This window comes from Myxococcales bacterium, assembly GCA_012517325.1.
In the GTDB taxonomy this organism is placed as follows: Bacteria; Lernaellota; Lernaellaia; order Lernaellales; family Lernaellaceae; genus JAAYVF01.
This window is the reverse complement of record JAAYVF010000027.1, coordinates 1-82652: the sequence shown is the minus strand read 5'-3', so window position 1 is coordinate 82652 and position 82652 is coordinate 1. Positions and strand designations below refer to the sequence as shown.

Sequence of the window (82652 nt, the reverse complement as noted above, 5' to 3'; positions counted from 1 at the left end):
GAGGCGCGCCGCAGCCTTTTAAGCACCTCGAAGCCGTCGATGTCCGGCAGCATGACGTCGAGGATCACGGCCCGGAAATCGCCTTCCAGGGCGAGCCGCAAGCCTTCCTCGCCGGTGAACGCCGCCGTCACCTCGTAACCCATCGAGTCCAGGTACTCCTGCACCAGCCGGCAGAGCCGGCGGTCGTCATCGATGATCAGGAGCCTGGTTTTATCCATTGATTCCTCCGGGTTGCGCCTACCGCAACGCTCAGGTTTCAGAGTAATGGAGGATACGGATTGCGCAATCAGATTTACACAATCTTTACATTTTTCCGGGCTGGATGAAATCATACTTTTACACACCGGATTCAAATTGTCGGCGAGGGAAAGAATTGACTCGCAACGAAAGGAAAGAAAAAATGAATCGCAAATTGATCGGCATTCTCCTGGTGGCGGTAACGGTGTTCGCCTTGACCGGCCTGGCGCTGGCGCAAGGCGGCCGCGGCGGACGGGGCGGTTGTCCGATGGGCGGTTGCCCGATGGGCGGCATGCAGGGATTCGGCGGCCCGATGATGATGCCGCCGTTCTGGACCGATCCGGAAATCGCCCAGAAGATGGGCTTGAACGACGGCCAGAAAAAAGCGCTCGACGACCTGAGCTACGACTTCCGGCAAAAGATGATCGCCGCGCACGCGGAAATCGAAAACGCGCGCCTGGCGCTGGACCGGGCCTTCGCGGACGGCTCGGCAGATCAGGCCGTGAACGCCGCCGCCAAGCGGCTGTCGGATGCGCAGGACAAGATGTTCCAGCTCCATACCGACAACCAACTCAAGCTGCGGAAAATCCTGACCGCGGATCAATGGAAGATCCTGCAGACGCTGCATCCGCAACGCGGCTTCGGGCCGGGACCGGGACATGGCCGCGGGCCGGGGCGCGGCGGCGATAGCGACGATTAAACATCAGAAAAATAGCGAAAGCGCCGCGCCGCTCCGTCATTGGTCCGACGGAGTGGCGCGGCGCGTTTGTTACGGACCAAGCCGATCGGCCGGTTTCAGTCGCCTTCCACCCACTGCGCCGGAAAGGGATGAGCGGCGTAGATCCAGCAATCGGCATAATCGAAATCGGCCGTCCAGACCGCTTGACCCTCGTCGTTGACTTCGTAAAGCCGGTTTGCCTGGCCGGCGGAAATGAGGGTGTTGCCGTTCTCCAGCCGATGCACGGAACCGGTAAAAGGCGAGTACGGCGTGAGAAATTCCCAAACAGTCGTCACCCGGTGCGTTTCCTCGTCGATTTTCAATTCAAGCGCCCGCGAGTTATAGGTCGTGGGACCGTCGTTGTCGAAGAGCAGGATATGGCCGTCGGGCAGCGGTTGGGCGTCATGCTGGGCGCGGAACCAGGTATGGTCGGCCGCTGCCGGACCCGACCATTGAAAATCGAGCCCTTCGCCCAGTTGCCAGAGGATTTTTCCGGAGCCGCGTTCGACCTTGATCACCCGGCTCAGGTTTCGCATCGAAACGATGAAGGCCGCGCCGTCGTCCGTCGGATAGACGGAATTGGCGTGGGTCCAATCGACGGTATTAACCCCCCAAACGTTTTCCATGCAGAATTCGCCGGGCACGTCCAGCGGAATTTCGTCGGGATGATCGGCAACCGACCACCGCCAGACTTCATTGCCGTTTTGGTCGATTTCGGCCACGCCGTCGGTGATCACGTTGTCGGAAGGAGACTCCAGCGAACAATCCCACCCGGATTGCGGGCGGTTGAAGAGGATCAAACCCCAACTCAGGTCGTCGGCCAGGAAGGATTGGTGGTGCAGCGGAACGTAAAGCGGAGAATTCAATTGCGTGGCGAACGCTTCCTCGTTTCCTTCCCGGTCGATTAAAAGCAGCGTGTTCCGGTTCGTGATGACCAGGCGGTCGTCGGCGACGGACGAGAGCAGATTGGTGATGCTGATGACGGGATACGGCATCTGTATCGGGTGAAAGAAGCGAATCCGGCCTTCCCGATCCAGGATTTCCAAAGCCGCGTAACCATCATGGTAAGGCAAGGTGATCGCCACCCAGGTGTCGCTCGTCGCCTGGCGCGTCACCTTGACATTCGTCGGCCGAAGCACGGCTTCGGGCAAGGATGGAACGTTGAACCGACCGCGGGCCAACACGGTGTCCGGATCGGTGGGTGAAAAGAATTCGTACCAGTAAGTCGTCTTCTCGGCCAGACCAAAAAACCAGAAGGAGTGACTCGTGCCGGAATTTGAAACCGCCGGCGAACTCAGACCTTCGCCCGGCAATTCGTCGCTGACCACTCGGCCCGAAATTTCGCAATCGTTATCGGTAGCCACCAGCATCCGCCGCGCCAGCGGGTTTCCCTCGGGGATCGCCTGAATCGAAACGTTCTTGACGCGGCAATAGTTTGAGTGGTCGTTCCCCGGGTCATCGTCGTCATCCGCGCCGTTCCCGGAGTCGCCGGCATTCACCTCGTTCTGGTGATCGTCGGCATTGCCACCGGTCGCGGCGCCGCGGACAAGATCGGCATTTGAGCCACTCACCTCGCAACCGAAAAAAGCAAAACAGAGGAGCAACAGACTGAACAGGAGAAGAAAATCGAGCAGGCGGAAGAAGAAAATTTTTCTCATTGGGCGATTTCTCCATCGCCCTCCCCAAAAACGTTTAAATATATGACAACGATCAGAATAAAGTCAATAAACGACGGATAAATGCCGAAAAAAAATATCGAAAAAGGCCTAAAAAAAGGGCTTTACTCCTATCTATGCCATTGTTGGGCAATCCGGCGAATTAGGCCGCGGCGGCTTTGTTCTTGCTCCGCTCGCGCAGGTATTCGATCACCGCAGGCATGACCGAAATCAAGACGATGGTCACCAGCACCAATTCGAAGTGTTTTTGCACGAACGGCAAGCCGCCGAAAAAACGGCCGCCGGTCAAGCAGATGGTCACCCAGGCCACGCCGCCGATCACGTTGAAGGAGGCGAAACGGACGTAGGTCATCTTGCCGATGCCGGCGACGAACGGCGCGAAGGTGCGCACGATCGGCACGAACCGCGCCAGGATGATCGTCTTGCCGCCGTATTTCTCGTAAAACGACTGCGCCTGCAGCAAATGCTTTTTATTGAGCCAGAAGGAATCCTCGCGGGTGAACACCTTCGGGCCGATTCGGAAACCGGCCGCGAAATTGACCGCGTCGCCCAACACCGCCGCCGCCGAAAGCAACAGAATCAAGTAAAGCAGTTTCAACTCGGCCGGCTGTTCCAGCGTGCCGATCGTGAAGGTACCCGCCGCAAAAAGCAGCGAATCGCCCGGCAGAAACGGCGTCACGACCAAACCGGTTTCGCAGAATAGGATGACGAACAGAATCAGATAGACCCACGCGTGATAAAGATCCACCCAATGCTGAAGGGTTCCCTTCAGGTCGCGGAACAGGTCCAGAAACAAATTCAGGTATTCCATTCAATTTCCTTCGGTCGTCGGGATTGCCCTGCCGCGCCGGACCGTTATCGATGATCGGCGCCAGGCAAGTTCGATAAGATAGCGTTGCCAGTCGCGTGGAGCAATAGGGCTTACCGGATTATCGCCGCTCACCTTGGCGGTGAATCGACGGCCGGCGGGGCGGCTTTTTTCTTTTTTTCCCGGCCCAGCATCCACGGCGCCCAGCGGTTGATCGCGTAGATCATCGGCACCATCAGCAACGACGCGCCGACCATGAAATAAAAGGCCCAGCCGGTGGAATAGATTTTTTCCTTGACCATCATCCCGAAAACGAGGTGGTTGAACGTCATGAACAGCGACATGGCGGGAACCTGTACGCCGATGACGATCAACGAATGGCGGCCGAAATAATTGCACAGGGCGGGAATCGCGCCCAGGATTTTGTAAACGACGCGGCCCGGCGCGGTGCGCGCCGACTCCGGCGGTACGTGGAGCTTGGCGAGCAGTTGCGAAAACAACATGAAGGCGAGCACGCCGCTGAGCGCCCCGGCATGGTAGTAAAACAGGTTGCCCAGCCAATTGAACGAAGGATGCGCGTCGGGGTTGAGCCAGATGAAAAAGAAGCTGACGCCCAACAGCGCCAGGGCGATGAGCAGTTTGATCGGCCACGGCCAATGCCAACCTTCGCCATACCGCTGCCGGAAGATGTACCCCAGGCCGTAATAAACCGCGATCATCATCGCGGTATCGACGTTCCAGGGGAAAGGCAGGTGCGTCCGGCCGATCAAATACCCCAGCAGGGACAGGACGATCAGCCAGGTCAGCAGTTTCCGCTCGGTTTTGCACTTCCGGAACACGGAAGTGAAAATCCAGTCGACCATGAAAATTCCGGGCAGGAACCACAACGGCAGGTTGTACCACATGAACTTGGAATTGCCGTACAACGCCGGCAACAGAAACAACAGGAACAAGGCCAACGGCCCGGGCTTGGCCTGATGGCCGGGCGCGAGGGCCGCCTTGGGCATGTCCACCGAGCCGATCGCGTCCGGCATGGCCGCGCCGTCCCCCGAACCGACCAGCGAACTGATGCCGCCGAATAAAACCACCCAGAACACGAAGGTCAGGACGGTGAACCAGAAATAGGGAACGATCAGAATGCGAAAGCGTTTTTTCAGGTAAACGCCGGAGGTGGAAACATTTTTGGCGTTGAACAGAAAACCGGCGGCAAAAATAAACAAGGCCAGCATGATCGACTGCAAGTAGCTGAGCAAAAACGGATGGGGTTTCAGGTGTCCGAACAGAACCAGCAGCACGCCGAGGCCGCGCAGGGTTTCCATCCATTCGAAATATTGTTTCGGCGCGGTCAACTTCGTGCCGTCGCCGGTGCCCAAGTCTTTTGTCTCAATTGTTTGCATGGCCGACCTTGACTCGATTTTTTCTACTTCAATCCGTTATTTGGGCGCGGATTGCAAGGGCCGGGGGCGAAAGGCTTGTTTTTGTCCGAACGGCCGGTAAAGTAGAAAAGAAACCGGCTCCGCGCAAAGGATGCAACCATGAAAAAATTATTTCCGCTTTGGTTTTTGCTAGTTTCGGCCGTCTTGCTGGCCGCCGCCTGCGGTTCGTCCGGCGACGACGATGACAGCGGCGATGACGATTTGTCGCCGGTCGACGACGATGCCTCCGCCGATGACGACGACGACAACGACAACGACGACAACGACGACAACGACAACGACAACGACAACGACGACAACGATGACGACACTCCCGATCCGCTTTGCGCGGAACGGATCGCGCAATCCTTCGAATGCCTCTGGGTTCTCCCCGGAGCGGAAAATCCTCTGACGGAGGAGGAAGCGGTCGCCGATTGCCAGTCGCCGGCCATTTACACCGCCGTGGAATGGGACTGCCTGCTCGATTGCATGGGCCAGTTGGCCGACGATTGCAGCAACGCGGTCGAGGATTACGTGTGCATCCCCTTGTGCATCTTCCACGACGGCGAGGTTCCCGATCCCGACACCTGTGAACCCGCCTTCCCGGATTTCCGCGTCTGCGCGCACCGCGGTTCGCAGATGTTCGCGCCGGAAAACACGATTCCCGCCTTCGAATACGCGATCGGTTTCGGCGCGAACATCGTCGAGGTCGACGTGCGCAGCACCGCCGACGGCTACCTGGTTCTCATGCACGACGACACGGTGGACCGGACGACCAACGGCACCGGCCTGGTGGAAGAGATGACGCTGGAGGAAATCGAGGAACTGCTGATCGACGGCAGCGAGTTCGGCGACCTGTATCCCGATCTGCACGTGCCCACTTTCGCCGAAGCGCTGGCCACCATGAAGGGCCACGCCTGGGTCGACATCGACGTCAAAACCGACGATCTGCAGCAGATCGTCGACGAGGTGAACGACGCCGACATGCACGACGAGGTCATGGCCTTCTGTTCCGGCTTCACCGAGGTCGACGGGTTCCTGGCGATCGACCCGACCTTCCCCGTCATGCCGCGCGCCAGCACGCCCGAGGAAGTGCAAACCATCGTCGACACCTACGATCCGCCGTTTGTCGAAATCGACAACGGATGCAGCGACCCGACCAGCATCGCCCTGATTCACGGCGACGGCGCCGCCGCCTTCATCGACACCCTGGGCAACGAGGACGTCCGGGCGCTCTTCGGCGATTTGACCGGGTGGTACGATCTGATGGTGAGCGGCATCGACATTATTCAGACCGACATGACCCACATGCTCGTGCCGTTCGTCGCGACGCTCTGCGCGAATTGAACGGCGACCGGAGCCACCGCCCCGGCCGACCCTCTCCGGTTACGTATTGTAACGCGCCAGCAGCCAGTTACTGAGCGGCACGAAGGCCTGTTCCTGGGCGTAGCGGCTGATGTAGAGATCGGCATGCGCCATCGGAATTGAATTGGTGCCGGCGACGTGGGTGTCCTTGACCGCCGATGAAGCCAGGTCCAAGGCCGTCAGCGCGGTCGCCAGCGGCACGATGCCGTCGGCGTTGGTCGTCAGGCAAAGCAACGGATTGGTCACCTGGCGAAACGCTTCGCTGATGTTGACGCCGTCGATCGTCAAATCGCGGTCGCGGATCCATTCGGCGATTTCGCGGTTGAGTCGCGGATTGGGGTCCTCGACGGTTTGCACGAGCTTGCCGCTTTGCGACAGATCGACGATTTCCGGGTGCAGGTAGAGGTGCAGCAACTTCGGAATGCGCGCGGCGATCGGCAGTCCGAGGCGGCACAACTGGCGCGTGTAAAACAGCCGCAACTTGCCGATCAGCGCCGGCGAGGAAAACGCCACGCGCAAGGCCGGATGAATTTCCACCCAGCGCAACGGCGCCCCGAGGCCGACGATGCTGGCCAGCGGATTGCGCCGGTGCAGCGCGGCGTAGGCGTAAACGTAGGTGCCGCCGAGGCTGCAACCGATCACGTCGATCCGTTTGCGCCGCGACCGCGTCTTGGCGCGGACGATCTCGAACACCGCCGGCAGATCCTCGCGGACGATTTCGCGGAAGCCGTAATCGCGCGGGCCGCCGCGCTGGGTCGTCCCCTCCTGCGAGCGCAGGTTCATCGTCCAGACCTCGAAGCCGGCCCCGGTCAGGTATTCCACCATGGACAACCCGTTGGGATGGTAGCCGAGAATGAACGAATTCATCCCGTAGCCGGGCACGATCGCCAGCGGACGCAACCGGGCGTTGAAGGTGCCGGGATCGCGGCTGCGTTTGAGGTACAGTTGCCACCCGTCGCCGGTTTCCGGATAAAAAAGATTCGTTTCCAAGCCCGTCTCCCATTACTCCGCGTCGACGGCGGTATCGGCCGTCAACTGTAAAAGCAGTTCGTCCAGGCGGTAGCCGGCGGTGTCGGCCGCTTGAAGAGCACCGGCGGCGATCGCCGCCGGTTCCTGCCGCGGATCGACGAGCCGCGCCGCCCGGGCCAGCGTCGCGATCAGCAATTCGAAGCGTTCCCGGCTGAAATAGCGCACGCCTTCGTAGGTGTTGTAGCGAAGAAACTCGGCCGCCGCAGGATCGATCAGCAATTTCTGCCAGGCCAAGGCGCGCACCGCGTCGCCCGGCACCGCGTCGCCCGGCGCCGCCTCGCCGGCCAGCAGCGCCTCGTGCGCCGTCACCAGCTTGACCAACAGAACGCCGGCCCGCGCCCGCGCCGGATTCGCCGACAGATCCTGAAACGCCCAATAGATCGCCTTGTCCAGAAACCATTCATCGAGGCGACGCCGAGCCAGGTCGGCCGGTTGGAGATCGGCTTCGGCGCTCCAGAGGCCCAACCGGCGGACCAACAGCCAGACATACAAAACCGGCGCGGCAGCCGGATCCTCGGCCGACACCGCGATTCCGTCGGCCGGTTTCGCGGCGGCGGCCGGTTGGGTCGCGGGTCGCGCTTCGACCAGGAGCCGCAAGGTCCGTTCGATTTCCGCGCGGCCGGGCGCCCGTTCGGCCGCGACGTGCAGAAAGTCGGCCGCGGCGCGCAGGAACCGCTCGGCCGCCTCCGCCAGGCGCGCGGCGGCTTCGGCATCGCCGTCGAGCCAGACGCGCAGTTGGTCGGCGCGCAGGGCGGCGTGGAACGGCAGCAACAGCGGGTCGAGCAGCATTTCGCGGTAGGCCGCTTCCAGATCGGGCACACCCGCGCCGCGCAACCGCTCGTGCAAGCGGCCCCACGAACCGTCGTAATCGCGAATTTCCCGCCAATCGAGGAAGGCCAGATATTGATAGCCCGGCAGCGAGGCGAACCAGCCCCGTTCGGCGATCTCCTTCGCCGCGCGCAGATAGCGCAGGCCGGATTTGCTTTCGCGGACGGCGTAAAAGACATCGGCGTCGGTGCGCAACGCCAGCGCTTCGGCCAGCGGGCGCGTCACCAGTTCCTTGCTGTCGCCGGCGCCGACGTTGATCGGCGTCGAGGTATGCACCCAGCCGGCGGTGGTGCCGTAGGCGTTGTTGTAAAGAATCAGGGCACGCTCCTCGCCGTACCGGTTGGAATAGGCGAAAACGTTTTCGTCGATCCAGCCGCCCGGCGTATGGCAATCGTACAGGGCGAAATTTTCGGCGCCGCTGAACAGCCGGCGGCGGCGCAACAGCGGAAAGATTTCCTGTTCGTGGCGGCGGATCAGCCCATCGTCGGGCTGCTCGTCCCAATAAGCGCGGCGGTATTCCATGCCGTACTTCTCGGTGAAGCCTTCGACCTGGCCGTGGCCGATCATCGGCAGGCCGGGCATGGTGACCATCATCATCGCCACGCCGAAATACTTATCGTCGCGGCCGAACTGCGCGACCGCGGTGTCCTCGTCGGGGTTGTTCATGAAGTTGACGAAGCGCTTGAGCACCTCCGGACTGAATTCCAGCACGTTCTTCACCGACTGCCGGTACTTGGCGTTTTCCTCCAGTTTCAACATGTTCATGAACGCGCTGTTGTAAACGCGGTGCATGCCCAGCGTGCGGACGAAATAGCCCTCCATCAGCCAGAACGCCTCGGCCAGCAACAGCGTATCGGGCACTTCCGCCGTGACGCGGTCGACGACCTCGCGCCAGAATTCCTTGGGAAACGCCGCGTCGAACTGTTCCTTGGTCAGCCCGAAATCGGCCCGCGAGGGAATCGCGCCGCCTTCGCCCGGCGGCGGAAACCACAGCCGCTGATAATGGCGTTTGGCCAGGGTCATCGCCGCGTCGAAGCGGATGATCGGAAACTTGCGCGCCACGTGCAGCACCGTCTGAATCACCGCCTCGCGCACCGCCGGCAGCAGAAAATTGAGCTGGGCCGTATCGTTCCACGGCATGTTCGTGCCATCGTTGCCGTGATAGATGTAACGGGTTTCGCCCGTCCGGCCGTCGACCCGTTTGAAAACCACCGCCGCGTCGCGCCGGTCCCAGTAACCGTTTTCAAGGTAGAGCTGCAACCGTCCGTCTTCCGACAGGTTCGGACCGGTGAACTGGTAGACCGGAAACGGCGGAAAGGAGGTCTGGACGAACCAGTCGGGATGCTCGATCACCCATTGGGAAAACAAGCCGGTGTGATTGGGCACCATGTCGCTGGCCAGGCGGATGCCGCGCCGGCCGGCGCGTTCGCGCAGGTTCTGATACGCGGCCTCGCCGCCCAAGTCGTCGGCGATCGCGTAATCGAAGAGCGAATAGGCCGAGGAAACCGCCTCTGGATTGCCCATGATCTGCTTGATTTTTTGCGAGGCCGGCGACCGCTGCCACAAGCCGATCAGCCACAGGCCGGTCAAACCCCAGCGGGCCAGTTTGTCGAGTTCCTCGTCGGGGATGTCGCTCAGCAGGCGGATCGGCCGCCCGTACGTTTTCGTGAGCTGATCGAGCCAGACGTACACCGACTTGGCGAGCAGCACGACGTTGGACATCCAATCGGCGTCCTGGCTGAAGGCCTCGACTTCCGGGTAGCCCGGATCGGCGGCGATCAGGCTTTCCTGTTCGAACCGCAGCACCTGTGGCTGTCCCGGACCGAAATCGCGCAGGCGTTTTTCCTCCTCGAGGATGTCGGTCATCACCGCCAGCCGCCGCTGCAGGCCGAGCGGCAGCAATTTCGCCCAGTGCTGCTTGACGTATTCGAGCTGGCCCTCGAGCGAATCCGGGCTGGCGAGCATCGGGGCGCGCAAGGCCTGAAAAAGCGTCTGGCCGAGTTCGGCGAGCGGCGGCTGCCGGTCGAAATACCGTTCCAGGCTTTCGATGAAGGGCTGGTAGGGCGCGGCCTGCCGCAACTCGGCGTCGTCGAACAACTCGCGGAACGGCCGAAACGCCGGGTTGGCCGTCGCCAGCGACAAGAGAATCATCTCGCCGCTGACGACCTCGCGATTCGCCGCGGTCTTGCCGACCGCCAATTGGGACGCGCTTTGCAGAAATTCCGGCGCCGCCGCCTCGCCGGTCGCGACCGGCTTGGGCGGAAAGAGCGTCACGAAGGTCGGCGGCGGCTGTTCCACCGTTTTCGGGCCGCGTTCCCGGGCCGTCCAATCCAGCGCCGCCGGCAAAACGCCGAGGCGCTCTTCGTAGCAATAATACTCGACCAGGTACCGCAGGATGTCGTTGAGCACTCCGGCGGTCAGCAGTTGTCCCGCCTGCACCGGCGAATGCGCCAGCGAGGAACGATGGTGTTTTTCGTTCAAGCGCATCGCGAGCAGCCGGATGCTGTAAACGTCGACCGGCGCACCGATGGCCTCGGCGGCCTGCCGGAGCGAGGCGATGTCGTACCACTCCCACGCCTTTCGCGACACCTGAAAGCCGAACGGAAAATATTGGCGCAACGATTGTTCGATGTCCCATTCCGCGGACATGCGTCATCCTTTGGTTCGCGCGCGCGGCGCGGCGGTTAATGAAAGACTTCTCGAATCATAACGATTTCTTCGGCCGGCACAACACGCCGCAGGACAATTAGCGGTCGCGCAGATCGATGACCCGGCGCGAAATGCGGAATTTCTTGATATGCAACCGATGGTCGAAATCGGTGTAGGTGACCAGGCAGCGGCTGCGGCCGTCGCAGGCCAGCGATTCCCGATCGACCCGAAAGACGATCGGTTCGGTTTCGGGCCGGATGGTGAACCCGTGCCCCTCCAGGATCCGGCCGGTCGGCGAGACGCGCGCGGCGCGCATTTCCTTTTTTTCCGGCACGATGAACGGCGACGGCGGAAAAGGTTTGCTCGCGCTATCCGAGAACGGTTGCACCTCCCACCAGGCGATCAGGTAATTGGTGCCGTCGAAGGCGACGTCGGCCAGGGTTTTGAAGATCGAGCCGCCGGCGATCGACAGACTGTCCAATTCGGTGACGCGGCCGTCGACGCCGACTTTCGCGCCTTGTAGGCTGATGCCTTTCACGCCGTTTTCGGTCGATTCCCAGCCGTTTTCCCAGATGACCAGAAACCCCTTGGCGTCGGCCGCCAGCAAGGCATTCCGGCCGTGGCCCAATTTTTTCGCGAGTTGAATCGCCGGCACGTCGAGAACCGTTCCCGTCGTATCGACTCGCGCGGCGTAAAGGCCTTCCGTCTCGGCCGATCCGCTCCAGCGTTCCCAAACCACGAGAAAAACCCCGGCGGTATGGGCCACGTGCGGCGACATCGCGTTTTTGCCCTCGAAAACGATGATCTGCCGTTCGTCGAACGTGCCGGCGCGCGGATCGAGCCGCCGGGCGATGATTTGGTTGCCGCCTTGCCGCCAGACCAGCAGGCCGCCGTGGTCGCCGAACGCCAGATCGGGCAGGTCTTTCCGGATTCGCGAGCCGTCGAGGATCCGGCCACCCGGCTCGAGTACTCGCCCGTGCGGATCGACGCGGGCGCCGTAGATCACTCCGGGGTCGTCGGCGAGGTTTTCACGCGGGTATTCGATCCAGGCAAGATAATACTGTTCGCCGTCGAAAATCGGCCGCGCCATGGCGAAATAGCTCGGCCGGGCCGCTACCCGGAATCCGCCGGCATCCAGGTTTTGCCCGTCCGGTTTCAGGCGAGCCGCCCGGATTTCATTGATCGTCGTCGACCGCCGCGGCATCTCCTGCCAGACCGCCAGGTATTGTTCGGAGCCGTAAACCACTTGCGAATTCGTCTGCGAACCGTTTTCGCCTTCGGAATGGAGAAATTCGCCCTCGGATACGAACGGCTCGGTCATCCCGACCAGCGGCCAGGCCGGCGTCAGCAGCAGCAACATCAGGATGGCGATCGCGAAGCCGTGCTTGGGTTGCATCCGCCCTCTCGCTCACTGATCCGAACAAGCCAGTCGTTCGGGTCCGAGATCCCAGGTTTTGATCAAGGTGTCCATTGCCGGCCGAACGCCGCAGACCGCGGCCGCTTTCGCCGGCGCCGCAGCCCAATCGTCGACGTATTCGACGTGAAAAACCGCCTTGCCGGCGGCCAGCCAGTCGTCGTAGAGGCCGCATTCGTCATACGCGACGCATTCCTCGTTCAACGCCCAATCGAACCAATCCCGCAGGTTCTCCAGTTGGCACAAATCGTTTTTCAGCCCGACCGACAACCCGCGCTGATGCGCCTCGTCGGCCAGCCATCGGTTGTAGGCCAGTTGCGCTTCCGCCGTCAGACCCAGACCGTTGTCGTTGGCAAACCCGTCGACGTTGTCCGGCTCTACGCCGTCGCACTCCTTCTCGACCGCCAGGTCGAGCCGCTCGCCCATGATCCGGCGCACCTCTTGGTTGTTGATGTCGAGCCATCGCTCGTCGGGCCAGCCTTCCAGCGGGTTGCCCAACGCGGCCGCCGGGAACTCGCCGGCGTCGTCGCGCCATTCCTCCCAACTGCCCGCCGAAAAGTAGCAGATCACCACCCGCCCGGCGGCGTGCAAGGCATCGATCGTCGCCGCCGGCGCTTCGACCAGATCGATGTCGTACATCGTGACGTCATACGACGAATCGATCGCGCCGGTCAGTTGCCATTGCCAGGCCGTGCCGGGCGACGGCTCCCAGTCCTCGCCGTGCGGCGCCGGTTCGCCGGGATTCGCATCGTCGGGATTGCCGCACTCGTCGCCGGTGTCGTCGCCGCCGGTATCGTTGTCGTCATCGTCGCCGGAATCTTGATCGCAGCCGTGAAGCGGCGCCAGAACCAATGCGGAGAGCAGGATCGTCCACAAGCAGAGGCGGCGACTCATTTTCTCGGGGTCCCCCTGGAAGACGCTCGAAACCACTCCAAGTTTAACAGTAAAACCGGCCCATAACCAAGAGTAAAAATCCCATCCGGCGCTTTACCGCTTTAAAAAACACCGCTTTATTCGATTTTAATCCCGGTTATTTGTCGCAAATTCCAATTGACCCCCCCGGCTTGGCCCGATAAACTTACTAGGTCATTGGGGAGGTTCCGATAGAGTTTGCTTTTCGTGGGAACAGGCCCTCGAAAGGTCGGGTTTCGGCTGTCGAACGATCCGATCAACAGCAAGCGACCATGAACGGTTGCGCTAAAAACTTTTTGCCGGAATATCCGCATGACTTTGAATGACCTATCCGTAAAGAAAAAATTCTCCTGGCTGAGTTTCGAAGCCGTTCTTCTTTTCGGAATTTGCGTCTGCGCCTGCCTTCCCGGGCTGATTGAAGTGCTGGCCAACGGTTATCTGGACCAGGGACTGACCAACGCCGGTTTTCGTATTTTCACGGCCCGCTACTTTCATTATTTCGAACGGCTGTTGATCACCGGCCATCTTTTTTTCCTGCTCATTTTCATCAGCTACCTGCATTACCGGAAATTGGCGAAGAGCATCGTCTTCGCCACCGGCGGACTCGCTTTTGTTTTTCTGATTCCCTACCTTGCCTTCATCGTTTTCATCCGGGCGACGATGGATACCCAAATCGCCGAAGGCCTGGAACTGGCCAAATGTCCCGCCGTGCTGCGCGGGCAGGGCGACTTGTTCATCCGCAGCATGATCGCCAAAGCGGTCGACCCGGTCATCTGGCACCCGTTCGGGATCGGTTCCTACCTCGGGCTGAATTTGAAAGAAGTGGTGATCGTTTACGGCGTCCTCGCCGCGGTTTACGTCATGCTTTTCGAGATCGCCACCCGAATCCGGCGCCGTCTGTGGAAGCAGGATCCGTCGAACTTGTCGTCCTCACCGTCTCCCTTGCCTATCGTTTCGGCCCGTTTTCGCGGCCTGTTGCTGATTCTCGCGCTGCCGTTGCTGCTCGGCATCGCCGCCCGGGCGGAAAAACCCGCGGGGAACTATCCGAACATTTTACTGATCAGCATCGATACCTTGCGCGCGGATCACCTGGGTTGTTACGGGTATCGCCGGCCGACTACCCCCGAAATCGACGCGTTCGCGAAAGAAGGCGCGTTGTTCGAACGAGCCATCAGCCAGTCCAGTTGGACTCTTCCCTCCCATGCCACCATGCTCACCGGGCTTTATACGATCGAACACCAGTGCAACCTGGCCCAAGGGATGGTTCTCGCCTCGCGTTTCACGACCTTGGCCGAGACGTTGCTGCAACAAGGGTATCGCACCGCGGCTTTCGTCAACAACGAATTCGTCAGCCAGGCCTACGGCCTCAATCAGGGGTTCGAACGCTTCGAATACCGCGAGGACATTGTCGCCGATCAAAACGTCGACCGGGTGCTGGAATATCTGCAAAATCGGCCGGCCGGTCCGTTCTTTCTGTTCCTGCACCTGAACGACCCGCACGAACCCTATACCCCGCCAAAAACGTTTCGGGAACTGTTCGTCAAACCCGGAGAAGCCGACCAATTCGACGGGACCGTCGATCCCGATATCGTGATGACGCCCGACAAAAAGAATTTCGATCCCTGGGCGATGGACGTGCTGTCCCGCTTGTACGACGCCGAGATCCGTTTCGTCGACAGCCAGTTAGGCCGCCTTTTCGCCACTCTGAAATCGCTCGGGTTGGCCGAGAAAACGATCGTCGTCGTGACTTCCGATCATGGCGAAGCGTTCGGCGAAAACGAGGAAATCACCCACGGCGGCAATCTGTACAATCAATTGGTGCACGTGCCCCTGATCATCCGCTATCCTCGCGCCATTCCACCCAATACCCGAATCGACCGCACGGTCGAGGCGAACCGCGCCCTCTCGTTCACGCTGCTGGACCTGGCGGACATCACCGGGGAAGAAAAACAGGAATCCAGCCTGGTGCCGCTGATTCTCTCGCCGGAATCGAATTCCGTCGGCGGGTTTGCCTTTTCGGTGACCTTTCAAAGCATCTTCCCGAAGTGGAGCGTACAGGACGACAACGGCAAGATCATCGCCACCATGGTCGAAGGCAAGCTGTCGCTGGAAAATTCCGTCCTCTTCGATCTGAGCACCGATTGGAAGAATTCCCATCCGGTCGATTCAATTGCCGGCATCGATAAACAAATCTATTTCAAGTACCTCAATCAATACCTGAAACTGGGTGAAAAACCCTTCAAAATGAAGGGGTTCGAGCCTCGTTTGACGCCGCAGGAAAAAGAGAAACTGCGGTCGTTGGGCTATCTGCATTAATCCGGCCGGTTCAGAAGAAATCGGTTACGAAGCGATGCGGACCTGATTGCGGCCTTTTTGCTTGGCTTGATAGAGCAGGCGATCGGCCAGTTGCACCAGCTCGTCCGGCGTCGAATGGGCGTCGGGCACGCCGCCGGCCACGCCGATGCTGACGGTCACCACCGCCGCCGCGCTCGAGTGGCGGTGTTCGATGCCCAGCGCCTCGATCCGCGCCCGGATCGTCTCCGCCAGGTGCCCCCCGCCCGATTGCGGGGTGTCGCTCAAGACGACGATGAATTCCTCGCCGCCGTAGCGCGCCACCAGATCCGCCGGGCGCGCCACGGTGGCCCGCAGGGTATCGGCCACCCGCTGCAGGCAGTCGTCGCCGGCCTGGTGGCCGTAGTTGTCGTTGAAGGCCTTGAAGCAATCCACGTCGATCATCAGCACCGCCAACGGCTGCTTCTGCCGCAGGGCGTTTTTCCATTCGCGTTCGTACATGATCTGGAAGTGGCGCTTGTTGAGCAGGTTGGTCAGACCGTCGAGGTTGGCCAATTCCTCGAGCTTCCGGTTGGCTTCCAGCAGCCGGAGGTTGGCTTGCCGCAATTCGGTCGTGCGCTGGCGGACCAGCGTTTCCAGTTGTTGCTGGCGTTGCCGCCACTGGACCGTGCGCAGCCGATAGGCCGAATACGCGACCAGCAGGCCGGCAGCCGCCGCCAGGAATTTGAACCAGAACCGCCGCCACCACGGCGGTTCGATGCGGAAGGGGAAAACGCCGATCTTCGCGCTCGGACGGCCGGCGGCGGAGATGGCGCGCACACGAAGCTGGTAGGACCCGGCCGGCAAATTGGCGTAAACCCGCTCGCAGGATTTTTGCGGCATGGTCCAACTGTCCTCGTAGCCTTCGAGATAGCTTTGAAACTGGGTCAGATCCTCGGCGAAATAGGTCGGCGAGAGAAAGGTGAACGTAATCGTGTTGTCGGCGTGGGAAACCCGGTCGCCGGGGTGGACGCGCCGGCGCTGGCGGTCGCGCACCTGATCGATGACGATCGCCGGTTCGTCGACCGTTCGGACCAGCGTATGCAGATCCAGGCTGCTGAAGCCGTTGGTAAAACCGATCCAAAGCCGGCTCCGGCCGTCGAAGAACAGCCCGTTTTCCGCCGTCGTCATCTGGCCGCCCAGGCCGTACAGCTTGCCGACGGCCCGCGACAAGGCGCCGTCGTGGAAGCGGTAGACGTTATACGAGTCGGCGATCCAAACTTCCCCGTCCTCGCCTTCGGCCAGCGCGGCGATATAGGAATCCTCCAGTTGATCGTTGATCCGGGTCAGCGGCCGGACCTTGCCGTCGGCGTAGAGAAACAAGCCGAGATCCGTGCCGATCCAGACGCCCTCCGGCCGGGCCAGGACGGCGCGGCAGACCAGCGTCGGCAATCCGCTTTCCTTGCCGATGACGCTCAGCTTGCCGTCGCGCCAGCGGACCAGCCCGCCGCCGTCGGTGCCGAACCACAGCGTGCCGTCGGCGCTTTCACTGATCGCGCGGACCTCGTTGATCGGCAGGCCGTCGGGGATTTGATAAATCCGCACGTCGCGCGGCCGCCGTTGCGCTTCGTCCCAGGCGAACGATGCCAGGCCGTCCAGGGTCGTCGCCCAGATGCGCCCGGTCCGGTCGCGGTGCAGATCGTAGAGGTGCGCCTTGCCGAGCAGCGGCAGGTCGGCGTACCGCTCGGCGCGGCCGTTTTCCAACCGTACCAAGCCGGTTTCCGTGCCCGCCAACAACGAGCCGTCGCCCAGCGCCAGCAGCGACCAGACGCTTTCCTGATTGTAGACCGCGCGCGGTTCCTGTCCTTCCGCCAGGTAGGAAACGCCGCCGGCGTGGCCGATCCAGATGCCGCCCGCCGGAGCCGCGGCGAAGGAAAAAATGAAATTGCCGGCCTGGGTTCGATCCAGCCGGTAAGTCAGCAGGGAGAAATTGGTCAGCTTGATGAGCCCGTTTTCGGAGGCGAGCCAAAGCAGGCCATCGCGGTCGACCATGCCGCCGTTGAGGTCGTTGGTCGGAAATCCGTTTTCCAGCCAGAAATGCCGCGCCGGCTTGTCCCGCTCCATCAGGTAGATGCCGTTCGAATGGGTCAGCAGCACCAGCGCGTCGCGGTAGGGCAGAAAATCGATCGGCCGGGCCTCGGGCGGAAAATCCCACGGCGTCTCGCGCCGGAAATCGCGGCCGTCGTAGCGGTACAGACCGTCGCCGCGCAACAGATAGAAACCGTCCTTGGTCAATCGCAAAGCGACGTTTTCCTCGCCGTCGGCCGCCGCTTGATCGAGCCGCTGCCATTCGCCGTCGATCCAGGCCGCTGCGTGCCGGTTGGTCATCACCCAAGGCACGCCGTTCGGATCGAAAGCGAAGGAACGGATTTTTTCTTGATCCAGTTCGGGCACGACCGCCACGGTTTCCGGTTGCCAGTTGTGGACACGGACCAACTGGCGCTGGCAGACGAGCCACAAATCCTCGCCGTGCCGGGCCGCGAGCGGCGTCCCCTCCCGGCAGGACGCGGGCAAGGAAGCCGGCACGGGCTGCAACGCCTCCGCCGGATCGTCGAGCACCTGCGGATTGACCGTGATCATGCCGTCCTGGGTGATCGCCCAGATCAGGCCTTCGGCGTCCTCGATCACCTGGCGGACCGAGTCGTGCGGCAAGCCGGTGGCCTTGGTGAAGTTGATGAACTTCCGCCCGTCGTAGCGCCCAAGCCCGTAGGACGTGCCGACCCAGAGAAAACCGCGGCTGTCTTGATACACTGTAAATACCTGTGGGTATTTTAGGCCGTCCTCAATGGAATAAACGCGCAAGGCGGGCACCTGCGCGCCGGCGCTTGCCGGGCAGAGAAAGAGCGCCAGGACGATCCAGATCCAGGCCGATCGTTTCCAGCTAAAGGGCCGGATGGTGACGAATTTTCCGATCAATAACACTCTTTCTAGGCATCGCCGGATTTTGCGTCAGTATCGGCAATCTCCGGTGGAAAAAAAAGGGCCAAAATTCACGACGGCCTTTCGGCCGTTCAGAAACGAGGTCTTTCGGCCTGTTTCAATGGAAAAAGCATAGTATCTATGCTGCAATAAACTAAAATATTTTTACCCGGATGTGCGGTCATCATTCTAATTTGAAAAACGATCGATGCTTCATCCGTTTGGTCCTCGGCTCATAACTTTTTGTAATTGTTTTATTTCGAATGGGCATTCAACATTTTTAGGCTGGCAATAATATTTTTCTTGACTGTAGAATATTGACTCGATATATCCGTTGTAATTCGCAGGCAGGAAAAAAGGAGGACGCCATGACCATTTCGGGGATCCGCCAGCCTGGCCATACAGCCGAATGCCGCGTCATCGACCCGCCCCACACCGAGCCTCGTTTTGTCGTCGGTCTGCAACTCATGATGGGATTCAACGGCGAAAGCGGGCAAATCCGCTCGATTGCCAACGTGTTGGGTTGGCAAAAACCCGAATATCTAATGACCGCGATCCCTCGTCTCGACTCCACCACCGTGAAAATCGTCCCGTCGGCGGAAGTAGTGTTGCGGTATATCCTCGACGGCACCGTGTACGGTTTTTCAACCCGCCTGATCGGCGAATACCAATCGCCGGTGCCCATGTGGGTGCTGGAATACCCGAAGAGCGTGGAATTCAAGAATCTGCGTCGCAGCCCGCGGGTCAGCCTCGAATTGCCGGTCACCTGCGCCGACGGAATGCAAATGCGCACGGTGGACATTTCGGCCAACGGGGCTTTGCTGACGGGCAACGCCCCGCTATCGATCGGCGACATTCTGCGGATTTCCTTCAATCTGCCGGACGGCACCGCGATCGACAACCTGGAAGCCGACGTGGTGCGGGTGCAAAAGTCGCGCACCGAGTCGCTGTTCGGCATCAACTTTCACGAAACGTCGGATCAACTCGCCAAGATCGCCCGGTTCATCTACCAAACCGAGTAACGCCGCCCGACTCAGCCGCGGCCGAACAGCACCATCAACAGCCCCAACAGAGTGAAAACCAGTCCGCCGCCGATGGCCAACCACGGCCAGACCCGACGCCCCGCGAACAAGTAGGCTTCGGTCGGCTTTTGCGGATCGTACGACACGGGCGGCGCCTCGGGCAGCGCTTCGATTTCCCGTCGCGCTTCCTCGAGGCGATAGATTTGTTCATACGGTTGAAAGCGGGTTCCCGTATAGGAAATACCGTCCACTATATAGGTGTATTCTACATCGAGTTGCCAGCGCCGGCTCGGGTTGTCGGTCGCGGCTGCGATGCGTTTCGGGACGATTTCCCGGCGGCTGATTTTGCCCGGCGCTTTCGGCCAGCGGCTGACGTTGTCGATGCGGATATACAGGCGCAAGCCGGCCAGCAACGTGATGACGCCGATCGCCAGCATGAACCAGTAACCGATCACATCTTCCTCCCCGATGGATTCCCCGCCAGTTTAGCCGCCCCGGCCGCCAACGGCCAGCGCCGACTTGAACCCGGACGGCGAATCACCGAAAGTGGAGCCATGAAAGTCGTCTTCTGCGAACCGCCGGTCCTGGCTTCCTGGGAAGGGCAAAAACAGGTTCCCGAGCGTCTGTACGGCTGCTCGTACGAACTGTACCACTTTCCCGACCTGGCCAACCTGTATTGCGCCGCCGTCGCCGAGCAGGCGGGGCACGAGGTCCGCCTCATTGACGCGGTCGTCGAGCGCCTCGCCCCCGCGGCCTTCTTCGCCCGCCTCGCCGATTGGCGTCCGGACGCGGTGGTGTTGCATTCGGTGCTGTTGTCCAAGCCGACCGACCTGGAAGCCCTGCGTCGCCTGCGCGAAATTCTGCCCAAGGCGCAATTGATCGTTCACGGGCCCGAGCCGACGCGCGTTCCCGAAGCGTACCTGCTGGACGAAAACACCGTGGTGATCCGCGGCGAGCCCGAAAACTCCCTGCGCGAACTGCTGGCCGGCCGTGCGGCCGGCGGCCAGTCGCGGCGATTCGGCGACGACTGCGAGCACCTGCCGATCGACGGCGAGCTGGTCGACGTGGCCGCGTTGCCGTTTCCGGCCCGCGACCATCCGGACGTGGCGCCCTTCTACCGGACCTTGCGGAACCCCAAGTTCAGCCGCGGGCCGTTCGCGCCGCTGATGGCCAGCCGCGGTTGCGCGTTTCGCTGCCTGTTCTGCGTGCCCAACTCCATCAGCTTCGCCCGCGAAATGGAATACGCGCGGGTGTTCGGCAAAAAACCGCCGGTCGCCGTCGCGCCGGCCGCGCGGGTCGTTGCCGAATTCACCGCCCTGGCGGCGGCGGGTTACGGCGCGGTGGCGGTCGTCGACGATCAGTTTCTCTGGTCGAAGGAGCGGACGCTGGAGATCTGCCGCGGCATCAAGCCGCTCGGCCTGGAATGGGGCATGCTTTCGCGCGCCGATTTTCTCGACGATCCGGAAATCGTCACGGCGGTGCGCGAGGCCGGCTGCGTGTCGGTGGACATCGGGGTGGAAAGCCTGTCGCCGGCGACGCTGGAGTACGTCAACAAAAACCTGACGGTGCCGCAGGTGGAAAAAGCCCTCGCCGTCTGCCGGTCGTGCGGCCTCAAGCCCAAACTGAACATCATCATCGGCGCCAGCCCCGCCGAAACGCCGGACGACGTGCGCGGGACGGTGCGGCGCCTGCGCGACCTCGAGGTCGAAATGGCGATGTTCTCCATCGCCACGCCCTTCAAGGGCACCGGGTTTTACGATCTGGCCGTCAACCAGGGTTTTCTGGTGGACGCGTCCGACGCGGTCGATCCGGTGAAAAAAAGCGTCATCAGCTATCCCGCGCCCGGGATGGACCGGCGAACCCTCGAACGCGAAAACCGCCGCGCCTATTACGCCTTTTACCTGCACCCGAAAACGCTGTGGCGCCGCCTGCGGGCCGTGCGCGGCCCGCGCGAGCTGTGGCGCAACCTCAAAACCGCCCTGCGCCTCTTCGCCGATTTGAAGTGACCGCCGCTAATCGCGGCAGAGCGTCTTGCCGTGTTCGCTGATCAGCCGTTCGGCCGCCGCCGCGTCGATGCTCGGGATGACGAAATCGGTTTCGGGAAATTGAAACTTCACCCAGGCCGGCAGGATCGGCACGCAGCCGCGCGCTCGCGCCGCCGCGACCATCGCCGCTTTTTGCGGATAGTAAGCGGCCACCGGCAAACCGAAGCCGTCGGTCACCGAAAGGTGTTGTTCGACCGCCGCCTGCCGAAAAAAGGCGAATTGGACGGCGAAAATCACGACGCCGAGTGCCAGCAGCGCCTGTTGGCCACGCCCCGGTTTTTCCGGCGCCAGCAACGGAACGACGACGATCAGCGCGGCCAGCGCCGGCGCGAAATAACGAAACGCGAAACCGACGGTCGCCAGATTCGGCAAAAACCCCGCCAAGAGAAACACCGCGAAAAAAGTTCCGAACAGCGCCGCCGGCGTCCGCCGCCGCGCGGCGAACCACCCGCCGAGAACGGCCAGGAACAGCGGCGCCAGCAGCATCGACAGGCGCCTGAGTAAAACCCGCCCCGGATGAAGTCCGGACCAGGGAAGCTGATCGGCGTTTTGATAGAACGTCAGATGCCCGAGGTAATTGACCGGATCGAACCCGTAGCTGACCAGGTTGCCGCCGACGCAACCGGCGACGGCGACGAGCAGCAGCGCGGCCCGCGGCATTTTCGTCCGGAAGACGGCGAACCAGAAGAGCGCCGTCGCCGCCGCCGCGCCGAGCAGCGCCAGGCTCCATTCCTGTTTGCCCAGGCCGACGCCGAAAGCGGCCAGCCCGACCAGCAGCCGCCGCGCCCGCTCGCCGCCGCGCCCGCGGATTTCCAGGCCCACGGCCAGGGCAAACAACCCGGCCGCCAGGGCGCCGACGCTGCCGTCGAGGTACAGATTGATCGAGGAGGAAACCGCCAGCGGCGACAAACCCGCCGCCAATATCAGCGCCAGCAGCAAAGGCCGCTTTTCTTGTTGCGGCGCCGTCAGCACCGCCAGCCCGAGCAGGAAGAGGACGACGAACAGAAAACCGGCGAAGGCGAGGCGGGCGACGAAAATCCAGGTCCATTCCTGAAAGGATTGCAGCCCGAAAACGGCCCGGGCGACACCGCCGAGCGCCGACAGCAGCTCGTACGGCGGCGCCGGATGATTGAAGGGCTCGCGGATTTCCCGGCCGTCGATCCGGCCCAGCAACAGGTAGGCAGGGCCCGCGGGACGGCTGTAAAACAGGTCGGCGAAAATGCCTTCCTCGCCGATGGGCGGTTGCGCGAGAAAAGCGGCGCGGCCGCCGAAATAGCCGCCGGCGCAGATCGTCAGCCAGAGGAGAATCGTCGCGAGCCGCCGCACCGGGATCCCCGCCGCCGGCCGTCAGTAACGGCGCAGCATGATGACCAGCGAAGCCAGCATCACCTTGACCATGTAGTACGCCGACCCCAACACGGTGATCGACGATTTGCCCGCGATGCGCGGCCGCATCGTCACGGGCGTTTCGCGGATGCGCAGGCCGAGTTTTTTCGCCAGCACGATCGACTCGACCTCGGGGTATTCCTCGGGAAAATTTTTCGCGAAGGCCTCGATGGCCCGCCGCGAGAAGGCGCGGAAGCCCGAGGTCGGATCGCGGTAGAAGCGCCGGGTCAGCAGGACCAGCAGCGCCGCGAGGATTTTGCTGCCCAGGTGGCGCGCCAGGGTCGAAACCCGTTCGCCGCCCGAGCGGTAGCCGATCGCGATGTCGCAATCGCCCGCGGCGAGCGCCGCCAGCAGCTTGGCCGCTTCGCCCGGCACGTGCTGGCCGTCGCCGTCGAACTGCACCGCGGCGGTGAAGCCGTGGCGTAGCGCGTAGCGGAATCCGGCCTGCATCACGCTCGCCACGCCCAGGTTGAACGGAAATTCGAGCAGCGCCACGGGTTGCCGGCGGGTCAGGGCCGCCGTGTTGTCCGTGCTGCCGTCGCTGACCACGAGGATTTCCTCGGGCCGGGCCACTTCAGACAACTCTTGCAGCACGCGTTCGATGTTCGCGCTCTCGTTGTAAGCGGGAATGATGAACAGGGTTCGCGGCTCGGTCATCGGTTGCCGTCTTTCGCGTCGTTTCGGGTTGTGACGATTCGCTTCGTTTATAGCCCAGCCCTCGGGCGCGCGCAACAAACCGGCGGAATCGACTTCCTCCTTGGCGCAACGCCGGCCACCGCGCCGCAAACTTTCTCCGACCCGTCGTTCGGGTGACAATTACGGAAGCAGCCTGACGGCGTGTGGCGCTGAGATTAGACTTCGGTGTAACCCCCGGGCCGATCGGCCAAGGCGGTAAAGGCGGGCGCGTACTACGCTAGCTGCTGTACATCGCACACGAAATAATTTCGTGCGCCCGACCCTGCTGGTGCGGTTTCAGATCGGTGGGGATCCGGAAATTTTTCAGTTCATGGTACACCTGGTACCGAGCGCAATCTCCCGCATCCCCCGTGCAATACGTACTCACCAGAGTTTCCCAGGAGCCGAGCGGCAAAGCGATCGCATTGTTGTAGTACGGGCAAAAAGATTGGAATGGACACCGTTGCATGATCGACCCTGCTTTTCGGAGAGACCCCATCGGGACCCTTTCAATATACACCACATCCTATATGCACTCAATTAGTCGGCGTTCGGTGCATATTCCTTAAATTATTTATTCGGGATTTGTTACTTTTTCCATTCCCGGCGGTGTCACTTGATTAGGATTTGCGTTGCGCTGCGGTCGCGAAATGCTTACCTTGTCGACGAAAGAGGAGGTATTGACCTTGGATCCGACCACGACCGGCTTTCTGTTCTGGGACCCGACGATGATTTTGCTGATCCCGGCCCTCATCCTGGGCATCTGGGCACAGTCGAAAGTTCGTAGTGCTTTCAACAAGTTCAGCCAGATTCGGGCGGCCTCGGGCCTGACCGGCGCCCAGGCGGCGCGGGCGTTGCTCGATCGTTCGGGGCTGGCCGACGTGAAAGTCGAGCCGATCCCCGGCAATCTGACCGACCATTACGATCCGCGCGGTCGCGTGTTACGCCTTTCGCAAGGCGTATACGCCTCCAACAGCCTGGCGGCCCTGGGCATCGCGGCCCACGAAACCGGCCATGCCCTGCAGGATCAGGCGGGTTACTGGCCGATGCGGGTGCGCAGTTCCCTGGTGCCGGTCGCCAGCCTCGGTTCGACCATGCTCTGGCCGCTGCTGATCGGCGGCTTCCTCTTCGGCATCAAGCCGCTGGTGACCATCGGCATCCTGCTCTACAGCGTGGCGGTGCTGTTTCACCTCGTGACTCTGCCCGTCGAGTTCAACGCCTCGTCGCGGGCCCTGGCGATGCTGGAAACCACCGGCGCCCTGGCCCCGCAGGAAATCGGCGGCGCCCGGCAGGTGCTTTCGGCGGCGGCGATGACCTACGTGGCCGCCACCCTTGCCGCGGTTCTGACGCTCATCCGGCTGCTGATTTTGCGGAACCGGGATTAGAAAAAGCTGCTTAAAACAACGCCCCGCCGGTAGCGACGGGGCGTTGTTTTTTTATCCGAAATCTAGAACAGGTGCAGTATTTGCGAATAGCGGGGCAGACGCCACAATTCGGCGTCGACTTCCTGCTCGACGGTGTCGCAAACGGCGCGGAGCTTTTCCAGCGCCTTGTTGCCGTCCTCGCCCAGTTTGTTCGCGGCGGATTCGACCGAGCCGTTGGCTTGAATCGCGGCGGCGATCGCGCCGACCTGGTGGATGTTTTCCTCGAGCGCGCCGAGCAGATCCGACAGGTACTTCACCTTGCCGACCAACACCTCCTTGCCGCGGCCGGTCGTCAAAACGCGCTCGGCCTCGGCGTAACGGCGGATTTGCTCGACGAGGGCGGGCATTACGGTGATGCGGGCGATTTCTTGCAACAGGTTCAGTTCGAGCAGCTTGACCTTGATGTAGGCCTCGCGGCGCACCTCGACCTTCGCGTCGATTTCCTTGTGGGTCAGGATGCCGTACCTGGTGTAAAGCGACACCACCTCGGGATCGAGGTAGGTGTAAAGCGCCTCCGGGGTGTTCTTCGCCGCCGGCAAGCCGCGCACGGCCGCTTCCTGGTGCCAGTCGTCGGCGTAGTTGTTGCCGTCGAAGCGAACGCGCCGGGTTTCCTGCACCGCCTCGCGGATCGCCGCCAGCGCCGCGTCACGCACCTTGGGGTATTCGCCCTTCAGCTTGTCCATCTTGTCGAGCATTTCCTGAATGCCGTAGGCCATGATGAGGTTGAGGGCGGTGACGGCCTCGGAGATGTTCTGCGAGCTGCCGACGGCGCGGAACTCGAACTTGTTGCCGGTGAAGGCGACCGGCGAAGTGCGGTTGCGGTCGGTGCAATCCAACTGCACGCCCGGCATCTGCTTCACGTTGATGTCCAACGACGCCTCTTCCAGGTCGGCGATGTCCTCGCCCTTGGCGATCGCGTCGAGCACCTCGCCGATGTAGCCGCCGATGAACACCGACATGATGGCCGGCGGCGCCTCGTTCGCGCCCAACCGGTGGTCGTTGCCCGCGTCGGCCACCGCCGCGCGCAGCAGGCCGCTGTAACGGTCGACGCCCTTGAGCATCGCCGCCAGAAACACCAAAAACTGAATGTTGCGTTTCGGCGCCGCGCCGGGCTCGAACAGGTTGAGGCCGTCGCTGTCCATCAGCGACCAGTTGACGTGCTTGCCGCTGCCGTTGATGCCGACGAACGGCTTTTCGTGCAATAGCAGCGCGAAGCCGTGCCGCTCGGCCACCCGCCGCATGATTTCCATCGTCTGCAGGTTCTGATCGACGGCGAGGTTGGCCTCGACGAAGGTCGGCGCCAGTTCGTACTGGTGCGGGGCGACTTCGTTGTGGCGGGTCTTGTAAGCGATGCCGCGCCGGCTCAGTTCCTCGTCGAGCTCTTCCATGAACGCCAGGACGCGCGGGTCGATCGCGCCGAAATAATGGTCCTCGAACTGTTGGTGCTTGGCCGAGGGCGCCCCGAGCAAGGTGCGGCCGGTCAGCAGCAAGTCAAGCCGTTTTTCAAAGTAAGCCTGGCTGATCAGAAAGTATTCCTGCTCGGGCCCGAGGGTGACCATGACGCTTTTAGCCGTGCGGTTGCCGAACTTTTTCAGCATTTTCAGCGCGACCGATTCCACCACCTCGAGCGACCGCAGCACCTGGGTTTTCATGTCGAGGACTTCGCCGTTGTACGACATGTAAACCGAGGGAATGACCAGCGTGGAGTTTTTCGTGCCCTTCGCCAGAAACACCGGCGAGGTCGGATCCCACGCCGTGTAGCCGCGCGCCTCGAACGTGCTGCGCATGCCGCCGCTGGGGAAGGAAGACGCGTCCGGCTCGCTTTGAATGAGTTGCGATCCCGAAAAACGGTCGATCACGATGCCGTTGTCGATCGTCAGAAACGAATCGTGCTTCTCGGCGGTGACGCCGCGCATCGGCTGGAACCAGTGGGTGAAGTGCGTGGCGCCGTTGTCCAGCGCCCATTCTTTCATCGCGTGGGCGACCTGATCGGCCAATTGGCGGCTGAGCGGTCCGCCCTCGTCGATGATGGTGGTCATTTCCTTCAAGGCTTCCTTGCTGATGTACTGCGCCATCTTGTCGCGGGTGAAGACATCGCAAGCGAATTTCTGGTAGGAACGCACGCTCTCTTTCGACATAAGGCAATCTCCCGGTTAAAGAAGCGGTTTAAATGAAATTAAAAAAATGAGCCAAGCAAGTGCGGTTAGCGTGAACAGGCTCACTTTTTGCTTTTTTCTTGCTTCGTCACTGCAATAAATAGCAAATTATCCATTTTTTGCAATCAAAAAGTAGACGATATTGCATTTTTTTCGATTTTTGATTGCATTGATCGTTTTGCAATTTATCGCTAATAACTATATTACAATACGAAAATCCTGACCTATTATCGTTGCTTGGCAAGCTCGGGAGGTTGTTTTGCCTCGCCGCGACGAAAAAAAAACCTGCGCAACGCCCGGCCGGCGCGCCGATCCACGAATTTTCGAGGGTCCGTCTCGGCATTTCCGTGAGGTCGACGGGTTGCCGAAACGGTTCAATATTCGCAAATCCCGGATATCATGACCGTTTGTCAATCCTGCGTGTCATGGTATAATAATTGCATATTTACCAAAAGAATTAAAATGGAGAACTGCATGAGAACCGGCTGGCGAGCGGCAGTGGGGACCGGCGTTTTTCTTTTCCTGGTCATTTTTCTATCGCTCGCCGGCGGTTGCGGAACGCCGGACGATTCTTCCTCGTCCGCCGACAGCGAGGCCACCGTGGACGACGATCACGGATCGCCTCCGGGGTCGATTCAGGAGAATGACGACAACGAGGCCGACGATGATAGCGCGGATGACGACGATGACGCCGCGGACGACGACAGCGGCGACGACGATGTTGCCGCCTGCGGTTATGCGCCCTTGCCCACGAACGAGAATGGCGTCTTTGTCTCGGCCGACACGGGAAACGACGACAACCCGGGAACGATGCAGGCGCCGAAGAAAACCATCGCCGCCGCGATCCCCCTCGCCTACAACGCCGGCCAATCCGTCTTTGTCGCCGGCGGCCGCTATGAAGAATCGGTCCTAGCAAAGGTTTCCGTATTCGGTGGGTATCGTGCCGCCAATTGGACGCGCGACATTGAGGCGGTTCGGACGATCGTGGCTCCGCCCTTTCAACAAAAATTCGTCATCAACAACGACGAAAAAGGAAAAACCATCGTTCTGGAAGGAATGGAGATTCACGGCTCCGCCGACACCAACAACCAGCCGTACAATCATACCGCCACCTCGGCAGCCGTGACGGTGGACAGCGAGGCCGCCGTGCTTTCCTGCAATAAGCTGGTGGGCGGTTCGGTGGTGGATATCGGCGGCATGGCCGGCGCCATATCGGCGGCGGTGCAGGTGGTCGCGGCGCCCTCTCTGTTGCTGGTGGACAACCTGCTGCAAGGCGGCCCGGCTTTCGGGATAATCGGCGCCGAATCCATCGGCCTGTGGATCGACGCTCCCAGCCACCAGGTCGTCGCCAAGCGCAATGTCATCCGCTCCGGTTTGGCCGTTGGTCCGGTGATTGGCGGCGCAATTATCGGCGTCTCGGTCTCCAGTTTAACCTCGTCCGCCAAAACCGTGCTGATCGCCAACGAGATCCGGGCCGAGAGTCCGTCGGCTGGCGCGAAAGTCGATGAAGCCGTAGCGGTGGGGTCCTATGGTTTGGGTAAACTGGTGATGATCGCCAACTCCGTGTTGATGAAGGAAGCGGGCTATGATGCGGCGATCGTCGCTTACGGGCCGATCGTGCTGCTGCAAAATACGATCTTCAGCGAAAACGAATGGCCGGCGCGGTCGCTTTGGCTCGCCGACACCGCCACCCTGGTGGACAACGTGTTCGTGGCTTCCGGGGACGGCGCTTCGCGGTTCATTGAGGTGAATAACGATGCGCATCAGCTCCGTTTTTTCGCGAATGATTTTTACGATGACAGCCCCGGCTTTTCCTTCGTGTATCATGATACGTTCGCGATCACCGACCTGGCCGAGTTCAACGCCTGCCAGTGGGCCGGCTGCGCGGCGGCGGCGGGCAATATTTCCGTCGATCCGTTGCTGGCCGGCGCTAATGACGTTCATTTGCAGACCGGCAGCCCGTGCATCGATCAGGGGGTCGATCCCTCATCCTGGTATGACGGCGACGCGATTCATTTCGATCTCGACGGCGATCCGCGCCCGCAGGGTGCCGGCTGGGATATCGGCGCCGACGAGGCGGCGGCGAGGTAAAACGGCTACTCTTCCGCCACCAGCGGGTAAGCGTGCGCGCCGACGCTGACGCGCCAGACATGGGTGCCGCGCAGTTCGGTGACGTAGAGCGAGCACGGATCGAAATCCGGCCCGGCGCCGAAGGCCATGGAAGCCGGACCTTCCATCCCGGCGGCGAGCGCCGTGAAATCGCCGGTGGCGGGATCGACCCGCACGATTTTGCCCGACAGGTTTTCCGTCACGTACACCATCCCGTTTTCGTCGAGCGCCACGCCGTCCGGCCAGGAACCTTTGTCCAGTTCGGCCAGCACGGCGAAATCGAGCGGCAGTCCCGCCGCGTCGAGCGAAACCGCGAACAGCGGGCTGCCCGGAGCGATGGTGCCGGCGACGTACAGCGTTTGCCGGTCCGGCGAATAAACCATGCCGTCGGGCGAGACGAGGCCGTCGAGCCAGTGCGTCAGCTCGCCGCCCAAGGTCAGCTCATAAATCGTCGCGGTCTCGTTGTCCGATACCAAAAACGTCCCGCGCGGCGTGTAGGTGATGAAATTCGGATTCGCCACCCCCGTCGCGACCAGGGTCTTGGCGTAGCCGGGACCGATTTTGTAAATCGCCCCGTCGTTGGGCGCCGGCAGCGAACTGGCGCCGAAGTCGCAAACGTACAGATCGCCGTCCGGCGCGAAGGCGATGCCGATCGGGTAGACGAAATCGACGATCGGCGCCCACGTGCCGTCGGGCTGCACCAGCGAAACGGCGGTCCGGTTGGCGACGAACAACTCGCCCGCCGCCGAAAAAGCGATGCCTTCGCTCATGTCGAAGCCCTGGGCGAAGATCGCCTTCTCGCCGACCGGCAAATCGGCCCAGCAAGCAGTCGCCTCGTCGTCGTCGTTGTCGTCGTTGTCATCATTGTTGTCGTTATCGTCATTATCATCGTCATCATCGTCGTCGGTCTCAGCGGCGGTTGAATCATCATCGTCATCGCCCGACGAACAGCCGGCAAGCAGCGTCAGAGCCAAAAGCAGCGACAGGAAAAAGCGGCTGAAAATCATGAAACGGCTCCTTGTTTTCAGGTCCGGCGCGCTCACCGGGCGGCGGGCGCGACGATGATCGTGTGCGTCGGGGTGTTCGGGTCGGTCCAGACCGACAGCACCTGGGCGTCCTCGTCCCAATCCGACGACCAGGCGCCCGTCGGATCGCTGACCTCGAGCGTCCAACCCGCCGGATAATCGCGCGAGACCGCCAGGTAGATCTCGGTCGGTCCGGAGACGCCCGAACGCTCGTCGAAAACCAGCGTCAGCGCGCCCGCCGCGGGATCGTAACCGTAGGAAACCGGCGTTCCGGCGACGCGGCGCGGATACGAAGCAGCCACCATCGCTTGGAACGTCGCGTCGGCAGACTCCTGGAACGAACTGCAATCCCAGTACGACCAACCGCCGCTCACCCGCTCCAGCATCCGCAGGGCCTCGTTCACCCACAGCCGATGATTGTCGTCGTCGAAATAGGAGAGCATCGACCACTCGCCCGCCAACAACGGCGCGCTCTGCCGTTCGGCCGCCGCGGCGCCATGGCGCTCCCAGCTATCGAGGGTATGGTCGACTTCCGGCAGGTAACCGCCCGCGAGTTCGATCGGCAAGGGGTACAGATGCGGAAAATAAGCGAGCCGGTTCGGCCCGTCGCGCGGATCGTCGAGCACCCGCACGTACATCGGTCCGCCCTGGTTGGTCAAAAACGCGGTCGGCTCATAGAAAATCCAGCGGTCGGCGTCGACCTGGCGGATGGCGTCGATCAGCCGCTGGTTGTATGCGGAATACTCGTTTTGATCGAAGTCGCGGTACCGCAAAAGCCCCGAACCCTGCCACGCCTCGTTCATCAGATCGTAGCCGAGTACCGCCGGATGATCGCGGAACCGTTCGGCGACGTGCGCCCACATGGCGGCGTAATGGTCCTGCAATTCGGGATGACGGTCGTAGCTCCAGAAATTGTCGAAGGCGCGGATCACCGCCGGCGACAGGTAATCGAACGCCCAACCGCCAAGCATTTGGCTGAAAGGAATGTAGGGCCAGCCGTCGGTGATCGTCGCCCATTCCGGCGCGCCGTCGCTGCCGCCCCATTCCTCGGTGATGAAAGGTCCCCAGAGGTCCTGGTGCATGTCGAGCACGACGGTGATGCCGGCGTCGCCCAGCCAGTCGAGCCGTTCCGCGACGGCATCCAGGTAATCCTCGTCGTAGACGCCGGCCGTGGGTTCGATCCGCGCCCAGAAAATCAGGTAGCGCGCGAAATTGAAGCCCCAGACCTCGGCCAACTCGATTGCGTCCGCCTCGGTGCGCTGCGGCAGGCCCGAATCGCCCTTGGCGTTGCCGTCGAAATTGCAGCCGTGCAGGATCATCGCGCGACCCTGCTCATCGCGGATATAGGGATCGGCGGGCGCGGCGGTATCGTCGTTGTCGTTATCGTTGTCGTTGTCGTTGTCGTTGTCGTCGTCATTGTCATCATCGTCGTCATCTTGAGCCTGCCCCGGGCTTGATCCGGGGTCGCCGGACGAGCAGCCGAGGAGCAAGATCAAAAACGAAAGCGAAAAGAAAAGCAGCAGCCGGGCCATGACCGAGCCCCCTTTGTTTTCTTGTGCCGATAGTTGACTGGCGAATCCGCGGCGACACCGCAGGAAATCATACACCGGAAACGAATGCCGCAAAACCAAGTCCGCCGGACCGTTTTCCTCGGGCCGGCGATCGAACTATAATCTTCTCCGGCGGCGCCTTCATCGCTCCACGCAAACGAGGAACATCGCATGGACCCAAAACGGATCGACCGCGCGGACCTGGACCAGGTGCTGGAACGATTTGAATTCCCGCCCCGTTTCGACTGGGGCGCCTCCACCTCGGGCTATCAGGCCGAGGGTGGCTTCAACGGCCCGGACGAGCCGAAAAACAACTGGTACTTTTTCGAAACCTCCGGCAAGAAAGAACGAACCGGCGCCAGTTCGCGCTTCCTCGAATTGTACGAGGAGGATCTCGACCGCGGCCGGGCGATCGGCCTGAGCCTGTTCCGCCTCGGTATCGAATGGGCCCGGCTGCAACCGAGCGCCGACCCGGAATGCCGGACGCCGCCGCCCTTCGCGCCGGACGCCGCGCGCCGGTACGCTCGGATCATGGCGGCCTCTTACGACCGCGGCATGTTTCCGGCGCCCACGCTGCATCACTTCACCCACCCGCTCTGGGCCGGAATGGATTTCTGGCTCGACCGCGACCGCGTGCGCGAACTGTTCGGCGCCTACCTCGAATTCGCCGTCACCGAAATCAACCGCGTGCTGGTCGAGGAACTGGGCAAACCGCCGATCCCCTACTACATCACGATCAACGAACCGGTCGGCGCTTCGCTGCCGGCGTACGTGCTCAACGCGTTTCCGCGCGGCTCGGCCAAGGGACTGCGCGCCGCCTTCACGGCCTACGAGAACCTGCTGCTCGCCCACGTGCTGGCCTACCGGGCCGTGCACCGGATTTATCGCGCGCGCGGCTGGGCGCGGCCGACCGTCACCTGCAACACCTGGTGCGCCGGGATTTACAGCATGGACCGCCTCGCGCAGGACATTTTCCTTGCGCCGCGCCACGGCGTCGCCCGGGCCGACCTGCCCGGATTCCTCGCCCGGCAAAAAAAGGATTTCGACCGCCTGATCGGCGCCGTGCCGTACATTCACGGGCCGCAGTGGGCCAAGCGGGCGTTCGACGGCCTCCTCGAATCGCTGATCGAGCGCCAACTGCGCCGCCAGCCCCTCACCGGCTTGATGGACGAGGTGTACGCCGGCGGCGAGCCCGGCGTGGTCGACGCGGTCGGCTTCGATTTTTACGATCCCTTCTGGGCCAACAATCTCGACTTCGGCCTCTGGCCGCCGGTGCGGTTGCGCATCGAGTCATGGGACTGGAACACGAACGCGAAGGCCCTGCCCGCGTTTCTCGAATCGTATTCCACCGCCGCGCGGGACCTGCCGATCCACATCCTGGAAAACGGCATCGGCATCCGCGGCGCGGGCAACGTCGGCGTCCCGCGCGCGGACGGGATGACGCGCGATCAGGCGCTGAAGAACGCGCTGCTGGAAATGCTGCGCGCCATGGGCCGCGGCGCGGACGTCCGCCTGTATTCGTACTGGACCCTGGTCGACAACTACGAGTGGGGCAGCTTCGCGCCGCGCTTCGGCCTGTTCGCCGTGGATTACGCCGCCGGCGCGCGCCGCCTGCCACACGATATTCTGGGCGGCAACGCCGCCGGGCTCTATCACTGGATCATCAAAGCCTTCGCGGCGCGGGATAAAAACGCCCTGCGCGAGGCCTTCCTGGCGGACGAATATCCGCGCGTCGTCTAGGCCGCGGCGCGTTTTCGATCAGCGGTTGTCGGAATCTCCGCTTGGCGCCACACCCTTTCTCGGGAGCCCTTACCGCCGCTCGTGCTGCCGTTGAAACCGTGACCGCCGCGGCAGGCGGTTATTCCACTTTCTCCGGGGCGGCCAGGATCTTGAATTCGACGCGGCGGTTTTTCTCCCGGCCGGCGCCGGTCGCGTTGGAAGCGATCGGCACCTGGTCGCCGAATCCCTGCGCCTGAAGCGAATCCGGCGCGATGCCCAGGATAATCAACCGGGCGCGCACCGCCTCGGCGCGTTGCTGCGACAGCCGCAGATTATGCTGCTTGTTGCCCTCGGACGAGGCGTGGCCCTCGATGCGCAAGAGTTTGAGGTTGTAATCCTTGATCGCCCGCGCCACCTGGTTCAGCAGTTCGTAGCTTTCCGGCAGGATAACGGCGCTGTTGACCTTGAACTGGATCTTCTCCTTGATCTGGATCTGGTCCTTGGTCACCTGCACCTTGTCGTAAGCCGGCGGCGGACAGCCGTCGAATTCCTTGACGCCGGGGGTCGTGGGACATTTGTCCTGCGAGTCCATGATGCCGTCCCCGTCCGTATCCTTGTCGGGACAGCCGTGCAGTTCCAGGGGGCCGGCTTCGTTGGCACATGAATCGGCTGAATCCGGAATGCCGTCACCGTCGTTATCGACGTCCGGACAACCATCGTCGTCCTGCCAGCCGTCGAAATCCTCCTTGACTTCCGGGCATTGATCGCGGTCGTCCAAAATGCCGTCGCCGTCCCGATCGAGCACCGGCGGTTTGGGAACCATGCCGCGGCGGAACCAGCTCAGGCCGCCGACGAGGCGGTAATCGGGACTGCCGACGCCCTGGTTCAGGCCCGCGCCGACGCCGGCGTGGAAACTGAGGCCGTCCCAGATCGTAATTTTTGCGCCGCCGACCAGTTCCAGCGGATTGAGCGATTCCTGCGAATAAAAATCGTCGAAGGGCGCGCGATTGTCGAGTTCGACGAAAGCCAGATCGCCGCGCCGGTCGATTTTGTAAGCCGCGCCGAGCCGCTGTCCCAATTCGTCCTTGATGTGCAGTTCATTGAGCAGCCGCGTTTGCGGCCGCAGAATGACTTCCAGGTTGTAAGCGAGAATGACGTAGCGATTTTCCCAATCGACGATCGCGCCGGGGAGATAGATCGTGTCGCCGTCCGAAGCGAAGCTGTGAGCGCTGCCGGTCGGCGAGGTCACCTCGAATTTGACGCCCACGCCAACGGGCGCCTTTTCGCGATCGAGAATGCTCCCTTTGGCGCCGAACCGCCATTCGTCGCCGACCTGGGTTTCGCCATCGGTTAAATTCTTGTTCAGATCTTGAATGACCAGCGAAGGACCGTTCACCATGACGTTCACCATCGGCAGCGGTCCGAAAGCGCCGTAGTAGCTGAAGTCGGTTCGTTGTCGAACCAGACTGTGAACGTCACCGTTTTCCATTTCATAGACCAACGGATTGTTGACATAGTCGGCGTAGATTCCGCCGCCGAAACCGAGAAAGCGCAACGACGGCGACCCCCAAACGGAACCGAAACCGGAACCGTCGGGATTGAGCCGCCAGAGCTGGACGTTCATCCCCGGTTTATCGGCCCGCGCCGGCGAAGCGCCCAGATTAAGAGCGAAGAGCGCCAGGAAAACCGTCGCCGCCGTCTTCAGCGGAAGGCGAAAAAAAAAGCGTTTCCGCAGGCCAAGGGCCAGTCCAATCGGCGCCAGCAGCCACAGCGCCGTGTCGTCATCATTGCCCGGTCCGGCGATCGAACAACCGCCGCCGCCGTGCGTCCAGCCGCTTTCCTCGGAATGATCCGGTTCCGGGCTGATGTTCAGGTCATCATCACCGGAAGACGAGTCATTGTCATCGTCATCGGTCGGTGAGGCATCATCGTTGTCGTCATCGGCCGGCGAAGTGTCGTCGTTATCGTCGTCGGCCGTGTCGTTGTCATCGTTGTCATCGTTGTCATCGTTGTCGTCGTTGTCATCGTTGTCGTCGTTGTCATCGTTGTCGTCATTGTCGTCATCATCGGCCGTGTCGTTGTCATCATTGTCGTCATTGTCATCGTTATCATCGTTGTCGTCGTTATCATCGTCATCGTCGTCAGCAGTGTCATCATCGTCGTCGGCCGTGTCGTTATCATCGTTATCATCGTTGTCGTCGTTGTCGTCGTTATCGTCGTTATCGTCGTTGTCGTCGTTGTCGTCGTTATCGTCGTTGTCGTCGTTATCGTCATCATCATCGTCATCGAGGCAGTTGCCGTAGAAAACAAATGCCCGGCCTTCATCGATCTGATCGTTATCATAGGAAGGAGCGCCGATGACGATATCGTCGCAATTGTCGCCGTTCACATCGCCAGCGTCGGACACGCTGGTACCGAACAAAGCGCCGGCTTGATCGGATTCGGCCTCCCAATCGAAGGAAGCGGAAGGGCCGGCAGCCGAGCCGAAGGAGATGAAGGCGCCCCCTTCGTCGGTGGAGCCGTTATCGTAAGAACGGGCGCCGATCAAAACGTCTTCGTATCCGTCCCCGTTGAAGTCGCCGGCGGTAGAGACCCCTGATCCGAAAAGTGAATTTGCCGTTCCCAGATAAAACGACACGTCGGGTGTGAGTCCCGGACCGGACGGCGCGCCCGAATACCAATAGGCAATGCCGGTGTTCAAGCTGTAACCGGGCGAACCGATGACGATATCGGAATAACCATCCCCATCGACATCGCCGGCTGAGGCGGCGCCGGCGCCGAACAAGGACATGCTCGAAAAACCGTAATCCCCCCAGTCCGGCGTGGTGGAGAGTCCGCTTGCCGAACCGTAAAACAGAAAAACAGCGCCGATATTGGTGTAAATCGCGTCGTAGCGGGGCGAGGAAATCAAGACATCGTCGTATCCATCCCCGTTGACATCGCCGGCCGAGGCCACCACCGTGCCGAAGTAGGCCAGCTTCTGGTCGCCCGGAATGAAAACATCCGCCGTCGCCGACAAACCGGCGGCCGAACCGTAATAGACAAACGCCGCGCCGGTATTGAGAACTTCATTGTAATCGTAGTTCGGAGCGCCGACGATGACATCGGCAAAGCCGTCGCCATTGACGTCGCCTGCCGAGGCGACACTGGCGCCCAGCGATGCCGACTTCTGGTCGGAATCCACGATCCAATCGGCGATCAAGGAAGGTCCGGCGCCGGAACCGAGGTAGACATAGGCGCGGCCTTCTTTCAGCTCCGTGTTCAAATAGCGCGGTGCCCCGATGATGATGTCGTCATAACCGTCGCCGTCGACATCCCCCGCCGAAGCCACGCTGTAACCGTAGCGGGCGTTGATCTGATTGGAATCCATCAGCCAATTGGGCGCGGCGGAAGGACCGGACGGCGAACCGTAATAAACGAAAACCATGCCTTCGTTGGAAATGTCGTTGTCGTAACTGTAAGCGCCGACAATGATGTCGGCATAACCGTCGCCGTTGACGTCGCCGGCCCCGGCGGCGGAAAAACCAAACAAGGAATTGGATTGGTGGGATTCGGCGGACCAATCCGGCTCCGCCAGGGTAAAGAGATCAGGTGAAAACTGTTGGCTCATTCCGGGTATCACGCCGGGCTGCGGCCAAGTGATACCCGATTGATGATGGATATTCGGCTCCAAAACTACAGTAGTCGGAATGACTTCCCGAGCTTCGCCGCTTTGAGCCAGAAAAACAAAACTGAAAAGACACAAAAGAAGACACGAAATGTTTTTCAAGGCCTGCCCCCGATTATTTTATAGTTTTCCCCACTAAATTTTATCGCATTTTCCCATGAATAAGCAAGGTAAAAGAAAAAATAGAGGGAAATAAAAAATTCTTGTTAAAAATAAAATTAACGCCCTTTTTTCAATTTTTAAATTCCTGGAACCATTCAGGAGCCGAATGGAATTGGATTTGGACAAAATGGCCTTGGCAAGCTGTTGGGCGGAACAGGGATCGAACCTGCGACCTCCGGTGTGTAAGACCGATGCTCTAACCAGCTGAGCTATCCGCCCGGATCACGGCCGCGAACGCGGCCGAATCAAACCCTTCGATTATCCTGCCGTTTCCTCGGTCGGGGCCTCGCCCGACAGCGCGCCGGGCGGCAACAAACGGCCATATTCCGGTTGTACTTTCGGCCCGAATTTCCGCGACCAGTAGAACATCGCCGCGCCGGCCGCCGCCACGAAGAAGCCGATGAATTGGCTGGTCGAGAACGGCGATTCGATGACGGTTTCGTTCAGGCTGCCGCTCTCGGTGCCGAACAAACCCATGAAGCCGGCGATCCCCGCCAGCGCCAGGCCGAGGTACTCGACCGGCCGCGGGCGGCTTTCGCGGCCGCGCGCGTAGAGCCAAAGCGCCAGGCCGGCGGCGAAGAGCACGAAGTACAACAGGTCGAACAGCGGCACGTGACCGCGGATTTTATCGCCGCGCACGATTTCGATCAGAAAACGGTTGAAGGCGTAAACCATCAGCAGCAGGCCGAAGACCTCGCCGTGGCTGCGTTTGCGTTCGCGGTACCAGCGCAGCAGCAGAAACAGGATCAGGCCGTTGAAGCCCATGTAGATCTGCGTCGGGTGCAGTGCCTGGTCGATGCCCCAGGTCTTGGTGGCCGAGGCGTCGAGCGGGAAGTGTACGCCGATGGGCAGGTCGGTCGGCGCGCCGTAGCAGCAGCCGTTCATAAAGCAGCCGAACGGCCGGTGGATCGCCAGGCCGAGGCCGACGTAGGGCGCCAGAAAATCGCCGATTGCCGCGAAATCGCCTCCCTTGATTTTGACGTACAGCCAGACCAGCAAAATGCTGCCCAGAAAACCGCCGTAGAACACCAGGCCGCCTTCCCAGACCTTGAAGGCTTCCAGAAACACTTCCCACGACGATTTTCCCTCGGTGGCGAAGCGCTCGCCCCAGGTATTGATGACGAACATCAACCGCCCGCCGACGATCGTCCCGACGATGCACAGGATCACGATGTTCAGCGCCATATTCACGTCGATCTGCTCGTACGGGGCGCGGCGGCGCAACAGGATGATCGACACGACGAAGCCCAGCGCCATCGCCATGCTGTAGGTCCGCACCTCGTGGCCGAACAGTTCGAATAAAATCGGATGCAATGTTCCGCTCCTTTCCGTCGCCGTATCCTAAGCGCCCGCCCCCCGGCGGATCAAGTGGGGCAGCGGACCATTTTGCGCTCGCGCCGCACGTTGTGGGCGACCGGCGGTTGTTGTATTTAGAGTAGTGACACCGGCAAAGGAGTTCAAAGCATCGAACCTCAAATTTCGCCCTGGGAACGATTAACAGCCCGGCGGCGCGAGTCGGGCGAGGCCTGGCCGCGGCTGGCGTTGTTCTTCGCCGCCTGCCCCGATCCCGCCGCGCTGCTGGCCTGGACCGAGCGCCTGCCGCCCGCGGCGAAGGAGTTGTTGGCGGCGGCCTACGGCTTTTTCACGCCGGCCCAGGCGGCGCGGCCGGCCGGCGAGCCGGCCGCCGGTTGGGAAAAGGCGCGCGTGTTGCGGCACGTGCGCGAATACGGCTATTACGCCAACTGCAAGATCGGTTTGCAGTACGCGGTCGAACAGGGCTTCGACGGCGTGATTTTCGTCGGCCGCGGCGCGGAATTCACCCCGGAGGCGCTGCAACCCCTGCTGGAAGCCGCCGTTTTCGACGGCGCCGCCATCGCGGTCGGCCTGGCGAGCGATACGCCGCCGCCGTCCGCCGCCGAACGCCGGGCGATCCGCCTGACGAACTGGATTCTGCACCGCTCCTGGCGCGAATTGCGGTCCGGGTGGCGGTATTATTCGACCGCCGCGCTACGCGCCATTCCCTTCCTGCTCAACACCGAAAACGAGGCGTTCGACGCCCAACTGTTGATTCAGGGCCGCGCCCTGGATCTGTCGGCGACCGAGGTTCCCCTGCCCGGCGCGCGGGTCGACCGGCCCGCGCTCGGCGATCGCGAGGCCTGGCGCCTGTTCTCGCCGGCGCTGCACTACCGCCTGCACCAGCTTCACCTGCTGCGGCACGGCCGCTGGCTGGTCGATTTCGGCGAGCGTTACACCTACAAGCGGTCGCCGTTCGGTTCGCACCAGCAGATCCTGGCGGCGGTGCCGGCCGGCAGCCGGGTGCTGGACCTGGGATGCAGCCAGGGCTTGCTGGCCGATCGGCTCGTCAAGGCGGGATGCCACGTGGCGGGCGTCGATCAACTGCCGCCGGAGCGGGTGCGCCTGCCCTACGACCAATACCGGCAGGCCGATCTCGACGACCCCGCGCTTCGCCTGCCCTACGGCCGCGAATTCGACGTGGTGATTCTGGCCGACGTCATCGAACACCTGAAAAACCGCGAGGCCGTCCTCGCCCTGGCCCGGCGGCACCTGAAACCCGAGGGCCGGATGATCATCTCGACCGGCAATATCGCCATCTGGTTCTACCGCCTGTCGCTGCTGCTCGGGCGCTTCGAGTACGACGCGCGCGGCATCCTCGACGACACCCACGTGCGCCTGTTCACCCGCGCCACCTTCACGCGGCTGCTGCGCCAGGCCGGGTTCGAAATCGTCCGCGTCGCCGTGACCACGCTGCCGTTCGAGATCATCTTTCAGTCGCACGCCGAAAACCCGCTGGTCCGTTTTCTGGACCGCGCCTATCATCGTCTCGCCCGCTTCTGGCCGGAACTGTTCGCCTACCAGTTCGTGCTCGAAGCGCGGATCGCGCGGCTCGAACACGGGGAATCGACCGCCTGGCCTGAGGCCGCGGGGAGATAACGCCGCATGCCCCTCAATCCGCTGGAACTGCTGCGCGAAACCTATTGCGTCGCGCCGTCGCCCGCCGTCGCGCCCTTCGTCGATCACTTCCGCCGCGTCTTCGGCGAGTCGCTCGCGGCCGTCGTGTTTTACGGCTCGAAACTCGACGACCAGCTCGCCACCGATACCAGCTTTTTCGACTTCTACCTGATTTGCGACGACTACCGCCGTTTTTACCGCCGCCGGCGCGACCGTTGGCTGGCGTCGTTCCTGCCGCCCAACATCTATTACCTCGAACTGGAGCGGCCGGCGGGCGGTAAATCGACCTGCAAGTACTGCGTCATCAGCCTCGCCGACCTGAAAAAGCACGTCGCGCCCGATGCCAAGGATTTTTACCACCTGGGCCGGTTCAGCAAACGCCTGGCCGTCATCTGGTGGCGGGATACTTTCGAGCGCGACGAGGTGCTCGGCGCCTGTTACCAGGCCATGGAGACCCTGACCCCGCACGCGCTGAACAAGGTGGGCGCCGTTTTCACGCTGCCCGAGCTGATCCGGCGCGCCCTGGCCCTGTCGTACGAGGGCGAGGTGCGCCTCGAAAAAACCGACGAAAAGGTCGAGGCGCTTTATCGCGCCGCCGAACCGTTCTACCGCGCGATCTGGGCGCACTTGCTGGAACAATACCGCGCCTTCGAGCCCGAACTGTTCCGGCCGCGCCTGCCCGAGGACGACCCGGAAACCTATTACCTGCGCCGCCCGGCTTCGTTGCACGCCGCCCAATTGCGGGAAACCGCCGCGCTGATCCGCCGCAGCCGCCGCCGGGCCAAGGCGCGCTGGCCCAAAAGCATCCTGCTCACCGACAACTGGGTGGATATCCTGCTGGCCAAGGTCGAACGCACCTACGGCGTCAAACTCGAACTGACCCCCCGCGAACGCCGCTGGGTGCTCATTCTGGGCTGGCGGCACTTCTTCCGCCTGCGTCGCGAAGGAAAGATTCGCTGAATCCCGCCTGAGCGCTGCTTTGCCGTTTCAATGCCTGGCTTGCCGGTTGCTTGTATTTTTCCTTGACCGGTGCTAGTGTTGAGCCATCGGGAAGGGGGATTCCTGGTAACAGGGCCGGTTTTGCGTGGGGCACGGAAGCCTTTACCGGGAAGGGTTTGTCTTCGTGTTGATCTTCAAGCGCAACCTGAATTTTCACCTGAGCTCCAAAGGCCTGCAACGCTCCTTCACCATCCTGATCATTTTGGCCGTCCTGGGCATGATCGGCATTTTCGCTTTGAATTACGGGTTGTTGCAGCGCCCGCTGAACCGCGTCATCGGCCGCGATGACCGCAACCTGGGCGTTCGCGCCACGGCCTATTTCGACAGCTACGTCGACCTGGACACCATCGTCTTCGACGTGCGGGGTCTGGATCCGCGCAGCGGCGCGCAGGGGTTGGTGCGGACCTTCCTCGAATACGCGCACGAGTTGCAGGGCAGCGACATCGACGAGGTGATCATCGCCTACCGCGGCCAGCGCAAGCTCAAGATCCGTGGCGACGACTTCCTGACCCTGGGCGCGTCGCTGGGCACCGCGCAACCGCGCGAGGTGATGTGGGAACTGGCGCACAACCTGCGCTTCCTCAACGGCAAGATGGTGATGAGCAACCTGCCCGGCAATTACGCGGCGCTGCTCCAAAAGAGCCTCGGCGACGTGCAGCAAACCGAGGACGCCACCGCCAACCAGATATTGCAGACGATCCAGCAGTAACCGCACTCACGCTTCGCCGCGCCGCGCCGCCTTCGCCGACAAAACCCGTCCCGACCACCAGATGCCGATCGTCCCGGCGGTCAAATCGGTGACCAGCCGGCCGAAAAAGATGCCGCGCAAATGGAACAGCGCGCTCCCCAGCAGCGACAGCGGAATCAGCAGCACGAGCACGCGGATGATGTTGAGCAGTGAGGCTTTCAAAGGTTCCTGCGCGCCGGTCATGACGAACCCCGCGTAACGGTTGACCTCCAGCATCCCATAGCCCATGCAGGTGATGTAGATATAGGACTTGAGCACGTCGACGACGGCCGCCTCGGCGGAAAAGATCCGCGCCATGGAGTCCGCGAAAAAAATGAACGTCAGGCCGATGAAGACCCCGTAGCCGGCCGCGAACAACATCGTCCCTTTTCGCGCCGCCCGGATGCGGTCGAGCCGGCCCGCGCCGTAGTTCTGCGCCGCCAGCGGAATCAGCGACATGCCGACGGTCATCGGGATCATGAAGGCGAACATCTCGATCCGGCCGGCCACGCCCAACGCCGCGACCGCCGCGGTGCCGTAGCCGGCGACCAGCCGCGTGATGACCGCCGAGGAAATCGGCGTCAGCACCAGGCCCAGCGCGCCGGGAACGCCGAATTTGAGGATCCGCCCCCACGACCGCATCAGCTCGCGCCACGCCGGAAGGCGCAGTTCGATCAGCCCCAACCGGCGCGCCAGGATGAAACAGGCGGCTGCCAGGATCGCGCTCTGGGCGAGGATGGTGGCCAGCGCCGCGCCGGCGATTCCCATCCGCGGCAGGCCGAACCGGCCAAAGATGAGCCCGAGATCGAAGAAGATGTTCAGCCCCGTGCTGCCGACCATGAGCAGGCTGATGATCTTGGTGTTGCCGGTGCTGATGATGACGTCCGCGGCGACTACCTGCAGCAGCATGATCGGCGCGCCCAGATACCAGATCCGCATATAGCGCGCGGTCATTTCCAACACCTCGCCGGCGGCCCCGAGCCGGGCGAACACCGGCCGCACGGTCAGCAGGCCGACCAGGGTGACGAGCGCGGCGAACAACAGGGTCAGGCCGAGGGCGTGCGTCGTCAGCGTCGCGGCCTCGTGCTGGTCCTGGCGCCCGAGAGCGTGCGCCACCAGCGTCATCGCGCCGCTGCTCAGCCCGCGGGCCAGAAACAGGATGAACATGATGACCGGGTAGGCGAAGGAAATCGCGGCCAGCGATTCGGTGCCGAGCCGGGAGACGAACCAGGCGTTGGTGAGCTGGTAGGTGTTGAGGGCGAACGTCCCGGCCAGCATCGGCACGGCCATCTTGGCGATGGTTTTCGGCAGGCTTTCGTTGACCAGTTTCGACATGGAATCGCGCCGTCAATGTAAGAAGAAGGCCGTTGCTTCACCGGTAAAAGAACCGGGTCATTGTAGTGACGAGCGCCCGAAACACAAGCGGCTTTTCGATCGCTTTCGCCGGGAAGGACGAAAAACCTGAGGAGGCCTTTTGCCGTCTCGAAGGGTGCAATCCTTTTCGGGGTGCCATGGTCCTCGATCCGTCCGGATCGATGGCCATGTAAGGCGGATGTGGGAATGTGAAATCGTCGGCGATTCTTTCATTTCGGGGTGCCATGGTCTTCGATCCGTCCGGATCGATGGCCATGCAAAGCGGATTTTGAATGTGAAAATGTCGGCAGGAAATCGAATCAGCAGCCGCAGCCGCCGACGTTGTCAATCTCTTCTTCTTCGATACTGTAGGTTCCGGCGACAAATAAATCGCCGTTTTCATCGAGCGTGGTCGCCAGGGGTTTTATCGACTCGGCATTTTCGGGGTGATAATAGTGAATCCACTGTCTATTCCCATCGCTGTCCATTCCCAATAATACGGTCTTGGTACCTTCACTCCAACCATGTGGATCTAAAACTCCGCTGACGTAGAACTCTCCGGAACCGCGATATTGCGCCTCGACAAATTCAATAACTTCGTAATCCCGGCCTGCAATGATGTGCGACCATTTATAATCGCCGAATTCACTATACTTTGTTACATAGATATGACTAACATAATCGCCTCCCTCAGAGGCAAATAGATAGATATCATTCATTTCATCAATATAAATTTGTTTACACTCCAACCAATCTCTTTTCATGGGTCTTTCCACTTGAAATACTAATTCTCCATCCGAGCGATATTTTTTTAGCAATTGCCCTTCATCGTTTTTTATATAGAAAATCAATTCTTCACCATCATTTGCGGAGGCATACGTATATATTTCTCTACCCAAATCCCAGCTCTCTCCGATATCGCCGTTTTCGTTAACCGGCAAAAGGTAGGTATGGCTATCTATATGATTATTTGATCCCAATAAGTACAAACGGCTTCCCTCGATATTAAGAATCATAAACGCCCACTCTTCATCGACTCCTGGAGTTAAATCGATATCCCAGATGATTTCTCCATTTTCCGAAAACATGGTCAACCTATTATCGACTTTTCCACCTTGGGAATTCCGGGGACACAATTGGAATTCCGGGGGAATTCCGGGGAATTCCGGGGACACAATACTTATCTACCTTCATTTTTCGGTTTTGGTCCCGTGGATTTCCGGGGGCAGTATATAAAAATTGGAATTTCCGGAGCATTATTTAACTCCATCCTTCGACTACCCTCGGAATCCTCACAAATGTCTTTTCGATTATTCCCCAGCACATGGACAAATAACACTACTTTACTTTGTCAAAGTCAAGGCTAGTAAATCAGAGAATTTTCAAAACGGAAGCGGTGTGGTTTCCGGCTGGCGCACGGAAAGACGGCGCGGGTTTTTATCGCGACTGGGAAGTCGCTCCTACACCAGTCAGGTCGCTGGCGCTCCCGGTGTGGATTCCGGCTGGCGCACGGAAAGACGGCGTAGGTTTTTTTCTGGGTCGGGCTTTGAGATGCCGAAACAAGTTCGGCATGACAGGTTGGTGGACGTCGGTGTGGATTCCGGCTTTCGCACGAAAAGACGGCGTAGGGTTTGTATCGCGGCTGCTAAGCCGCTCCTACAGTGGTCATGCGGTCGGTGATACAGGTGTGGATTCCGGTGCGAATGCGGATTTAAAAACCGAGGGCGCCCGATGAGGGGCGCCCCGGAACCGTCGCGGTTTTTCTATTCCTCGTACATCGCCTCGATTTCCTTGGCGTAGTAGGCGTTGACCTTCTTGCGTTTGACCTTGAGGGTCGGGGTCAGCATGTCGTTTTCCTGCGAGAACTGAATGTCGGTCAGGTGGAACTTCTTGATGGTTTCGTACTTGGCCAGTTCCGAGTTGTTTTTCTTGATGGCGTCCTCGATCAGCTTGTGGACCTCGGGAAGCTTGACCAGTTCCTTCCGGCCGGCGTACTGCAGGCCCTTCTCCCGAGCCCATTTTTCCAGTTCGGCGAAATCCGGCACGATGATCGCCGTCAGGTAGCGGCGCCGGTCGCCGATGATGTTCACCTGCTCGATGAACCGCTCCATCTTGAGCATGTTTTCGATGTTTTGCGGCGCCACGTTCTTGCCGCCAGCGGTGACGATGATGTCCTTCTTGCGGTCGGTGATCTTCAGGAAGCTGTCGGCGTCGAGTTCGCCGATGTCGCCGGTGTGGAACCAGCCGTCGACGATGGCCTCGGCGGTCGCCTCGGGCATCTTGTAGTAGCCCTTCATCACGTTCGGGCCCTTCACCAAAATTTCGCCGTCCGCGGCGATCTTCACCGTCACGCCCGGCAGCACCCTGCCGACCGTGCCGGTGCGGATGTTGCCTGGCGAGGCGCAGGTGACGACCGGCGTGGTTTCGGTCAGGCCGTAGCCCTCGTAGATCGTCACGCCCATGGCGAAGAAGAATTCGAACAACTCGGGCGACAGGGGCGCGCCGCCGCTGATGGCGAAGCGCAGGTTGCCGCCGAGGTTGGCCTTGATTTTCGCGAAGACCAGCTTGTCGGCGAGGGTGTGCTGCAGGGCGAGCAGCGGCGGCACCGTTTTGTTGGCCAGGATGTACTTGCCGGCGGCGCGGCCGACGCCCAGCGCCCAATGAAAGAGCTTCTGCTTGAGGGGCGCGCTTTTCGAAACATTGTCAAGGATCGCCGCGTGGAACTTTTCGTAGATGCGCGGCACGCTGACCATCGCCGAGGGTTTGATCTCCTGCAGGTTCTGGCGGATGGCGTCGATCGACTCGGCGAAGCTGACGGTCGCGCCGATGTACATCGGCGTGAAGTGGCCGGCCATCCGTTCGAGGCTGTGCGACAACGGCAGGAAGCTGAGGAACGATTCTTCGGGCGAGACGGGCATGACTTCCGCGGCGCCCTGGACGTTCGAGTAGAAATTGCCGTGGGTCAGCATGACGCCCTTGGGATCGCCGGTGGTGCCCGAGGTGTAGATCAGCGTCGCCACGTCGTCGAAGGTGGACGCGGCGATCAGCTTGTCGAGTTCCTCGGGATGCGGATAGGAACGGCCCAGTTCCATCAGCTTGTTGACGGTCAGGACGCGGGGGTCCTTGTCGGTGATGCCGTCGATCGGATCGAAGATGATGATCTTTTCGACGAGCGGGATGCTGACCTTCTTGTCGAACAGCTTGTTGAGCTGGTTGTTGTTCGACAGCGCCACGAAGCGCGACTCGGAGTTGTTGACGATATAGGCGCACTGCTCGGGGGTGTTGGTGGCGTAGATCGTGGCCAGGATGCCGCCGAGGCTCTGGGTGGCCAGGTCGAACATCGTCCAGTACGGCCGGTTTTCCGACAGCAGCGAGATGCGGTCGCCCCGTTTGAACCCCAGCGACAACATGCCCAGCGCGATATCGGTGACCATGCGGTCGACGTCGCGGAAGGTATAGGATTTCCACGCGCCGTCGCGTTTGGCGCGCAGATAAACCTTGTCGCCGTACTTGGCGACACGATTCTTCCACATTTGGGCAAGATTATTTTCCTGGTCCATGATGTTGCACCCCTGCGAATGATGTTTTGGTACACTACAAAAAGGAAAAAGGTTGTCGAATTTGTATACTCCCCCGGTCCGCGCGGCGTCAATCCCCCACCGCCGTTCGAATGAAAAAGTGTCGAAAAATGAAGCGTTCGGCACGGTTTTTTTGCGTTGAAACCGGGTCCCGGAAAAGAATTTTCCGCTTCGCAAAAGGTTCAAGAAACAAACAATTTGAGGTTTGCCCGGTTTGAACCGATATTCAGAGAGGTTGTCGGCCGGCGAAAACGTCGATCGCGTTATTTTGAAGTTGACACGGATTGTGGCATCTCGCTACACTCCGCACAATATCTTGACGCGGTTCAAGTGCGGACCGCGATTGCCTAATTGCCAGCGGAAGGTTCGGGCGATCAACCGGGAGGCTCCAGTGGGCATCACGATCGTACAAAAGAGCGACCTGAATATCCGCAAGAAAAACGCGAAGATCGCCTTGGTCCTGGCCGGCGGCGCGGTCAGCGGCGGCACCTACAAAATCGGCGGCCTCAAGGCGTTGTCCGACCTGATGATCAACCGCGACGTGACCGATTTCGACACCTACGTCGGCCTGTCGGCGGGCGCCATCATCGCCTGCCCGCTGTCCATCGGCCTGACGCCGGAAGAAATTCTTAAAAGCCTCGACGGCAAATCCGACCGCCTGTCGCAGCTCAAGCCGCTCGATTTCTACAACCCCAACGTCATGGAATTCGTCCAGAAACCGCTGCAACTGGCCTTCGAATTGGGCACGTCGCTGCCGCGTTTCGGAATCAACTTCCTCAGCCTGTTGCTGTCGCCCGACAAGCGCTTCCTGGCCACCCTCGGCGATTTCGTCACCTCGCCCAGCTACAAGAACCTCGACGCGGTCATCAAGATTTTGGTGCGCATCGCTTCGGCCAGCCGGGCGTTGCCGAAATTCTTCGACTACATCCCCTCGGGCATCTTCGACAACAACCGCCTCGAAAAATACATTCGCCACAACCTCGAGGCGGCGCACTTCAAAAACGACTTCGCCGACCTCTACCACCGCCAGAAGAAAGAGCTGTACATCACCGCGACGCGCTTGGACACCGGCGAGCGCGTCGTCTTCGGCCACGACGAAAACAACGAACTGTCGATCAGCGAGGCGATCCAGGCCTCGTCGGCGCTGCCCGGCTTCTACAAACCGGCCCGGATCAAGGGCGTCGATTACGTCGACGGCGCGGTCGCCGAAACGGCCAACATCGACGTGGCCGTCGAGCACGGGGCGAGCCTGATCATCTGCTACAACCCGTTCCGGCCGCTCGAAAACCGGCTCGTCGTGCAGTGGTACAAGGAGATCGACCAGTACGTCACCGACAAGCCGCACCTCGCGGCGGGCGGCATGCTGGCGGTGATCAACCAGGTCTTCCGGATGCTGCTGCACCACCGTTTGCACCAATCGCTGCGCGCCTTCGCGCAGGATCCGAACTTCCTGGGCGACATCGTGCTGATCGAGCCCGACATCAACGACGTGCAGTTCTTCGAAATGAACCCGGTGGCCTTCTGGCAGCGGGCCAAGGCGGCCGAGCGCGGGTTCCTGTCGGTCAAGGAATCGCTCGAGGAAAACTACGGGCAGATCAAAAAAATCCTCAATTCCTACGGCATCGAAACCTCGATGATCCACGTCGAGGAGGACGCGAAGAAGATCGCCGCCTCCAACTACGACGACGGCATCATCGGCATCCTGGGCAAGGAGCGCCTGAAGCGGGACATCCGCCTGGTGATGTAACGGCTCGCGGAATTAAAAAACTCGGCCGCGGGGCCTTCCCTGCGGCCGGTTGTTTTTAAAATCGCCGAATTATTGGGTTTTGCCGAGAATGTTGTCGAAGTAGTAGTAGCCGCCTTCGGAAACCAAGATGCTGTCGTCCAGGACGATGGCGTTGTAGGTGACATCGGCGCCGAGGCCGGCGTCCACGTCCTCGCATTCGATATTGCCGTTGATCTCGACGTCATACGTACCGGCGGCATAGTTCACGAGAATCGAAATCGTGTTCCATTCCTCGGAAATCACGGAACCGCAAGCCTGGCCGAAGCCGCCCGCGGTATTGGCGTACAACGCCCCGCCGGGGATGGTGGCCACGCCGGCTCCCACGGTGGTGCCGCCGTCGTTCGAGAGCCAGAAACGGCCGTAGGCATCGGTGTCGACCCAGTAATCGAATGTCACGGCCAGATCGTCCGCCGCGCCGGTGTAGCCCAGAACCGCCTTGGCGCTCTCGCCGGCCAGGATGCTGCCGACGTTTTCCAGGCAGTTGCCGTAGCTGGTATCAACCGCCTCGAAAATGGTCGAATAGCTTTCGCCGGTCAGGGTCACCACCCACGGCGTCCCCAGCGGATCGCCGGCCGTGTAGCTTTCAAAATCCTCGGAGAAAAGTTCGACGACGTCGTTGTCGTCATCATCGTCGTCGCCGGAATCGTCATCCGCCGCGTCGTCGTCCGCCGCATCATCGTCGGCTGCATCATCGTCGGCCACATCGTCGTCGGCCGTGTCATCATCAGAGGTATCGTTGTCGTCGTCATCGTCGTCGCCGCAGGCCGCGACGAGCAGGAACGCCGAAAACACCGTCAACGCCAACAGCAACCAGAAACCCGTGCTTTTCATGAAAAATCCTCCCCTTTTTTCTACTTATAACCCGTTAAATGAACATTATTTCGACGAGCATTCTATTTGGTATTCCCATTGATGTCGGAAGTCAAAGTTTTTATTCTCGCCAAATTGTCTATTTATTAAGATTAATTATCAAATGGATACAAATGGATTCCAAATTAAAAGTATTATATATGCATGGCGTTTTCCAACAAGACTTTTTTCCCCTGCCGAGATAACCGATGATCGTCACACCGGCTGAAACGAGTGGGCCACCCGCCGAAGCGGGTGGCCCGAAAGTGGAGGAATAAACCGAGAAAACGCTTAGCGGTCCAACGCCTCGGCCAGAGCCGGGATGCGATCCGCCTGATAGGAACTGACTTTCGTCTGGTTGTTGCTGTAGAGCCACATCTGCCACACCTTTTCGCCGTCCGGTGTGACCTCGATGAACCGACTTCCCGACTGGTTTTGCGTGCCGTTGCCGGCGACGATCAGGATATTGCCGTTGTCCAGCCGGTCGGCGTCGCCCAGCGACATGTTGTACCAGGCGTCCGAGCCGGCGCCTTTGTATTCCCAGATGATGCTCGACTCCATGGTGTTCTCGTCCAACTGGTAGATGATCGCGCGCGAGAAATTGCGGCCGACCAGGCCGTTGTCATAGAACAGGAACTGGTTGTCCCCGAGCGCGTCGATCCCGTGGCCGCCGCCGTACCAGGGATAGGTGGCGTCGGGGTCGGCCGTGAAGTCGCCGCCCTCGCCGAAGGTCCAGAGGATCTCGCCGCTGGTCCGGTCGATCTTGAAAAACTGGCTCAACGCGAACGAATTGACGTACACAATGTCGTCAGCGAAATCGACCAGCACGGTGTTGACGTGGGTCCAGTCCCGGCCGATCGCTTGCGCTTTGGGCGTCAGGTGATCCCAGAAGCTCCAACTCCAGGTCGTAGTGAGGTCGGCGTCGAATTCGACGATATCGTCGCCGGCGACGTTCGACCGCACATCGTTGTAGGTCGTAATGTAATCGCCGTTGGTCAGTTTGTGCAGCACGTGGTGCATGGCGCCGTCATCGGTCATGCCGCTGCCGGTTTCGACCGGGCCTTCCCAGACCTTGTTGCCTTCCAGGTCGATCTCGAAGGGGCGCTTGCCGGACTGCACCGACGGGCCGACCAGCACGTATTGGTCGTCCACCCAGCTCGCCACCAGGTCGATGCGGGCGCCGAAGTTCGCCGGCACGTAATACCAGACCGGCTCGCCCTCCATATCGTACATGGCGACGGCCAACTGGCCTTCCATGGTCTGGACCGAGAGATTCGTGAGCGTCCAGCCGTCGTTCGTCCGGCCTTCCTCGTACACATCCAGATCGCCGGCCAGCCAGACATAAGGCAGCGAGGCGGCCGAGAATGACAACTCTTGCGATTCCAGCCTCGTTTTCGACGCGGTTTCCGAAACCGCCAGCAGTTTGTAATCGGTGGAGGCGTGCATGCCCACCACCACGACGCGGTGATCGGTCGTCAAATCATCCGTGCCAATGAGCAGCGCGTAATCGCCGTCCGCCGGGCCGAATTCCACCCAGGAGGAAGCCGCTTCGGAGGTGGTCCAGGTGACGATGCAGGAGATGCCGCAAATCGGGTTTGCGGTCACCGTCGCCGTGAAATCGCCGCCGGCGGCCGAATCGTCATTGTCGTCATCGTTGTCGTCGTCGTCGTTATTATCATCATCGTTGTTGTCGTCGTTGTTGTCGTCATCGTCATCCGTGCCGTTGTCGTCGTCGCCGCCGGAATCGTTGTCATCGTCATCATCGTTGCCGCAGGCGGGGAAGAAAAACCCGGTCAGTAAAATCAGGAGCAGCAGCCACAAAAGAGAATGTCTTTCCATGGTCGTGAACTCCTTTTTTTCCTCTCTAACAGGCTGTTGAAAAAGGTCGTCCTGGCCTTTTTCAACTACGCTCAATAAAAAGCGTGGTTTTTATTTCGCTTCATTTTCGGCAACTTCGGAAGTTACCGAAAATGGCGATCCATCCCTGGATCGCACGCCGGGTGTTTTTCCACACCCTGCTAAAACAAGGTGCTTTCGTTTGCCGATACCGAGTCGGCGGCGGCGGTGTCGTCGTCATCGTCGCATTCCGGACCGAGATCGTCCGACCCGATTTCGGTCAAGGACAAGCCGGAAACCGTCGCCGCCGAAAAACCTTCGGCCTTGATTTCCACGCAATATACTTCGCCGTCCGCCGGACAGGCTACGCACGGCGCGCCGAAGATCGCCGTCACCAGGCAGATTTCGTCGAGCCCGTAGAGCAGGAAATCCAGCAATTCCCGCGCGTCCAACAGCCCGCCGAGTACTCCGTTATCGAAGCCGGAACCGTCCGCGAGAAAAGTGCCCGAACCGTAGGCCTGGTGCAGACCGGCGCTCACGCCCTCGATGCGCAACGCAAAGTCTTGCGGGCCGAACGAAAAGGAACCGTCGTCGTTCAAGACGCTGTCGGCAAAGTCCGTCGTGAGGTTGCACTCGTCCTGCACGACGGTTTTTTCCTCGGCGCCCACGGTCGCCAGGAGATCGAGCACGCCGTCGTCGGCGCTGCGCGGCTCGAACAACAGGATCGGGACGTAATACCCGATGATGTCGCCGACGCCGGCCGGCACCGTCCAAGCGGACAGTGGGATATCCAGGGAATAGGTCCGGCCGAGGATGACACTCGGATCGAAGGTCGAATCGTCATTGTCATCGTTGTCGTCATTGTCGTTGTTGTCGTTGTTGTCGTTATCGTCGTTATCGTCGTCGTCGCCGGTGTTGTCGCTGTCGTCGTCCGTTGCCGAATCATTTTCGTCGTCGTCGTCGCCGGAGCAACCGAACGAGGGCATCAGGAAAGCCAGAAAGAAAACCAAAACACTCAGGAGCCCGACTTTTGTTTTCATGATTCGGATCCTCCCGCCAGGCCGTAGGTTTGGTAGACGAACGCCAGATCCCGGCGAAGGCGCGCCTCGTCCAAGCCGAATTTGGCGAGGGAGTATTCGTGCCTGCTTTTGTGATGGCGTTGTTTCTCGGCCTGCTCGAGCAGTTTTTCGGTGAACCGCGCGCTCGGTTCGATCTCCAGAAAATCCACCAACTCGGCCATGGTTCGCTCGAGGTCGTTCATGAGCCGCGGATAGGGGACGATTTTCAGATTCCTTTCGGGAATGACGCCGCTTTGCAGCAGATCATGGAAGGTCCGGTACATGGCACAGGAGCCCTGGTAGAGGTTTTCCAGATACCGCTGGCGCACGTCGGGCGAGGTGGAATGGAACATGTCGTAGGATTGCTCCAGCACGCCGGTCAGCAACGACATGCCGGACGGGATTGTCTCCAGCGGGTCGCGCACGCAGTAGATGATCTTGCAATCCGGGTAACGTTTCAGCAGGGTCTTGACCCGCAGGGTGAAAATGCTGCTCTTCACGATGATCCGGCTCTTGCTCTTGGCCATGAGGTTGCGCCGCCAACAACCTTCCAGGTAGCGGAACAGCCGCTGTTTCCGTTCTTCCGGCTCGTCGTCCAGCTCGAAATAGTCCCGACTCAACCGGCTGCCCCAGGTATCTTCCCAGGCCAGGAAATACGACCAGAGAAAACCGCCGTCCACGAAGTGGAAGAAAGCCATGGCGTCGTCGGTTTCGACGTCGCGCAAGCCGGTTTCGTGGGCGTCGGAACTGTGATAGCGGGCCGGCGACAGCGGCGCGAACCGGTGAATGAACCGCCCGAAGATTTTGCGCGCGGTGATGGCCGGAAACAGCATTTCCCACAATTCGAAGGCGCACAGGCGATCGGTGTTGAGCAGAAAACGATGGACGAAGGTCGTGCCGCCGCGCGGATTGCCCAGAATGAAAATCGGCCGGTCGAGCGGTTGCCGGCGGAATTCGGGGAAAAACAGGTGATCCAAGGCGCGGGTCGCGCCGTTGATCAGGCGATGGATCTGCAACAGGCAAAAGGTTCCCACCGGCCGCAGGTGAAAGCCGAAGGTTCGCAGGATCAAGCGGTATAAATTGATGTATTTCATCATTTCATCACTCCACCCATTCGCCCGCGATGGTCACCATGGTGAAACCGGAAGCGGCGGTCGAAAGCAAAAGTTTTTGACCGTTCAAAATATCCCGCTCTTTGAGCAATTGATGCAAGGCCAACGCTACCGTGGTGCTGGAGGTGTTGCCGTAAAGATGATGGCTGTAGACCGCCTTTTCCGGCGCGGCTTCGAGGTCGTACATCACGGCCTGGACCATTTTTTCGCTCGGTTGGTGGAAGACGAAATGATCGACGTCCGCGGCCGACCAGCCGATGCCGGCCAAAACGCGGCGCAGTTCGGGGGCAACGTGGACGCTGAGCTTGAACAGTTCGCCGGCCATCGAGGTGAAAGTGCCGTCGATCGGCGTCGTGCAGAGATGCCAATGCCGCGGCAGGCTGTAATTCCGTGCCGCGCGGATACGCAGACAACCGCCCGGGAAAGGCCGGCGGCTGATCGCCCAGGCCGCGGCGGCGTTGCCGATCGTCAGGCCGGCGGCCTTCTCGACCAGTTCCGGCACGGATTGGATGGCGTAGCTCAGAAAATTCCGCGTCAATTCGGCGGAGCAGACCAGGGCGTTCTGAAAATGATCGTGCAGATTGAAATAGGCGCCGGCGATGTGCACGGCTTCCAGCGAGCCGGCGCAGGCGCTGGTGACATCGAAGGCATGAATCTCCTCGATGCCCAGGCCGGCGGCGATCTCCATGGCGGTGGAGGGTTCGAAGTACTCGCGGGCGATACTGCCGTTGATCAGCAAATCCAGGTTGCCGGCGTTAAGGCCATTGGCCGCGAGGCAGGCTTGCGCGGCTTTGATGGCATACTCGGCCACGCGCACCGTCGGATCGGTTTCGATGTAGCGGGTTTCGGAACCGCATTGTTCGAAGATTTTTTCGACGATCTTTTCGAGCACTGGGTAATCGCCTTTCGCGCCGCGGTAGTTGATGCGGATCAGGTCCAGCAGCTCGTCGTTATCGATTTTTTTCGCGGGGAGAACGATCGCCGGCTTGGATAAGTACAGTTCCGGAAAGGCCATTCTAAGTTCCCTTCTTCCCCTGAAAAAATTTGCCCGCGTCCAACACGGCAATACGGCAAAAACCATGCCAGGAGGCAAACGCGACGTAAGCCCGCGAAATACAATTCGTTACGGAATGGCCAAGGCATTCGATTTCCGTGAATTCGCCTGGATACAAAGCGCTGAAAAATTAGCACTGCTGAAACTTAGACAGGATCAATGACCGGACTGAAAAATCACCAAACCACCCGTTAATAAAGATTAATTTCGTCATTCACCCCCCGTCGCCGACCGCCGCTCGACACGCGGATTGCTTGGTATAATCTTTGCTTTGTCTCTCTCTGGAAATCCGGATGGAATCGTATGGAATCGACGGAATGAAAAAGCTGAAAAGCAACCGCACCATCTTCGCGACCCAGGTATTTTTCTACCTTTTGCTCATCCTTGCGGTCATCCTGATTTTCGGCGTGCCTTTCATCTCCACGGCCCGGACGCACCTGGAAAACGAAATCGGCAGAAAACTCAAGGACATCGCCAAAATCGCCGCCCGCAACGCGCCCTACGAGCGGCTGGCGCTGATCAAAACCGGGGACGATCAAACGCGCATGGTGCTGCGCCTCAAAGAAAAACTTTCCGAAATCCGCGAAGCGACCGGCGTCGAAGACGTTTTCATCTTTCAACCGGACGGCTCCCTGCTGGTGGATCCGCGCCTCGACCGGCTCATCGGTTCCCCCTCGGCGCTCGGTCATTTCAAGAAGGATTTCCTGACCAGCCTTCAACAAGGGCGGCCGGCCAGCACCGGCAGTTACCCCGCCGCCAACGACCAGCTTTTCATCTCGGCCTACGCGCCGGTCATGGACGATCAGGGACGCTTGTTCGCCATCGTCGGGGTGAACGCCGGCGCCACGGAAATCGAGTTGATCAATCGCATGCAATCGCGTTTGTACTGGACCGCCGCCGGCGGCGCGATCATCGCTTTTCTGGTGGCCCTACTGCTGGCCCGCACGTTGACCAGGCCGATCCGTCACATGGCGCGAACGGCGGAGCAGATCGGCAACGGCGATTACCAGGCTCGCGTGCCGATTCCCTCGATTCTCGAATTGGAGGTGTTGGCGAACTCGCTCAACGAAATGGCCCGTCTGGTCCAGGCGCGCGACGCCAAGTTGAAGGAAATGTCGGCCAGCGTGGCGCACGAAATCCGCAATCCCCTGAACTCCATCAAATTGCTCATCACTCTGCTCGGCGAGGAACTGCAGGAACCGCGCGACGGCACGAAATCGGCAAGCTCAACCGCTTTTTGACCGAGTTCCTGACCTACTCCCGCCCGATCACGCTGGTCGTCGACGACGTCGATCCCGTCGAACTGGCCGCGACCGCCGTCGAACTGGCGGGGGCGGCGGCGCGCGAAAAAAACGTGGAAATCAGGACGCACTCGTCGCCGGGGTTGCCGCTGGTCCGGATGGACCGCGAACGGATGGAACAATCGTTGCTCAACCTCTTGCTCAACGCCGTCGAAGCCTGCGATGACGGCGGCCGGGTCGCTCTGACCATTCAACCAGCCGCCGGCGACGGGGGCGTCGACTTCGTGATCCAGGACACGGGACCGGGTATTTCCGCCGAAAACCTGCCGCGACTGTTCGAACCGTTTTTCACCACGAAGGTGACCGGCTCCGGCCTCGGACTCGCCAACGTGGCTTTGATCGTCAAAAACCACGGCGGAACCATTTCCGTCGACAACCTTCCCCAGGCGGGGGCGTGCTTCACCATCCATTTGCCTCGGGCAAGCCAGGGCTAGAAGGCGGGCAATCATGGCCGAATTTCTGATCGCGGACGACAACAAAACGGCAACCGATACGCTCTGCGCGCTCGTCGAGCGGCGCGGCCACGCGGCCCACGCGGTCTACGACGGCGCACAGGCCTTGCGGTTTCTGGAGGAACGGCCCGTCGACGTTCTCGTCACCGACTTGAAAATGCCGAAAGTGGACGGCATGCAGTTGCTGCGCCAGGCGCGGGAACGGTGGCCGGAGGTGGTCGTCATCGTGGTGACGGCCTACGGCAGCGTCGAGGCGGCGGTGGAAGCGATGAAAATCGGCGCCTTCGATTTCATCACCAAACCGCTCGACAACGGCGAGTTGCAGGTCAAATTCCAGAAGGCCGTGGCGCAGCGGGAACTCGCCCGGCGGATGGAGCGCCTGGACGCGCGGGTCAGCACCCTGGAGGCGGATGACGCCTATCGACACGGCCTGGGCGAAATCATCGGCAAAAGCCAGCCCATGCAGCGGGTGTTTGAAACGATCGACAAGGTCGCGCCGACCGACGCCACGGTGCTGATCCTGGGTGAAAGCGGCACCGGCAAGGAACTGGTCGCGCGCGCCATTCACGCCAAGAGCGGCCGGGCCAAGGGGCCGTTCGTCAGCGTCCATTGCGCGACCTACGCCGGCGGCGTGCTGGAAAGCGAACTGTTCGGCCACGAGAAGGGCGCGTTCACCGGCGCGATCGAACGCAAGCTCGGGCGCTTCGAGCTGGCGGATCAGGGCACCTTTTTTCTCGATGAAGTGGGCGAGATCCCGGTGCCGTTCCAAACCAAGCTGCTGCGCGCGATTCAAGAAAAGGAATTCGAGCGGGTCGGCGGTTCGCGGACCCTCAAGGTGGACATCCGCATCATTTCCGCGACCAACAAAAACCTGCCGAAGGCCATCCGGGACGGCGAGTTCCGCGAGGATCTGTTCTACCGGCTCAACATTTTCACGATGGAGTTGCCGCCGTTGCGCAGCCGCAAGGAGGACATCCCCTTGTTGGTGGAGGCCTTCATCAAACGGCAAGCCCAGCGGCAGGAACGGCAGGCGCCGGGCCTGACGCCGCGCGCGATGGATTCGCTGATGGACTACAACTGGCCGGGAAACGTCCGCGAATTGCGTAACGTCATCGAGCGGGCCACCATCCTGGCGGCCGGCGCGCCGATCAATCTGTCCCACCTGCCGCCGACGTTTTTGCCCCCCTCCGCCTCGTACGTCTGCCTGCCCGATTCGGACGTGAATTTCGACGAGGAAATGGAGAACTTCGAGCGGCGCTTGATCCTGCACGGCTACGAACGATCCGGCCGGATCAAGGCCAAAGCCGCCAAAATGCTGGGCATCGACCGGAACCGTTTTCGCTACAAGCTGGAAAAATTCGGAGTCACCGACTGATGTCCGCCTCCCGGGTCGCCGTGCTGGCGTTGCTGACCGCCGCGCTGCTCGCGGCCGCGGGAGTGGTCTGGGCAAGTGACGATCCGGCGGACGCGGCCGACGCCTGGCGCCGGCTGAAGAGCATCGACGCGGCCATCGTCATCCGTCCGCTGGACGGACCCGAGGACATCCAGGAAAAGGCCGAAATCATCGCGGACCGCCTGGACGAATTGAGCCGCGAGGAAACAAAGCTTACTCTCGCGATCGACCAGAACCAGCAAATCCTGCAATCGTTGCACACGCAAAAGGAAGTTCTCCAGGATTTGTCGGAAATGCAGCAAGGCCGCGATTCCCAAACGCTCCAGCGCAAGCACGAGCTGACCGAGCGCATTCAACAACAGGAAAAATTGCTGAAACAGCAAACCGACTCGCGCGGCGAGCTGTTACGGGAGAAGGAGCGGTTGAAAAATATTTTCGCTCAATACCAAAAGAAAGCCGATGCCCTGCGGCAACACGAAGGCGGAACGCCATGATGCGCTACCTGACTTGTTTTTTGTGGTTGCTCGCGGCCTTGGTCCTGCCGGTCGCCGCAACCGCCGCCGACGAGGAAAAAACCCCCTTCCCGGTGAGCGGTTCGTTGGGTCTGTCGGGAATGTACGACTCGAATTTTTCCCTGAACGAGGCCCGGGCAAACGACGATCTTCACCGGGAGGATTTCATTCTGGGCGTCGACGCAAAGATCGACACGAGCCTCTCGTGGGCCCGGCTGTGGCAACTGGAATTCGATCTGCAAGGCCTGGGCAACTGGCCCTACTACCATTCCAAGGATCCCTGGTACGTCGGCAATGCCAATCTCTATCTGGGGCTCAACTTCGGCGCCAATACCGTCAGCGTCCTGGACAGCGCACGCTATTTTTCGACGCCCGACGATTTCTGGTCCGATTTCGTCCGCAACGCGGCGACCCTGGCATACAAGCGCACGATTTTCCGCCTGCTGGAAGGCCGGATCGGTTACGAAAACATCCTCTCCTCCCACCCCGACAACCATCCGCTCGACTATTTCATGAACGGGGGTTTCGTCGAACTGCGCAATACCTGGACGCCCCTGGTTTCCACCTATTATTCCGTCGACTACCTCGCTTACGTCGGCGGCGAGGGGGATGCCGATTCGTTCAAACCCCGCGCACCCGAAAAAGGCGACCGCTTCACCGTCGAAGCGGGAGTGGATGCCTTTTTCGCCCAGCGTCATTGCCTGCGGGGCGCTTACCTCTATCAGGTGGACGACAGCGACTACGAACCGTTCGATATGGCAAGTGACTCTTCCAGATCCCCCACTCCGACCCCGACGCCGACGCCGACCCAACCCGACCCGAGGCAACATGACGGCCCGTCGCCGCCGATGCCGCCGGGATCGTCTCCCCCGCCGATGTCCTCGCCCTCGCCAGGAAACATGTCGGGCGACTTCGGCCGTTCATCAGGCGATCAGGGCTCGCTGGATATCGACGCGGAATTCGGCTTCATCAAGCACAAGGCGGAAGTGTTCTATTCGGTGCGCCTGAACGATCGTTTCACGCTGTCGTTGTACGACGAGTACGTTTACAAGACCTTCTCCCGGGCCACGAATCCCATCCCGGGACAACCCGACCGGATCGACCGCCTGTTCCTGACCTCCGCCTGGCTGACCGTCCGCCTCAAGTACGGCCTCTACACCAAGGCGCGCTACCTCTATCGCATGAACGACCCCCTGAGCTCGACGAACAAATTCGAGGACCACATCGGCTCCCTGAGCCTCGAATACCATTTTTGACGACCGCGGCCCCGCAACTTCTTGCTTTCCCGCGGGCCGTCCTTTATAAGGATTCAAAGACAAATCGAGAGCGGCGGGTGCGCGCAAAACATGCGTAAAACAATCTTTTGGCTGATCGCGGCGGCAATCCTTCTGACGATGGCTTCGCTCGCCGTCGCCCAGGACGCGACGCCGGTCGCCGTGCCGCCGACGCCGGAGCCAGCGCCGGAAGCGACCGCCGCGACCGCGGAACCGACCGCGGTGGCGCCCGAAGCATCACCCGCCGAGCCGGCCGACCAGGCGAAAAAACCCGGGCCCTGGTTCGCCAAGGACCGCCTCCCATCGCTGGTGATCATCGCCACGCTGACGCTGATGATTCTGTTCTTCATCCGGCACGCCAAACGGGCGGGCGGCGCGCTGTTCATCCGCAAGATCGCGGGGCTCGAGGCGGTGGACGACGCGGTGGGCCGCGCGACGGAGATGGGCAAGCCGGTGCTGTTCATTCCGGGCATCGGCGACATGAGCATGTTGGCGACACTGGCGGCGCTGTCGATTCTGCGGCGGGTGTCGCGGCTGGTGGCGGAGTACCAGGCGAAGCTGCTGGTGCCGTGTTCCGACCCGATCGTCCATCCGACCGCGCAGGAAACGGTGAAGATGGCCTACCTCGAGGCGGGGCGCCCGGATCTGTTTCAGGAAGACCAGGTCAACTACCTGACCTACGATCAATTCGGTTACGCGGCGGGCGTGGACGGCATCATGATGCGCGAGAAGCCCGGCGCGGTGTTCATGCAGGGTTGGTTCGCCGCCGAGGCGCTGGTCATGGCCGAAACCGGCAATTCGATCGGGGCGATTCAGATCGCCGGCACCGACCAGACCTCGCAACTACCGTTTCTCGTGGCGGCCTGCGATTACACGCTAATCGGCGAGGAGCTTTACGCGGCGGCCAGCTATTTGTCGCGCGACCCGGTGCAGCTCGCCACGCTCAAATCGCAAGACGTGCTCAAGCTCGTGCTGGGCGGGGCCATCTTGATCGGCGCGGGTCTGGCGACGGCGGCGGCGCTCGCGCCGCACGGCTGGGCGGCGTCGGCCCTGCGGATCATGACCCTGATTTTTAGCGGTTCGGGAACGGGCGCGGGAGGTTGAAGCGGCGGCCATGAAACAGCGGGTGCCACTGATCATCACCTTCGTGACCGGCGCGTTCATCGTGCTGGCCTTTTATTTTCCGCGCGGTCCGCTGGGCGACATCGAGCAACTGACGCTGTCGTGGTTCGCCATCGTCATCGGCATTTCGATGGTCGTCGGCGTGGAAAGCCTGCTGCGCGTCAACCTGCAGAAGGTCGTGCATCGCCGGCCCGGCTGGGGCTACGCGGCGGTGCTGTTGGCGTCGTGCCTGCTGGCGCTGATCACCGGCATCATCGGGCAGGCGCGTAACGGCTCGCCCTTCCACCTCGACAGCCCGTTCATGTACGTCTACCTGTACATGATCGTGCCACTGCAGGGCACGATGTTCGCCATCCTGTCGTTTTTCATCGCGTCGGCCGCCTACCGCGCCTTCCGGGTGCGGAACGTCGCGGCGACGATGCTGCTGCTTTCGGCGGCGCTGGTCATGCTCGGCCGCGTGCCGGTGGGCGAGCAAATCTGGTCGCGGTTCCCGGAAATCTCCGACTGGATCATGAATGTACCGCAGATCGGCGCCAAGCGCGGCATCATGATCGGCGCCTACCTCGGCGCGGCGGCGACCTCGATCCGCATCATTCTGGGCATTGAGAGGAGCTACATCTCGTGAGCGGCGAACGCGCCACCTTTCTGCACCGGATCAACAACGTCGATCGGCGGCTGATCTTCCTGCTGGTCTTCGTCGTGGTCAGCATTCCGATGCTGCTCAAGCTGACCAGCCCGGTGCAGGTCTCCGCCGAGGTGAAGCAGGCCTACGACTTTCTCGAGGCGATTCCCGCCGGCGGCGTGGTACTGATCTCCATCGACTACGACGCCACCTCGATGCCCGAACTGCAACCGATGCTGGTGGCGATGCTGCACCAGTTTTTCCGTAAAAACCTGCGCGTGCTGCTGACCGGCGAACTGGCCATCGGGCTACCGCTCGGGATGCAGGCCCTGGAAGAAGCGGCGGCGCGCGACGGCAAAACCTACGGCGTCGATTACGTCAATCTCGGCTACCGGCCCGGCCAGCAGGCAGTGATCGTCTCGTTGGGCCGTGAAATCCGCGACCTGTTCGCGGTCGATTACCGCGGCACGCCGCTCGACCAACTGCCGCTGATGAAGGACATCCACAATTACGACCAGATGGCGGCCGTCGTCGCGCTGGCCCACGGCGCGACGCCGGAATTGTGGATCCAGTTCGCCCAGGCGCGCTACGGGGTGAAGATCGTCATCGGCACGACGGCGGTGGGCGCGCCGGACTACTACAACTACCTGCAGGCGAAGCAATTGGTCGGCCTGCTGGGCGGCATGCGCGGCGCGGCGGAATACGAAACACTCGAAAAGCTGCCCGGTCTCGGCCTTCTGGCGATGCCGGCGCAATCCTGGGTGCACCTGGCGATTCTGGGGCTGATCGTGATGGGCAACGTCACGTTCGTCCTGTTGCGCCGGGCGGAACGGAGGCGGTAATGGAACCGAGCGGTTTCGCGACCACCTTCGGGATCTGGATGGCGGCGTTTTTCACGCTGGCCATCATGTCGTTCCTGTACAAGGACAACCCGGTCTACAAGCTGGCCGAGCACGTCTACATCGGCTTGTCGGCCGGGTTCTGGCTGATTTACGTGCTTTTCTTCGACGTCAAGCCGATGCTGGTGGACGGCTGGGCGCAGAAATCCGGCCTCGACCGCTACCTGCTGCTCTTTCCCGCGTTTCTCGGCCTGCTGATGCTGACGCGCATGATCCCGCGCATCGCCTACCTGTCGCGGGTCGCCATCGCTTTCACGATGGGGATCTCGGCGGGGCTTGGCGTGACCGGCGCGATCCACGGCATGGTGCTGCCGCAGGTGCAGGCGACGTTTCTGCCGCTCAACAACCTCAACCACATCATCATCGTCGTGGGCGTGCTTTCCACGCTCGTCTATTTTTATTTTTCGGCCGAGCACCGCGGCCTGGTGGGCTACGGCGCTAAGGTCGGGGTTCTCTTCCTGATGATCGCCTTCGGCGCGGCCTTCGGCTACACGGTGATGGCCCGCATCAGTCTGCTGATCGGCCGCACGTACTTCCTGTTTCACGACTGGCTGGGAATCATCTGAGACCGACCGGCGCCCCGGAGATGCTTTTCAGTAATACAGCACCGCAACCACGGTTACGAACCAGAGCCCGATGTTGATCAGAATGGGCGGGTCGTTCAGCAGCGCCTTGGTCGGACTGCCGCCGCTGTCTTTCTGGTGCACCAGGTAGAGGTAGCGGAAGATGCCGTAGAGCACGAAGGGAATGGTCAGCGGCAGGTAATGCGCGCGCGGGCCGAAATGCGCCAGGGTGTCCTCGCTGAGCGTATACAGGCTGTAGGCCAGCACGGTCGAAGCCGTCACCACGGCGATCATCTGGTCGAGAAACGTCAGGTTGTATTCCGCGAGGATCTTGCGGTGGCTGCCGGCGCCGTCCGTCAGCAGCGTCAACTCGTGCCGCCGCTTGCCGAAACCCAAAAACAGCGCCAGCAGCGTCATGCAGACGACCAGCCAGAAACTCGCCGGCACGTTGAGCAGCGCCGCGCCGGCCAGCACGCGCAGATCGAATCCCGCCGCGATGCACATCACGTCGAGAATCACCACGTGCTTGAGCCGGTTGGAATACGCCACCTGCATGAGCAGGTAGAGCAGGCAAATCAGCGCGAAATCGAAACCGACTTTCGTGGAAATCAAATTCAACGCGAAGGCCAGCCCGAAAGCCAGGCCGAGAATCCACTTGATCGCCGCCGCCGCCGTTTTTTCCGGTAACGCGCCCGAGGCGATCGGCCGCAAACGTTTGACCGGGTGGTTACGATCGCGCTCGACGTCGGCCAGGTCGTTGTACAGATACACCGCGCCGGAGACGAGGCAAAACACCACGAACCCGCCCAGGCAGACGATCTGGCTGATCGGGTCGAAGATGCCGCCCGAAAAAACCAGCGCCGGGAAAATCATGAAATTCTTGACCCACTGCCGGGGCCGCATAGAAAGCACGATGGGTTTAAGCGTGGCGAACAATCCGCGTTACTCCGAAAAGCGCTCGATCAGGTCGCCGAAATTGCCGCCCTTCTGACCGCCGGCTCCGCCGCCGCCGCCGGTTCCGCCGCCGCCGGGCCCTTTCTTCTTTTTCTCCACGCCTTCGCTATACTCGTCGAAACGCGCTTCATCGGCGCCGGAAACGCCTTGCAAGCGCAGCTTGAAGTCGCCGGGGTTGGTGGCGTTCTGCAACGCGGCCTCGACCGTGATCAATTTGTCGCGGACCAGTTGCATCAGGCTCATGTCGAACGACTGCATGCCGTAGGTGGTGTAGCTCTGGGTCATGATATCCGGAATCTCGGACGTCTTTTTCGGTTCCTTGATGCATTCCTGCACGCGCGCGTTCGAAACCAGGACTTCAACCGCCGGCACGCGGCCGGAGCCGTCGGCGCGCGGCACCAGCCGCTGGCAGATGATCGCCTTGAGGCTGGTGGAAAGCTGAAAACGGACCTGATTTTCCTGCCCCGGGGGAAAGACCGCCAGGATGCGGCTGATCGTTTCCATGACGTCGGTGGTGTGCAGGGTGGACAGCACGAAGTGGCCGGTTTCGGCGGCCTGCAGGGCGGTGGTCATCGTCTCCAGGTCGCGCATTTCGCCGACCAGAATGACGTCGGGATCCTGGCGCAGGGCGGCACGCAGGGCGGTGAGAAAGCCCTTGGTGTCGATGCCGACTTCGCGTTGGCTGATGGCGCTTTTCTTGTCGCGGATCAGGAATTCGATCGGATCCTCGACGGTGATGATGTGGCAGGTGCGGTTCGAGTTGATGTAATCGATCATCGACGCCAGGGTGGTCGACTTGCCCGAACCGGTCGCGCCGGTCACCACCACCATGCCGCGTTGATCCGCGGCGATTTTTTCGAGCACCGGCGGCATGTGCAGTTCGGCGAAGGTGCGGATCTGGTAAGGGATGATGCGCAACGCCACGGCGATGCTGCCCCGCTGGCGGAAAATATTGACGCGGAACCGCCCGAGGCCGGGCAGGCTGTAGGCCAGGTCGATCTCGTTCTGTTCCTTGAAGAGCGCCACCTGCCGGTCGTCCATCATCAGTTCGGCCGAGGCGATGATGTCCGGCGGCGACAGGCGCGGATGCTTGGTCAGCTCGTGTAGCTCGCCGTTGATGCGGATGATCGGCGCGCGCCCCGGTTTGAGGTGCACGTCGGACGCGCCGTATTGCACGGCCGCCTGCAGCAGGCGTTGCAGATTCAGGTGCTCGCCCGCTTCGACCATCCGGTTACTCCGCTTCCCCGCCTTCCGCGGCGACGGCGGCGACGAAAATTTCCATGCCGCTGGCCGCGTTGGCGATCCGTTCGCGCACCTCGGCGGCGACGTCGGGGTTCGCCTCGAGGAAGGCCTTGGCGTTTTCGCGGCCGTGGCCGATGCGCGTTTCGTTGTAACTATACCACGCGCCGGATTTTTCCAACACGTTGACCGCCTGGCCCAGATCGACCAGTTCGCCGCTCAGGCTGATGCCTTTGCCGAACAGGATGTCGAACTCGGCCTGCCGGAACGGCGGCGCCACCTTGTTTTTGACGACCTTCACCCGCGCGCGGTTGCCGATGACGTCCTGCCCGACCTTGATCGAGCTGATGCGGCGGATGTCGAGGCGCACCGAAGCGTAAAACTTGAGCGCGTTGCCGCCGGGGGTCGTCTCCGGGTTGCCGAACATGACGCCGATTTTCATCCGGATTTGATTGATGAAGATGAGCAGTGTGTCGCTTTTGTGCAAAATGCCCGTCAGCTTGCGCAACGCCTGGCTCATCAACCGCGCCTGCAGGCCGACGTGCGAATCGCCCATCTCGCCCTCGATTTCGGCCCGCGGCGTCAACGCCGCCACCGAGTCGATGACGATCGCGTCCACCGCGCCCGAGCGCACCAGCACCTCGGCGATTTCCAGCGCCTGCTCGCCGGTGTCGGGCTGGCTGAGCAGCAAATCCTCGACCTGGACGCCGAGTTTGCGGGCGTAAATCGGGTCGAGCGCGTGCTCGGCGTCGATGAACGCCGCCACGCCGCCCTTCTTCTGCACCTCGGCGACGACGTGCAGCGCCAGGGTCGTCTTGCCCGAGGATTCCGGTCCGTAGATTTCCACGACGCGGCCGCGCGGCAACCCGCCGACGCCCAGCGCGATGTCCAGGCCCAGCGAGCCGGTCGAAACCGCCGCCACGGCCTCGCGCGGGGCCTGATCGCCCAGGCGCATGATCGCGCCCTTGCCGAATTGCTTCTCGATCTGGCTGATCGCCTGGTTGACGGCTTTCTTCCGGTTGTCGGCCTGTTTCTCCATCTTCTCGTCCAATTTGGCTTCGGTCATGGCACCGCTCCTTGTTCGCATCGCTTGAGGTTGGCCGGATTCTAACAAGGCGGACCGGCGGATGCAAAGCGGCGAACGAAGCAAAAATAATGGCGACTGGGGAATGCGAAATGTAAGAGCGACGCTAATCGGATTCCAGCACCTCGCGGATTTTGCGGGCCAGATTTTGCGGGGTGTACGGCTTGCCGATGAAGTGCAGGCCGGCGTCGATGACGCCGTGATGGGCGATCGCGTCCTCGGTATAACCCGAGGTGAAAAGCACCTTGCTTTCCGGATGAATCTGCGTCAGACGTTCGGCCAACTGCTGGCCGTTCATGCCCGGCATGATCACATCGGTGAGCAGCAGGTCGATCCGTTCGGGGTGCTGGCCGGCGATTTCCAGGGCCTGCTGGCCGTCGGCCGCGGACAGGATTCGGTAGCCCAGCCGTTGCAAGACCTTGAGCGCCAGGCCGCGCACCAGATCGTCGTCCTCGACCAGCAAGACGACCTCGTTTCCGCCCCGCATGGCCTCCGCATCGCCGCGGGCGATTTTCTCGCCGGCTCTTTCCGTGACGCGCGGCAAATAGATTTTGAAAGTCGTTCCCCGCCCTTCCTCCGAATAGGTCTCGATGTGGCCGTTCGCCTGCTTGACCGCGCCATAGATCGTCGCCAGCCCGAGGCCGGTGCCGTGACCGAGCGGCTTGGTGGTGAAAAAAGGCTCGAACAAGTGCTTTTTGACTTCCTCGTTCATGCCGTGGCCGGTATCGCTGACCGCCAGCAGGACGTGGTTTCCCGGGTTGGCGTACGCGTGCCGCTGGCAATACTCCTCGTCCAACTCGACGTTGGCCGTTTCGATGATCAGTTTGCCGCCGGCCGGCATGGCGTCGCGGGCGTTGACCGCGAGGTTCACCAGAATCTGCTCGAACTGGCCCGGATCGATCCGCACCGGACCCAAATCCCCGCCGGCGACGGTGGTCAGTTCGATATCCTCGCCGATCAACCGCGTCAGCATTTTGTGCAGATTCGCGATTAATTGGTTCAGATCGAGCACCTTGGGTTCGATCAGTTGCTTGCGCGAAAAGGCCAGCAATTGCCGGGTCAGCGCGGCGGCGCTGTCGGCCGCCTTGCCGATTTCGGCAATGGGGACGGCGAGCGGGTCGCCGGGCGCGAGATCCAACAAGGCCAGCTCGACGTTGCCGGTGATGCCCGTCAGCAGGTTGTTGAAATCGTGCGCCACGCCGCCGGCCAGCCGTCCGACGGCTTCCATTTTCATGGCCTGCTGCAATTGCGCCGCCAGTTCGTCTTTTTCCCGCTCGGCCCGCTTGCGTTCGGAAATGTCGCGATCGAAGGCGCAGGCGATGAAGCGGTCACCGAATTGGAAGGAGTTGGTGCTGACTTCCACGGGGAAGTAGCGGCCGTCCTTGGTCCGGTGGCGCGATTCGAACGTATGGTGCCCTTGCCGGCGCAGCATCTGTTTGAATTGTTCCCATTGCGACTGGGGAAAGTCCGGATCAATGTCGAAGACCTTCATCGCCAACAATTCATCGCGCGTGAACCCCATAGAAGAGCAGGCGGAATCGTTGGCGTAGATGATGCGGCCGTCGTCATCGATCCAGAGGATGCTGTCACGGGCCCGATCCATGGCGAACTGGGTCCGCCGCAGGGCTTCCTCGGACTGTTTGCGCTCGGTGATGTCGCGGTCGCTGCCGCGAAAACCGACCAGTTCGCCCGCCGCGTTCAAAATGGGATTGGCGTTGCTTTCCAGGTAACGATAGCTGCCGTCCCGGTGGCGGAACCGGACAATCCATCCCCGCCAGCCCTTTTTTTCGGCGATCAGCCGCGGCCAGGCTGCCTCGATTTCCCGGTGGTTTTCCGGGTGAATGATGTCAAAAGCATCCCGGCCGAGGAATTCGTCGAGTCGATATCCCAAAATGGTCGAGATTCCCGGGTTTGAGTAGGTATGCCGGCCCGTGAGGTCCATTTCCCAGATCCATTCCGCCGTCGTTTCCACCAGGGAACGATACTTTTCCTCGCTTTCCCGCAACGCCTCCTCGATTTGTTTCCGTTCGGTGATGTCGTGAATGATGGAATGGAGGAAAACCTTTCCCCTGATTTCGATCTTGCTGCTGTAAACCTCGACATCGCGGATCGAGCCGTCGGCCCGCCGGTGGCGGAAATCGAAACAGACCCGTTCGAGGTTCTTCGCCTTTTCCATTTCCCGCGCGACCTGCTCCGGTGACAGTGTGTTGATATCGCGGATGTTCATCCGCTCGAGCTGTTCTCTCGGCCAGCCGTAGAAATTCGCGGCCGCCTGGTTGGCGTCGAAAATGTTTCCCGTTTCGGGATCGATGACCAATTTGATCGCCACGTGTTGTTCGAACAGATTGCGGAACAGGTTTTCGCTGTCCCGCAGCGCTTGTTCCACCCGCTCGCGCTCGGTGACGTCGCGGGCCACGGCGACGGTCGCCGTGACTCGACCGTCGACGATGATCGGCGAACCGCTGACTTCGCCGAACCGCCGGGACCCGTCCCGGTGGACGAATTCGTATTCCACGCCGTCGATTCGCTCGCCAGCAAAAACGCGCGCCACGTAGACCACGGCCTTTTCCAGCGACTCGGGAGTGAGCAGATTCAGTTCGGCGAACGGCCGGCCGATCAATTCTTCCGGTTGGAAGCCGAGAAACCGCTCGATCGACGGTGAAACGTCAAGGATCACTCCGTTGGCGTCGAAGGAATAAATCACGTCGTTGACGCTGGCGAAGTGCTGGCGGTATTTCTGCTCGCTGGCGCGCAACGCCTCCTCCGCCAATTTGCGTTCGGTGATGTCGCGCGCCGCGGTGATGACCGCTTTCACCTCGCCGTGCGCGTCGAATTCCGGCATCAGCAGCCAATCGATCCAGGCGCCGCGGGGAAGCTGGAATTCGATCCGGCGAACCGCTTTGAACTCGACGGTTTCCCGAATCGCTTTTTCCCAGACGGCGCACAACTCCGGGGCGAAGCCAAGTTCCGCGTGCGTCTTCCCGATGAAATTTTGGACGGGGATTCCGGTCTGTTTTTCGGCGATCGGATTGACGTACAAATGGCGCCCCTGCCGGTCGAACCGCATGATGACGTCCAGGGAATTTTCGGTCAGCGCGCGAAAGGTCTCCTCGCGTTCCCGCAGGTTTTGCGTGGCTTCGGCGACTTTTCGATGCAACAGGAAGTTCCAGGCGAGAACCGCGGCGACGAGCAGCAAAACCGCCAGCAAACCCAGCCCGATCTCCCGCCAGGGGAGGCGCCCAACCGTCGACCGGCCGGCCCAGTCGGCCACGATTTGTTTGATCTCGGCTTCCGAAATCCGCGCAAAACCGGATTGGATCGTCGCCAGCAATTCGGCGTTTCCCTTTTTCACGGCCGTACATTGCGGATTGAGTTTCGCGACCGCGGTCGTCTCCTGGAATTGATCGCCACCCGGCTGTTGCGCCAGGTAAAACAGCGCCACCGGCTCGTCGGCCACGAACACCTTGATCTCGCCGGCGACGGCCGCCCGCACCAGCTCTCCGGCGCCGGAAAACGACCGTAATTCGATGTGCGGATGTCCCGTCCGCAGCAGTTCCTCGCCGAAATCGCCCTTGATCACGCCGACCTGAAAGCCGTCGAGATCGTCCAATCCCTTGATGCCCGCGATTTGCCGGTGAAAGAAAATGCCGGTCGGGATTTTCAGAATCGCCCGGCTGAAATCGAAATCCGCCTCGCGCGCCGCCGTGCGGAAAAGTCCGCCGACCGCGTCGGCGCGTCCTTCGCGCACCGCCGCCAGCGCCGCGTCCCATTCCATCAACTCAAACCGAACCGGAATCCCCGTTTTCCGGCTCCAGAGTTTCCAGATGTCGATAGTGATGCCGCACGCCGCGCCCTTGGCGTCGAGAAACGCAAAGGGCGGATAGTCTTTGTCGTCGACGATGATCAGCGTCCGCGGCGCTTCCGCGGCGAAGGAAAGCGACTCAATCGGCAGCAACAACAAGAAAAATAAAAGGAAAACACGAAAAGACCGCCGAGATGGGTCCTCCGGCCGATCTTGTTGCTCAGGCATTTTTCCCACTCGATATTTTTCTTGCGCTCTCGTGGCGTCGCCTTTTTGCGAAATCATGATTCTATTAATCCACTATAGATGCGGTGGCTCGACGGAAGCAAGCAGGGTATCATGTCGACGGATTTTCACTTTATCATTTCCTGTGAGACGATGGCTGATAACCGCGCCATGTCCGACCCGCTGACCGATCCGCTCTATGCCGATCCGGAAGCCTACGATCTCGCCTACGGCTGGGATTCGCTCGCCGAAACACGCGATGTCGTCGCGGCGGCGGCGGCGCTACTCGGGCATCCGGTGAAACGGGCGCTGGAAATCGGTTGCGGCACGGGGCGCGTACTGGCCGATCTGGCGGCGCTCGGGCTCGCGGCTGTCGGCCTCGATCGCCATCCGGGGATGCTGGCCTTCGTCGAAAGGAAACTGCGCGCCAAAGGCCTGGCCGCCGAAACGGTGAACGCCGACCTGCGCGATTTTCGCCTCGCCGTGCCGGTCGACCTGGCGATCTGTCCGCTGGGCGGCATCGGCTACCTGACCGCGCCCGGCGACCCGGAGCGGCACCTCGCCGCCGTCGCGGCCAATCTGACGCCGGGCGGGGTCTACGCCGTCGGGCTGTCTTTCGGCCCGATCGAACGCTCCGCCCTCGGCCGAAAAGACGGCTGGTCTTTTACACGGGAGAACCTAAGTGTGGAAGCGTCCTGGACCCTACTGGCCGTCGACGCCGACCGGGGCCTCGCCGAGTTCGAGGCGGCGTTGACGATCCGGCGGCCCGGCGACCCCGAGCGGCGAATCGTCGCCCGCCACGTCCATCGCAAGTGGGATCAGCCGCAATTCTATCGCCTGATCGCCGCCAGCCCCTTTCGCCTCGCCGGCCTCGCCTGGCGCGACCTCACCCCCATCGACCCGGCCCTCCGCCTCTCGTACGCCGACGAGGAGGTGTATGTGTTTTTGCAGAAGGCTTAGTAGATTTTTAAATTTGCCCATGCTTTTTTGTCAGCAGTTCATTTTGGCACGTTTTAAGAATATCCTCATAAATACAAACAGATACAATCTTACTATGCCAAAATGATAAACCAAAATGCTTCTTGATGCATTTTTACAACATCCGCCGCAAAATTACCTAAGTGATTGTTAAATAAAACGAAAATATAATTTTTCTATTTTGGCATCGCTTTTGCTGAAATCCTGGGCGTCGTCAATCAACGAATATTCACTTTGAAATTGCACACGAAAGAAGGAGAAGGACGATGAAATTGACGAATCTCGGATTTGCGCTGGCTTTGTTGTTCGTTTTGGTAATTCCGTTCGCGGCTTCCGCGGAAGAACCCATTTTGTTGCCCGAACAAGATTCGTTCCACTTGGACGTTCGCTTTCTGTCGCTGTTCAACATCAGCGCCATCGGCCTGAGCGATGTCGACGAGGACACCACCGACAACGAAGCCCTGGTCAACTTCGACAGCATGACCGGCGGTAGCACCGCAGGCCTGAAACTCGGCTACCTGATGAACGGACATCACGACGTGGGCGCACACGTCATGGCCATCAATCTGATGCAGACCAACGCCGTTCAACCCAAGGATGACGACGCCGACGTGCGCACCTCGCAAAACTCGATCTGGCGCGGCCGCCTGGCGGGCTACTACAACTACAACTTCCGTCCCAGCACGTTCGTCATGCCGTACGTCGGCCCGGTGCTGGGCATCGACGTGGAAACCCAATCCTGGACCGAGCAGGTCGGCGACGAGGACAAGACCACCTTCACGCGCACTTACGTCAAACCGCTCCTGGGCGCGGAAGGCGGCGTGCGGATTTTCCCGGTGAAGAACGTGGCGTTCGACTTCGGCCTGCTGGTGGCCGGCGGTCCGGCGGTGCGGGTCGATAAGGTGAACGAGGACGACCTGGACCGCAACCCCGAGAAGAACAACGCGTCGGGCGCGGGTATCGATATCGGCCTGAACGCGGGATTGAGCGTGTTTTTCTAGAAAAATAAACGGGTGAAAAAAAAGAGCCTTCGACCCGTCGGCTGGCGACGGGTTGAAGGCGTTTAATTCACTTCTCTCTCGAATCCCTCACCCCGGCTTCGCCACCCCTCTCCCACACGTTTCCGGGGGAGAGGGGTTTTTAAGCATTTCACCGGTTTACCAAGCCACGTAGCAATCAAACGAGTCATCGGCGCGATCACCATCAGTAATCGCGTCCCCGGCCCGAATCGCCGAGGTCCAGCAGGTCGCGCGGATAGGGCTCGAAAAAGCTTTGCCGCCGCAGATAGTCCTCGTCGGTCCGTTCGATCCACGACCGCAAGACGCTGACCGGGGCGCTGAGCGGCGTCTGCCCGTTCCGGTAGGCCTCCAGCAGATCGAGAAAGAAACCCTTTTCGCCGGCCCGCAGCGTTTTTTTGAAATAGCCCAGGGCGTGCATCAGCACGTTGACGGTGTTGCCGGTTTTCGGCCCGCCGCGCAGCAGTTTGAGCAGAGTTTCCTCGTAGCGCGCCGCGACCTCGGCGAAGGGAAGCCTTTCGTGATTGGCGACGATTCGCCCCAGCGCACGCATCGCGGTCTGGTGACAGGCCATGAACAGCAATTTGTGCCGCGCTTGAAAGGCGACCAGCCGGCCCGGATCGCCCGCGCGGCGCGTTTCGCGGAATTCGGCCAAGGTGAAAACGCGGATCAGAAACCGTTCGCGCACGACGAAGTTGGTCAGTCGGCCCTCGTCCTCGACGGCCAGATCGCCGTAGCGCTCCAGCACCTCGCCGCCGAAGAAGCCCGCCGTGCGCCGGGTCGGCCCATCGCCCGCCTTGCCGCGATGAAGCTTCACGTCGGCCAGGCCGCAGGAAGGCGAGCGCGATTTGAGAACGAAGCCTTCCACCGGGGGCAAGCCGGCGAGGATTTTCCGGGACCATTCCCGCATCGGCGCGGTGAAATCCAGTCCGGTGTCGGGCTGATAAAGCCGCTGCTCGCCGTTTTCCTCGATCACCCGGATCGGGCGGCGCGGCGTGCCCAGGCCGATTTCCTCCTCGGGACAGTGGGTGATGAAGCGGACGTGCGGCAGCAGCTTTTGCACCGCCTCGCTGCGAACGATCTCGCCGTCCCAGCGGCAGGCGGCGAAGCCCAGACAACGGCTGGCCACGAGCGTCGGTCGCGCAAACCCCGGCATGTTTTCCTCCCGAGTGTGCTTTTGTCACCTTAGTACCGATCTTCGCCGTAGTCGAGTTTCCCGACCTCAGTGCACGATTTTTACGTCATGTTGACATCGCAAAACCATCCTGCCATTCTCGCCCGGCAACGAACTCCGTAGCGGATTTTATCCGGCCGGCTGGCCGGTCGAACGGTAACACGCTTCCGATCCAGGAAAAAAATGAAAACGAGGCTGCTCGCGCTCCTTTGTCTGTCGATGCTGCTGCTGCCGGCGGCGGCGCGGGCCTCGTTTATCTACACGCCCAACACGTACGGGCTTTCGGCGCGCGGCGCCGCGCTGGGCAACGCGCTGACCGGCGACGGCGGCGACATCGCGGCCGAATACTACAATCCGGCCGGCCTGGCTTATCCCGTGCCCAGCCAGATCGGCGTCGGATACCTGTACGGCCGGCCGTTTCTCGCCGGCGGGCTGGTCGGCGGCGACCGCGTCCGCGAAAACGAAAGCAACCGCATCGGCACTTTCGCCACCCGGGTGAACGTCACCAACCTGTTCCAGGACACCGTCCCGCTACCGCCGATCGGCTTCGGGTTCAGCGTCGCCGTCGACAACAATTTCTTCACGATGATGGCTTTCGACGACATGCGCACCAGCCGCGGCGATTTTCTGCGGTACGGCCTGGCCAACCTCGTCATGCAGGGCGCGCTGGCCGTCGGCGTGGCCGATTGGCTGTCGGTCGGCGTCGGGTTCCACGGCGGATTCCGCGGCAACGGCGAGGTCGAGACGATCGCCGACGTCAACGGCTCCACCGCCAACGAAGGCACGCGGATGCGCGGCCACAACCACCCGGTGCCGCTGGCCGGCCTGTTCTTCCACGGCCGGACCTGGGGCCTTGGCCTGACCTACCGCGAGGAAACCTACGGCGGGTTCGAATCGATCGAGGTGACCGCCACGCCGGCGTTGTACGGCACCCCGCTGGCGACCATGCACATCCCGATGGATTTCGTCGACACGTTCGTCGCGCGCGAGGCGGCGGTCGGCGTTTCCTGGGACGTGCTGCCGCGCTGGAAGCTGCTGGTCGACGGCAGTTGGCGGAATTGGAGCCGGTTCGACAACGTCTTCGAGGAAAATCATTTCGTCGGTTCGCATTCGCGTTTCACGACGATCGACCTGTGGACGCCGCGGATCGGTTCGGAAGTCGAGGTTTTCGACAATTTCGTCGTGCGCGGCGGCTACCGGTTCGAGCAGACGCCGTTTCACACCATCGGCACGCGCTATCCGTATCCCGACCACACCATTAAGGGAACGGTAATTCTCGACGCCGACACCCACGTCGGCTCGGCGGGCGTCGGCTGGCGGCTGCACTCGCCGGAAGTGCTCAAGCACGACCTGGTGTTCGACGCCGCCTACCAGCTTCATTACCTGGTGCCGCGCGAGGCCCAAACCAGCGACGGCTACACTTTCCACAGCGAGGGCACGGTGCACCTTTTCGCCGCCGGGATGCGGATCGAGTTTTAGCCTTCCCGCGACGCTGGCTCATTCGCTAAATTGGTGCGCTAAGGCTGTGCGGTCGCCGGTTCGCCTAGCAACCCGCATCACCGGTGCCGTTCACCAGCAGGATCAATCCGTCGCCGCTTTCGACCGTGATGTCGCCCGTCAACGGGGTCAGCGCGTCGTCGGCGCCGACGCGGCAGTAATCGCCGTCAAGCGAGTAGGACACCGCGGCGTTGTCGCCGTCCACCCGCACCAGCACCAGCGTTTCCAGTCCGTCGCTTCGCCGGTACGGCCGCGTGAAGATACCGTCGCCGAACGCCTCCGCCGGGCCGGTGGGCTGGCCCAGGTCGCGTTCGAACACCGGGAACCACAACACGTCCTTGAGCGGCGAATAGGGCGACCAATCGGGGACGAGCGACAGGAAGTCGCCGTCGCTCTTGAGCGCGTACAGCGCCGCCAGATAATAAAGCACTTCCTCCGGCGAGGGGTCGGACTGGCCGCCGTCGTAAGCGGTCTCGAGCACGAGGAACGAGTCCTTTTCCGCCAGGCGGCCCGACAGATCGGCGAGCGCCTCGATCCGGTCGGGGGTGTCGATGGCGCCCCACGAGGGGTACTGCAAGCCGCTTTCGCACCAGATGCCCACGCCCGCCGAAACCATGGCCGCCAACTGCTCGGTGTAGCCATCCCAACTGCAATAAGTGGCGCCGTTGAAGACCAGCACCGCGTCCGCGTGGATTTCGCGGAGGCCCGCGCCGACCGCCGTCAGAAAATCCGTGACCGTGTCGTAGTACCAGTCATCGAGCTTTTCGGCGTCGGCCTCGACGTCGTCGGGGATTTCCTCGATGTCGATGTCGTCGATCTGCACCGGCAGGTAGTAGCCGTCGGCCAGCGGGCTGCCGAGGTTGTCGAAGCCGCCGCCGGAAAAGCCGTCGTCGGTGATTTGCCGGCCGACCTTCCAGATGTGGAAATCGCGGGCGCAGTCGCTGCCCAGATCGAACAGCCAGGCGTATTCGTCCCAGACCATCGTTTCGATGCGGGCGCCCTTCCGGTCGGGCGCGCTGCCTTCCTCGCCCGCCTGGTTGAGGATGATGTCGCACCCGAGGGCATGCCAGCGGGCCTGGATGCGGCCGTCGCGCCGCGCGTGCAGGAAGCAGTTTTCGCCGTCGCCGTACGCGGGATAATCGTCGAGGAACGCCGCGAATTCCGCCTGCCGCTCGGCGAAGGCCTGGTCGGCGTCGCCCGGCTGCGGATTCGCGCAGTCGCCCTCGGCCTCGCGGGTGTTGAACAGGTGCGCCGTCTGCCAGACGAGCCACCAGCCGCGCGGCTGGTTGGCGCGGATTTCACTCCAGGCCATCCGCGAACCGTCGTCGGTGTTGCCGATGATCCCCAGTTCGACGTTGGCCGCCGCCCATTTTTGGTCGTCGAGGAAAATCTGGCCGTCGTAGCCGCCCAGGTCGCCGTAGTAGTGATAATGCACAATGCCGTAGTTGAAACTCGGCGACGAATCGCCGGGCGCCGGGGTATCGTCGTCGTTGTCGTCGTTGTCGTCGTCGTCGCCGCCGCCGTCGTCGTCGTCCAGACCGGCGTCGTCGTTATCGTCATCGCTCGCGGACTCCAGGTCGTCGCCGCCGTCCGAAGAACAGGCGGCCAAGGCAAGCAAAAGAACGAGCAGACCGAAAAACCAACACGATAACTTCATCGCTCCACCTTTCGGTTTGAAATTTCTTGCCGAAAATTACCGACCGCGAGCCGGCAAAACAAGACGGACAAAGACTGCTTGCCCCGACCGGGCGATGTCCTTAATATCGGCAACTGATCTCGGAAAGTTGAAACGAATCGAGCCGAGGAGCAGCGATGGACCCGGATTTCAATGAACTCGCCGCCCGCGCCCGGAATATCCGTCGGCGCATCATCACCCTGACCGGCACCAAGGGCATGGGGCACACGGGCGGCTCGCTGTCGATGGTCGAAATTCTGACCGTTTTGTACTTCCACGCGATGAACGTCGATCCGGCGCGGCCCGCCTGGCCGGAGCGCGACCGCTTCATCCTGTCCAAGGGTCACGCAACGCCCGGCTATTACAGCACGCTGGCCGAGCGGGGCTTCTTCCCGGAAGCCGACCTGCTGGCCGAGTACGACGAAATCAACGGCCGCTTCCAGGGCCACCCCGACCGCAACAAGACCCCGGGCGTGGACATGTCCAGCGGTTCGCTCGGTCAGGGCCTGTCGATCGGCATCGGCATCGCGCTGGGCGCGCGGCGGCGCGGCTGGCCGACCACCGCTTACGTGCTGCTCGGCGACGGCGAGATGCAGGAAGGGCAGGTGTGGGAGGCGATCCTATTCGCCGGGGCCAGGCGCGTGCCCGGACTGGTGGCGATCGTCGATTGCAACGGCCTGCAACTGACCGCGCCGACGCCGGCGGTGATCGAGATGCAGCCGCTCGCCGGGCGCGTGGCGGCCTTCGGCTGGTCGACGCTGGAATGCGACGGCCACGATCCGGCGGCGCTGGTCGCGACGCTCGACGAGGCGAAGGCCCGCGCGGCGGCGGGACCGGTGTTCGTGGTCGCGCGGACGATCAAGGGCAAGGGCGTCAGCTTCATCGAAAACCGGGTGGAATGGCACTCGAAAGCGCCGTCGCGGGAGGAAATGGCCCGCGCGCTGCAGGAATTGGAGTAACCCATGGCCGTGGAACTCATCGCCCCGCGCAAGGCCTTCGGCGAAGCCCTGGTCGAACTGGGGCGCGATCATCCCGATCTGATGGTGCTCGACGCCGACGTGGGCACCTCGACGATGTCGGCGCTGTTCCAGAAGGCGTATCCCGACCGCTTCGTGCAGGTGGGAATTGCCGAGGCGAACCTGATCGGCATCGCCGCCGGCCTAGCCCTGACAGGCTACGTGCCGTTCGTCTCGACCTTCGCGGTGTTCATCGCCAAACGGGCATTGGACCAGATCAGCATTTCGGTCGCCTATCCCGGCCTCGACGTCAAACTCAACGGCTCGTACGGCGGCATCCCGACCGGGCGCGCCGGTGCGACGCACCAATCGGTGGAGGATCTGGCGGTGATGCGGGCGGTGCCGAACATGCGGGTGCTCGTGCCCGCCGACGGCCCGGAAACGCGGCTGGCGACGCGGCTGGCGGTGGAAACGCCGGGGCCGGTGTACCTGCGCACGGTGCGCTGTGAGGTGCCGACGCTGTTCGGGTCCGACCACCGGCTCGAGTGGGGCCGCGCCTACCGGCTGCGCGAAGGGCGCGACGTGGCGCTGCTCGCCACCGGGATGATGACCGCCAAGGCGCTGGCGGCGGCGCGGGAACTGGACCGCGAAGGCATCGGCGCGCGCGTCGTGCACGTGCCCAGTCTCAAGCCGCTGGACGAGGAGGAAATCGTGCGGGCGTCGCGCGAGATCGGGCGGATCGTCACGGTGGAGAATCACAGCGTGATCGGCGGCCTGGGCGGCGCGGTGGCCGAAACCCTGACCGCGCACGCGCCCTGTCTGCAGGTCCGCATCGGTTTCCCGGATTGCTTCGGCGAATCGGGCGACGACGAGGCGATTTTCACCAAGCTGGGCTGCGACACGGCCGCCATCGCCGCCGCGGCCCGGCAATTGCTGCAACGGCAAGCCTAAATAAGGGGAGCGATCATGGCGGTTCCGGTGCTGAAAAACTACATCGACGGGAAATGGGTCAAATCGCGGGCGACGAATTTCGAGGACGTGCACAATCCGGCGACCGGCAAACTGCTGGCCCGCGCGCCGCTGTCGCCGCCGGAGGAAGTCGCCGCCGCGGCCCAAGCCGCCCGCCGCGCCTTCGAAACCTGGCGTCGCACGCCGCCGCTGCGCCGCGCGCGCCTTCTGATGAAGCTCAAGGATTTGCTGCTCGAAAACCAGGAAGACGTGGCCGTGACCCTGACCCGCGAGCACGGCAAGATCAAGGCCGAAGCCTACATGGAGTTGCAGCGGGCGATCGAAAACATCGAGGTGGCCAGCGGCGCGCCGTCGCTGATGATGGGCCACAACCTCGAGGACGTGGCCGGCGGCATCGACGAAACCGCCATCCGGCAGCCGCTCGGCGTCTTCGCGAGCCTCAACCCGTTCAACTTCCCGGCGATGATCCCCTTCTGGTCGCTGCCCTACGCCGTCGCCTGCGGCAACTGCCAGCTCGTCAAACCCAGTCCGCGCGTCGCGATGACCCAGGTTAAAATCTTCGAACTGATCGACCGCGCCGGCTTTCCGGCCGGCGTGCTCAACCTCGTGCACGGCGGCACCGAAACCGCCCAGGCGATCATGGCCGCGCCGGAAATCTGCGGCATCAGCTTCGTCGGCTCGACGCCCGTCGGCCGGATCGTCTACGAAACCTCGGCGCGGTACGGCAAACGCGTGCAGGTGCAGGCCGGCGCGAAGAACTGGGGTGTCGTCATGCCCGACGCCAACCTCGAAAAAAGCGTCGAGAACATCATCGCCTCGGCCTACGATTGCACCGGCCAGCGCTGCCTGGCCCTCGCCGGCATCCTCTGCGTCGGCGACACCTACCAAAAGGTGCAGCCGCTGCTGCGGGCCGGCATCGCCCGGCGCAAAATCGGCGACGGCCTCGATCCCGCCACGGCGATGGGCCCGATCATCAGCCCGGCGGCCAAGGAACGCGTCGAACGCTACGTGGCAACCGGCTTGCGCGAGGGCGCCACGCTGCTGGTCGACGGCCGCGGCGTGAAGGTGCCCGGCCGGCCCGGCGGCTACTGGGTGGGCCACCACGTGTTCACCGACGTGACCCCGGCGATGACCATCGCCCGCGAGGAAATTTTCGGCCCGGTGCTGTGCGTCGTGCCGGTGAAGAATTTCGACGAGGCGCTGCAAGTCATTCACGACAGCCCGTACGGCAACGCCGCCAACCTCTACACTTCGAGCGGGGCGACGGCCCGGCGCTTCAAGTACGAGGCCCGCTGCGGCAACCTGGGCATCAACATCGGCGTGCCCGCGCCGATGGCGATGTTCCACTTCGCCGGCACGAAACAGTCGTTCTTCGGCGACCTGCACGCGCAGGGCCGCGACGCTTTCAAATTCTTCACCGAAGAAACGATCGTCATCGAGCGCTGGTTCGACTGAACGCCAAATATTATTTCATTCTGCTTTACCCCTCGCCGGGGCGGTGATACGCTGCCGATCGGTTCAACAACTTCTCGCGGGATCGGCCATGTCCATGAAAAGCACTCGTTTTCTGGCGTTTTTTCTTTTGTTGGCGATGCTGTCGTTTGCCGGCTGCGGCGATGACGACGATGATGACGATCACGGCGCGACCGATGACGACAACGATGACGCCTCGCCGGGCGACGACGACGACAATGACAATGACGATAACGACGACAACGACGACACCACCCCGAGCGACGAGGTGCGCGTCTTCACCAGCGGCGAATTCCTGGTCATTCGCAATTCGCAGGTCGTGGTGCGCTATCACCTGGCCGGCGGCTGGTACGAACTGCGCGACGGCGCCAGCCGGCTCGTGGTCGCCCACGCCGACGCTCGCGTGTACAGCTTCGTGATTCTGCCGCTGCAAACCTGGAAGAGCACCGACCTGCCCCACTACCAGTGGACCAGCGAGGACGTCAGCGACGCCCTGGGCACCGGCAAGGCGATCACCGTTTCGCGCGGCGGCGTCGCCGACGCGCCCGCGCTGCGGCAGACCTTCGCGGTTTATCAAAACCGGAGCGCCGTGCGCGCCGACGTGAGCGTGATCAACACCGCCAAGGCGGCGCTGCAGATCGGCTCGATCTACGCCCTGTATGCCGACACGCCGGACGGCGGCCTGCTGTTCGGCATGCCGCACAGCCTGCGCGTGCTGACCAACGGCGCCGCGGATTTCCTCGATTTCGCCGTGCCGCTGTCGCCCGGTTCGACGCCGACGATCTCGAATTGGAGCACGCTCGTCTACAATCCCGAGGCCGCGGCGAGCTTCCTGCTCGGCTACCTGACCTTCAACATCGCCGAACCGATCGTTTACACCGGCCCGCAGAAGGATCAACCCGGCTGGCTGTCGCTGCAGGCCGTTTCCCAATACTTCCCCGCCAAGTCCGTGGCGGCCGGCGCCGCCTTCAACGCCGAGACGATGCTCGTCGATTTCGGCGCGGCCTCGCCCTTCGCGGCGCTGGAAACCTACGCCGATCGGCTGCACGACTGGCTGGGCATTTCCACCTGGCTGGAACGGCACCCGGAAATCGGCGTGCCGGCCGGCTGGAACTCGTGGTCCGGCAGCAGTTCCTCGGGCGGCTACGGCCACGACATCGACGAGCAGATCATCGTCGACAACATGGATTTCGCCGCTCGCGAGCTGCGCCGCTGGGGCATGAACTACTTTCAGATCGACGACGGCTGGCAGCAGACCGTCGGTGACTGGGTGGTGAACACGACGCGGTTCCCCGACCACGGCGACCAGAACGGCATCGAATGGCTGATGAACCGGGCGCACGATTACGGCTTTTTGACGGGCCTCTGGATCTCGGCGTTCATCGCCGACGAAAACGCGCAAATCCTGCAGGATCACCCCGATTGGTTCACCGGCCCGTTTTTATTCGGCCTCGTCGAAAACAGCCCCGTGCTCGATTTCACCAATCCCGAGGTCGAGGCCTACCTGACCGACCTGATGGAAACGCTGCAGGATTGGGGCATCGACTGGCTGAAACTCGATTTCGCCTATCGCGCCTTGATGACTTCCGGCTGGTACGAACCCGACCAGGCGATCTTCGAATTCTACCGCCGCGGCGTGTCGATCATCCGCCAGGCGCTCGCCGACGACGTGTTTTTCCTCAACGTGGCGCTGGTCGGCGCGAACTACGGCCAAATCGACTCCGACCGCATCACCCTGGACACCATGCCGGTGTGGGAAGGCGAGAACGAGGACCCCTACTCGCCGATCGCCTTCTTCGACAACCAGGGCCTCAAACCGATGTACCGCGACTGCGCGCGGCGCTACTACCTGCACGGCCGGGTCTGGATCAACCACCCCGACCTGATCTTCTTCCGGGCGCACAGCGATCCGCAGTTCCCGCCGCTGACGCTCAACGAATCGCAGACCTTCGCCACCTCGGTCGCCCTGCAGGGCGGCATCGTCAAAATCGGCGACCGCATCGTCGACCTGTCGACCGACGCGGTGCGTTCGCTACGCGGTGTGCTGCCGGTCTACGGCAAGGCCGGACGGCCGATCGACCTGTTCCGCCGCGAGTTCCCCGAAGTCTGGGTGTTGCCGGTCGAGGATTTCGACGAGCCCTACACGACTGTCGGCCTGCTCAACTGGGGCCTCAACCGCGATCTGACCGTCGCGCCTTACGAGTTCGTCGCCGACGCCGAACGTGAGTTGGTCGCCGATTTCAACGAAGCGGGGCTGGATCCCGACGCCGAGTACCTCGCCTTCGAATACTGGACGCAGGAATTTCTGGGCGTGGTGACCGGCGAACTGGCCGTGACGGTGCCGGCGCGCACGCCGCGCGTCGTCGCCCTGCGCCCGCTGCTGGGCCGGCCGCAATTGTTGGGCACCAACCGCCACGTGTTGGGCGGCGCTGCCGTCATCCGCTCGCTGGCCTGGAACGAAAAGGCCCTGACGCTGACCGGCGTTCAGGAAGGCTCGGTCGGCACCGACTACGTGCCGTTCGAGCACGTAGTCACGCTCTACGTGCCCGCCGGCTACGCGGCGGATTCGGCCGCCGTGGAAGCGCCCGCCGGATTTGCCATCACCGGGAAGAGCCTCGCGACCGCCGGCAATGTCGCGACGCTGCGCTTCACGGTCGTCGACGAGGGCGCGGCCCAGTGGCATCCGGACGTGACCTGGACGGTGACTTTCTCGGCCACCGAATAAACCGATCTTGATTTCCCTGCTTGATCCCAATTCGGAGGAGGCGTTCGTAGTGTCCCCCCGAAAGCAAGACAGATTTAGGCGGCTTTTAGGGTGAGGTAAGCCGCTTCGACCTCGTTCGGCGTCCGGTAACCGAGCGCCGAGTGGATTCGTTTTTCATTGTACCAGCGGACATATTGGTCGATGG

Annotated in this window: 59 protein-coding genes, 1 tRNA gene and 1 pseudogene; 28 read left to right on the top strand and 33 right to left on the bottom strand. The window is 61.6% G+C overall.

Translation table 11 applies throughout. The features are described from left to right. Positions 1-218: response regulator (locus tag GX444_05965; protein ID NLH48134.1), on the bottom strand; the 218-nt coding region annotated here is incomplete at its 3' end. Positions 219-400: 182 nt separating this feature from the next. Between GX444_05965 and GX444_05960 the strand changes: the two genes are divergently transcribed. Then, entirely contained in the window at positions 401-937 is a 537-nt protein-coding gene (locus GX444_05960) for a periplasmic heavy metal sensor (protein ID NLH48133.1), read from the top strand. Positions 938-1032: 95 nt separating this feature from the next. On the opposite strand, the gene GX444_05955 is transcribed toward GX444_05960, so the two are convergent. The 3 genes from GX444_05955 to GX444_05945 form a co-directional block, all read right to left on the bottom strand. After that, positions 1033-2613, bottom strand: a complete 1581-nt coding sequence (locus GX444_05955) for a hypothetical protein (protein ID NLH48132.1) — start codon at positions 2611-2613, stop codon at positions 1033-1035. A gap of 160 nt (positions 2614-2773) precedes the next feature. Continuing rightward, positions 2774-3442 carry a DedA family protein gene (locus tag GX444_05950; GenBank protein NLH48131.1) on the bottom strand — a complete coding sequence of 223 codons (669 nt, stop codon included), beginning with the start codon at positions 3440-3442 and terminating at the stop codon, positions 2774-2776. Positions 3443-3570: 128 nt separating this feature from the next. Then, the gene (locus tag GX444_05945; protein ID NLH48130.1) at positions 3571-4836 is read right to left on the bottom strand and encodes an acyltransferase family protein; all 1266 of its coding nucleotides are present in this window, start codon (positions 4834-4836) and stop codon (positions 3571-3573) included. A gap of 268 nt (positions 4837-5104) precedes the next feature. Here GX444_05945 and GX444_05940 point away from each other — a divergent pair. Beyond that, positions 5105-5191 (top strand): annotated as a pseudogene (locus tag GX444_05940) (oligopeptide transporter substrate-binding protein). Between the two features lie 1049 nt (positions 5192-6240). Here GX444_05940 and GX444_05935 read toward each other — a convergent pair. The 4 genes from GX444_05935 to GX444_05920 form a co-directional block, all read right to left on the bottom strand. Next, the gene (locus tag GX444_05935; GenBank protein NLH48129.1) at positions 6241-7209 is read right to left on the bottom strand and encodes an alpha/beta fold hydrolase; all 969 of its coding nucleotides are present in this window, start codon (positions 7207-7209) and stop codon (positions 6241-6243) included. Between the two features lie 12 nt (positions 7210-7221). Continuing rightward, positions 7222-10725 (bottom strand): alpha-amylase, encoded by a 3504-nt coding sequence (locus GX444_05930; protein NLH48128.1) that lies wholly within the window; start codon positions 10723-10725, stop codon positions 7222-7224. A gap of 97 nt (positions 10726-10822) precedes the next feature. Then, positions 10823-12121: a hypothetical protein gene (locus GX444_05925; protein ID NLH48127.1), complete on the bottom strand. Its 1299-nt coding sequence runs from the start codon at positions 12119-12121 to the stop codon at positions 10823-10825. A 12-nt stretch (positions 12122-12133) separates the two neighbouring features. Further along, entirely contained in the window at positions 12134-13033 is a 900-nt protein-coding gene (locus GX444_05920; GenBank protein ID NLH48126.1) for an endo alpha-1,4 polygalactosaminidase, read from the bottom strand. Positions 13034-13363: 330 nt separating this feature from the next. Between GX444_05920 and GX444_05915 the strand changes: the two genes are divergently transcribed. Further along, a complete protein-coding gene (locus GX444_05915) occupies positions 13364-15367 on the top strand; it encodes a sulfatase-like hydrolase/transferase (protein ID NLH48125.1) in 2004 nt (667 codons plus the stop codon). 24 nt (positions 15368-15391) lie between these two features. Here GX444_05915 and GX444_05910 read toward each other — a convergent pair whose 3' ends face one another. Beyond that, positions 15392-18298, bottom strand: a complete 2907-nt coding sequence (locus GX444_05910; protein NLH48124.1) for a diguanylate cyclase — start codon at positions 18296-18298, stop codon at positions 15392-15394. 371 nt (positions 18299-18669) lie between these two features. Here GX444_05910 and GX444_05905 point away from each other — a divergent pair, with 371 nt between their 5' ends. Further along, entirely contained in the window at positions 18670-19323 is a 654-nt protein-coding gene (locus GX444_05905) for a flagellar brake protein (GenBank protein ID NLH48123.1), read from the top strand. A gap of 11 nt (positions 19324-19334) precedes the next feature. Here the strand turns inward: GX444_05905 and GX444_05900 are convergent, their stop codons facing one another. Next, complete coding sequence (locus GX444_05900) at positions 19335-19778, bottom strand: DUF3592 domain-containing protein (GenBank protein ID NLH48122.1); 444 nt, start codon at positions 19776-19778, stop codon at positions 19335-19337. A 99-nt stretch (positions 19779-19877) separates the two neighbouring features. Here GX444_05900 and GX444_05895 point away from each other — a divergent pair, with 99 nt between their 5' ends. After that, positions 19878-21329 (top strand): radical SAM protein, encoded by a 1452-nt coding sequence (locus tag GX444_05895; protein ID NLH48121.1) that lies wholly within the window; start codon positions 19878-19880, stop codon positions 21327-21329. Positions 21330-21335: 6 nt separating this feature from the next. On the opposite strand, the gene GX444_05890 is transcribed toward GX444_05895, so the two are convergent. Beyond that, positions 21336-22694 (bottom strand): hypothetical protein, encoded by a 1359-nt coding sequence (locus GX444_05890; GenBank protein NLH48120.1) that lies wholly within the window; start codon positions 22692-22694, stop codon positions 21336-21338. Positions 22695-22715: 21 nt separating this feature from the next. Continuing rightward, complete coding sequence (locus tag GX444_05885; protein ID NLH48119.1) at positions 22716-23411, bottom strand: glycosyltransferase family 2 protein; 696 nt, start codon at positions 23409-23411, stop codon at positions 22716-22718. Positions 23412-24079: 668 nt separating this feature from the next. On the opposite strand from GX444_05885, the gene GX444_05880 reads away from it, so the two are divergent. Continuing rightward, complete coding sequence (locus GX444_05880) at positions 24080-24814, top strand: zinc metallopeptidase (GenBank protein NLH48118.1); 735 nt, start codon at positions 24080-24082, stop codon at positions 24812-24814. A gap of 62 nt (positions 24815-24876) precedes the next feature. On the opposite strand, the gene GX444_05875 is transcribed toward GX444_05880, so the two are convergent. Further along, positions 24877-26991, bottom strand: coding sequence for a glutamine synthetase type III (locus GX444_05875; protein NLH48117.1), 2115 nt, complete (start codon positions 26989-26991; stop codon positions 24877-24879). Positions 26992-27483: 492 nt separating this feature from the next. Here GX444_05875 and GX444_05870 point away from each other — a divergent pair, with 492 nt between their 5' ends. Beyond that, positions 27484-29100 (top strand): DUF1565 domain-containing protein, encoded by a 1617-nt coding sequence (locus GX444_05870; GenBank protein ID NLH48116.1) that lies wholly within the window; start codon positions 27484-27486, stop codon positions 29098-29100. 5 nt (positions 29101-29105) lie between these two features. Here GX444_05870 and GX444_05865 read toward each other — a convergent pair whose 3' ends face one another. Both GX444_05865 and GX444_05860 read right to left on the bottom strand, forming a co-directional pair. Next, positions 29106-30125, bottom strand: a complete 1020-nt coding sequence (locus GX444_05865) for an SMP-30/gluconolactonase/LRE family protein (protein ID NLH48115.1) — start codon at positions 30123-30125, stop codon at positions 29106-29108. Positions 30126-30157: 32 nt separating this feature from the next. After that, the gene (locus GX444_05860; GenBank protein ID NLH48114.1) at positions 30158-31675 is read right to left on the bottom strand and encodes a glycoside hydrolase family 5 protein; all 1518 of its coding nucleotides are present in this window, start codon (positions 31673-31675) and stop codon (positions 30158-30160) included. 189 nt (positions 31676-31864) lie between these two features. Between GX444_05860 and GX444_05855 the strand changes: the two genes are divergently transcribed. Beyond that, positions 31865-33433 (top strand): glycoside hydrolase family 1 protein, encoded by a 1569-nt coding sequence (locus GX444_05855; protein ID NLH48113.1) that lies wholly within the window; start codon positions 31865-31867, stop codon positions 33431-33433. Positions 33434-33551: 118 nt separating this feature from the next. Here GX444_05855 and GX444_05850 read toward each other — a convergent pair whose 3' ends face one another. From GX444_05850 to GX444_05840, 3 genes are all read right to left on the bottom strand, one after another. Then, on the bottom strand, positions 33552-37022 hold the full coding sequence (locus GX444_05850) for an OmpA family protein (protein NLH48112.1): 3471 nt from the start codon (positions 37020-37022) through the stop codon (positions 33552-33554). A gap of 364 nt (positions 37023-37386) precedes the next feature. Continuing rightward, a tRNA-Val gene (locus GX444_05845) sits at positions 37387-37460 on the bottom strand. A 39-nt stretch (positions 37461-37499) separates the two neighbouring features. Beyond that, the gene (locus GX444_05840) at positions 37500-38555 is read right to left on the bottom strand and encodes a prolipoprotein diacylglyceryl transferase (GenBank protein NLH48111.1); all 1056 of its coding nucleotides are present in this window, start codon (positions 38553-38555) and stop codon (positions 37500-37502) included. A gap of 228 nt (positions 38556-38783) precedes the next feature. Between GX444_05840 and GX444_05835 the strand changes: the two genes are divergently transcribed. The 3 genes from GX444_05835 (at position 38784) to GX444_05825 (ending at position 41919) form a co-directional block, all read left to right on the top strand. After that, positions 38784-40193, top strand: a complete 1410-nt coding sequence (locus tag GX444_05835) for a methyltransferase domain-containing protein (GenBank protein NLH48110.1) — start codon at positions 38784-38786, stop codon at positions 40191-40193. Positions 40194-40199: 6 nt separating this feature from the next. Beyond that, the gene (locus GX444_05830) at positions 40200-41171 is read left to right on the top strand and encodes a hypothetical protein (GenBank protein ID NLH48109.1); all 972 of its coding nucleotides are present in this window, start codon (positions 40200-40202) and stop codon (positions 41169-41171) included. Between the two features lie 163 nt (positions 41172-41334). Beyond that, positions 41335-41919: a hypothetical protein gene (locus GX444_05825; GenBank protein ID NLH48108.1), complete on the top strand. Its 585-nt coding sequence runs from the start codon at positions 41335-41337 to the stop codon at positions 41917-41919. 6 nt (positions 41920-41925) lie between these two features. Here GX444_05825 and GX444_05820 read toward each other — a convergent pair whose 3' ends face one another. The 3 genes from GX444_05820 to GX444_05810 all read right to left on the bottom strand — a co-directional run bounded on the left by GX444_05820 (position 41926) and on the right by GX444_05810 (position 46823). After that, positions 41926-43272, bottom strand: a complete 1347-nt coding sequence (locus GX444_05820; protein ID NLH48107.1) for an MATE family efflux transporter — start codon at positions 43270-43272, stop codon at positions 41926-41928. A 338-nt stretch (positions 43273-43610) separates the two neighbouring features. Further along, on the bottom strand, positions 43611-44384 hold the full coding sequence (locus GX444_05815) for a hypothetical protein (GenBank protein ID NLH48106.1): 774 nt from the start codon (positions 44382-44384) through the stop codon (positions 43611-43613). Between the two features lie 669 nt (positions 44385-45053). After that, positions 45054-46823, bottom strand: coding sequence for a long-chain fatty acid--CoA ligase (locus tag GX444_05810; GenBank protein ID NLH48105.1), 1770 nt, complete (start codon positions 46821-46823; stop codon positions 45054-45056). A 436-nt stretch (positions 46824-47259) separates the two neighbouring features. Here GX444_05810 and GX444_05805 point away from each other — a divergent pair, with 436 nt between their 5' ends. Next, positions 47260-48615 carry a hypothetical protein gene (locus GX444_05805; protein NLH48104.1) on the top strand — a complete coding sequence of 452 codons (1356 nt, stop codon included), beginning with the start codon at positions 47260-47262 and terminating at the stop codon, positions 48613-48615. Positions 48616-48684: 69 nt separating this feature from the next. Here GX444_05805 and GX444_05800 read toward each other — a convergent pair whose 3' ends face one another. The 5 genes from GX444_05800 to GX444_05780 all read right to left on the bottom strand — a co-directional run bounded on the left by GX444_05800 (position 48685) and on the right by GX444_05780 (position 54524). Then, complete coding sequence (locus GX444_05800; GenBank protein NLH48103.1) at positions 48685-49485, bottom strand: hypothetical protein; 801 nt, start codon at positions 49483-49485, stop codon at positions 48685-48687. Between the two features lie 309 nt (positions 49486-49794). Further along, complete coding sequence (locus GX444_05795) at positions 49795-51342, bottom strand: hypothetical protein (GenBank protein NLH48102.1); 1548 nt, start codon at positions 51340-51342, stop codon at positions 49795-49797. Positions 51343-51521: 179 nt separating this feature from the next. Beyond that, the gene (locus GX444_05790; GenBank protein NLH48101.1) at positions 51522-52379 is read right to left on the bottom strand and encodes a hypothetical protein; all 858 of its coding nucleotides are present in this window, start codon (positions 52377-52379) and stop codon (positions 51522-51524) included. Beyond that, positions 52376-53494, bottom strand: a complete 1119-nt coding sequence (locus tag GX444_05785) for a sulfotransferase (protein NLH48100.1) — start codon at positions 53492-53494, stop codon at positions 52376-52378. The genes GX444_05790 and GX444_05785 overlap by 4 nt, the downstream gene beginning before the upstream one ends. 4 nt (positions 53495-53498) lie before the next feature. Further along, positions 53499-54524: a hypothetical protein gene (locus GX444_05780; GenBank protein NLH48099.1), complete on the bottom strand. Its 1026-nt coding sequence runs from the start codon at positions 54522-54524 to the stop codon at positions 53499-53501. A 356-nt stretch (positions 54525-54880) separates the two neighbouring features. On the opposite strand from GX444_05780, the gene GX444_05775 reads away from it, so the two are divergent. From GX444_05775 to GX444_05735, 9 genes are all read left to right on the top strand, one after another. After that, a complete protein-coding gene (locus GX444_05775) occupies positions 54881-55804 on the top strand; it encodes a HAMP domain-containing protein (protein ID NLH48098.1) in 924 nt (307 codons plus the stop codon). Continuing rightward, the gene (locus tag GX444_05770; protein NLH48097.1) at positions 55801-56298 is read left to right on the top strand and encodes a hypothetical protein; all 498 of its coding nucleotides are present in this window, start codon (positions 55801-55803) and stop codon (positions 56296-56298) included. Before GX444_05775 ends, GX444_05770 begins: the two co-directional genes overlap by 4 nt. A 13-nt stretch (positions 56299-56311) precedes the next feature. Then, complete coding sequence (locus GX444_05765; GenBank protein ID NLH48096.1) at positions 56312-57691, top strand: sigma-54-dependent Fis family transcriptional regulator; 1380 nt, start codon at positions 56312-56314, stop codon at positions 57689-57691. Next, positions 57691-58203, top strand: a complete 513-nt coding sequence (locus tag GX444_05760; GenBank protein ID NLH48095.1) for a hypothetical protein — start codon at positions 57691-57693, stop codon at positions 58201-58203. The genes GX444_05765 and GX444_05760 overlap by 1 nt, the downstream gene beginning before the upstream one ends. Then, a complete protein-coding gene (locus GX444_05755; protein NLH48094.1) occupies positions 58200-59477 on the top strand; it encodes a hypothetical protein in 1278 nt (425 codons plus the stop codon). The genes GX444_05760 and GX444_05755 overlap by 4 nt, the downstream gene beginning before the upstream one ends. A 90-nt stretch (positions 59478-59567) precedes the next feature. Further along, on the top strand, positions 59568-60599 hold the full coding sequence (locus GX444_05750; GenBank protein ID NLH48093.1) for a hypothetical protein: 1032 nt from the start codon (positions 59568-59570) through the stop codon (positions 60597-60599). A 10-nt stretch (positions 60600-60609) separates the two neighbouring features. Beyond that, the gene (locus GX444_05745; GenBank protein NLH48092.1) at positions 60610-61242 is read left to right on the top strand and encodes a hypothetical protein; all 633 of its coding nucleotides are present in this window, start codon (positions 60610-60612) and stop codon (positions 61240-61242) included. After that, on the top strand, positions 61239-62081 hold the full coding sequence (locus GX444_05740) for a hypothetical protein (protein ID NLH48091.1): 843 nt from the start codon (positions 61239-61241) through the stop codon (positions 62079-62081). Before GX444_05745 ends, GX444_05740 begins: the two co-directional genes overlap by 4 nt. Then, a complete protein-coding gene (locus GX444_05735) occupies positions 62081-62704 on the top strand; it encodes a hypothetical protein (protein ID NLH48090.1) in 624 nt (207 codons plus the stop codon). The genes GX444_05740 and GX444_05735 overlap by 1 nt, the downstream gene beginning before the upstream one ends. Before the next feature lie 27 nt (positions 62705-62731). Here the strand turns inward: GX444_05735 and GX444_05730 are convergent, their stop codons facing one another. The 4 genes from GX444_05730 to GX444_05715 all read right to left on the bottom strand — a co-directional run bounded on the left by GX444_05730 (position 62732) and on the right by GX444_05715 (position 70008). After that, a complete protein-coding gene (locus GX444_05730) occupies positions 62732-63604 on the bottom strand; it encodes a decaprenyl-phosphate phosphoribosyltransferase (protein ID NLH48089.1) in 873 nt (290 codons plus the stop codon). A gap of 39 nt (positions 63605-63643) precedes the next feature. Then, positions 63644-64861, bottom strand: a complete 1218-nt coding sequence (locus tag GX444_05725; GenBank protein ID NLH48088.1) for a type IV pilus twitching motility protein PilT — start codon at positions 64859-64861, stop codon at positions 63644-63646. A gap of 25 nt (positions 64862-64886) precedes the next feature. Then, positions 64887-65960 (bottom strand): recombinase RecA, encoded by a 1074-nt coding sequence (recA, locus tag GX444_05720; protein NLH48087.1) that lies wholly within the window; start codon positions 65958-65960, stop codon positions 64887-64889. 124 nt (positions 65961-66084) lie between these two features. Then, positions 66085-70008 (bottom strand): PAS domain S-box protein, encoded by a 3924-nt coding sequence (locus tag GX444_05715; GenBank protein ID NLH48086.1) that lies wholly within the window; start codon positions 70006-70008, stop codon positions 66085-66087. 111 nt (positions 70009-70119) lie between these two features. Here GX444_05715 and GX444_05710 point away from each other — a divergent pair, with 111 nt between their 5' ends. Together GX444_05710 and GX444_05705 are read left to right on the top strand one after the other, a co-directional pair. Continuing rightward, positions 70120-70965, top strand: coding sequence for a class I SAM-dependent methyltransferase (locus GX444_05710; protein NLH48085.1), 846 nt, complete (start codon positions 70120-70122; stop codon positions 70963-70965). Positions 70966-71249: 284 nt separating this feature from the next. Continuing rightward, positions 71250-71984: a hypothetical protein gene (locus GX444_05705; GenBank protein ID NLH48084.1), complete on the top strand. Its 735-nt coding sequence runs from the start codon at positions 71250-71252 to the stop codon at positions 71982-71984. Between the two features lie 202 nt (positions 71985-72186). Here GX444_05705 and GX444_05700 read toward each other — a convergent pair whose 3' ends face one another. Beyond that, positions 72187-73155, bottom strand: coding sequence for a DUF1722 domain-containing protein (locus tag GX444_05700; protein NLH48083.1), 969 nt, complete (start codon positions 73153-73155; stop codon positions 72187-72189). Positions 73156-73356: 201 nt separating this feature from the next. On the opposite strand from GX444_05700, the gene GX444_05695 reads away from it, so the two are divergent. After that, a complete protein-coding gene (locus tag GX444_05695; protein NLH48082.1) occupies positions 73357-74652 on the top strand; it encodes a hypothetical protein in 1296 nt (431 codons plus the stop codon). Positions 74653-74716: 64 nt separating this feature from the next. Here GX444_05695 and GX444_05690 read toward each other — a convergent pair whose 3' ends face one another. Next, positions 74717-76327, bottom strand: coding sequence for a hypothetical protein (locus tag GX444_05690; protein ID NLH48081.1), 1611 nt, complete (start codon positions 76325-76327; stop codon positions 74717-74719). A 155-nt stretch (positions 76328-76482) separates the two neighbouring features. Here GX444_05690 and GX444_05685 point away from each other — a divergent pair, with 155 nt between their 5' ends. From GX444_05685 to GX444_05670, 4 genes are all read left to right on the top strand, one after another. Beyond that, a complete protein-coding gene (locus tag GX444_05685; protein NLH48080.1) occupies positions 76483-77304 on the top strand; it encodes a transketolase in 822 nt (273 codons plus the stop codon). 3 nt (positions 77305-77307) lie between these two features. Further along, positions 77308-78252 carry a transketolase family protein gene (locus GX444_05680; GenBank protein ID NLH48079.1) on the top strand — a complete coding sequence of 315 codons (945 nt, stop codon included), beginning with the start codon at positions 77308-77310 and terminating at the stop codon, positions 78250-78252. A gap of 15 nt (positions 78253-78267) precedes the next feature. Continuing rightward, a complete protein-coding gene (locus tag GX444_05675; protein ID NLH48078.1) occupies positions 78268-79725 on the top strand; it encodes a CoA-acylating methylmalonate-semialdehyde dehydrogenase in 1458 nt (485 codons plus the stop codon). A 94-nt stretch (positions 79726-79819) separates the two neighbouring features. After that, positions 79820-82468, top strand: a complete 2649-nt coding sequence (locus GX444_05670) for a hypothetical protein (protein NLH48077.1) — start codon at positions 79820-79822, stop codon at positions 82466-82468. A 74-nt stretch (positions 82469-82542) separates the two neighbouring features. Here GX444_05670 and GX444_05665 read toward each other — a convergent pair. Then, positions 82543-82652 (bottom strand): transposase (locus GX444_05665; protein ID NLH48076.1); only part of this gene is annotated, 110 nt, incomplete at its 5' end.

Coding starts and splice junctions, on each gene's coding strand:
- GX444_05960 (NLH48133.1), top strand. CDS start 401: ATGAATCGCAAATTGATCGGCATTCTCCTGGTGGCGGTAACGGTGTTC.
- GX444_05955 (NLH48132.1), bottom strand. CDS start 2,613: ATGAGAAAAATTTTCTTCTTCCGCCTGCTCGATTTTCTTCTCCTGTTC.
- GX444_05950 (NLH48131.1), bottom strand. CDS start 3,442: ATGGAATACCTGAATTTGTTTCTGGACCTGTTCCGCGACCTGAAGGGA.
- GX444_05945 (NLH48130.1), bottom strand. CDS start 4,836: ATGCAAACAATTGAGACAAAAGACTTGGGCACCGGCGACGGCACGAAG.
- GX444_05930 (NLH48128.1), bottom strand. CDS start 10,725: ATGTCCGCGGAATGGGACATCGAACAATCGTTGCGCCAATATTTTCCG.
- GX444_05925 (NLH48127.1), bottom strand. CDS start 12,121: ATGCAACCCAAGCACGGCTTCGCGATCGCCATCCTGATGTTGCTGCTG.
- GX444_05920 (NLH48126.1), bottom strand. CDS start 13,033: ATGAGTCGCCGCCTCTGCTTGTGGACGATCCTGCTCTCCGCATTGGTT.
- GX444_05915 (NLH48125.1), top strand. CDS start 13,364: ATGACTTTGAATGACCTATCCGTAAAGAAAAAATTCTCCTGGCTGAGT.
- GX444_05905 (NLH48123.1), top strand. CDS start 18,670: ATGACCATTTCGGGGATCCGCCAGCCTGGCCATACAGCCGAATGCCGC.
- GX444_05895 (NLH48121.1), top strand. CDS start 19,878: ATGAAAGTCGTCTTCTGCGAACCGCCGGTCCTGGCTTCCTGGGAAGGG.
- GX444_05885 (NLH48119.1), bottom strand. CDS start 23,411: ATGACCGAGCCGCGAACCCTGTTCATCATTCCCGCTTACAACGAGAGC.
- GX444_05880 (NLH48118.1), top strand. CDS start 24,080: ATGCTTACCTTGTCGACGAAAGAGGAGGTATTGACCTTGGATCCGACC.
- GX444_05875 (NLH48117.1), bottom strand. CDS start 26,991: ATGTCGAAAGAGAGCGTGCGTTCCTACCAGAAATTCGCTTGCGATGTC.
- GX444_05870 (NLH48116.1), top strand. CDS start 27,484: ATGAGAACCGGCTGGCGAGCGGCAGTGGGGACCGGCGTTTTTCTTTTC.
- GX444_05865 (NLH48115.1), bottom strand. CDS start 30,125: ATGATTTTCAGCCGCTTTTTCCTGTCGCTGCTTTTGGCTCTGACGCTG.
- GX444_05860 (NLH48114.1), bottom strand. CDS start 31,675: ATGGCCCGGCTGCTGCTTTTCTTTTCGCTTTCGTTTTTGATCTTGCTC.
- GX444_05855 (NLH48113.1), top strand. CDS start 31,865: ATGGACCCAAAACGGATCGACCGCGCGGACCTGGACCAGGTGCTGGAA.
- GX444_05850 (NLH48112.1), bottom strand. CDS start 37,022: ATGAGCCAACAGTTTTCACCTGATCTCTTTACCCTGGCGGAGCCGGAT.
- GX444_05830 (NLH48109.1), top strand. CDS start 40,200: ATGCCCCTCAATCCGCTGGAACTGCTGCGCGAAACCTATTGCGTCGCG.
- GX444_05820 (NLH48107.1), bottom strand. CDS start 43,272: ATGTCGAAACTGGTCAACGAAAGCCTGCCGAAAACCATCGCCAAGATG.
- GX444_05810 (NLH48105.1), bottom strand. CDS start 46,823: ATGTGGAAGAATCGTGTCGCCAAGTACGGCGACAAGGTTTATCTGCGC.
- GX444_05800 (NLH48103.1), bottom strand. CDS start 49,485: ATGAAAAGCACGGGTTTCTGGTTGCTGTTGGCGTTGACGGTGTTTTCG.
- GX444_05795 (NLH48102.1), bottom strand. CDS start 51,342: ATGGAAAGACATTCTCTTTTGTGGCTGCTGCTCCTGATTTTACTGACC.
- GX444_05790 (NLH48101.1), bottom strand. CDS start 52,379: ATGAAAACAAAAGTCGGGCTCCTGAGTGTTTTGGTTTTCTTTCTGGCT.
- GX444_05785 (NLH48100.1), bottom strand. CDS start 53,494: ATGATGAAATACATCAATTTATACCGCTTGATCCTGCGAACCTTCGGC.
- GX444_05780 (NLH48099.1), bottom strand. CDS start 54,524: ATGGCCTTTCCGGAACTGTACTTATCCAAGCCGGCGATCGTTCTCCCC.
- GX444_05775 (NLH48098.1), top strand. CDS start 54,881: ATGAAAAAGCTGAAAAGCAACCGCACCATCTTCGCGACCCAGGTATTT.
- GX444_05765 (NLH48096.1), top strand. CDS start 56,312: ATGGCCGAATTTCTGATCGCGGACGACAACAAAACGGCAACCGATACG.
- GX444_05760 (NLH48095.1), top strand. CDS start 57,691: ATGTCCGCCTCCCGGGTCGCCGTGCTGGCGTTGCTGACCGCCGCGCTG.
- GX444_05755 (NLH48094.1), top strand. CDS start 58,200: ATGATGCGCTACCTGACTTGTTTTTTGTGGTTGCTCGCGGCCTTGGTC.
- GX444_05750 (NLH48093.1), top strand. CDS start 59,568: ATGCGTAAAACAATCTTTTGGCTGATCGCGGCGGCAATCCTTCTGACG.
- GX444_05745 (NLH48092.1), top strand. CDS start 60,610: ATGAAACAGCGGGTGCCACTGATCATCACCTTCGTGACCGGCGCGTTC.
- GX444_05735 (NLH48090.1), top strand. CDS start 62,081: ATGGAACCGAGCGGTTTCGCGACCACCTTCGGGATCTGGATGGCGGCG.
- GX444_05730 (NLH48089.1), bottom strand. CDS start 63,604: ATGCGGCCCCGGCAGTGGGTCAAGAATTTCATGATTTTCCCGGCGCTG.
- recA (NLH48087.1), bottom strand. CDS start 65,960: ATGACCGAAGCCAAATTGGACGAGAAGATGGAGAAACAGGCCGACAAC.
- GX444_05715 (NLH48086.1), bottom strand. CDS start 70,008: ATGCCTGAGCAACAAGATCGGCCGGAGGACCCATCTCGGCGGTCTTTT.
- GX444_05710 (NLH48085.1), top strand. CDS start 70,120: ATGTCGACGGATTTTCACTTTATCATTTCCTGTGAGACGATGGCTGAT.
- GX444_05705 (NLH48084.1), top strand. CDS start 71,250: ATGAAATTGACGAATCTCGGATTTGCGCTGGCTTTGTTGTTCGTTTTG.
- GX444_05700 (NLH48083.1), bottom strand. CDS start 73,155: ATGCCGGGGTTTGCGCGACCGACGCTCGTGGCCAGCCGTTGTCTGGGC.
- GX444_05695 (NLH48082.1), top strand. CDS start 73,357: ATGAAAACGAGGCTGCTCGCGCTCCTTTGTCTGTCGATGCTGCTGCTG.
- GX444_05690 (NLH48081.1), bottom strand. CDS start 76,327: ATGAAGTTATCGTGTTGGTTTTTCGGTCTGCTCGTTCTTTTGCTTGCC.
- GX444_05685 (NLH48080.1), top strand. CDS start 76,483: ATGGACCCGGATTTCAATGAACTCGCCGCCCGCGCCCGGAATATCCGT.
- GX444_05680 (NLH48079.1), top strand. CDS start 77,308: ATGGCCGTGGAACTCATCGCCCCGCGCAAGGCCTTCGGCGAAGCCCTG.
- GX444_05675 (NLH48078.1), top strand. CDS start 78,268: ATGGCGGTTCCGGTGCTGAAAAACTACATCGACGGGAAATGGGTCAAA.
- GX444_05670 (NLH48077.1), top strand. CDS start 79,820: ATGAAAAGCACTCGTTTTCTGGCGTTTTTTCTTTTGTTGGCGATGCTG.